69 protein-coding genes and 1 other annotated feature are annotated in these 86,597 nt (G+C 59.4%); of the genes, 24 read left to right on the forward strand and 45 right to left on the reverse strand.

Features of this window, described 5'->3' with window-relative positions; all coding sequences use genetic code 11:
• Window positions 1–201: 201 nt before the first annotated feature.
• Both kdsA and ACIQJ2_RS34290 read right to left on the reverse strand, forming a co-directional pair.
• On the reverse strand, window positions 202–1,047 hold the full coding sequence (gene kdsA / locus ACIQJ2_RS34285; protein WP_400676662.1) for a 3-deoxy-8-phosphooctulonate synthase: 846 nt from the start codon (window positions 1,045–1,047) through the stop codon (window positions 202–204).
• Window positions 1,048–1,236: 189 nt separating this feature from the next.
• The gene (locus tag ACIQJ2_RS34290) at window positions 1,237–2,166 is read right to left on the reverse strand and encodes a GlxA family transcriptional regulator (protein ID WP_400676664.1); all 930 of its coding nucleotides are present in this window, start codon (window positions 2,164–2,166) and stop codon (window positions 1,237–1,239) included.
• A gap of 127 nt (window positions 2,167–2,293) precedes the next feature.
• Here ACIQJ2_RS34290 and ACIQJ2_RS34295 point away from each other — a divergent pair, with 127 nt between their 5' ends.
• Window positions 2,294–3,091, forward strand: coding sequence for an SDR family NAD(P)-dependent oxidoreductase (locus ACIQJ2_RS34295; RefSeq protein WP_400676660.1), 798 nt, complete (start codon window positions 2,294–2,296; stop codon window positions 3,089–3,091).
• Window positions 3,092–3,656: 565 nt separating this feature from the next.
• Window positions 3,657–4,265, forward strand: coding sequence for a DUF2026 family protein (locus ACIQJ2_RS34300; protein ID WP_400676658.1), 609 nt, complete (start codon window positions 3,657–3,659; stop codon window positions 4,263–4,265).
• Window positions 4,266–4,425: 160 nt separating this feature from the next.
• Here the strand turns inward: ACIQJ2_RS34300 and ACIQJ2_RS34305 are convergent, their stop codons facing one another.
• Both ACIQJ2_RS34305 and ACIQJ2_RS34310 read right to left on the reverse strand, forming a co-directional pair.
• Window positions 4,426–4,848: an SMI1/KNR4 family protein gene (locus ACIQJ2_RS34305; protein ID WP_400676656.1), complete on the reverse strand. Its 423-nt coding sequence runs from the start codon at window positions 4,846–4,848 to the stop codon at window positions 4,426–4,428.
• Between the two features lie 243 nt (window positions 4,849–5,091).
• Window positions 5,092–5,562, reverse strand: coding sequence for an Lrp/AsnC family transcriptional regulator (locus ACIQJ2_RS34310; protein ID WP_400676655.1), 471 nt, complete (start codon window positions 5,560–5,562; stop codon window positions 5,092–5,094).
• A gap of 127 nt (window positions 5,563–5,689) precedes the next feature.
• Between ACIQJ2_RS34310 and ACIQJ2_RS34315 the strand changes: the two genes are divergently transcribed.
• The gene (locus ACIQJ2_RS34315) at window positions 5,690–6,919 is read left to right on the forward strand and encodes an argininosuccinate synthase (RefSeq protein ID WP_400676653.1); all 1,230 of its coding nucleotides are present in this window, start codon (window positions 5,690–5,692) and stop codon (window positions 6,917–6,919) included.
• A gap of 69 nt (window positions 6,920–6,988) precedes the next feature.
• On the opposite strand, the gene ACIQJ2_RS34320 is transcribed toward ACIQJ2_RS34315, so the two are convergent.
• From ACIQJ2_RS34320 to ACIQJ2_RS34350, 7 genes are all read right to left on the reverse strand, one after another.
• Entirely contained in the window at window positions 6,989–8,155 is a 1,167-nt protein-coding gene (locus ACIQJ2_RS34320) for a C39 family peptidase (protein WP_400676651.1), read from the reverse strand.
• A gap of 144 nt (window positions 8,156–8,299) precedes the next feature.
• Entirely contained in the window at window positions 8,300–9,817 is a 1,518-nt protein-coding gene (locus ACIQJ2_RS34325) for a leucyl aminopeptidase (RefSeq protein WP_400676649.1), read from the reverse strand.
• Between the two features lie 47 nt (window positions 9,818–9,864).
• Entirely contained in the window at window positions 9,865–10,878 is a 1,014-nt protein-coding gene (locus tag ACIQJ2_RS34330; RefSeq protein WP_199149538.1) for an ABC transporter ATP-binding protein, read from the reverse strand.
• Window positions 10,875–11,891 carry an ABC transporter ATP-binding protein gene (locus tag ACIQJ2_RS34335; protein WP_400676647.1) on the reverse strand — a complete coding sequence of 339 codons (1,017 nt, stop codon included), beginning with the start codon at window positions 11,889–11,891 and terminating at the stop codon, window positions 10,875–10,877. Before ACIQJ2_RS34335 ends, ACIQJ2_RS34330 begins: the two co-directional genes overlap by 4 nt.
• 1 nt (window position 11,892) lies before the next feature.
• Window positions 11,893–12,864 carry an ABC transporter permease gene (locus tag ACIQJ2_RS34340; RefSeq protein WP_400676645.1) on the reverse strand — a complete coding sequence of 324 codons (972 nt, stop codon included), beginning with the start codon at window positions 12,862–12,864 and terminating at the stop codon, window positions 11,893–11,895.
• Window positions 12,865–12,871: 7 nt separating this feature from the next.
• Entirely contained in the window at window positions 12,872–13,969 is a 1,098-nt protein-coding gene (locus ACIQJ2_RS34345; protein ID WP_400676643.1) for an ABC transporter permease, read from the reverse strand.
• A gap of 19 nt (window positions 13,970–13,988) precedes the next feature.
• Window positions 13,989–15,677 (reverse strand): ABC transporter substrate-binding protein, encoded by a 1,689-nt coding sequence (locus ACIQJ2_RS34350; protein ID WP_400676641.1) that lies wholly within the window; start codon window positions 15,675–15,677, stop codon window positions 13,989–13,991.
• Window positions 15,678–15,849: 172 nt separating this feature from the next.
• Between ACIQJ2_RS34350 and ACIQJ2_RS34355 the strand changes: the two genes are divergently transcribed.
• Window positions 15,850–16,743 (forward strand): LysR family transcriptional regulator, encoded by an 894-nt coding sequence (locus ACIQJ2_RS34355; RefSeq protein ID WP_400676639.1) that lies wholly within the window; start codon window positions 15,850–15,852, stop codon window positions 16,741–16,743.
• Between the two features lie 34 nt (window positions 16,744–16,777).
• On the opposite strand, the gene ACIQJ2_RS34360 is transcribed toward ACIQJ2_RS34355, so the two are convergent.
• The 3 genes from ACIQJ2_RS34360 to ACIQJ2_RS34370 all read right to left on the reverse strand — a co-directional run bounded on the left by ACIQJ2_RS34360 (window position 16,778) and on the right by ACIQJ2_RS34370 (window position 20,073).
• On the reverse strand, window positions 16,778–17,095 hold the full coding sequence (locus ACIQJ2_RS34360) for a WGR domain-containing protein (RefSeq protein ID WP_400676637.1): 318 nt from the start codon (window positions 17,093–17,095) through the stop codon (window positions 16,778–16,780).
• Window positions 17,096–17,302: 207 nt separating this feature from the next.
• A complete protein-coding gene (locus ACIQJ2_RS34365) occupies window positions 17,303–18,790 on the reverse strand; it encodes a SulP family inorganic anion transporter (protein WP_400676635.1) in 1,488 nt (495 codons plus the stop codon).
• 65 nt (window positions 18,791–18,855) lie between these two features.
• Window positions 18,856–18,911 (reverse strand) — a sequence feature (sul1 is cis-regulatory element that is thought to sense ions involved in sulfur or methionine metabolism; They are found in Alphaproteobacteria).
• 136 nt (window positions 18,912–19,047) lie between these two features.
• Entirely contained in the window at window positions 19,048–20,073 is a 1,026-nt protein-coding gene (locus ACIQJ2_RS34370; protein WP_400676634.1) for a LacI family DNA-binding transcriptional regulator, read from the reverse strand.
• Between the two features lie 149 nt (window positions 20,074–20,222).
• Here ACIQJ2_RS34370 and ACIQJ2_RS34375 point away from each other — a divergent pair, with 149 nt between their 5' ends.
• The 5 genes from ACIQJ2_RS34375 to ACIQJ2_RS34395 all read left to right on the forward strand — a co-directional run bounded on the left by ACIQJ2_RS34375 (window position 20,223) and on the right by ACIQJ2_RS34395 (window position 27,275).
• Complete coding sequence (locus tag ACIQJ2_RS34375) at window positions 20,223–22,964, forward strand: glycoside hydrolase family 2 protein (RefSeq protein WP_400676632.1); 2,742 nt, start codon at window positions 20,223–20,225, stop codon at window positions 22,962–22,964.
• 46 nt (window positions 22,965–23,010) lie between these two features.
• Window positions 23,011–24,123: an ABC transporter ATP-binding protein gene (locus ACIQJ2_RS34380; RefSeq protein ID WP_400676630.1), complete on the forward strand. Its 1,113-nt coding sequence runs from the start codon at window positions 23,011–23,013 to the stop codon at window positions 24,121–24,123.
• Window positions 24,124–24,178: 55 nt separating this feature from the next.
• On the forward strand, window positions 24,179–25,438 hold the full coding sequence (locus tag ACIQJ2_RS34385; RefSeq protein ID WP_400676628.1) for a hypothetical protein: 1,260 nt from the start codon (window positions 24,179–24,181) through the stop codon (window positions 25,436–25,438).
• A 65-nt stretch (window positions 25,439–25,503) separates the two neighbouring features.
• The gene (locus tag ACIQJ2_RS34390; RefSeq protein WP_400676626.1) at window positions 25,504–26,397 is read left to right on the forward strand and encodes a carbohydrate ABC transporter permease; all 894 of its coding nucleotides are present in this window, start codon (window positions 25,504–25,506) and stop codon (window positions 26,395–26,397) included.
• Complete coding sequence (locus tag ACIQJ2_RS34395; RefSeq protein WP_400676625.1) at window positions 26,394–27,275, forward strand: carbohydrate ABC transporter permease; 882 nt, start codon at window positions 26,394–26,396, stop codon at window positions 27,273–27,275. Before ACIQJ2_RS34390 ends, ACIQJ2_RS34395 begins: the two co-directional genes overlap by 4 nt.
• 205 nt (window positions 27,276–27,480) lie before the next feature.
• Here the strand turns inward: ACIQJ2_RS34395 and ACIQJ2_RS34400 are convergent, their stop codons facing one another.
• From ACIQJ2_RS34400 to ACIQJ2_RS34425, 6 genes are all read right to left on the reverse strand, one after another.
• The gene (locus ACIQJ2_RS34400; RefSeq protein ID WP_400676623.1) at window positions 27,481–27,903 is read right to left on the reverse strand and encodes a DUF4168 domain-containing protein; all 423 of its coding nucleotides are present in this window, start codon (window positions 27,901–27,903) and stop codon (window positions 27,481–27,483) included.
• 358 nt (window positions 27,904–28,261) lie between these two features.
• A complete protein-coding gene (locus ACIQJ2_RS34405) occupies window positions 28,262–30,268 on the reverse strand; it encodes a CocE/NonD family hydrolase (protein WP_400676621.1) in 2,007 nt (668 codons plus the stop codon).
• Between the two features lie 62 nt (window positions 30,269–30,330).
• Complete coding sequence (locus ACIQJ2_RS34410; protein ID WP_400676619.1) at window positions 30,331–31,938, reverse strand: ABC transporter ATP-binding protein; 1,608 nt, start codon at window positions 31,936–31,938, stop codon at window positions 30,331–30,333.
• Window positions 31,935–32,753: an ABC transporter permease gene (locus ACIQJ2_RS34415; RefSeq protein ID WP_184707302.1), complete on the reverse strand. Its 819-nt coding sequence runs from the start codon at window positions 32,751–32,753 to the stop codon at window positions 31,935–31,937. Before ACIQJ2_RS34415 ends, ACIQJ2_RS34410 begins: the two co-directional genes overlap by 4 nt.
• 4 nt (window positions 32,754–32,757) lie before the next feature.
• Window positions 32,758–33,705, reverse strand: coding sequence for an ABC transporter permease (locus ACIQJ2_RS34420; protein ID WP_400676617.1), 948 nt, complete (start codon window positions 33,703–33,705; stop codon window positions 32,758–32,760).
• Window positions 33,706–35,283, reverse strand: a complete 1,578-nt coding sequence (locus ACIQJ2_RS34425) for an ABC transporter substrate-binding protein (RefSeq protein WP_400676615.1) — start codon at window positions 35,281–35,283, stop codon at window positions 33,706–33,708.
• A gap of 248 nt (window positions 35,284–35,531) precedes the next feature.
• Between ACIQJ2_RS34425 and ACIQJ2_RS34430 the strand changes: the two genes are divergently transcribed.
• Window positions 35,532–35,792, forward strand: coding sequence for a cyclic nucleotide-binding protein (locus ACIQJ2_RS34430; protein WP_400676613.1), 261 nt, complete (start codon window positions 35,532–35,534; stop codon window positions 35,790–35,792).
• A gap of 61 nt (window positions 35,793–35,853) precedes the next feature.
• On the opposite strand, the gene ACIQJ2_RS34435 is transcribed toward ACIQJ2_RS34430, so the two are convergent.
• The 6 genes from ACIQJ2_RS34435 to ACIQJ2_RS34460 all read right to left on the reverse strand — a co-directional run bounded on the left by ACIQJ2_RS34435 (window position 35,854) and on the right by ACIQJ2_RS34460 (window position 42,059).
• Entirely contained in the window at window positions 35,854–36,741 is an 888-nt protein-coding gene (locus ACIQJ2_RS34435; protein WP_199150371.1) for a LysR substrate-binding domain-containing protein, read from the reverse strand.
• A 276-nt stretch (window positions 36,742–37,017) separates the two neighbouring features.
• The gene (locus ACIQJ2_RS34440) at window positions 37,018–37,722 is read right to left on the reverse strand and encodes an ABC transporter ATP-binding protein (protein ID WP_400676610.1); all 705 of its coding nucleotides are present in this window, start codon (window positions 37,720–37,722) and stop codon (window positions 37,018–37,020) included.
• Window positions 37,719–38,543 carry an ATP-binding cassette domain-containing protein gene (locus tag ACIQJ2_RS34445; RefSeq protein ID WP_400676608.1) on the reverse strand — a complete coding sequence of 275 codons (825 nt, stop codon included), beginning with the start codon at window positions 38,541–38,543 and terminating at the stop codon, window positions 37,719–37,721. The genes ACIQJ2_RS34440 and ACIQJ2_RS34445 overlap by 4 nt, the downstream gene beginning before the upstream one ends.
• On the reverse strand, window positions 38,536–39,393 hold the full coding sequence (locus ACIQJ2_RS34450) for an ABC transporter permease (RefSeq protein WP_400676606.1): 858 nt from the start codon (window positions 39,391–39,393) through the stop codon (window positions 38,536–38,538). The genes ACIQJ2_RS34445 and ACIQJ2_RS34450 overlap by 8 nt, the downstream gene beginning before the upstream one ends.
• Entirely contained in the window at window positions 39,390–40,439 is a 1,050-nt protein-coding gene (locus ACIQJ2_RS34455) for an ABC transporter permease (RefSeq protein ID WP_210379099.1), read from the reverse strand. The genes ACIQJ2_RS34450 and ACIQJ2_RS34455 overlap by 4 nt, the downstream gene beginning before the upstream one ends.
• Before the next feature lie 33 nt (window positions 40,440–40,472).
• Window positions 40,473–42,059, reverse strand: coding sequence for an ABC transporter substrate-binding protein (locus ACIQJ2_RS34460; RefSeq protein WP_400676604.1), 1,587 nt, complete (start codon window positions 42,057–42,059; stop codon window positions 40,473–40,475).
• 667 nt (window positions 42,060–42,726) lie between these two features.
• On the opposite strand from ACIQJ2_RS34460, the gene repA (ACIQJ2_RS34465) reads away from it, so the two are divergent.
• The 5 genes from repA (ACIQJ2_RS34465) to ACIQJ2_RS34485 all read left to right on the forward strand — a co-directional run bounded on the left by repA (ACIQJ2_RS34465) (window position 42,727) and on the right by ACIQJ2_RS34485 (window position 48,608).
• Window positions 42,727–43,938: a plasmid partitioning protein RepA gene (repA, locus tag ACIQJ2_RS34465; protein WP_400676602.1), complete on the forward strand. Its 1,212-nt coding sequence runs from the start codon at window positions 42,727–42,729 to the stop codon at window positions 43,936–43,938.
• Window positions 43,938–44,981, forward strand: a complete 1,044-nt coding sequence (repB, locus tag ACIQJ2_RS34470) for a plasmid partitioning protein RepB (protein WP_400676600.1) — start codon at window positions 43,938–43,940, stop codon at window positions 44,979–44,981. The genes repA (ACIQJ2_RS34465) and repB (ACIQJ2_RS34470) overlap by 1 nt, the downstream gene beginning before the upstream one ends.
• A gap of 232 nt (window positions 44,982–45,213) precedes the next feature.
• The gene (gene repC / locus ACIQJ2_RS34475; RefSeq protein WP_400676598.1) at window positions 45,214–46,473 is read left to right on the forward strand and encodes a plasmid replication protein RepC; all 1,260 of its coding nucleotides are present in this window, start codon (window positions 45,214–45,216) and stop codon (window positions 46,471–46,473) included.
• A gap of 263 nt (window positions 46,474–46,736) precedes the next feature.
• Window positions 46,737–47,450, forward strand: a complete 714-nt coding sequence (locus ACIQJ2_RS34480; RefSeq protein ID WP_400676596.1) for an HAD family hydrolase — start codon at window positions 46,737–46,739, stop codon at window positions 47,448–47,450.
• A 609-nt stretch (window positions 47,451–48,059) separates the two neighbouring features.
• Window positions 48,060–48,608, forward strand: coding sequence for a GNAT family N-acetyltransferase (locus tag ACIQJ2_RS34485; protein WP_199150381.1), 549 nt, complete (start codon window positions 48,060–48,062; stop codon window positions 48,606–48,608).
• 830 nt (window positions 48,609–49,438) lie between these two features.
• Here the strand turns inward: ACIQJ2_RS34485 and ACIQJ2_RS34490 are convergent.
• Window positions 49,439–49,753, reverse strand: a complete 315-nt coding sequence (locus tag ACIQJ2_RS34490; RefSeq protein ID WP_400676594.1) for an EthD family reductase — start codon at window positions 49,751–49,753, stop codon at window positions 49,439–49,441.
• Window positions 49,754–53,975: 4,222 nt separating this feature from the next.
• Complete coding sequence (locus ACIQJ2_RS34495; RefSeq protein WP_400676592.1) at window positions 53,976–55,379, reverse strand: sensor histidine kinase; 1,404 nt, start codon at window positions 55,377–55,379, stop codon at window positions 53,976–53,978.
• Between the two features lie 471 nt (window positions 55,380–55,850).
• Between ACIQJ2_RS34495 and ACIQJ2_RS34500 the strand changes: the two genes are divergently transcribed.
• On the forward strand, window positions 55,851–56,351 hold the full coding sequence (locus tag ACIQJ2_RS34500; protein WP_199151181.1) for an HIT family protein: 501 nt from the start codon (window positions 55,851–55,853) through the stop codon (window positions 56,349–56,351).
• Between the two features lie 296 nt (window positions 56,352–56,647).
• Here the strand turns inward: ACIQJ2_RS34500 and repC (ACIQJ2_RS34505) are convergent, their stop codons facing one another.
• The 3 genes from repC (ACIQJ2_RS34505) to repA (ACIQJ2_RS34515) form a co-directional block, all read right to left on the reverse strand.
• The gene (gene repC, locus ACIQJ2_RS34505) at window positions 56,648–57,883 is read right to left on the reverse strand and encodes a plasmid replication protein RepC (RefSeq protein WP_400676590.1); all 1,236 of its coding nucleotides are present in this window, start codon (window positions 57,881–57,883) and stop codon (window positions 56,648–56,650) included.
• A 167-nt stretch (window positions 57,884–58,050) separates the two neighbouring features.
• On the reverse strand, window positions 58,051–59,058 hold the full coding sequence (gene repB, locus ACIQJ2_RS34510; RefSeq protein ID WP_400676588.1) for a plasmid partitioning protein RepB: 1,008 nt from the start codon (window positions 59,056–59,058) through the stop codon (window positions 58,051–58,053).
• Between the two features lie 103 nt (window positions 59,059–59,161).
• Complete coding sequence (gene repA / locus ACIQJ2_RS34515) at window positions 59,162–60,370, reverse strand: plasmid partitioning protein RepA (RefSeq protein WP_400676586.1); 1,209 nt, start codon at window positions 60,368–60,370, stop codon at window positions 59,162–59,164.
• A gap of 285 nt (window positions 60,371–60,655) precedes the next feature.
• Here repA (ACIQJ2_RS34515) and ACIQJ2_RS34520 point away from each other — a divergent pair, with 285 nt between their 5' ends.
• Complete coding sequence (locus tag ACIQJ2_RS34520) at window positions 60,656–60,952, forward strand: alkylphosphonate utilization protein (RefSeq protein ID WP_199151186.1); 297 nt, start codon at window positions 60,656–60,658, stop codon at window positions 60,950–60,952.
• A gap of 337 nt (window positions 60,953–61,289) precedes the next feature.
• Here ACIQJ2_RS34520 and ACIQJ2_RS34525 read toward each other — a convergent pair whose 3' ends face one another.
• From ACIQJ2_RS34525 to lepB, 12 genes are all read right to left on the reverse strand, one after another.
• The gene (locus ACIQJ2_RS34525; protein ID WP_199151187.1) at window positions 61,290–62,024 is read right to left on the reverse strand and encodes an ATP-binding cassette domain-containing protein; all 735 of its coding nucleotides are present in this window, start codon (window positions 62,022–62,024) and stop codon (window positions 61,290–61,292) included.
• A gap of 11 nt (window positions 62,025–62,035) precedes the next feature.
• Window positions 62,036–63,235: an alanine racemase gene (locus tag ACIQJ2_RS34530; protein ID WP_400676583.1), complete on the reverse strand. Its 1,200-nt coding sequence runs from the start codon at window positions 63,233–63,235 to the stop codon at window positions 62,036–62,038.
• A gap of 14 nt (window positions 63,236–63,249) precedes the next feature.
• The gene (locus tag ACIQJ2_RS34535) at window positions 63,250–64,191 is read right to left on the reverse strand and encodes an ABC transporter permease (protein WP_400676581.1); all 942 of its coding nucleotides are present in this window, start codon (window positions 64,189–64,191) and stop codon (window positions 63,250–63,252) included.
• A gap of 84 nt (window positions 64,192–64,275) precedes the next feature.
• A complete protein-coding gene (locus ACIQJ2_RS34540) occupies window positions 64,276–65,340 on the reverse strand; it encodes a substrate-binding domain-containing protein (protein WP_400676579.1) in 1,065 nt (354 codons plus the stop codon).
• Between the two features lie 62 nt (window positions 65,341–65,402).
• Window positions 65,403–66,467, reverse strand: coding sequence for a substrate-binding domain-containing protein (locus ACIQJ2_RS34545; protein ID WP_400676577.1), 1,065 nt, complete (start codon window positions 66,465–66,467; stop codon window positions 65,403–65,405).
• Between the two features lie 38 nt (window positions 66,468–66,505).
• On the reverse strand, window positions 66,506–67,762 hold the full coding sequence (locus tag ACIQJ2_RS34550) for a M20 family metallopeptidase (RefSeq protein ID WP_400676575.1): 1,257 nt from the start codon (window positions 67,760–67,762) through the stop codon (window positions 66,506–66,508).
• Window positions 67,759–68,973 (reverse strand): ROK family transcriptional regulator, encoded by a 1,215-nt coding sequence (locus ACIQJ2_RS34555; RefSeq protein ID WP_400676573.1) that lies wholly within the window; start codon window positions 68,971–68,973, stop codon window positions 67,759–67,761. The genes ACIQJ2_RS34550 and ACIQJ2_RS34555 overlap by 4 nt, the downstream gene beginning before the upstream one ends.
• Before the next feature lie 596 nt (window positions 68,974–69,569).
• Window positions 69,570–70,589 carry a sulfate/molybdate ABC transporter ATP-binding protein gene (locus ACIQJ2_RS34560; RefSeq protein WP_400676571.1) on the reverse strand — a complete coding sequence of 340 codons (1,020 nt, stop codon included), beginning with the start codon at window positions 70,587–70,589 and terminating at the stop codon, window positions 69,570–69,572.
• Window positions 70,586–71,464 (reverse strand): sulfate ABC transporter permease subunit CysW, encoded by an 879-nt coding sequence (gene cysW / locus ACIQJ2_RS34565; protein WP_400676569.1) that lies wholly within the window; start codon window positions 71,462–71,464, stop codon window positions 70,586–70,588. Before cysW ends, ACIQJ2_RS34560 begins: the two co-directional genes overlap by 4 nt.
• A 2-nt stretch (window positions 71,465–71,466) precedes the next feature.
• Complete coding sequence (cysT, locus tag ACIQJ2_RS34570; protein WP_400676567.1) at window positions 71,467–72,288, reverse strand: sulfate ABC transporter permease subunit CysT; 822 nt, start codon at window positions 72,286–72,288, stop codon at window positions 71,467–71,469.
• A gap of 79 nt (window positions 72,289–72,367) precedes the next feature.
• Window positions 72,368–73,354, reverse strand: coding sequence for a thiosulfate ABC transporter substrate-binding protein CysP (gene cysP, locus ACIQJ2_RS34575; protein ID WP_400676565.1), 987 nt, complete (start codon window positions 73,352–73,354; stop codon window positions 72,368–72,370).
• 259 nt (window positions 73,355–73,613) lie between these two features.
• Window positions 73,614–74,414 (reverse strand): signal peptidase I, encoded by an 801-nt coding sequence (gene lepB / locus ACIQJ2_RS34580; RefSeq protein WP_400676563.1) that lies wholly within the window; start codon window positions 74,412–74,414, stop codon window positions 73,614–73,616.
• 149 nt (window positions 74,415–74,563) lie between these two features.
• On the opposite strand from lepB, the gene ACIQJ2_RS34585 reads away from it, so the two are divergent.
• From ACIQJ2_RS34585 to ACIQJ2_RS34600, 4 genes are all read left to right on the forward strand, one after another.
• Window positions 74,564–75,016 carry a hypothetical protein gene (locus ACIQJ2_RS34585; RefSeq protein WP_400676561.1) on the forward strand — a complete coding sequence of 151 codons (453 nt, stop codon included), beginning with the start codon at window positions 74,564–74,566 and terminating at the stop codon, window positions 75,014–75,016.
• Window positions 75,017–75,028: 12 nt separating this feature from the next.
• The gene (locus tag ACIQJ2_RS34590) at window positions 75,029–75,235 is read left to right on the forward strand and encodes a hypothetical protein (RefSeq protein ID WP_400676559.1); all 207 of its coding nucleotides are present in this window, start codon (window positions 75,029–75,031) and stop codon (window positions 75,233–75,235) included.
• Between the two features lie 689 nt (window positions 75,236–75,924).
• A complete protein-coding gene (locus ACIQJ2_RS34595; RefSeq protein WP_400676557.1) occupies window positions 75,925–76,350 on the forward strand; it encodes a hypothetical protein in 426 nt (141 codons plus the stop codon).
• A 349-nt stretch (window positions 76,351–76,699) separates the two neighbouring features.
• On the forward strand, window positions 76,700–77,074 hold the full coding sequence (locus ACIQJ2_RS34600; RefSeq protein WP_400676555.1) for a hypothetical protein: 375 nt from the start codon (window positions 76,700–76,702) through the stop codon (window positions 77,072–77,074).
• A 336-nt stretch (window positions 77,075–77,410) separates the two neighbouring features.
• Here ACIQJ2_RS34600 and ACIQJ2_RS34605 read toward each other — a convergent pair whose 3' ends face one another.
• Window positions 77,411–77,893 carry a pyridoxamine 5'-phosphate oxidase family protein gene (locus tag ACIQJ2_RS34605; protein ID WP_400676553.1) on the reverse strand — a complete coding sequence of 161 codons (483 nt, stop codon included), beginning with the start codon at window positions 77,891–77,893 and terminating at the stop codon, window positions 77,411–77,413.
• 226 nt (window positions 77,894–78,119) lie between these two features.
• On the opposite strand from ACIQJ2_RS34605, the gene ACIQJ2_RS34610 reads away from it, so the two are divergent.
• Window positions 78,120–79,160 (forward strand): helix-turn-helix domain-containing protein, encoded by a 1,041-nt coding sequence (locus ACIQJ2_RS34610; RefSeq protein WP_400676551.1) that lies wholly within the window; start codon window positions 78,120–78,122, stop codon window positions 79,158–79,160.
• On the opposite strand, the gene ACIQJ2_RS34615 is transcribed toward ACIQJ2_RS34610, so the two are convergent.
• On the reverse strand, window positions 79,157–80,173 hold the full coding sequence (locus ACIQJ2_RS34615) for an alpha/beta hydrolase family protein (protein ID WP_400676549.1): 1,017 nt from the start codon (window positions 80,171–80,173) through the stop codon (window positions 79,157–79,159). The two genes, ACIQJ2_RS34610 and ACIQJ2_RS34615, sit on opposite strands and share 4 nt — an antisense overlap.
• Window positions 80,174–80,775: 602 nt before the next feature.
• Here ACIQJ2_RS34615 and ACIQJ2_RS34620 point away from each other — a divergent pair.
• Both ACIQJ2_RS34620 and ACIQJ2_RS34625 read left to right on the forward strand, forming a co-directional pair.
• Window positions 80,776–81,786: an AraC family transcriptional regulator gene (locus ACIQJ2_RS34620; protein ID WP_400676547.1), complete on the forward strand. Its 1,011-nt coding sequence runs from the start codon at window positions 80,776–80,778 to the stop codon at window positions 81,784–81,786.
• 786 nt (window positions 81,787–82,572) lie between these two features.
• The coding region (locus ACIQJ2_RS34625; protein ID WP_400676545.1) for an IPT/TIG domain-containing protein at window positions 82,573–86,597 on the forward strand (4,025 nt) is incomplete at its 3' end.

Here is an 86,597-nt window from a genome sequence, read left to right on the forward strand (position 1 = left end):
GGCACGCGGGGACGATTCGCTCGGCCGATGGCGAAGACATATCCCCTCGGAAGAGCCCATTCCGCCGCTAACGCGGCGGCGCCAAGTTCGCTGGCGTCTCTTCGCTCTTGATGGGAATCAAACCGGCGACCCCAAGGGTTGCCACAGCATGGTGAGGGCAGCTTCCACTTCTAAGCTCAACACGACATCTTCCCCTGTCGGCTAGCTAAGGTCGACGGTCGGAAAAGATTTTACCAATTCGTCGATGGCTTTCATCTGGCTCAAAAAGGCGGAAACCTTATCCAGTGCCAACGCACTCGGCCCATCACATAAGGCGCGATCAGGGTCAGGATGCGCTTCCAGGAATATGCCTGCCAATCCCAGGGCCAGGCCGGAACGAGCCAGTTCAAAGACCTGCTTTCGGCGACCGCCCGAACTCTTTGCGCTGGGATCGCGCATTTGCAGCGAATGGGTCACATCAAAGATGATCGGCGCGTTGCGGCTCACCTCCTTCATGACGCTAAATCCGAGCATATCGACCACGAGGTTGTCGTAACCGAAGCAACTGCCGCGCTCGCAGATGATTGCCCTGTCGTTTCCGAAATCCGCGAGTTTATCGATGACGTTTCCGATCTGTCGCGGGCTCATGAACTGCGGCTTCTTCACGTTGACGACTTTCCCAGTCTTGGCGAGGGCCTCGATCAGGTCGGTTTGCCGGGCGAGAAATGCAGGGAGCTGTAAGATATCGCATACTTGCGCGGCCACGGCTGCCTGATCGGGAAGATGAATATCCGTCAGGATCGGAACATCGAAGGTGTCTCGGACCTCCTGAAGGATTTTCATGCCCTCGTCTATGCCTGGGCCACGAAACGATTGGTTCGATGAGCGATTGGCCTTATCGAAAGAGGCTTTGAAGACGTACGGGATCCGATGGCGATCCGTTTCTCTTTTCATTTCTTCCGCGACTTGCATGGCCAGATCGCGGCTTTCCAGGACGTTGACACCACCGATGAAGACCATTGGTGTCGAGTTCGAGATTTCCATGCTTCCGAGTGAGATTGTGCTCACAGTGTTTCCCCTCTTACGACCGATATGCCATCATGTCTGGCCCAAACCTATCAATTGGGTGTGACAGGACGATCAGCAGCCTAAATCGCTATCTTTGACCTGGAGCTGCGCATAGTTTATTCACGGTTGCAATCCGAGCCGGTCACCACTGGGTCATATCGATTTGGGGCGACATTGCGACTGCGCCCCTCATTGCGCCAATCGGCGAATTGCCTGCGGCGGTTGGCCGAAGGCGCGCACGAAAGCGCGGCGCATGCGTTCACGATCCGAAAAGCCGGTTTCCCGGGCGACGACATCGATCGGATGACGGCCCTGTTCCATCATCAGACGAGCAGCTTCCAGGCGCAGGTTTTCGACAGCTTTGGCCGGCGACTGGCCCGTCTCTGCTCGGAATGCTCGGCTGAACTGGCGTGGACTAAGATGCGCCACATCCGCAAGTTCTTCCACCGACAAGGTCGATTTGAGATTGCTGCGCGCATGGGCAAGCGCGCTTTGAATGCGGTCGGATTTCGGCTCCAGTTCCAGCAGCGTGGAAAACTGCGACTGCCCGCCGGCGCGTCGGTGATAGACGACGAGCTTGCGTGCCACGGCTCGGGCGATCTCCAAGCCATGATCCTTCTCGACCATTGCCAGTGCAAGGTCGACGCCGGCCGTCATGCCTGCTGACGTCCAGACGGAACCATCGATGATGTAGATCTGGTCCTCCTCGGTTTTGATCGAGGGGTAGCGGCCTCGCAGCTCTCGGGCGAGATACCAGTGTGTCGTCGCGCGGCGACCGTCGAGGACACCCGCTTCCGCAAGAAAGAAGGCGCCTGTGCAGATCGAGGCGAGACGGCGGGTTGCCGGAAGAGCGGCGCGGATGAAGTCCGCCTCGCCTTTGGTCGGCAGCTTGATGTCAGGAGCCCCGGCAACGATCAACGTGTCGAAATCGGGCGTCCCAAACATTTCCGTATCGATGACCATCCCCAGCGAATTGGCAACCGGGCCACCGGTCTCCGAGACGAAATGAATGTCGTAGACCTTCTCGTCGAGTTCGAGATTGGCAAACTCGAAGGCTGAGGCGGCCGCGAGGCTCATGATCTGGAAACCGGGAAAGAGCAGGAAGGCAACCTGTTGCATCATGGCGGATCCTTGAAAGGACGATGTCCTAAAAAGTGGTATATTCGACATTCAGGTCGTCGGCAAGCGGGTGTAAAACCCTCTCCAGGCACAAGGCATCGGGCTGATGTGCAAACGGAGAAGCAAAATGGCACAGGAACACAGGGGTACAGCGCTGATAACAGGGGCATCGTCGGGCATAGGGGCGATCTACGCGCAGCGGCTGGCAAGACAGGGCTATGACCTTGTTCTCGTCGCTCGCAACGGCGAACGGTTGAGGGCGCTGGCAAGCCAGCTCACCCATGAAACGGGCCGTAGCGTCGAAACCCTGTCCGCCGATCTCGGCAGCAAGATTGATCTTGCCAGGGTCGAGAAGGTGCTGAAGGAAGACCAGAGCATCACCATGCTGGTGAACAATGCAGGCTTTGGCGGGACTGCGCCGCTGCTGGCATCGGACGTCGACAAGATGCAGGAGATGATCGATCTCAACGTGACGGCCGTAATGCGGCTTGCATATGCCGCCGTACCTGGATTCGTTGCCCGCGGCCTTGGGACCATCGTCAACATCGCCTCGATCGTGGCGATTGCGCCGGAATTGTTGAACGGTGTCTACGGAGGCACGAAGGCTTTCGTTCTCGCCTTCAGCCAGTCGCTGAAGCACGAACTTGCCGACACGAACATCCGCGTTCAGGTGGTGCTGCCGGGGGCAACGGCGACGGAATTCTGGGGGATTGCGGGCACGCCCGTCGAGCATCTGCCGGGAGAAATCGTCATGTCGGCGGAAAGCATGGTCGACGCTTCGCTTGCCGGTCTTGCCGAAGGAGAATTCACCACCATCCCGGCGCTTGAGGATGGCGGATTACTTGAGGCCTATGAAGAAGCCCGCCAGGCGCTGATGCCGAATCTATCGCGTTCAGTGCCGGCTCGGCGCTACAAAGTCGCTTGAGGCCGACCGACGAAGCGAAATAGTGCCGTGAAAGCTGGATAGCTCGGGCTTGGTCACACGACCGGCTCGAGCGCATTCGCGTCTACTGGAGCAGCTTTACCACCTGTGCCTTTGCAGGCGCGGGGCTGTCATGGCGGGCAGAAGTAATACCGGTGATAACCGCAATGGCTGCAACGACCACGTAAATCATGGTCCCTTTCGGCTTCCGGTCCGCTATGCAATGCCTTGTCGACTCTAGCGAGCGCGAATGTTCAGACATTTTGATCCTTTGGCGTTCAAAGCGGTGTGTGTAGCCGATCAGCCGCCCCTAAAGAATGTCCAGAATCGCGCATCTCCCTTGCAAAAGGCGAATACCGGAGATTTTGAGGCCAACCTTCCCTCGCCTGTCACCTCCCGCCAATCGCTGGCAGCAAGAGGTTGGGCAAGCGCATGCGCCGGCGCGAGCCGGATTACACTGCAACTCGGATCGGCGGAGCGGATGTCAGGATGATAAGATCGAGTGTTTACACGGGCATTGTCGTCCCGTACGGAACGCTGCAAGTATCTGGTTTGGGATTAAACAATCATGTTGATCAAGCAAAGCGACTATCATCGGATCTACAAGGTCATCAATAGCCTGCTGATCAACGAGAACGCCGGGCCGGCTGTCGCTTCCATGTGTTTCAGCACTTTCGGCGCTTTCATCCTTGAGCATCACTATAAGCTGAAAGCCAAGCCCAAAGGTGGCCTTGCCGCCTACAATCTTGATGGAAAGCGCATTCTCTTCGCCGATCATCGGGAAGACGGCTATGTTTCCGGTGCGGGAGAGAATTTCCATTGCTGGATCGAAGCGGATGGCTGGGCGCTCGATTTCATGGCACCGGCATTCTGCGACAATGCCAGTGATCTGCAACTGCCTTCCAGGATGTTCCAGCGCCCATTGTCGTCGATGGCTCCGTCGATCAACGATCTGGCGAAATCCGGCGATTTCTTCTATCAATCCGAACCTGACGCCATGAGCCGCCGGTTCGCCGATTGGCGAAAGAATCCGATGATCGGGGACCTTGCGACCGTTGCCACCAACTGGTTCCGCAAATCTCCCAAGCAAATGCAGTCGTCGATCGCCGCCCGCGATCAGTACGGAAACAGCAAAACGATACCCCTCACCGGCAAGTCCCTCGTCGGGGCATGGTGAGGCCTTAGACTTCGCCGTCGTCGCGCGGCGATCCCGCCTGCCCAGGGAATCGCCGCCGCCCCTCCCCGCATTGAGGGGCTTGAGCAACTGAACAGAAAACTTACGGAAGATTCAAGGCTGTTCGCCGAACAGCCCTGCAAGCGATTTTTCGCTTCCCACGTCAGATTTCTTCTCGCAAAGCTGCGAGAAATTCGGAGAAGCCTACAGCGATACGACGCAGATATTGATAGGAATTTGTCTCTGGATCTGGCTCTTCCGACCACGCCCAATAGTAGACATAACCACGGTCCTCACCATCCAAGGAAATGACGATGCGGTCGTTATTGGCCACCAACGCGATCGACAACAGGTTGCGAGGCAGCATCTGGCCCAGCGACAGTTGCGCATATTCGGACGCATAGCTTTCGCCATCATCGGATTCCACGGGCCAGAACTGGGTTATCCATCCAGCGACTTTACGGTCTTCCGTCTCAAACCATCCACGTTTCCCGTCCGGGATCTGATTGTTGAGCAATGCCTCTCGCAACTGGGCGGGTAATTCCAGTGCGTGCTGGCGTTCGAATTGCCGGATTGCTTCTTCCATGTCCGTCTCGATTTCTCACGACTCAATCGTCACAACAAATCCCGGTTTGATGTGACGCTGCAAAGCCGATGCCGATCGCAAAAATCCTAGAATAGCCGTCGAATCTCACAAATACTGGTGCAGAAATCTACGGCCTGCAAACCCCCGCCCCCTGTTTCTGTGAGGTCAACGTGGCATATGTCGGTTTTCTGTTCCGTTGCTCAAATACCAATGACGGTGCCGGGAGCGTGGAAATAATTGTATTTATGACGCTACGGGCAACTCGAAGCTGCGCTTCAGGGTTTCCATCGGCACATCGGTCTTGACGTTCAGCACGCTGGGGATACGGGTCAGGTGATCCGCCTGGAAGCGCCAGTAACTGTGAAGATCTGTTGTGACGATGCGCAGGATGGCGTCGCACTCCCCGGTCGTCAGGTAGCATTCCATGACTTCGGGGAAGCGTCTGACGGCTTCGGCAAATTGCAGCGTCACCTGGGCATCCTGCGTCTTGAACCAGACGCGGGCAAAGACCGTGAGGCCGGCCCCCACCTTGGCGGGATCAAGGACTGCGACATAACGATCAATGATGCCCGCCTCCTCCAGCAATCGCACGCGCCGCAGACAAGGCGATGGCGAGAGCCCGACTTCTCTTGCCAAATCGACATTGGAAATGCGCCCGTCGCGCTGAAGCACCTTGAGAATGCGCCGGTCAATCTCGTCCAAGGTCATTGACATAATATATCCTCATCCCCTCAAGGGTTGGCATAAACTGCCAATTTATGCCGCTGAAGTGAATTCTTTGCAAGCTCATTGCGCTCGGATTGGCCTATCGTTTCGTCGGTTCAATCTGGAGACGAAGGTGATGACGAAAAAGATTGGGAAAGTCGTGCTGTCCTACTCGGGCGGCCTGGACACGTCCATCATTCTCAAATGGCTGCAGGAGACATATCGATGCGAGGTCGTAACCTTCACGGCCGACCTTGGCCAGGACGAGGAGCTGGAACCGGCGCGCGAAAAGGCCGAAACGCTCGGCGTCAAGGACATCCGCATTGTCGATGTCCGCGAGGAATTCGTGCGGGATTTCGTCTTTCCGATGTTCCGGGCCAATGCGCTCTATGAGGGACACTATCTGCTCGGCTCATCCATTGCCCGCCCGCTGATCGCCAAGCATCTCGTGAGCATAGCAAGAGAGGTTGGCGCGGATGCCATTGCCCATGGCGCCACCGGCAAGGGAAACGACCAGGTCCGTTTCGAACTCGCGGCAAATGCGCTCGATCCATCGATCGAGATCATCGCACCCTGGCGGCAATGGAATATTCAATCGCGCACCCAATTGATCGACTACGCCGAAAAACATCAGATCGCGATCCCAACGGACAAACGCGGAGAGGCTCCCTTCTCGACCGATGCCAATCTTCTGCATACCTCGACGGAAGGAAAGGTGCTGGAGGACCCGTCTGAAGTTGCGCCTCCCCATGTCTACCAGCGGACAGTCGACCCCCTGCATGCGCCGGATGAGCCGGAAACCATCACCATCGGTTTCGAGAGAGGTGACGCCGTCTCCTTGAACGGCATTGCTCTGACACCTGCAGCGCTTCTGGGCGAACTCAACAGATCGGGCGGCAGACACGGGATTGGAAGGGTTGATCTGGTGGAGAACAGATTTGTCGGGATGAAATCGCGCGGGATCTACGAGACGCCGGGCGGTACGATCCTCCTTGCCGCCCATCGCGGCATTGAATCGATCACGCTCGATCGCGCCGCAGCGCATTTGAAGGACGAGATCATGCCGCGCTACGCAGCACTGATCTATAACGGCTTTTGGTTTTCTCCGGAGCGGGAGATGCTGCAGGCGCTGATCGACCAGAGCCAAACCTATGTCGGCGGCGAGGTGACGCTCCGGCTCTACAAGGGCTCCGTAAGCGTCGTCGCCCGAACGTCGCCGTACTCGCTCTACTCGATGGACCTCGTGACCTTCGAGGAAGGTTCCGGCGCCTATGACCATCATGATGCCGAGGGCTTCATCCGGCTGAACGGCCTGCGTCTCAAGAGCTGGGCAAGCCGCAACGCTCAGGCGGTCTCCCCTCGTTAAGGGCGCGCGAGGGCGAATTCCGTATAATCGGGCGAAGCAAACGGCACATGGACTGCGATACCGCCCGGACTAAGGGGCGGTATCCGGGACGGCGCGATAGACCGCAATTTCGTCGGATCGGATCTTTTCCTTCACGATGTAGGTTGATCCCGCCTGGATATTGATCGCCCACATCTTATCCGCTTTGGCGGCGTTGGCGTTGAAACCCGAATTGGGGACCGATTGGAAGCTATTATAGCGATAGAGCTTGTACGAGAGCCCCGGCTTCAGCCCCGAAACGGTGACCGTTAACGTCAGATCCTCGGCTGGCGGCCGCGTATTCGATCCCTCGCGCATCGCCGGCTTCTCGAACTTTCGATCGGTGGAGAGACGAACCGGCAGCGTCTTGCCGTCGTGGTCGATGATCCCGGTGATCGCCACGCCGTAATTGCTGCCTTCACGCGGCAGGGAATAGATCGGGTGGGATTTCGAATTCGCCTCCTTGCGGCTCGCCTGGAAGGCACCGGAAGCATAGCGATAGACATAGGTCGGTTGGCCTGTCGGAGACCAAAGGCCGTTGTCGCTGAGGGTGATGACATCATCGGCATCATAGACCGAAGGCTTGGTGAAGGGATGCTTCGATGAGACGCCGGTAACCTGCACGATATGGTCGTATTCGGCATCTCCCGCATTTTCGTCGTTGGATCCATCGAAGGAGTGACGGTTTTCAAAGACGCTGATGATGACCGGATAGCCCAGCGCGACATTTTCCTTGACCCAGGCCAGGAAATTATTCGGGTTCGCCGTCGAGGCGCTTTTCCATTGGGTGGCATTCAAATGCATTTGCGATGCGGCATAGGCGTCGTTTACGCCAAGCAGCAGCTGGCTGCCTTCCTTGGACTGGTCGGTATTCTTGCTTGCGATGGCGCGCGCATCATATTGGGAGACATATTGGCCATAGTAGAGGCCGGCGCTTATCAGGGAGACCTCGCCGCAATAGCCGAAATTCGCCGTCCATTGCAGCCGTGGCGGAATATCATTGGCCTTGTGATGCGTCTCGGCTGCGCTCTCCGGGGCCTTGTCGTCACCGCTTGCGGCGCGGAGGCTTGAAAGCGGTGTGCAAATCACCACGGCGCAGCTGAGGAGCAAAGCACCAAGGCGAGCCGTGACATCGGTAAGGCGCCGATGCGACGACGTGGATAGTGCGCCCCGCGCATGCTTGGATGGGCTGCGCCTGTGTCTGTTGGAATCAAACATATTATGTCCTCTCCAAATAGTGTCCTGCTCAGGATCGTTCGCGATTGCGGCGATCATTCGCTGCGTGACGGAGTATTGTGCGCTTCCCTGGCGAGAGGGGTGTCGTCCCTCCCCTTTCCCATGGGAAATTCCAGAACTCCCAGGTCAACGCTTCGTCGTGGATTCCTGATGTTGAAGTTCGAGGTCGCGCGTCAGCCGATCAAGGAGACGCACCCCCCAGCCCGTACCCCAACTCGGGCTTATGGCGCTCTTTGGCAGATCGTAGGCCGGCCCGGCAATGTCGAGATGAACCCAGGGCACGCCATTGACGAAGCGCTGGATGAAGTTTGCCGCCGTGCAGGCACCGCCGGAGGGAGAGTCGATATTGCGGACATCGGCAATCTTGGAATCCATTTCCTCGTCGAAGTTCGGTCCCATCGGCATACGCCAGACGAGTTCCCCGGTTGTCGAAGAGGCCTGCTCCAGGCGCGCGGCAAGCTCGTCATTGTTGGAAAACAAGCCGGCGCGCTCGCGGCCAATGCCCGTTACGATGTCGTGGGTGAGCGTCGCCAGATCGATCATGAAACGAGGCCGGAACGTCGCCTGCACATGCCATAACAGATCGGCAAGAACCAGGCGGCCCTCATAGTCGGTGTCGATGATTTCGATGGTCTGGCCAGACAGGGAGCGGACGATATCTCCGGGGCGCTGGGCCTTGCCTCCCGGCATGTTTTCCACGAGGCCGATGGCGCCGACGGCATTGACGGGCGCCTTGCGGCGGGCAAGCCCCAGCATCAGGCCCGTGACGCAGGCGGCACCGGCCATGTCGCCCTTCATCTCGGCCATATCGGTCGCGGACTTGATCGAAATGCCGCCGCTGTCGAAGCAGACACCCTTGCCGATAAAGCCAAGCGGCGGCGCGTCGGGGTCGGCGGCGCCCTGCCAACGAAGGATGGCGACATGGCTTTCTTCGCTGGAGCCCTGCCCGACGCCGAGAAGGGCGCGGAAACCCATGCGTGCGAGTTCGGCCTCTCCGAGGATTTGCACCTCGACCCCAGCTTTTTCGAGTATTTGCAGGCGCCGCGTAAATTCGCAAGGCGTCAGAATGTTGGCCGGTTCGTTGATGAGCGAACGGGCGAGTTCCACACCTTCGGCGATCGCGGTTTCGCGCGCATGGGCGACGTGAGCCTCCTCCGGTGAGGAGGTCATTATCAAGACATGCCGCTCGGTGGGGAGCTGCGGCTCGGGCCTGCGGGTCCGGTAGGTGTTGAAGCGATAGCTTGCAAGGCGAAAGCCGAGCGCCAGTTCTGCGGTGGCTTGCGGGGAAAGCTCGGCATCTCCCGGCACATCTCCGGCGATGACGACCTTTGCGGCATAGCCTGCAGCCGCCGCCGCCCGGCCACCGAGATCGATGGGAGCGGCGCAACCGGTTCCCATGCCCACGAAGACAATGCGGCGATGGCCCGCAAACAGGGTCATGCTGTCGTCGGGCTTGCCGCGAAAGCCGGCGTCGGACGCGGCCCGTGCGAACAGCTGCCAATCCAGGCCGGCAAGCAGGTCCTGAGTGCGGGCACCAACCTTCAGATCTTCGCCGGCGAAGGCGACAACGGTCGCGTCGTCGGGCTGTTTTGCGAGATCGGACAACGAGAGGGGCGAGAAGGAGAAACTGAGCGATTCGGACATGATGCCTAACAATGGTTGGATTTATAACTGGCGAGCCGAGGCCTCACCTATGAGCGAAACGGAAAGTGGCAGGCGACCTGCCGACCATCGACCAGCGTTGTCAGTGTCGGGCGTTCGGTCCTGCAACGCGCCTGCACCGCTGGACAACGCGGGTGAAATCGACAGCCGGATGGTGGGTTGGCGGGGCTTGGTATCTCGCCTTTGAGCAGGATGCGCTCGCGTTTCCTCGCGCCTCCGATGCGGGGGACGGGGATGGCTGACAACAAGGCCTGGGTGTAGGGATGGGCCGGCCTGTGAAACAGAAGATCGGTCGGGCCGATCTCCACGATCGAACCGAGATACATCACCGCCGTGCGATCCGAGACCTGGCGCACGACGCTCAGATCATGAGCGATGAAGAGGATGGTCAGCTGCAGCCGCTTTCGAAGATCGGCAAAAAGATTGACGATCTGTGCCTGCACCGAGACGTCGAGGGCGGAGACGGGTTCGTCGGCGATGATCAGCTTCGGCTCCAGCGCCAGCGCTCTTGCTATGCCGATGCGCTGGCGCTGGCCGCCTGAAAACTCGTGCGGATAGCGATCTAGAAACGAGGCCGGCAGGCTGACAATGTCCATCAGTTCGCGCAGGCGCTCGGCGATCCCGGCTCGATCGGCAATCTTGTGCACCCGCAATGGCTCGGCCAGCAGATCGCCGACCCGCCGGCGCGGATTGAGCGAGGCGGCGGGATCCTGGAAGATCATCTGCATATGTTGCCGATAAGGGCGCAACTGCCGCATCGATAGTGGCGCGATATCGGTTCCCTCAAGCAGGACCCGGCCGGAACTCACCTCGTAAAGACGAACAAGGCAGCGCCCGAGGGTCGACTTGCCGCAACCGGATTCTCCGACCAGGCCCAGGGTTTCTCCGGGAAAGACGTCAAAGGACACGGCGTCGACCGCATGGATAGGCTGTCCGCTGCCGGGAATGAAGGTCCTGCCGACGACAAAGGTCTTGGAAAGACGGTCGACGCTGAGAAGCGGGGCGGCTCCTTGGAACGATGAAGGGGCATAGGTGGCCGTCATGCTGGCAGGTCCATATTGCTGGAAATCCGGGATCTCGCGGCCGGCCGACCGGCTGCGTCGACGAAGCACAGTGCTTCGCGGCCGCTTCCGATCTGCCGGGGTGGCAACTCGGCGCAGGCCGGCAACCGTGCGCGGCAACGCGGGCCGAAGACGCAGCCGGGCGGCCGCCTGTCGGGTTGCGGTGGCGAGCCGGGTATGGAGATGAGCCGCTCCGGACGTGGACCGTCCAGTGGCGGAATGGAATCGAGCAGACCCCAGGTGTAGGGATGCCAGGCATCGTCGAAGATCGCGTCGCATGGACCCTGCTCGACGATGCGTCCCGAATACATCACGAGGACGCGATCGGCCATTTCGGCGACAACGCCCATGTCATGCGTGATGAGGACGATCGACGATCCGAAATCGCGCCGCAGGCGCCGAAGCAGATCGAGAACCTGCGCCTGGACGGTTACGTCAAGGGCCGTGGTCGGCTCATCAGCAATCAGCAGCGACGGATTGCAAGATAGCGCCATGGCGATGACGGCGCGCTGTCGCATCCCGCCGGACAGCTGGTGCGGGTAGCGCTCGGCCGCCATGCGCGGATTGGCGATGCCGACCTCGCCCAGCAGCTCGACGGCTCGGCTCCAGGCTGCTCGGCTGGATATGTCGGTATGGGCGCGTATCTGCTCGGCGATCTGCCAGCCAATGGTATGGACCGGCGTCATTGCCGTCATCGGATCCTGGGAGATGAGCGCAATCTGCCGCCCGCGAATGCCCTGCAGCGCTTTTTGTGAGGCGCGCAGAATATCCTGCCCCTTGAACAGGGCGGCCCCCCCAACCCTGGAGGAAAGCGGATCGAGCAGTCCGAGCATGCTGAGAAGAGCGACCGATTTGCCCGAACCGGACTCGCCGACGATGCACAAGGTCTCGTCCTCGTTCACCTGGAAGGACAGATCGTCGATCACACCGATCGCGCCATTGCGGCTTGCAAAGGAGACCGACAACCCGCGCACGTCGAGAAGAGGTGCTGTCATATCATTGGCTCCTCATGCGGGGATCGAGCACGACATAGGCCATGTCGACGATTGCGTTCGCCACCACCACGAAGAACGAGGCGTACATGACGCTCGCCATGATGACCGGGAGGTCGAGGCTCTGCAGGGAATCATAGGTCAGCTTGCCGACGCCGTTCAGTCCGAAGAGAACTTCGGTCATCAGCGCACCACCACCGACAAGCGCACCGAAATCAAGCCCGAACATGGTGATGAAAGGGACGAGAGACATGCGCAAGGCATGCCGCAGCAGGACGCGCGTTTCCGACAGACCCTTTGCCCGAGCCGTGCGGATAAAGTCTTCCTGATAGATTTCGACGATATTGGCACGCAATACGCGACCATAGATCCCGATGAACCCCAGCGCCAAGGTCAGCCAAGGCAATAGCAACGCCTTGAACCAGCCGATCGGGTCCTCGTGCAAGGGAACATAGCCAAGAGGCGGCACCCAGGAGAACAGGATCGTATCGTGCAATCTGTTCTGCGAGAGAAGATTGGTCATCTCGCCCAGCCAGAAGACGGGAATGGCCACACCCGTCAGCGACAGGATCATCAAAAGCCTGTCGACGACGCCATGCCGACAAGCCGCCGCGACAATGCCGACGGCAAGGCCACCGACGACCCAGAAGAATGCCGCGCCAAAGACGAGCGAGAGGGTCACGGGCGTGGCTTCGACAATGGCCGGCACCACTTTCAAGCCGCGATTGACGAAGGATACAAGGTCCTGCGTGACGAAGAGCTTCTTCATCATCACCACATATTGCACCGGCAATGGCTGATCGAGGCCGAAATCATGACGCACGGCAACCAGTGTTTCCGGGGCAGCATTCTTGCCGGCGATACGGGCAGCCGGATCCGAGCCCGGCGTTGCAAAGAAGATGAGGAAGACAAGTACGCTGATGCCGAACATCACGAACAACATCTGCACGAGGCGCTGGAAGAGAACGATCAACATTGCCGCCTCACGGTCTTAGCTTTGCGCGGGGATCAAAGGCATCGCGCACGCCGTCGCCGAGAATGTTGAGCGCGACGATGGTGACGATGATGACGAGACCAGGGGCGGTCGATACCCATGGCCTGCTGTAAAGCAGGCTTTGCCCGTCGCGAATGATCGTGCCCCAGCTGGCGCCGGGCGGTTGGACGCCGAGGGAGAGGAACGACAATGCCGTTTCGGTGGCGATGTTCAGTGCCATCATCAGCGGCACGAAGACGATGAGCGTGGTCAAGACATTCGGCAGGACGTCACGGATCAGGATCCGCAAGGGCGGTACTCCGAGGCCAATGGCGGCCATGACGAACTCGCTCCGGCGCAAGGCGAGAACCTGCCCTCTGATCGGCCGGGCGACGTAGGGCACATAGATGATGCCGATGATGACGATCGGGATCACGAGGCTTCCGGAATCGATCGTGACGGGCCCGATCTCGATATGGGCGGTGAGCAGAACGATCGAGAGGCAGATCGCGAGAAGATAGATCGGAAAAGCCCAGAGAATATCGAGGACGCGCGACAGGAGCTGATCGATCCAGCCGCCGAAGAAACCGGCGCAGATGCCGACGACTGCCGCCAAGACCAGGGTGATCGCGGTAGACACGCTGCCGATGAACAAGGTGGCGCGCCCGCCATAGAGCAGCCTGGCCATCACATCCCGCCCCTGTTCGTCGGCGCCGAGGAAATAGGCATTGAAGCGCCATGTCGGGCCGATCGGCACGACGCCGATCCCAAGCCCCTCGGTCGATGGCGCGAGCACCGGCACGCTCTCGCCATCCAGCGTAATCTCGGCTTCAAGATTGGAATTGAAGGGATCTACGCCGGCAATATGCTCGGCATAAATGGGAGCAAGCAGCGATGCCAGGATGATGACGAGCAGAACGAGCGTCGCCATCATCGCCGAGCGATCGCGCCAAAGCTTGGCTAAGGCCTGCATCCATGGGCCAGCCGCCGGCGAAGCCATCTGTTCGTTATGCTCGGCCGTGTTCGCCAGCGCCGATGGAGAAGTGGCATTCTCCATCGGCGCCATCGACACGGGACGATCCGACGGTTGATGATCGGAACTTAGCATGCCCGGTTCCGTCATCACCCTAGTGCACCCAGGCCAGCGTGTAGGCCCAGGCATTGGAGGCCGTGGAATATTTGAAATTGCCTATGCGCTTGGAAACCAGCGTCACCTGCTTTGGATTGAACAGCGGGATCATCGGCGCTTGCTTCATCGCGTCCTGATCGATCGTCGCCCAAAGCTTGGCGGCGGCGGCCGGGTCCGTGATGCCGAGCGTCATGGCTTTTTCCATCTGGCTCTGGAGTGTCTGGTCGCAGAAGCCCGATATGTTTGGCGAGGAGTCCGACCCCTTTCGAAACGAACCGCATCCAAGCAACACGTTCAGGAAGTCGCTGGCAGCGGGGTAATCCCCGTACCATTGCGTCACCGACAGCTGGACCTTGTTGTTGGAATTCTGGATATAGCCGAAGTGAATATTGGCCGATATCGATTTGACGCTGGCGTTGTAGCCGATCTTGTTCAGAACGCTCTGCAGGTATGAGCCGATGTTGCGGGAGATTTCGCCGTCATCGATGACGATCGTAACGGGCTGCCCCGCCGTGCCGGACTCGCCGACGAGCTGCTTTGCCTTCTCGATGTCCGGCGCCGACCATGTGGCTCCGGGCGACTTGGTGTAGAGGCAGAATGAATTATAGCCTTGCAGGCCCGGCGGCAAAACCTGGCAGGTGGGAGTCGCGAGATTGCGGCCCCCGAAGAAATTGACCATGGCCTTCAGGTCGACGGCATAGGACAGAGCCTGGCGCGCCTTGAGATTGTCGAACGGCGGCAGATTGACGTTGAGCGGCAGGTACCAGAAGGCGAGCTGCGGATCGAGGTGAACCTGGTTTGGGTATTTCGTGCCAAGCTCGGCCAGACGCGTGGTTGGCGGCTGATCGAACATGCTGTCTGCCTGGCCATTGAGGACCGCATTGACCTGGGCGTCCTCGGTCAGGCCGAAATCGAGCTCGAACTGGTCGACATAGCCATCCGGCTGAGCGTCGGCGCTCCATTCCTTGAAATGGGGATTGCGTGCCCAGACGAGGGCCTTGTTCGGATCATAGCTCTGGATGGCATAGGGGCCGGTGCCCGGTATGGGCTGGATACCGACATCCTGAAGGGGCGTTTCCTTCGGCAGGATCGAGGCGTGCGGCATCGACAGCTTGTCGAGGAATTCGGCGTCCGGCGCGGTGAGGTTGATGGTGATTGTCGCGTTCGACTTATCTGCGACAACACCGCCATCGAGCTTGCAATCGCCCGGTTTTTCAAGACAGGCGTCGGCGCCGATGATCCCGTTGAACCAGGTTCCGGATGTCGGGCCGGACACCTTGAAGATACGCTGGAACGAAGCCACGACATCGTCGGTGGTCAGGTCCTTGCCGTTCGAGAACTTGATGCCCTTGCGCAGCTTGAAGACATAAGTCTTGCCATCATTCTCGACGGCAGGCATGGCTTCAGCAAGATCGGGAACCACGACAAGACTGTCGGTGCCTCCGGCCTTTCGAAACGCGACGAGGCCATCATAAATGCCGGGAAAATAGTTCCAGTACTGGGGAGCATAGTTGATATGTGGATCGATTGTTCCGCCGGCCGACTTGGAGACGAGGCGCACGGTTCCTCCGCGATGCGCCTTCATCAGTTCGGCACGGCTGTCCGCAGCCAGCGATACACCGGGCAAAAGCGCCACCGTCATGAATGCAATGGTTAGTGAAGGCAGAACCTTCCTTCTTCGCGACATAAAACTCCCCTCCGCTTCCGCCTAGGTGACGGTTATTTGTGCCGTCCAGGCAAACCCCGGGGCACGGACAAGAACGCATCAAACGTTCCATTCCGCGGAGACTAGGATGGCTGCGCTTCAATGGGAAATTTATTTTGTTGCGTTTTGCGATAGATAAATTTTATCATCAGGCATGCTCAAATATGCCGAAAGCTTCTGTGTTCTGGTTGAAGAACTGCATTTCAGCAAGGCTGCGGCGCGACTTCATCTGACCCAGCCCGCCCTGTCGCATCAGATCAAGAAGTTGGAACAGGAGATCGGATGCACCCTGCTGCGACGATCGCCGCATAAGGTCATTCTCACCGAAGCCGGAATGATACTGGCGCGTGAGCTCGGAACGGCGTTGAGCCATGTCAACAGGGCGGTCCAAGAGGCACAAGATGCCGCGCGTGGCGACGCCGGCGCTCTTGCCATCGGCTATTGCGAGTTGCCGCAGGCCGGTCAGATGACGACCATTATCCGTCGTTACAAGGCACTCTATCCCGGCGTGGATGTCACCTTGCGAAATCTGCCGACCAACGATCAGGCGGTTGCACTGGCGGCCGGGTCGATCGACGTCGCCTTCCTGCATCCACCCTTGCACAGTGCCCAATTGGTCATGCGCGCCGCCGGCGAGGAACCGATCGTTGCCGCCCTCCCCGCCGACCATGCACTGGCCGAGAGGCCCGTTCTTCAATTAGCCGACCTCGTATCCGAGCGGCTGATCGTCTGCGCCGAGGCGACAGGGGCTTTCATGTATCATTCGATCCTTGCCGCCTGCGGCAAGGCCGGCTTCCAGCCGCAGTTGCGCGAGGAAAAGAACAGCTGGCATGCCATGCTTGACCAGGCGGCTTCCGGGCTCGGCGTCGCCTTCGTACCGGAATCCCTCACCAGAAACACGCATTCCCAGCTGGTTTTTCGACACATCGAGAATTTCGACGTAAAGCTGCAGACGGCAATAGCGACAGCCGGAGAGCCAACCAGGCCGGCCGTGACGCGCTTTCTCGCAACGGCTGCCTCATGCCTGAAAGATGAAGCCCGCCGCTGACCCTGTCGGGCAGAGGAAGCGGAAGGCCGCGAGACTATTTGCGGATATTCTCCCGAGTTTGTGCCCCTTCCCTTGCCAATTCGGCAGTCTCCCACGGAGCACAGAGACTGTACTTTGGTCGATAGCCGCGCGCTTTCTTTTTCCGTGTGATGTCTAGGAAGAGTTTTACAGCCTCATCCTCGCGCTCGAAGTGGTGGATCAAACATTGGCCAAAGGCGCCTATGCGTCCCCAGCGCCTTATCAGGCAAGCGTCGCCGAACAATGTTTCAGAAATCTCCAGGGCATAGAACCGGGCCATGTTCTTCGCTGGTTCCGTTCGTTCGGTATAGAGATGATAGGGCTGGCGGATCATGGCGATCAGAGTCGCCGAAGCATTCCCTGTCGTCCAACGAGAGTTTTGAATCGGTTCGGGTCGATCGATTCATTCTCGTGATGAAAGCTGCTGGCGGCCGAGACGTGATGTCAAACCTGCTTGGCAAGGCGCCAATCGCTGCATCATGAAGACCGCAGGCGGTCTTCATGCAGAGCCGAGCTGATGTTTCGCAGGGATCGCCGCCGATCAATGCAGAGAGGCGCTGGCCGCGGCGCGTTCATCCTTGTCGTGCAGGGCAAAGCGATCGACCATGTCGGTACTCGCCTGATTAAAGCCAAGTAGCTGAACGTCGATACCCATACGGCGGAACTTCATGACGACCTTGTCGAGTGCGCCGACGGCCGTGATATCCCAAAGATGCGCCTTGCTGACGTCGATGATGATCTTCCTGGCCGTCTCGGAGAAGGCGAAGGCGCCGATGAAGCTTTCGGCCGACGCAAAGAATATCTGCCCTTCCACCCGGTATGTCACGGTTCCGGCCTGCCCGTCCTCCCGCCTGTCGACGGCGAACAATCGCGCCACTTTGCTCGCAAAGAAGATGCCGGACAGAAGTACGCCGACGATAACGCCCTTTGAAAGATCCTGCGTGACAAGGACTGTCGCCACAGTCGCCAGCATGACGATCGAGGAGGTCCCGGGGTGGCGTTTCAAGTCGATGATCGATTTCCATGAAAACGTACCGATCGACACCATGATCATCACGGCGACAAGAGCTGCAACCGGGACGATGCGCAGGACATCGTCAAGCACCAGCAGCAGCACCAGCAGGAAAGCGCCGGCGACGAAGGTGGACAGTCGACCGCGCCCGCCTGAGGTAACATTGATGACGGACTGACCGATCATGGCACAGCCACCCATGCCGCCGAACAGTGCCGAGACGATATTGCCGGCCCCCTGCCCCATGCATTCGACGCTCTTGTTGCTCGGCGTATCCGTGAGATCGTCGACGATCTGTGCCGTCAGGAGCGATTCGAGCAGGCCGACAGCAGCAAGCGCCACGGCGTAGGGGAAGATAATCCTGAGCGTCTCGAATGTCAGCGGCACCTGCGGGAAGGCAAGTGGCGGCAGCGCCTTCGGCATTTCACCGAGATCGGCGACCGTTTCGACGTGAATACCAAAGCCGAGCACCACACAGGTGACGACAACGATCGCGACAAGCGGCGAAGGAATGGTTTTGGTGACGTAGGGAAAAAGATAGATGACGGCCAGACCGATCGCGATCAGGAGATAGGTGACCTCGGGCACGCCGATAAGCTGGGGAAGCTGTGCAACGAAGATCAGAATGGCCAGCGAATTGACGAAGCCGGTCATGACGGAGCGCGACACGAACCGCATCAGCCGGCCGAGCTTCAGCGCTCCTGCGATGATCTGCAGCACGCCCATCAGGATCGTCGCCGCAAAGAGATACTGGATGCCATGATCGCGCACCAGCGGCCCCATGAGGACGGCGGTCGACGCCGTCGCCGCCGAGATCATCGCCGGGCGGCCACCGGTCAGGGCCGTGACGCAGGCGATCGCCACCGACGCGAATAGCCCGACCTTGGGATCGACACCGGCAATGACCGAAAATCCGACGGCCTCCGGAATAAGCGCAAGCGCCACGACTATGCCCGATAATATATCGGCGCGAATGTTGGAGAACCACTCCTGGCGGTAGTTTGAGACAGATTGCATTGGAAAATGTTCACAGTTGAAGGCAACGACCGGAAGGGCCGGTCAGGGAAAAGGTTGCGTTGCTGTGTTGTCTGGCGGATAGGCGGCCAGAAGAGCCACCCGGAGTTTCACCGGGTCCTTGCGGATGCGCTTTGGTAGCGAACAAATAGATGCGGCGCAACAGGCGATGTCGATAAATGCGGCGCCGTTACCCCCATTGCCCCGATGGCGGCTTGCCGCTTCCGAGTACATCTAACCTCAGACGATTGCCGGAGGTCTCAGCGCGGCGGCGCGATGGAATCGCGGCGGATCAATCGGCACTCCATCTTCAGCCGCACCGGCGGCTTCTTGGGTTGTGCGATCTTTTCCAGCAGTTCGGCCACGGCCCATTGCCCCATATCCTCGTGCGGCAGTTTCAGCGTGGTGAGCGGCGGCAGAATTTTTCGAGCAAGACTGTCGTCGTCGAAGCCGACAACGGAGATATCGTCGGGGATCTTCAGCCCCCGCAGTCTGATCGCATCATAGGCGCCCATGGCCACGCGATCCGAAAAACAAAACACCGCCGTCGGCGGCGATGGCAGATCGAGCAGATGCAGCATCTTCTCCCGGCCGAGATCGAGCGACCAGGCGCCCGAGGCGATCAGTTCCGCATCAACGGCGATGTCATAGGTGGTCAGCGCCTGGCGATAGCCGCTCAAACGATCGCGGGCTGCTTCCAGTCTATCCTTGCCCGCATCGATCATGGCGATGCGGCGATGCCCCGCCTTGATCAGCGCTTCCGTCGCGGCAAAACCACCGGCAAGATCGCCCGGGATGATAGACGAGAACTCAGCCCTCTGTTGATGGCAGTTCAAAAGTACCGTCGGATAGTTCGCAAGCTTCGAGGGCAATACAGGTGCCATCTGGGTGATCAGCGTGGCGTAGATCACGCCGACGATCTGGCGCCGGCCCAGATAATCGAGAACGGATTCCGCGAATTCGACCTGTCCGCCGGTTACGACGGTCAGCGCCGCGAGCCCCTGCCCTTCCGCGGCCTCACGCACGCCCTCGATCAGCGGTGCGGCGTGATGCGAGGCCATCAGATCATCGATCAAAAGCACGATGATTCCGCCGAACGGGCCATTGGCGGGCGTGGCCTTCCGGTAACCCAACTCCTCGGCAACCGCCAGCACACGCGTGCGCATCTCCTCCGATACGCGCTTGCCGGGCGCCTCGTTCAACACCAGTGAAACGGTTGCATGCGAGACGCCGACCTTTGCGGCGATATCGGACATTGTCGGGCGTTTCGTCGTTTTGTCGTTCACTCGGTTTCTTTCTTGGACAGTTGGCACGCACGTTAGAAAATCTGGCGGACAATGTGAAGCGGCGGCACTTGCGGGCGTTATATTTTTAAGTTACGAAACTAGTATGTAACTTAATTTGTGACCAAATCCAACTGGAAAGCTTGCGGCCCATGACCATCGCCTCTCGCCGTTTCACCGATACCCAATCCGGGCCGCGTTCGCGCCTGTCGCTGGATGGGACCTGGGACTTTCAGCTGGAGGCGCGAGAGCCCGGGACGATTGCCGTTCCGGGGCCGTGGCAGGCTCAACTCACCGATCTGCGCGCCGCGGCTGGCGTCGCCACCTATTCCCGGCCGGTCGCCGTGCCGCAGGACTGGCTCGGCCGCCAGGTCATCATGCATTTCGGCGCCGTGAACTATTTCGCCGAAGTGTCGGTCAATGGTCGCCGGCTCGGGTCACACGAGGGCGGCTATTTGCCGTTTGAATTCACCATTCCCGCCGACCTGCTGGGCGACGAATTGCGCCTGGATGTGCGCGTGACCTTGCCGAGCGCCGACGCGCAGGCATTCCCCGATTTTCCCTTCGACGAAATTCCGCATGGCAAGCAGAGCTGGTACGGCATGTTGGGCGGCATCTGGCAGTCTGTCTGGCTTGAATGCCGCTGCGAGTCGCATATCGCGCATCAGGGCATTCGCGCCGATCTCGTGACCGGCGATGTCACCGTTGACGTCGAGCTGGCAGCCGCCTTCACCGGTAGTTTGAGGGTCACGCTTTTCGACCGGAAAGGCACGGTCGCGGCATCCGCCGAGCTTGCCGTTGATGCAGGGACGCACGCGTCCATCGAGCTGAATATTGCCAAGGTCGAGGCATGGTCGCTCGACGATCCCGCGCTTTATCGTGCCGTCGTCGAACTGCATCAGGGCGACGCGGTCATTGACGCCGCCACAGAGAATTTCGGCTTCAGAACCTTCGAAGCGAAAGACGGAAAATTCTTCCTGAATGGTCAGCCATTCTACATGCGCGGTGCGCTCGACCAGGACTACTATCCCGACGGCATCTATACGCCGCCGTCGCTGGAATTTCTGGAGGACCAGGCACGCAAGTCGAAAGAGCTTGGCCTCAATCTCCTGCGCTGCCACATCAAGGTTCCTGACCCGCGCTACTATGACGTTGCCGATCGCTTCGGTCTGCTTGTCTGGACAGAGATCCCCAATATCCAGAGTTTCACCGAGAAATCGGCGCAGCGTCTGCTCGATACGATGGAAGGCATCCTGCGTCGAGACGGCAACCACCCCTCCATCGTAATCTGGACCATCATCAACGAAGATTGGGGGACGCGTCTCGTCGAGAGCGCCGATCAACGGTCCTGGCTGCGCAACGCCTATCATTGGCTGAAGAGAAAAGATCCGACGCGGCTGGTCGTCGACAATTCCGCCTGCGTTCCGAACTTCCATGTCGTCTCCGACATTGATGATTACCATTACTATGCTTCGGTGCCGGAAATGGCGCGCGAATGGGCCGACTGGGTTTCGGCCTTCGCCAAGCGGCCCGACTGGTCCTATTCGCCGAACGGCGATGCAACGCGGCGGGGCAGCGAGCCCCTCGTCGTCTCCGAATTCGGTGTCTGGGGGCTGCCCCATCCCGAAAAGCTGAAGCGGAATGGCGAGGAGCCGTTCTGGTTCATCAATGGCCTCGAATGGGACAGCGAGGGCGCGACCTATCCGCATGGCGTCGAGCAGCGCTTCCGCACCTATCAGTTCGACAAGGTCTTTCCGTCCTTCAGCGCCTTCATCGAGGATACGCAGTGGCATCAGTTCAATGCGCTGAAGTTTGAAATCGAGGAAATGCGCCGTCACGCCTCGATCCAGGGCTACGTCATCACCGAGCTCACCGACCTGCACTGGGAGGCGAACGGCCTGATGGACATGGAGCGCAATCCGCGCGCCTATCACAATCGCTTCCATGAGGTTAATAGCGACGTGGTCATTGTGCCGCGCATGCAGCGCTACGCGGTCTGGGCCGGCAATGTTGCCAGTGTCGACCTCGAAATCTCGACGGGCGGCAAGGTGCTGCCGGCGGCGGAATTAAGCTGGAGCATCGACGGTGTGGCGACCGGCAAGATGGCGGTTCCCGCGCAGGATCCGACCACGGTGCATGGTCTGCCGACACTGGCCTTGTCCTTTGCGGCAGACATGGCCGGAAAGCGGATCAGCGTCCAGCTCTCGCTCGCGGTCGCAGGCCAAGAAATCGCGCGCAATAGCGTCGATATCAGCGTCTACTCTCCTCGGGCCAAGCCGACGCTTTCCGTCTTCTCGGCGGAGCCGGAGATCGATCGCTATCTGAGGGATCTCGGCTACGAGCCGGTTGATGCTGACAGAGCCGATGTGAGGGTCGTATCGACGCTCAGCCAGGCCGATATCGACGCCATGGAGCACGGTGCCCGCTACGTGACGCTTGCCGACGCAGCGCCCCTGCCCTTTGGCAATCTGCGCAACGATCAGCCGAATTGGAACTACCCGACCGGCGGCGATCGCGGGCAGGCCATGCCTCAGATGCGCGTCACCGAACGCAACGGTACCATCTGGAAAGGCAATTGGGTGACCGGCTTTAGCTGGGTAAAACGCGCCGGCGTGTTTGATCGCCTGCCCGGCGGCCCGCTCAACGATCTCTCCTTCGTCGGTGTCAATCCCAACCGCGTCATCACCGGATTCAGGCCGATTCATTTCGACGGACTGGTTCATGCAGGTACGATGGCGGGCTGGATCCACAAGCCCTCTGCGACAATCGCCGAGCGCAGGGTCGGTGCCGGTCGCATCGTCGCGACGACCTTCGGCCTGTTGCGCGAGGCTCCAGGCACCGATCCAGTCGCCGCGACCCTGCTTGATTGCATCATCGAGACTGCGGCGGGATAGGTCGCCTTAAAAATCCATAGCCGCGCGTGACCGGGAGGAGGTTTAGGTGGCCAACACAGATGCAGGCGTAAGCATCCGCAGCGTGTCCAAGAGTTTTGGCGCTGTGGATGTGCTCGACAACATATCGCTCGGTATTGATAGCGGCGAATTCGTCGTTTTCCTGGGCGCGTCCGGCTGCGGCAAGTCTACCCTCCTGCGCATGATCGCCGGATTGGAGACGGTTTCGGGCGGCGAAGTCTGGATAGGCGGCCGCCGCGTCGACCAGTTAACCCCCGGTCAGCGCGGCGTGTCGATGGTGTTTCAGTCCTACGCGCTTTATCCGCATATGACCGTGCGCGACAATCTTGGCTTCGGGCTGATCAATGTCGGCACGCCGAAAGCGGAGGTCGCGACCCGCATCAGTGCTGCGGCTAAAATGCTGGAGATGGAGCATCTCCTCGACCGCAAGCCGGCACAGCTATCCGGCGGCCAGCGGCAGCGTGTTGCGATTGGCCGGGCCATTGTGCGCGCGCCGAAAGTCTTTCTTTTCGACGAACCGCTGTCGAACCTGGATGCCGGTCTTAGGACGCGCACGCGGCTCGAACTGGCCCAATTGCATCGACGTCTTGGAACGACGATGATTTTCGTCACCCATGATCAGGTCGAAGCGATGACGCTGGCGACCCGGATCGTTCTGCTGAACAAGGGAAGGGTCGAGCAGGTCGGCACGCCCATGGATATTTATGCGCGCCCACGCACCCGCTATGTCGCGCAATTTGTCGGCTCGCCGTCGATGAACTTCCTGCCGGTCGCAAACATTGAAGCCAGTCCGATGGGAGCAATTGTCACAACCGCCTCCGGCGCAAGGCTGCAAACTGCGGTTCCAAGCGGCAATCTGCCTGATACCGGCCTGACGCTCGGTCTGCGGCCGGAAAACCTGACGGTCTCGCCGCACGGCACGATGAGCGGCAAGGTCATTACTATAGAACAGATGGGCGACCGCCTGCTCGTTCACGCCAGGCTCGGCGATGGAACGCAGGTGGTTGGTGTCGATACGTCCATCAGCGCCGTACGCGCAGGTGCCGAGATCGCGTTCGACGCCGACGGATCAAAAGCCATGCTGTTTGATGGCGAGGGTCAAGGATATCACGCGGCCGCAGAGCCGCAATACACTGCATAAGGGCCACCCCTCGAAGGAGGCCTAATAGGGAACCGATCAGTCTGGAGGAGTGAAAATGCGAAATCTGTTAAAAGCATCGATCGCAGCGATAGCCGTCATGACGGCCTTTCCGGCCTTCGCAGTCGAAAATGTCGTTTGGTGGGACTTTCTGTCCGGAGGTGACGGCGTGCGGATGAAAGCGCTCATCCAGCGCTTTAACGACGAGCACAAGGACAAGATCCAGATCAAGGGAACCACTCTCGAATGGGGTGTTCCCTATTATACCAAGCTGCAGACATCGGCGGCCGTCGGCCAAGGACCTGACATCGCGACCTACCACCTGTCGCGTCTGGCGGGTGCGGTGTCCGCCAAGACCGTCTCTCCCATAGATCCGAAGGAACTCGAAGCTGTCGGGCTGAAGGATAGCGACTATCCGCCGAACGCAATCGCCGCCTCGACGGTCGACAAGGTCCGCTATGCCGTTCCCTTCGACGTGCATGGAGAGGTGCTTTACTACAACAAGAACGTGCTGAAGGAACTCGGCGCCTTGGGGCCTGACGGCAAACCCGCCGGCATCGACACGCTGGATGGCTGGCGCGCGCTGCTTGCCAAGGCCAAAACAGCCGGCAAGAACGGCGTCGTCATCGCATCGTCCAATGGCGACCTGCGCGATATCTACACGCTGTTTGGCCAACTCGGCGGCGAATTGACCGGAAATGGCAAGTTCCTGCAAGGGGACAATCTCGACAAGATGGAGAAGGCCTATAACGAGGTCGCCGATTGGGTGAAGCAAGGCTGGGCCCAACCCTATATCGATTCCGAAACCATCACGCCGACCTTCCTCGCCGGCCAATCCGCCTTCTTCCTCAACGGCAACTGGGAACTGCCGACCATGGAAACCGAGAAGGCCAAGGGCAACGGTTTCGATTATGGTATGGTCAATATACCCGCCTGGATGGGCAAGCCCGCCAACTGGTCGGACTCGCATTCCTTCGTGATCCCCAACAATGTCGGGGTGACGATGACGCCGGAGAAGCGCGCCGCGGTCCTCGAAGTCATCCATTGGATGAATGTAAACTCACTGGAATGGGCCGCTGCCGGCCATATTCCGGCCTATCTGCCCGTCAACACGTCCGACGCATACAAGGCGCTCAAGCCGCAGGCGGACTATGCCGCCATGGCGCTCAACGCCTTCTATATGCCGAAGACGCCGCTCACCGGTGCTGCGTCCAAGTTCGACGACGACTGGCAGAACATGGCATCCGGCCCGCTGAATGGCGAAGGAGATGTGAAGGAAACGCTTGAGAAGTTCCGCGATCACATGAACTCTCAGTGACGGTTTTCTTCGACGGTCCCGGGGCTCCTCCCTGCCCCGGGACCGCATAGCGAAATAGGTGATGGATGGCCGCAGTCAGCAACAGGAAGCGGGACAATGTGATTGCAGCGCTGCTGGTCGCACCGGCGGTTATCGCATTCCTAGTGATCTTTGCCTATCCGACTTGGCGGATGGTGGCGATGAGCCTGACCAACGCGCCGCTGATCGGCCCCGGCGACTGGGTGGGTCTCGACAATTACATGCGCCAATTGTCGTCGCCGCAACTGCAAAAAGCGCTGCTGAACACACTGTATTTCATCGTTCTGACCGTCGTCCCGGGCACGCTGCTCGCGCTTGCCATCGCGATCGGCGTCAACCGCTTGAGCGGGCGGATACAGATGCTGGTGCTGGCCTGCTTCTTTCTTCCGTCGATCCTGCCGGTTTCCGTCGTGACGCAGATCTGGACCTGGATTGCAAACATGCAATATGGCGTCCTCCAGAACCTTATCGGCCTGTTTACCGGCGGTCGGCCGCTACCGGTGCTGCGCGCTCCCTCCTATTTCATGCCGTCGGTCGCTGTCGTCACCATCTGGTGGACGATCGGCTTCAACATCCTGCTTTTTCTCGCCGCGCTGCGTAGTATCTCGCCCGATGTCTATGAGGCCGCTGCACTTGACAATGCCAGCCGCTGGCGGGTGTTTTCGAAAATTACCTGGCCGCTGATCTGGCCGGTGACGGCATTGGTGCTGACGCTGCAGCTGATTGCACAGTTCAAGATCTTTGCGCAGCCCTACCTGCTCGGCTACTTCGCCCATACGCCGGCTGATGCGCAATCCGTGGTCATGACCGTCATCTACGACCTCGCCTTCAAACAGAACAAGGGCGGCGAAGGTGCCGCGGTCGCCACCATCCTGTTCGTCATCATCCTGGTTGCCTCCGTCCTTCAATATCAGTTCCTGCGCGCGCGAGGCGAAAAATGAGCATTTCGACGATTGATCAGCAGGCAGGTCTGACACTGGCGACCAGAAGTGTTGCCTCGGGCAAATGGGTGAGCCGCGGGCTTACGGCGCTGACCCTCTTCGGGGCGCTGATCTGGTTCTTTCCCCTTTACTGGGCGATCGTAACCTCGCTCAAATCCGATACCGAAGTGGTGAGCCGAACCACGTCGCTCCTCCCCTCGGCGCCGACAATTGAGCCCTATCGCTACGTGATTGCGCATTCGAGCATCGTGCAATGGTATATCAACTCGGTTGGCACATCGGCGATCATCGCGATCGTGGTGCTGGCGATGAGCGTCTGCTGCGCCTATGCGCTCAGTCAGATTCAGTTTCCCGGAAGACGCCTGATCTATGGCGCGCTGATCGCCTCGGTGATGGTGCCGGCTGAAGCGCTCATCATCAATCATTTCGTGCTGATGAATACATTCGGTCTGATCAACAGCTGGGGCGGCATCGTGCTGCCGCAATTGGTCGTCCCATCCGTGATCATCATTCTCAAGCAGTTCTTCGATCAGATCCCCAAGGAGTTTCGCGAGGCGGCGATGCTCGACAATGCCGGGCATTTGACGACGCTTTGGAAGATCTATGTGCCGATGAATTGGGGTGTCATGACCGCTCTCGGTATCACGACCTTCATCGCGGCATGGAACAATTTCCTCTGGCCGTTCCTGGTTGCGACGTCGGATGCCACAATCACCATCCCCGTCGGCATCACCCAGGTGAAGGACGTCTTCGGCGTACGCTTCGCCAAGGACATGGCGGCTGCGGTTCTGGCCGGTCTTCCCGTCGCCATTCTTTACCTTCTCTTCCAAAGGCAGATCATCCGCGCCATCATGCTGTCAGCCGGGATCAAGGGTTAGCCGCGCAGCTCGGCAAACAATATTCGCGGGTCTTGATTTTGCAGGTCGTAATGCTGAAGGCAGGCCGAGCCACACCTCGACAAGCTGGCTTGCGGCGGGCGGTGCCGACCCATCGCCACTGTGATGAAAGCTGCCGATGGCGCTGCGCCAAGATTGGGGACTTGGCGCCGCCATCAGTGATCTATTTGTACGGTGGTTGTGCCGCCTATTGCTGTGCAGGTGCAGTTTTCTGGATCTTGTCCTGGACTTTCTTAACGAGCGCCGGATCCTTCTTTGCGGCCGTTAGAATGGCGTTGTATTCGTCCAGCGACATGTCCGGAGAGGTCTGAACAGACTGCGCCATCTGCTTGCTTGCCTCTGCCTGAAGCTGTTGCTTGGCGGCGGGATCGGCAGTTGCGCCTATCTTGGCCGAATAGTCCTGCTTGATCTTGTCCACCTTGAGATAGGCGACAGTGAAGGCATCGATTTTTTGATCGCTGACGGGTGCGGCAGTCTTGCCGCTGCTCGTTTGCACTTGATTTGGTTGCTTGTCTTGCGCTGCCTGCTGTGCAGAAGCCGAATTGCCAATAAACATCAGGCTCAAGGCAGCGACTGCCAACGATGCGGTGGGGATATAGCGATTGATCATCTCAATTCCTCTTCGATGGTGCTGGTAAAACACCTCTTTGACGGCGTAGAGCGAATGGCGGCATATCGTAGTGATGTCGCCGTCCATTAGGGTTGAGGAACGATCTGTCGACAATGCGACCGTCAAATGTTTTCTATGGGGCAATAGCACGGCGGTCCGCTGGCCGGTGGGCGGCGGCTTTGTGGCTGCCGGCAAGCCGTCCCTAAAGCGCTCTTTTCATCGCCGCATCCGGTCAACTTCTATGCGCGGTTTGTGATGCAGAAACTCGGGAAGCACTCAGCTGATGCAGCAAGCCAAGTCATGATATTGAAAGCCACCCCAGGCTTTCAGCACTGGAGCGGCTCTCAACGGCCTGTCATTAGAGATGATCGCGCGGGATGGTTTGGTTCCATTCGCGGGTCTTGACGACCGCGCCATTCTCCTTCGCGGTCAGCCTGCCGGAAATATGAAAATTCTCCGCGTCGGAGTGCATGCTGGTCGTACTGTCGATATCGACCATCCAGCCTTCGCGTCCCATGCGATATTGCTGGGTCAGAATATAGGAGGCGGAAAGCGGGTCATCGTCGCGCACGCGGAGCTCGCGCTTCAGACTGTGGCTCAGTTCGGTGCCGATATCGTCGAAGCGCAAGACGCCTTCGCCGAAAAGACCACCGATGCCTTCCGTCACGTAGAGCGTTTCGCCGGTCACATGGTCCTGCTCGCTCCAGCGGCGCACGCTGCCGGCATCGAGCTGGGTAATCGGCGTCGTGGGGCCATGGGCCGGTTTTTCGAACGCGACTTCATCCTTGTTGCCCGAGTGCGGGCGTACGGGCAGATCGAGAGCTGAGGCGCCCGTGTCGAGCGTAAGCGTGACGCGCTTCGGCGACGGCCAGACCATCGGCCAGTAGCCGGTGGCAACAGAAAGCCGAATGCGGTGCCCCTTCTTGAAGCTGTAGCCGCAATCATTGAGCTTGATCGCAATCTCATAGGTCTTGCCAGGCACCAGCATGTCGGGCCTGTCGTGGCCATGAATGTGGTTGAGGTTGAAAACCTGATAGCTGACGCGCGTCACGCGACCATCCGGAAGGATATCGCTCAGACGCAACGACACCTGAGCGACCGGCTGGTCGACGCTGAATGTCAGCCGCGCGACCGGCGCACCGAGAATATCGAGATCTTCGGCAAGGACCGCCGTGTCGAAGTTGAGCGAACCGCCATCGTCGAGACGCTGGTCGGTCGGATGTTCGCCGACGCAGCCCGTCCCCATCCATTCGCCACCGGCCTTGCCATGGCTGTTGGGGGATGAAATCGAAAGCGGCATAGAGATTGCGCCGGCGTTGCCGAGGGAATAGTCAGCGCCGAGTGCGAAGGTTTTCGACGCAATCGATGTCGACGGCCATTCCGCCTCGCCGACCCAGCGACCGTTGGTGAAGGTGCGGGTGCCGGTCGGCTCGATCGTGTCGCAGAGATAGGCGCGCAGCTTCGGCTCGTCCATGACGCCGGTGTCCTTGCCCTTCAGCCACTGATCCCACCAGCGGACTGCCTCCTGGAGGAAACCGATTGCCGGACCCGGTACGCCGTCCTGCGGATAGATGTGGCCCCATGGTCCGATGATGCCGCGGGAGGGAACCTGCAAGCCTTCGAGAAGCCGCGATACGGCATTCGTATAGCTGTCGCTCCAGGCGCCGATGGCGAGAACCGGGCACTGGATCGCCGACCAGTCTTCGCAGATCGAGCCGTGCTTCCAATATTCGTCATAGTGCTGGTGTTCCAGCCAGAGCGCCGGGAAGAACGGCAGGCGCTCCAGGCGCTCGATCCATGCATCGCGCCATCCGGCGCCGACGATCTCAGGGTCGAGGGGCCGCGACTGGTAGGCGAGCATGATCGTACCCCACCACAGATTGTCGTTGAGCAGCAGTCCGCCCATATAGTGGATATCGTCGGTGAAACGATTGTCGGTCGAATAGGCGGTGATGATTGCCTTCAAGGCGGGCGGGCGGCATGCGGCAACCTGAAGGCCGTTGAAACCGCCCCAGCTCTTGCCCATCATGCCGACATTGCCGTCGCACCAGGCCTGTTCGGCGATCCAGGCGATGACTTCGAGCGCATCGTCCTGCTCCTGCTGGATATACTCGTCCGCCATGTGTCCGTCGGATTCGCCGGTGCCACGCATGTCGACGCGAATGGCCGCATAGCCGTTCTCGGCGAAATAGCCATGCATCGGCTCGTCGCGACCGCGCGTGCCGTCGCGCTTGCGATAGGGGATATATTCAAGCACGGCCGGCACCGGGGTCTTATCGACGCCTTCGGGCAGCCAAAGACGTGCGCCGAGGCGCGTGCCGTCCTTCATGGTGATCCACAAATGCTCTGTGACGTTTACGGTCATGGTCGGTTCCAATGAATTTGAATACAAGATCTATGCTGCGGCATTTGGGCCGCGTCCGCCGGCTAGCCAGCGACGCGCGCTTTCAGAATATCGTCGAGCCAATCGCGGCGCAGCTCCGGAACTGATGTAATGAGCTGTTTCGTATAGGCTTCGTAAGGCGGTTCGAAAATGGCCTTCGTCGTGCCGGTCTCAACCACCTTGCCCTTCTGCATGACCATGGTGCGATCGGCGAGACGCCGCACGACACCAAGATCATGGGTAATGAAGAGATAGGAGACGCTGAGCTCGTCCTGCAGCTCGCGCAGAAGTTTCAGAATTTCCTCCGCGACCAGCGGATCGAGCGCCGAGGTGACTTCGTCGCAGATGATGAGGTCCGGCTTGGCGGCCAGCGCACGGGCAATGCAGACGCGCTGCTTCTGTCCGCCGGATAGGGCTCCGGGCAGGCGACCGGCAAAATCCGTCGGCAGCCCGATGAGGTCGAGGAGACGGGCGATCTCAGCCTTGCGTTGATCTTCCGTCATCCCGAAATAGAATTTCATCGGACGCCCGATGATTTCTCCGACCGTTTGTCGCGGGTTGAGTGCGACATCGGGGAGCTGATAGACGAGCTGAATGCGACGAAGTTCCTCGCGCGAGCGTTGCTTGTAGCTGCCGGGCAGGCGTTGACCGCCAAGGTTTATGACGCCGCTCGAATGCGGCGGCAGGCCGGCAATGATGCGGGCAAGCGTCGATTTTCCGGAACCGGATTCGCCGACGATCGCAAGTGTCTCGCCGCGGCGAACATGGCAGTTCACATCGCTCAGCACCAGCTTCTTGCCATAATAGGCCGTCGCATTCTTCACTTCGAGCAGAATGTCCCCGGTTTTCAGCTCGGCTTGCTCTCCGGCGATGCTTGCCTCGCGTTCGGCAACCAGGCGACGGGTATAGTCCTGCTTGGGCGCTTCCAATACGTCTTCGGCGGAGCCGAGTTCGACCATCTTGCCGTGACGCAGAACCATGATGCGGTCAGCGATCTGGGCGACGACAGCAAGATCGTGGGTGATGTAGAGCGCCGCCGTCCGGTAGCGCTGGATCAGGCTGCGCAGCAGAGCCAGCACCTCGATCTGCGTCGTCACATCAAGCGCGGTCGTCGGCTCGTCGAGCACCAGAATGTCGGGACGGCAGGACATGGCCATAGCGACCATCGCCCGTTGCAGCTGACCGCCGGAAACCTGATGCGGATAGCGGTTGGCGAAGGTTTCGGGCTCGGGGAGCTGCAGGGCATGCAGCAGTTCCAGCATCCAGGCCCTGGCCTCGGCTTTCGACATGAGGCCGTGATAGAGCGGCCCCTCCATGATTTGCTGGCCGATCCGGTGTGCCGGGTTGAAGGAGGCGGCAGCACTTTGCGCGACATAGGCAATGCGGGCGCCGCGAATGGCCTCGCGGGTCTCCCGCGTTCCCTCCATCAACGATATGCCATCGACGACGATCAGCCCCTCGGCAATCTTGCAGCCGCCGCGACCATAGCCCATGGCCGCAAGCCCAATGGTGGATTTGCCGGCACCGGACTCGCCAATCAGCCCCAGCACCTGGCCGCGCTGCAGCTCGACATCGACATGATCAACCAGCGTCGCACCCGTCGGCGCCTTGACGACCAGGCCAGTCATCTTGAGTACAAGATCATCGCTCATCGATCGGCCCCCTGCGTCGTTGCACGTCCGCCGAGAAGCCAATCGACGACGAGGTTGATGCCGACCGTCAGGATCGCAATGGCGGCAGCCGGATAGAGGGGTGCGTAAAGCCCATAGAGGATCGCCTGCTGGTTATCCTTGACCATACCGCCCCAGTCGGCAAATGGCGGCTGGATACCAAGACCCAGAAACGACAGGCCGGCGACGAACAGGAAGGTGAAGCAGAAGCGCAAACCGAATTCGGCGATCAGCGGCGGCAGAGTATTGGGCAGGATCTCGCGCCAGATCAGCCAGCCCAGTCCCTCGCCGCGAAGACGGGCGGTTTCGGCATATTCCAGCACATTGACCCCTTGCGCGACGATCCGAGCCAGGCGGAAGACGCGCGTGGAATCAAGCACAGCGATGGTGATGATCAAGACCGGCAGCGAAGAGCCAAGCGCCTGCAGCACGACAAGCGCCGATATCAGCACTGGAATGCACATGACGGTATCAACGATGCGCGACAGGATGGTGTCGACCCAGCCACCGAAAATGGCGGCAAGGAAGCCGAGCGGCACGCCGATGCCGAACGACAGCAGCGATGCGGCAAGCGACACCCCAATAGACATCTGCGCGCCATAGAGCAGCCGCGAAAGCATGTCGCGGCCATTCTGGTCGAGGCCGAACAGGAAGTCTGCGGACGGAGGATCGAACGGCGCGCCGACGATTTCCTCCTGGCCGTGAGGCGCAATCATTGGTCCGAACAGGAAAAGAAGGATTGCAATGGTAACGATGGCAAGGCCAAGCCAAGCCGTGAAGGGGAGAGATTTCTTCATGGCTCTATCGGGAATGCCTCAGACGCGGATTAAGCGCGATGGCAGCAACATCCGCGATGATGTTGAGAATGACGTAAGCCGCACCAAAAACCAGGGCTGCGGCCTGGACCAATGGCAAGTCGCGCTTGGAAACGGCATCGACCATGAAACGGCCAAGGCCGTTGTAGTTGAAGACCGCCTCGACGAGCACGACGCCCGTGATCAGGTAGGCGATGTTGAATGCCACGACATTGACGATCGGCGCGGCCGCATTTGGAAGCGCATGTTTGACCACGACACGCTTGGTTCGCAGGCCCTTCAGATAGGCGGTTTCGACGTAGGCCTGATCCATCACCGACAGCACGGCCGTGCGGGTCATGCGCATCATCTGCGCGACGGTGACGAGAACAAGCGTCAGCGCGGGAAGTGCCGTTGCCTGTATCCACTCAAGGAAGGTCATCCCGTCATAGGTGTCCGCAAGGCTCGGAAGCAGATTGAAACGGATCGACAGGAAGAGGATCAGCAGCAGGCCGAGGAAATATTCCGGCAGCGACACGAAGGCGAGCGCGATGATATTGACGACACGATCGAATATGCCGCCGCGCTTCACTGCCGTCAGGAGGCCGAGCAAGATCGCCAGCGGCACGCTGATGACGCCGGCAAAGGCTGCCAGCGCCATGGTGTTCCAGAAGCGCGGCCACAACAGGTCGGCCACCGGTTGCTGGTTGGCAAGCGATGTGCCGAGATCCCCGGTCAGGAAACCTGTCAGCCATGAAATGTAACGCGTGAGGAGCGGTTGATTGAGACCGAGGCTTTCGCGCAGGGTCGCGAGCGCTTCGGGCGTCGCATTCTGGCCGAGAATGGCCGAGGCGACATCGCCGGGCAGGATCTGGGTGCCGGCGAAAATCAACGCCGACACCAGGAACAGCGTGAGGAGCCCGAGCCCCACACGCTTCAGGATAAGAACAGTCATTTAAGCTTCCAGCCAGACTTTTTCAGCGAGGCGTGCACCCATCAGATTGAACATCGGATGGGTGGTCACACCCTTCAGCTTCTTGGAGGTGGCGTCGAGATAGTCACCGAACATCGGAATGAGCGCGCCGCCATCATTGCTGAGCATGGCCTGCAGCTCGGCATAGATTTCCCTGCGCTTCGCCTGATCGAGCGAGGCGCGGGCTTCCAGCAGCTTCGCGTCGAAATCGGCGCTCTTCCAATGGGTGTCGTTCTGCGAGGCATTGGAAACATAAGCGACGCTCAGAGCCTGGTCTGCGGTCGGACGACCGCCGCGATAGGACATGCAGAACGGCGCCTTCATCCAGACATTGTCCCAGTAGCCGTCGGCCGGTTCGCGCTTGATGCCGATCTCGATGCCCGATTTGGCGGCGGCGGTGCGGACGATGGCCGCCGCGTCGACCGCGCCGGTAAAGGCCGCGTCGGAGGCAGAAAGCTGGATCTTGAGCGACGTCATGCCAGCCTGCTTCAAGTAGTACTTCGCCTTTTCGGGATCATAAGCACGCTGCGGCAGAGCGGCGTCGAAGAATGGATCGGTGCTTGGGATCGGATTGTCGTTGCCGAGGCGACCATAGCCGCGTAGCGCCGTCTTCAGAAGCTGCTCGCGATCGATCGCGTATTTCAAGGCAAGCCGGATGTTGTTGTCGGTAAACGGCGCCTGCGTGCAATCCATCAGGAAGGAGAAGTGCTGACCGCCGGCGGACTGGACGATATTGAGGTTCGGATTGCGCTTCAACAGATCGACCGTCTTGAAGTCCAGCTGGTTGATCGCATGGACCTGGCCGGACATCATCGCATTGGTGCGGGCCGACACATCGTTGATGACGATGACCTCGACCGCATCAACCCAGGCCGTGTTCGGCTTCCAATAGCTTTCATTGCGCTTGAAGCGCGCACGAACTCCCGGCTGGAAGCTTTCATAGACGAAGGGGCCGGTGCCGACAGGCTTGTTGAAATCGGTCCAATCCTTCGGAACGACGAGGAAATGATAGTCGGACAGGACATAGGGCAGATCGGCATTGCCGCTCTTCAGCGTGATCTTGATCGTGCCGGCATCGACCTTGGCAACATCGGTAAATTCCGAGGCGAGCGACCGCGCGCCGGATGAGGTTTCACCGCGGTGCAGATTGATGGAGTAGAGGACGTCATCGGCATCGAGCGTCTTGCCATTGTGGAAGGTCACGCCCTGGCGGACCTTGAACGTCCATTCCTTGGCGTCCGCCGACGGTTCCCAGCTTTCGAAAAGTTCAGGCACGGCCTTGTTGTTGGCGTCGATTTCGACAAGGCCGTTCATCAGCATGTAAGCCTGGTTGACGGGTACCCAGTCCTTCAGAAGACGCGGGTCGAAATTGTCCGTGGTGCTGCCGCCACCAATACCGAGCTTCAGCAAACCACCCTTCTTCGGCGTCCCCTCGCTTGCGGCATGAGCGGACGACGTGATCAGCCCGCTCATGCCGCCGACGGCGGCAAGACCAAAGCCGGCCGCACCCGACATGAAAGAACGGCGCGTCAATTGAAACTGGTTTTTGTGCTCGAGCATTCGTTACCCCTGTGTTTAATTCATAGCTCATAGGATTTTTCTGGTGGGTATCTTACCGCAGGCCCCATGTTCAAGGGCAGACTCCCGATTTTTAGGTATGACTTTTGTGCATGGCCCCATGCAAAATGCATGGCTTGGCATTTGCCAGAACAGGAATAAAGGAGCGTCGCAAACGTGACGGCAGGGGGCGCATTTCGGAAGAGAAGCACAACCTGCCTTTTTGAATTTGGATGATCCTGGAGTTCGAAATGGGTATGCCCGACATTGTCGGCCTTTTGGGAGCCGCCTTCTATTTGACGGCTTATGCGTTGCTTCAACTGCGCATTTTGACGGTTGACGATTTCTTGGTCACCGTGCTCAACGTCGCGGGCGGCGTTGCGCTCATTTATTCGCTGATGTGGAATTTCAACCTGGGCTCGCTGATCTCGCAGGTCGCCTGGCTGATAATTACCGTGGTTGGATATGCGCGTTTCCGCATGATTTCACGCCGGCGCGCAACGCAGCAGTGAGACGACGACAAGCATTGGGCCCATTCGCTGGGCCCGATCATTTTCCTGTGATCCTCTAAGGTCACAGGGGTGCATTGCTGGCAATCAGCCAATCGGACACTTCGCGGACGATCTTGCGTTGATGCCGGTCCGCCGGGCGCATCAGATAGAAATAGGCTCCGGATCGCATGACATGATCGTGAACCGGAACCAGCGTGCCCGCGGCGAGTTGCTCTCCGATGAGCCATGTCCAGCCGAGCGTGATGCCGATCCCCTGCGTGGCGGCGGCGACGCAGAGGCCGTAGTCGCCGAGCCGCCATTCCAGCGCACCAGCCGGCGGTGCAAGTTTTGCATCCCGCCACCATTCCGGCCAGCCCTGCCACTCGCGCATCGTATCTTCGATGGCCAACAGAACCGGAGCCGTCTGCTCCATGAGAGCGAGCGAACCGGGCGCCGAGATAGGCACGATCTCCTCCTGGCCGAGAACGGTGAGATTGACGCCGATGGGGCGCTCCTTGCGATAGAAGATCGCAAGGTCGAACTCGTCCAACCGCAGATGGGCGACATCGTCCGTGACGCGCAGGCGAATTTCGATGCCGGGAATTTCCGCTTTCAAGATGGCGACGCGCGACAGGAACCACTGATCGGCAATGCCGCGCGAACAGGCAATGGTGATCTGGCGGGGGCCGGTCCACGCCCGCAGCCCGTCGGTAACTGCACTGAGATCGCCAAGAAGGCGGCTGACCTCCGACGCATAGGTCTCGCCGATGGCGGTCAGCTGCACGCCAAGCGGAAGCCGGTTGAACAGCTTCGAGCCAATAAAGGCCTCGAGCTTGCCGATCTGACGACTGATGGCGCTTTGGGTTAGGCCTAGTTCCAGCCCTGCACGAGAGAAGCTACCAAGCCGGGCCGCGCTGTCGAAAACGACAAGCGCATTGAGCGGCGGCATGGATTGGCGTCCACCTTCCATGAATAAATGCTTTCAAGAATTCCAATGTCGCGATTGCACTAATACCGCAATGCACAAACGGCAAGGTCCGCGTCCTGTGGTTTGTGGCCTTTCTCGGCAATATGATGGGCCAATCGCCGTTCTCTGCGCGTGCTGCGTTTATCCCGCTGCCGCCACTTCGCGAGTGGGTATAGGCTCTCCATGCCGCTCCGGCTCATGCGCCAGCCATTAGAGCCGCAGACAATCATCGCCCAGAGCGTCGGCGGATCGATATCAAGCACCCCGCCGTGCCCTGCCCTAGCGCATACTGGAAAGGCCGTCGCGATCGAGGACCTGCTTGATGGACCCCTTTTCCATGATCGCGGCGCGGTCGCACATATGAGCCACGACGCCTGGGTCGTGGCTGACGAGCACGAAAGTCATGGCGTGCAGCACCTTGAGATCATTGAGAAGGTTCAGGATGCCGGCCTGGACGGAAACGTCCAGCGCGGACGTCGGCTCATCGAGAAGCAACAGTTTTGGCCGCAACAGCAAAGCGCGTGCGATGGCTACGCGCTGCCGCTGGCCGCCGGAAAGCTGATGCGGGTAGCGCCCACTCGCCGCCGCCGGGAGGCCGACCTGATCAAGCGCCGTTCGTACCTGACCGTCGATATCCCTTCGGCCCCTCAGCGACAATGGCTCACCGAGAATGCGGGCAACGGTGTGCCTTGGATGAAGCGAGGAATACGGATCCTGAAACACCATCTGGATATTGTCGCGCAGGCTGCCGACAATCTTCTTTCCGGGCTGAAGTGCTGCGCCAAACACGGAAATGGCGCCTTGCCAGCTGGTGTTCAATCCCGCAATGGCGCGCAGCACGGTTGTCTTACCGCAGCCGGACTGGCCGATGAGGCCGAAGGTCTCGCCGCTTGCGATATTGAAGCTGACACTCTGCACTGCCGTGAAAGCCTGGCGGCTGCCGGAAAAGGTGATGGAAAGATCGGAAACGGAAAGCGCGTTCACGTGCCTGCTCCATAAACCGGCAGGCGGGTGCCGTAGGTTTCAGCCGAAGGTCGCGCGGCCCAGAGTGCGCGTGTATAGTCCGACTGCGCGTTGGCCAGATCCGTCGCGGCCAGTTTTTCGTCGATGCGGCCGCCCTTTAGCACGATCACTTGATCGGCGTATCTCGCGACCTGCTGCAGATCGTGGCTGATGAGCAGCAACCCCATGCCGAATTGCTCGGTGAGCGAGCGCAGCAGCGCCAATATCTGGTTTTGAAGCTCGCGGTCGAGTGCTGACGTCGGCTCGTCGGCAATCAGCAGTTTCGGGCGGTTGATCAGCATCGCCGCGATCATCACGCGCTGCCCCATCCCGCCCGAGAGCGCCGCGGGATAGCTCGAATAGACGCGCTTCGGATCGGGAAGCCCGACCATATCGAGCATATCGAGGGCTCGCTCGCGCCGTTCAGCCGCCGAAAGCCGTGTATGCAGCAGCAATGTCTCCTCGACCTGACGTCCGACCCGGTGCGCGGGATTGAGCGAATATTTCGGATCCTGAAGGACGAGGCCGATATCGCTGCCTCGCAGAGCATTCCAGCCGGAGGATGGCAGGGACAGGAGATCCTGTTCCTCGAAGGCGAGGCGTTTCGCCTGGACCTTGGCGATACGCGGCAGCAGCCCCATGATTGCGCGCCCGGTCATGGATTTGCCGGAGCCGGATTCCCCGACGAGCGCGACGATCTCGCGCCCGACGGTAAAATCGATGCCATTGACGACCCGCACCATGCCCGCCTCGGAGGGAAAGGAGACCGACAGGTCCTGAACGGTGAGCAGCGCTTCAGCCATGACGCGGATCCAGTATGTCACGCAAGCCGTCAGCCAGAAGATTGAAGGCCAAGGAGGTGATGAGAATGGCAAGACCGGGCACGGCCGCGACCCACCATTGGTCGAAGATGACCTGCGTGCCCTCCGAGACCATGGCGCCCCATTCGGCTGTCGGCGGTCGAACGCCAAGGCCAAGGAAGCCGAGCCCAGCTGCGGCCAGGATGATGCCGGATAGATCAAGGGCCAGCCTGATAATTGCCGAAGGCAGCACCAAAGGCAGGACATGGCCGTAAAGCAGCCGCAACCCTCTGATGCCGACCATTTCAGCGGCGGCTAGATAGTCGCTGCGACGGAGGGCTGCCGTTTCCACGCGGGCCTGGCGCGCATAGGCCGGCCAGCTCGTCAGCGATAGTGCCAGCGCGCCGTTGACCAGTCCCGGCCCCATGATCGCGACGAAGGCAAAGGCGAGCAACAGCCTTGGGAAGGACATGACCACATCGGTAATGCGCATGAGAATGCGTTCGGTAATGCCGCCGAAGAACCCCGCAAGCACGCCGACGATGATGCCGAGCGGCGCCATCAGAAGAACCACGAACAGCAGGAGCAGCAAGGTTGGCCGTGCGCCATAGATCATGCGCGACAGGAGATCGCGCCCGAACCCGTCCGTACCGAACCAATGCGCCGCACTTGGCGGCATCAGGCGGTTGGCGGTCTCCTGCAGATTGGGATCATAGGGTGCGATCCAGGGTGCAAACAATGCAGCGGCAAGAATGATGAGGACGACGATGCCGCCGGCGGCAGCGGACGGAGAACGCAGGAGACGCCGCAGGAAGGACGGCCCGTCGAGCGAATGCTGGATGATGGCGCTCAACGCTTCTTCCCCGCCTCAAGTCGCGCGACGCCAAGATCCGTCAGTGCGTTCAGAAGCACGAAGGACGTGCCGACGACGAGCGTTGCGCCGAGGATTGCCGGCATGTCACCGGCAAACATCGCCGTCGTCAGATAACGGCCGATGCCGGGCCAGGCAAATACGGTCTCGGTCAGCACCGCGCCTTCAAGCAAGCTGGCATAGGAAAGGGCGATCACGATCAGAAGCGTCCCCGATATGTTCGGCAGTATATGGGTGAAGACGATGCGGAACAGGCTTGCTCCCTTGGCGCGCGCAGTCGTGACATATTCCTGTCCAAGCTCGGTGAGGATCGCAGCCCGCGTCAGCCGCGAAATGGCGGCAAGCGCATGAAAGGCGAGTACCGTCGCCGGCAGCACCAGATGCGCTAGCGCATCGCGAAAAGCACCCTGTTTGCCGGAGAGCCACGCATCGACGAGCGCAAAGCCGGTCACGGGTTTGACCGTATATTGAAAGAGGACATCGACGCGTCCCGGTCCGGGTGCCCAATGCAGCCGCGCGTAAAAGAACAGCAGCATCAACAGGCCAAGCCAGAAGATCGGCACCGAATAGCCGAAGAGCGAAACGATCCGCGCGACGCCGTCGAGCCATGTTCCCTGCCGCATCGCGGCGGTGATCCCAAGCGCCAGTCCAATGATCGAGCCGAGGATGATCGCCGTGGTCGCAAGCTCTATCGTCGCCGGAAAGGTCCGTGCGATGTCCTTGGCAACCGGCTGCCCGGTTGATGTAGATTGGCCGAAGTTGCCCGAGGCTGCGGTCTCTATATAGCGGAAGAACTGTACTGGCAGCGGCCGATCAAGCCCGAGTTCGGCGCGCGCCTGCTCGTAGGTCGATTGGCTGGCGTGGTCACCGACCATCTGCAATGCGGGATCGATCGGCGACAGACGCGTCAGCGCGAAGGTCACCAGAGCGAGCCCGAAAAGGGTGAGCGCAAAGGACCAGGCCCAGGAAAGAAACGACCGCACGAAAGACAACTCCCGCCAGGCTTTCATCTGGCGGGAGTTGGTCATGTCGGCATCGGGTTGGCTTGCCGCTTGCGGCACTTACTTCTCCACCTTGTCGTAATAGACCTGGTCAGCGTTCAGGCCCTGGGCGTAGTTCTTCACCTTGTCGCTTAGCACGACCTGATCGTTGCCTTGAAGCATAAAGATGAAGGGAGAGCTTGCCTGGATCTTTTTCTGAATATCCTGGTAGAGGGCTACCCGCTTGGCCGCATCCCGTTCCTTGACGGCGGAAAGCGTCTCGTCGGTCAGTTCAGGAATAACCCAGCCGGCATATTTCGCAGCAGTGTTGGCGGAGTTGTCCTTGTTGATGGCAAAGGCGCTGGCATTAGAATGCGGGTCGAAATAATCCGGGATCCAGTAGCGCAGCGTCATCTCGAACTTGCCGGAACGGCCGCGCGCATAGATGTCGCTTGCGACACCCGGCTGGATATCGAGCGTGATGCCGGCCTGCGCGAAGGTCGATTGCAGCGACTGTGCAATTGACAGGAACGGCTGGTCGTTGAAGACGATGAATTCGACCTTGAAAGGTGTCTTGATGCCGGCATCGGCGAGGACCTTCTTGGCCTTTTCGACGTCGAGCTTGAAGGGCTTATCTGTCAGCGCACCCGGAAAGCCAACCGGCAGGAAGGCCTGATGGACCGAGCTTTGGCCGCGAAGCAGGTTCTTGGCGATACCGTCATAATCGACGAGGTAGCGGGCAGCTTCCCAGAAGGCGGGATTGCCGAGCGTCGGATTGGCCTTGGTGTTGAGGAGGATATAGTCGGTACGCGCCGATGGGACGGACAGAACCTTGACGCCGCTCTTGGTCTTCAGCGCTTCGATCTGGTCGGCAGAGAGACCGCGGGCGATATCGGCGTCGCCCTGCTCCACCAGAAGCCGGCGGGCGCCGACATCGGGAACATTGCGGATGATGACGCTCTCAAGCTTCGGCTTGTCGGCAGAATTGGCGTTTGCCTGCAGCACCAGTGCTTCATGCGGCGTGTAGGTCGCAATCGTATAAGCTCCGCTACCGGCCGAGTTCGTCTTCAGCCAGGCATTGCCCAGATCACCATCTTTTGCCTGCGGCTCGACGGCCTTCCCGTCAACGATGGAGGCGATCGGCGCCGTCAGCAGCGACAGGGCGAAACCGGAGCCGACATCGGCGGACCAAGTCAGCTTTACGTGCTTGTCGTCCACCTTGGTGATGGCAGCATCGACATTATCCGCCTTCCAGCCGAGCTCGTTGAGAATGAAGGCTGGCGATTTGTTGAGCTTGACGGCGCGGGTCAGCGAGAAGATCACGTCCTCGGGGCGAACCGGATTGCCGGAGGAAAATTTGGAGTCGGCGAGTTCGAAGGTCAGGCTGCGGCCGTCGCTCCCGGCAACCCAGGACGCGGCCAGAGCCGGCTCGATCTTGGTGCCGTCTTGACGGTTGGACTGAACAAGGCGCTGATAAAGATTGTTGAAGGACTGGACCGTCGTCAGCTCGAAGCCTTCGGCGGGATCGAAGCTGACGGCATCGTCGATCGACTGGGCGACCACAAGCACATTCGGCGGCGTTTCGGCGTTGGCTGCGGACGTGCCGAGCAGAAGGCCCAAAGCGAGTGTTGTTCCCAATAGTCGCGAACGAACTGAAATGATCGACATTATGAACTCCTGAAATGTCATTTTGCGCGGCAGCCACAACAGGCTTGAACTTGCCCGATACGGCTCGGCTATAGTTGAAGCATGTAGCAATCTCTTCGATAGGACGCAGGCTAAACGAATCCTGATTTTCGCGTTTCATTCGAATAATTTTCCATGGGCACTCCGCCGCCACCCTCATGGCTTGCTCACGGCCCAGTTCCACGCCGATTAAGGTCGATGCCGTGACATGCCAATGAATTATTGCGGCGTTAATGATGGGCAACGGCATGGAAAATGGGCCTTCAACGCCGGGTGACGGCCAGGGGCTGACGAGGCAATACCCGGGACGTATCAACAGCAATCCAGGCTGCGAAATCAAGGCTGCGTGATGCGGGTGAGTCGGGCTCTCACGAGTGAGTCGCAACTCAAAGCGCCTCCAACAGCCTCAGGTCGCAGCCAATGCCCGTTTGATTCACAAGAGAGGGCGCAATAGTCGATTCCGGCTAATGAAATCTATAACACATTGAAATATAACGGATATATACCTTGAAACGTGATCTTGCATCGCGCAATCGCCTCCCCCTTAAGCCTTTGTTTATCACCTATGATTTGACCGAAGCCCGGAATCAGTTAACTGTGAGGCGACGGAAATTTGGCGACGATCGAAAAAAAACCGTCGTGAGGAAAAATGAACGCGAAGCTACAATCGACCGACATGGTGGAATCCTCCGCCGACAAGATCAGCAGGCAGTCGCAATTGCTGTCTGCGCAGCTGCAGTCGATTCGCGAGCGTCTCTACGAGCCCGAATCCGCCAAAACGTTGAAAACCTACACCTCTCGCGAGGTCGCGACGCTGCTCGGCATCGCCGAGTCCACGTTGAGGCAGATGTCGCTCGATGGCGAAAGTGCCATTCCTGATCGGCAGGATAATGGCCGGCGCATCTATACACTGTCACAGATCAACCAGTTGCGGGAGCATCTCGCGCACAAGCGACCGGCAGAGGCTTTGGAGTTCCTGCCTCGTCGACGTCCTGGCGACAAGCTGCAGGTTATTGCCGTTGCCAATTTCAAAGGTGGCTCGGCCAAGACGACCACGACGGTCCATCTGGCACACTATCTCGCCATCCAGGGATTGCGGGTACTTGCCATCGATCTCGATCCGCAAGCCTCGCTCTCGGCCATGTTTGGCTATCAGCCGGAATTCGACGTCGACGAGAACGAGACAATCTACGCCGCCATCCGTTATGATGAGGCGCGCCGCCCGATAAGGGAGGTCATTCGTAAGACCTATTTTGACGGGATCGATCTCGTTCCAGCGAATCTCGAACTGATGGAGTATGAGCACGAGACGCCGCAGGCGATTGCCGAAGGATATGGTCGCGGCAACGAAATTTTCTTCAGACGGCTTGCGACTGTGATCGGCGAGGTCGAGGCAGATTATGATGTCGTCTTGATCGACGCGCCGCCGCAGCTTGGCTATCTGACGCTCGGCGCGCTTTGCGCCGCCACGGCACTGATGATTACGATCCATCCGGCGATGATTGACGTGGCGAGCATGAACCAGTTTCTCGCCATGATGAGCGACTTGATGCGGGTCATCGAGGAGCGTGGCGGAGTTCTCAGCCATGATTTCATTCGCTACGTGATTACGCGTCATAATCCCAATGACGGCCCCCAGGTCAACATCGTCACCCTACTGCGATCGCTGTTTAAGGATGATGTCCTCGCACCCGCCGTCGTTGAAACCACCGCTATCGCAAGCGCCGGTCTCGAAAAGAAAAGTCTCTACGAGATGTCACGCGGCAGCGTCGGGCGTGACACGCTCAATCGCGCCCTTGATTCCGTTGATGCGGTCAATCACGAGATCTTAAATCACATCAAGCAGGTGTGGGGGAGATAATGGCGAATCCGCGCGAACGAAACCAGCGTATCAAGAGCCTCTTCGGGAACGTGGATCCGGAAGCTCTGGGCAAGCAGTCCCCTCCTCCCCAGCCTGAGTCCGACAAGCGGCGGGTGGGAGCAGGGGCCGTCAAGTCAATGGACCGTGCATTCGTCTCGATCGAAGAAGAGAATAAGCGGCTTCACGATCAGCTCCTTTCGTCTGAAACCATTATTGAGCTCGATCCGAGCCGTGTCGTCCCGTCCTTTGTCAATGATCGGCTCGATATCGAGGGCGACCGCAATTTCCAGGCCTTTGTCGAAGGAATTCGCGAGGCCGGCCAGAAACTTCCTATTCTGGTGAGGCCGCTGCCGGGCAAACCTGGTCACTATCAGGCGGCCTATGGCCATAGAAGACTGCGAGCGTGCCAGATCCTCAAACGTCCGGTAAAAGCCATCGTGCGCGAGCTTTCGGACGAGGAACTGGTCGTCTCCCAAGGCATCGAAAACTCGGAGCGCCTCAATCTCTCATTCATCGAGCAAGCGATCTTTGCGCTCGCATTGAAGGAGAAAGGCTTCTCCAGAGAGACGATTTCGGAAGCGCTCGGACGCAACGAGGGCAAGAGGCTCGCCTATATCTCGATCCTTACCAACATCGCCTCTCTGATACCGGAGGATCTGGTTCGTCTTATCGGTGCGGCCCCTTCCACAGGAAGGCCGAAATGGGAAAAACTCGGTTCTCTGATCGAGAACAGAGTGCTGTCCAGCGCTCAGGCCAAAGCGATTGAACCTGTCGTTCAAGCTCAAAGCTGGGCAGAGAGTGATAGCGATCAACGCTTTGCCCTTGTCTTCGGGGCATTGGGTGAGCGCGAGAGGCAGACAGCTATAGTCACTGAACTGCGTATCGCCGGCATGGTGATTACCGCGACCCAGACGGACACGAAGACGAACATATCGATTCCGAACAACCGCATTCCCGGCCTCTCGACATGGCTGCTGAAGCGATTGCCGGATTTGGTGGCAGAATTTCAGGCTAAGCGGGAAGAGGGTTCCAAGATGGAATAGCCGGAGAAATGAAGAAGGGCCCGCCGACTGCAATCGGCAGACCCTTGATCCATTAGCCAACGGAACGAAATCGAACCGTAAGCATCAGTTTTCAGCAATCTGATTCTAAGACGGTCACGGCACATAATCAAGCCTCTGTCAGCACAGGGATGCTTTTTTGTGTCCTGCCTTCGTTGGCTTCCTCACAACGATATGTGGGACTGTAGCCGTTTTCGGCTGCAGCAGGAAAGCTATGACCGAAACGGCACCTGTCGCGTCCTTTAGACGCGTGACGCCTGGGATCGTCGCCAGCGCGCGCCTTGCCATGGCGAATGATGTACCTGATATAGCGAAGGCTGAGATCGCGCTTCTTTTGAAGAAGGCGGCTCCCGTCCTTGGTATCGATGGTACGACTTACCACGTCCTGGATATTCTGCTTGGCCTTTCACGAGCCGATGACTGGAAAGGCGCAAGCCGCCCGATCGTCGCCATCTCCAATGCAAAGCTCGCGGAATTTACCATGCGATCCGAGCGTACGGTCATCCGCTGTGTTCGCAGATTGGTGGAAGCCGGGATTGCCGCCTATCGCGACAGTTCGACGGGGCGACGCTTCATCTATCGCAACGATAGTGGCGAGATCAGTGCCGGTTTCGGAATTGATTTCACGCCGGCGCGGGTGAGGGCTTCAGAGCTCAAGCTTGCCGTTGAGGAGTATCATGCCAAGCTGAATAGAGAACTTGCCGCGAAAAGAGACATCAAGAGGCTGGCACGGGCGCTCGAAGATATTTCCAGAGCCTTTCCCGAACAGGAGGCCAGTTTGCGTCTGCATGTGAGCGAGTTGAACTCTGCAAATATCTCGCTTGAGGAACACGCACAGCGGCTTAGGGACCTACACAAAAGCACCGTCGAACAGATTGGCGCACAAGCTGAAGACCTCAAAATGGCATGCGAGGGTGACATTACCGTCACCCCTTATATTAATACTACCCCAGAATCTAAATCTGATAGTAGACAAACAGAGACTCGCTCTGACAAGCGAGACATAAATGATAACGGCAGCAAAGCTGCCGAAATGGCTTTCGAAAAAAAGCCGGGCGAAATCAGTGCCAAAGAGCAAGCGCCGGTTTCTGCTGTTCAGCTGGATGCTAGCGAATCTGTGCAGGCTCACGTCCTAGCCGCTGTCTCAATCGGCTTAATTCAAACGGCATGCCGTGAGGCACAGTCCCTGATCGGCGCGGAGTTCAGCTCTTGGTCGTCGCTTGCAAGATCTGGAGAGGCGCTGAGGCGTGTCGTTGGACTTTCGGAAGCTGGCTGGGCGGATGGTCGGGCGAAGGTCGGCATTTATACAGCGAGCGCAATCCTAACCACGGTACTCGAGAAGTCCATCCGTAACCCTGATCTGATCTCGAGGCCTGGCGGCTATTTCCGGGCCATGGTCGATCGCGCCATGGATGGAAGGCTCAATCTCGAGCGCACGCTTTTCGGACTCGCTGATGGAGTCTATGGGAAATGAGTGGCACAAGGAGTAACAGTTGTTACGATAGCAACAACTTAACTTGACCCTCGCCCATGCCAACAGCATTGGGGGGTTGCTCGACGCATGATCGGCAGAGGCTTGCCCCTTCCGGATGAGCATTGAACCATACGATTGGCTGATGGAAAGAGAAGGATTTGCGTGTGGGAGCTTGGTGATCAGCTCAAACGGAAATTGTTCGATCAGGCTTGTCGCTCTATAGGCGCGAGGTCGAAAATCCCAAGCTTAAAAGGAACCTGGCTGTGACCGACTGTACCGTCCTCAACGGCGCGACCGTTGCCTTCGACCTCGACGGAACTCTTGTGGAATCGGCAGTCGATGTGATCGGGGCTGTGAATGCTGTCTTGATCGACGAGGGGGTTAGGCCGCTGGATTACGCCAGGAGCCGGCCTTTCGTGAGCCGCGGCGCTCGTTGGTTGTTACAATCGGGTCTTGCCGCTGCCGGCGCTGGAGATCCTGGTGATCGAACCTCCGTCCTATTTGAGCGCTTTATCAACTATTATGCCGCCCACATTGCCGACGAAAGCAAACCATTCCCGGGCGCAATCACAGCTTTGAAGACACTGAGGGCAGCCGGCGTCACGTTGGTGGTCTGCACCAACAAGCCGACCGCTCTCGCTCGCCGCTTGTTGTGCGAACTCGACATGATTGAGTTGTTCGCAGACGTTGTGGGCATTGATGCCGTTTCGGCGAGCAAGCCTGCCGCAGCGCACCTAATCGAGGCCATATCGGCCGTGGGCGGCGAAATCAGTCGTAGCATCATGGTCGGCGATGCTGAAGCTGACGCCCGGTGCGCGAGAGCTGCCGGAGTGCCGTTGATCCTTGTCAGTTTCGGCTACACTGAAATCCCGGCGGTGGAGCTTGCGCCGGATGTTTTGTTGCATCGGTTTGAGGATCTGGTGGGAGCCTGTTCCGAATTGCTCCATCAGGCAAGCCCCGGTGAAGCACGAGGCTAGGGCCGGGGCTCGTGCAGTCCAGCGCACAAGCTTAAAATGTAGTCGACGCTTCGGCCATTGTGAAGATAGCCGAACACGCGAAAGCCTTCAGGCGTTTCCTCGCCCGGCACATGAACTTTCCTGAGTGCTGTTCGGATAAGTTCACGCTGACTGGGCGTTTCGACCTGAATATCAACGTGGACGATATCTTCGTAACCACCTTCAATAAAGTGGTAAAACCATTCCCGATCGGGTCCGTAATTGCAGCCGTTCGTAGAAAGCGTGCTCCATGCCGGGGTCGGTGTTAGCGCCCCTTTGAGAGCACCTTATCCTCAAGCGAGACGCGGGGGGATCCATGGATTACTCCTCTTTGACAACGAGCTTACGCTGGGAATAACTCCCCGGTCGACGCATGAGATCGCGTGGGATGACGGGTCGATCAGGAAACCTCGAAGCTATCTGTTCTCGCGGTATCGTCGAAGCGGGCAGAGAGAACGGGGAGGACACGGCTTGCAGTGACGATGTATCTTGGCATTGCCGGCGACACGCCGATGAAGGCGCGGATCGCGCGAAGAGGATTGATTTTCTGCTGACGACGGCACCCGTTCCTCAGCAGCCAAGGAGTGAGGAATGAACGCAACATATCGGCCACCGGAAGAATTCATGACGGAGCGCTTTCTCGTAAGACGGATTCAGCCTTCCGACGCTGAAGCGGTTTTTGCCGGCTGGGCCGCGGATCCCGACGTGACCAAATACCTTACCTGGCAACCGCATACAGATCTTGCGCAAACGCGCGAAACCACCGAGCAGTTTCATCGGGACTGGGAAGGTACTTCCAGCTTTCCAGCGGTGATTTGCCGACGGGAAGCGCCAGGCGAGCTGATCGGAAGTATCCACGCGCGTTCATCCGGATCGAGGGTCTCCTATGGCTGGCTGGTTCGCAAGGACCATTGGGGACAGGGTGTTGCAAGCGAGGTGGCAAGCTGGTCCGTTGCGCACGCGCTTTCTCATCCGAAAATATACCGCACAGAGGCGGCATGCGATATCGAGAACATCGCCTCGGCCGCGGTGATGCGGAATGCGGGAATGACGCAGGATGCCCTGCTCCGCCGATATCTTTCACATCCAAATGTCTCGAGCGAGCCGAGGGACGGTTACCTGTATTCCCGGGTTCGTTAATGCGGGCGGGACGGCCTCCCCTCTTCGAGGACAGGGTCATAAAATTGGCGACACGTCTTGCAAGGAGGTGTGAGCCAAATGCCAATAGATCTGGCTTACCCGGCGATATGGAGGCGATCGGCTACGAACGACCATTGTTGCGCAATATATGATTGCGTTTCAATATGGCCGTATCTTTAGATTGTATTTTCGCCCATAGATGACCAAGGACGCGGTTTTGTTCTCCTGTGGTGCCTTTGGTCATCCATGTTGCCAGACGCGAGCGTACGGGCTCGCCTATGGGTGGATTTTTTTGGTTGTGTTGAATTTTATTGCAATCCTAGATAATTTGACTGAATCTTAGCGCCTGTTGCTCTCGTGCTTGAACCGTGCGGTGGCGACGTTCTTCCGAGGGCACGATGGTGGAGCGCTATGTTGGACGATCTCAACGCTGTTCCGCGCGATGGCAATGGGGATATCGTCCCGTGCGTTTTGCAGTCCCCGGTAGTCGCTTGATCGACACGCGTGGCGTCCGTTTCAATGGTTCTGTAGGCCTCACTCAAAACCGCCGTCACTCTTGATCCACCCGCACAGGAGCACGCAGCCCGACTGGCGCAAGCCTACAGAAGCCAGGGCGTCTTCTCTACGGCCAAGTTGGCGACGGATCGGCAAGCAGAATCCGAAATTGACTGCGGCGTTCGTCAATACCAATTATTGACGAAGCGAAGCAAGCAACTGGCGATTTGGCTAACAGGAGAGGATGCGCAGTTAAGCTCTCCTTCCCCGAGATGCGAGACGCACATGTCAGCCGCGGAAAGGTCAACGGTTATACACCTGAGGCGCCGAGGTCCCTACCCTTCAGCCACTTCACTGATCTGCACGATGGGCGCGATGTCCGTATAGTTGGGGACGTCAGCGACAATCTCCGCGCGGTGAGGAACGAAGGCCTCCTGGAAAGTCGTCAGGCTCGGCGAGTAGACGTGGCATGCCGCGACGAACTCCGGCGAGCTTCCTGGTTCGCGACCCGCAAGGCCCCTATCGATCTCGTAGCGCAGACAGGCAGCGCCGAGCCGCTCTTGGATCAGTGGCATGTGGTGGGTGCGGTAGTAGTCGTGATCAAATTTTGAGCCGCCATCGGCTGGATAGTAGACGCTCATCTTGATCATTGGTGTTGCTCCTGCCTGAGCGCCTCTGGGAGCGCTGAGAGCATTTCTAGGTCACCGGCTCATGGAGCGCAACGGATTTTGGCCGAGTTGGCTATGAAGGGAGCGGAGTGATTTTGGCTGCGCTTTCCGGAAAGAGCGCCAATTGTGCCGGAGTGCGTAAGTTCGCCGAAAAAGATCTCGCGCCATGCGGACTTGAACGAGGAAGGAGTCCCGCGGGAATTCCGGTAACAGCGGCGATGCTTTGAACTGCAGCTACGTTTCTCGCAACTCGGTGCTCCCGCAGGCGGCTGAGCGGCTTAGCGTCGCCGGACGCGTCGAGGCACCTGACATGGATGCTGGCCTCACTGTGATGGGCGCCTCCCATTCGACTGGTGTCTGACCTGGTTGGGTGAGCCAGGATAGTCTGCTCTTTCTGTCGGGCCCGTTTCTAAGAAATGAGGTCGGTACAAGTGACTGGTCACGGCTCAATGGGAGACAGCGTCGACCGACTTCACCGGAAAACGGAGGATGGAGTAGTAACAGTTGTTACTTTCGCGTGCGGTCTATCGGGCCGTCGCTCAGGTGCCAGGCGGATATGTATTGCGGGGCGATCATGTCTCAGCGGCGGACGAAGCCGGAAGTGATGGTGTGTCCATTACCGGCCGTGGGGACCAGTAAGTCGAGTCCTGCCGCATCCCCCGAGATGGTCCGAGCGGTTCGACGTCCGGTTTCCTACAAGCGGTACTCATCCGCTCATTGGTAGGGCTGTGGAGCGGCAGCGATAGCGGGTATACCCCCATCGAAAAAGTCTCACTCTCGCTCCAGCGGACGCTTATGCGTGTCGAATACCGACTATTTCCGGATCTCCATATATTAAGCGGTTCCCTTCAAATCCCGGGGAGATCGGCAGTGATCTTGCCAGCCATCGTCGCTGCGAGCCTGCAGGAGCGCGGTGGTCCGTTCGGCGGTTGAGAACAATCAAGCGTGCGAGACAGGGATCAGCCAAGCCTGCCATATCTGGACGACCCGTCCAAATCCGCTCATGCCGGAGCATTCGGGTTCGTTCGGTATGCCGTAATCCACGGGAGTGCACCCATCGTCGTGCTGCGAAAACTTTGTTGGTCAGGCCGCCGGCGTTCAATGCGCACGTTGCTGGCAGACCGAGAAGGGCGAGCTTCTAGCCAATCAGGCCCAGGCGAACGAAGTCTGGTCGGACATTGAATTGGCTCCTGCCGACGTCGTCCAAGTTGAGGAAAGGTTTCGACTAAGTGTGGCTGCCCTCATCGATGCGGGGCTGCGACCGATCGAACCGATTTTGCCTGGCAAGACGCGCGGTGGCCCTACTAAGGAGTGGGCGCGTCGCGAAACGATGTTCTGGCGTTGATGTCCGGTAGTCGTGGCCCGACCCGCCAGAGCCGCGTGGCCCCTGCGACAATAGCTTCCGTACGCTGACGTGTAGACGCGCCCGGGATTGCAGTCCGGCGGCGATCTCCCATTTGGGAGATGCTGCGTTTGATGCGCTCTGCAACGGGGTTGCGCGAGTTCCTCAGCATGCGACTTGCATTCAAAGTGGCATCAAACGGCATATGGGAGCCTCCGTCGCGGGCGCCCACCAAGGTTCATGCGGGCGCCTATACAATGGCTGCCGGTCGGAGTCATCCTCTCCGGAGCTCATGAAGATGGCGGTCTAGTTGCCCCAACCCGGCCGGAGCCGCCCGCCGGGCGGCGGCGTGGCATTCGCCAGCAAAGCCTGCGTCACGACCGCCCTATGGGCTCAGAGGAAGGCTTGAGGAATACTCCGTTTGGGCTGCGTCGGGGTGTTCCTCCAGCCCGTAGATTTCTGACAAGGAAGTCGGTTCTGGCGGCCTTCCAGCGGGATCGGGCATGTGGGTGCCAATGACCTCACTTTAATGAAGCGCGCGATTGCCTGCTCCGCTTGAGTGCCCATGCGTCCGCGCCCGGACGCAGCTGGCCAACTGGGAAAGGTAACAACTGTTACCATCGCGTTCTCAAGACGTCTCGGCTTCCCTGACAGCCGGATCGAGATTGCGACTGCAAAGTGAGGCGAGGGTTCGGACGAAAGGAGATATCGGTCGGGAGTCTGTCCGTAGAATAGAGGCGCTGTCGCAGAATGGCGGAGTGGATCCCCGGGGGCAACGAGAGACCGTACGAGGATGCCTGTGGTAGCCTATACCCAGTTGCGGTACCTGAAACCTCATCCATCGACGAAATGGGGAGCGGGCCAGCATGCCGAGCAGCATTGGCGATATGAGGCCAACTGTGCGTGTATCGAATGATAACAGCAGGAGTGCGAGATCGCTCGTGGCAGAGACTCCAATGTTGAACACGTGGGCCTGTCGGCCTAAGGCGAAAGGCAGTACTCGCGGCTCGGACGAGCGAGCTGAGGGGCTCTGGCAACGCCCTGCAGTGTCAGGTTTGCGAAGGTTCGGCGTCTGGCATGTGGTGTAAGCCGCCGCTGTTGTCGCCTCCAATCTGCCGATTTGGCGAAGTCGCCGACGCTCAGCTGATTGGCAAGCCTAAGACCGAAGACCCTTGTCGGCCAAAGACGAGGTGTATGAGCCCGCAGTATTTGAGGTTCCGCGATCGCCTCTGGGCTAAATGCAAGGCAGTGGGAAGGGGGAGCCGATAGGCTATGATCGTTCGCAAGGGCTCCTGATGGGAGAAGAACACTCAGATCCACACTCGATCCGTCCTGTAGATCGCGGAGGTATATGGAGCTGCTATGGCAATCACAAAACCCACCATTCCCGACTTTGATGGTCGTCATGGCGCCGGCTGGCTGAAACCGGGTTCGTGAATCCGGGTGCCTTGGATCATATCGCCACCGCCGTTCCTACGATCGAACCATCGTCTGATTATGAAAGCTTTCCAGAGTTTGAGGAGGAAGTTGAGGGAGCCGAAGATCGATAGCGCGCGCAGATGCCGGGTGGCGAACTGCCAAGAGCCCATTACTCGTCCGGTTGCTGTCCTCCAGGCGGGCAGCAGCGCAATTTCGAATTAATGTCTCCTCCGCTCGGTTCCCGTCGTGGAACTGGTGTTCCGAAGGCGGCGAAGCGGCGACCGGTTTGCGAACGAACAAGGGGTCCAGATTCGACGGAGACCGATGACGAGTAGCCCTGTCGGCAGGAGCAAGCGTCTGGCGCCAAGTACGGATCAAGGGCGGGCAAACGTGGATCAGCAGCCGCCAGTTGGTCGCAGGAGACCGCATCCTGATAGAGGCGACGCCCACGGGCCCCTACGCACGGCTGTGTGTGCAGCGGGTGCCGGATTTGAAACCCGTCTACCATGAGGCAAGGAAGACTGGGCGCAGCGGGGATATCAGCGCGCAGGGGCGGCGATGATTGCGTGTGGGATGCCGCCTTGGTCGAATCCGCGATCCCACTCCGCGGGCGCGGTCGGCGATTAGCCCTGCCGCTGCGTGAGGTATTGTTCAGCAGCAACCGCAGACCCGGCAAAACCGAGAATGGGGACACCCTTAGGCACCGTCGCCTTCCTTGCTCGTCATCCGCTTTTTTGCCCGATAGTCTGTATCATTGGCCAATTTGATCAACGCAAAGCATGAAAGCGACCGTCAGGGACGTTGAAATGCGCTTGCCAGGAAATAGTGTCAGTCGCGGCGGCCATTGGCTCTCCCCCTGGCCTTGCCGGGCGCGCTTTATCGTCCAAAAACCGATGTATGGCAAACGGAAGTCAATCGTCGATTGATTTCTTTAACAGATAATTTTATTGCTTTTTCAAAACGATAGCCTGGGTTTGATATTCCCATGCAGGCATGCCCAGAGAGCAAGATAGGCCGATGGTGTCTTTAGCAATAGTGACGTCCGAATCTGCCTGTATCACCTTCTATCATAATCAGGAGGGCGACGCGAGGCGTCGCTCGGATCGCGTCGTGAAACGGTAGAGGTCAAGATTGCCGACACGAGCAGGGCCGGTGCGTTTGCCGCAATAGGCCTGACCCACATTTGGAAGTTGGAGCCGATTGCGTGGCAGAAGGAGAAGCTGAACTTTCAGCAAAGCTTGATCAGCCCCAACATGGCCTTATGGGAAAGTCCGACCATCCCGGCTCACCATGTCACCCAAGACTGGGCAGCATTTTCCAATTTCCAGGTCCGTAGCCGGGTAGCGATCGCGGCGAGGACATGGACTGATTCTTCGTCAAATCCATGAAGCTGGGATCCATTCGCTTTTCCAGTCTGGTTAGACCGCGCAGATCGTCGGGCGTCTAGCCAGCGTGAACAGCGCAGGCGGCCGGATCTCGGACGGCTGCCGGGAACAGCAGGCGTACGGTCAGCCCTCCCCTCTCCGTCTCCTCGAGCAGGACAGCTCCGCCATGTGCGTCCATGATCTGGCCGACGATGGCGAGCCCTAAACCCGTGCCCTCCCCTGCGCTACGCTTGCCGCGCACAAATGGCTGCAACACGGCCCCGCGCTCATCTGTCGGAATACCGGCCCCATAGTCGATCACACGGGCTTCGGCGGACGGTAGTACCTCCACGACGATCAGCTTCGTGCCGTCAGCGTGCCGAACGGCATTCAGGATCAGGTTCTCCAGCGCGACCCTGATCGCAGCCTCCGAACCGAGGATCAGGACCGGCCTTCCCGGCGCTCGCAATTCAATTTCGATATCGTGCTTTAGTGCCGTCGGCACGTGATCGGAGGCAACGACCTTGGCAAGTGCGGCAAGATCGATCTCGACCAAGGCGAGCGATTGACCAGAGAGGCGCGCCAGCTGCAGCAGAGTGGTCACGATGGAGCCGAGGCGCGCGGTATCGTGAATCAATCCGTCTCGCAGCTCGCCGCCCGGCACTTGCTCCACCTTCAGCCGCATCTTGGTCAGTGGGGTGCGCAACTCATGCGCAGCATTGGCGAGGAAGCTGCGTTGTGCCGTGAAAGCGGCGTCAATGCGGGTCAACGCCGTGTTGAAGGCAGCAACCATCGGCTTCAGCTCACTTGGCGTATCGGCGTCCGATATGCGACGGCCATTGGGCAGCCCGTCAATCTGCGCGGCGGATCGCACGACACGCTGCACTGGACTTGCGATCGTTCCCCGGACGATGACGATCGCGATCAATGTGGTGGCAACCAGAATGAGGCATAGCAGCGAGACCAAGCCCACTGGAGGGCCCGGTACAAAGGCGACCAGGACAGTTTCCCAATTTGAGAGGTCGATCCCGCCGACGGCAACAATCTTCAAACCGCGATCCTTGCTGATCGACCTGATGCCCAACATGTCGCGATTGCCTTGCCGGTAGCGGAACTCTGAATATTGAATTTCGCGGGGGGTCTGCTCGAACACGCGTCTGGCATCCGCGGGTTGGCTGCCTCGCGTAATCATTTGGAGGCCGTCTTCGATCACATACCAATATGTCGGCTGGGCCTCAGCCAACCTGACGACGTTTCTGGTAAGCTTCTGCCTGTCGAGCGTCAGATGGCCGTCGGCATCATAGATGATGGCCGCAGCCAACGTGCGTGAAAGCTCGTTTGTATTGATCTGCAGGCGGTCTTCCCCGCCTATGCTCAAAATAACAATGAGCGTGAGCAGCGTGCCCAGCAGCATCACGATGGCCATGCCGACGATCAGCAAAGCAGCCACAGGAAAGGCGATCGACCGATGCGCATTTTTCATTTCAGGGCCCGTTCGTCGTCAATGTCGCGGGCGCTCTTGATGACGAGCCGCCAAATCGTTTCGCTGGTGCCAGTCTGTGGTTGCCACATTACCGCAATGTTACGAGGCGGGTGTCGAATAAACTTTACGCAGATACCCGATTGCGGCGGTATTGCCTCGGTATTGGCATCGGATATCCGCCCGCCACGATTGCTGAGGGATCAATCGCTCCCTATCGAGGTGCTTGACAGGCATGCCGATATCGAGCTCAGCTTCGCTGGCAAGAAGGGGCATATCAACGGGCTACCCCTCCCCTGTGAAATGGGATCGACCGCGTGATATCTCGACGCGGAACGCTCATTTTTCGGCTTGTTGGCCCACCGAACCTATGGAACAGCGCCCTTTTCAACAAGCTTGACGGCATTCTTGCCATCTTGAAGCGCCTGTCCAGCGTGGCCATTGCTTCTGGCCCCTGGGTTGATAGCTTTGGGCATGGCCCAGGTTCATCGCATCCCGCAGCAGTTCCAGATCACCGAGACCGAAGGATGGTTGGTGAACCACCGCATCAACTCAGCCCTGCCAGGCTATCTCATGGTTAGCTCGAAAATTTTCACCAACGATCTGAGCGCGCTTTCGTCTAACGCCCTTTGTGAACTTGGCCCACTTCTCGCGAGGCTTCAAAGTGTCTTGAAATCCGTCCTCGGTAGCGAGAGGGTTTATATGGGACGCTATGGCCATACGCCGGGCTATCCGATCCATTTTCATGTCATTCCGATATACGGGTGGGTCGAGGACCTGTTCTGGAGCGACGCCCGGTATCGGCTTCTTGATACTTTTGCGGCCGGGCCGGGAGAGACTGCGACGGACGGGGCGGAGATGACCCTGTTTGTGTGGCGTGAATTTTGCGAGCGGGCAGATCCGCCGCCAATCGTCGGTCCTTCCGTCTCCGAGGTCATAGCGCTTCTACGCGAGAAGCTTCCGGCGGCCGGATGATGGTAAAGTAACAGCGATCGCGCTTGAGACGCGTGCATGGAAGGTTCTTTGAAATTTCGCGTGCGACCACTCTTCGATCTTCACTCCTTCAGACCATGCGCCTCTCTCCTCGCTTGCCGTCGGCCATCAACAGGTTGCCTCGCACACGGACGTCGACGCAACACCCGCATGTAGATATAGTCTTTCCAACGGCTTAGCACGTTGTCAGCTGACAACAATGAGGCGTCCCTTCGCCGGCGATCTGCCGTGTTGCCTCGCGCTGGCGGATCAAATCGGAATTCGCATGATGTCAAAGCCTATGACGTTTGCGGCTCGGCGATTGGCTTCGACTGCATTTCCCTTTTGCGCGTTCGCAGCAGGGCGGTGATCATTGGTACCAGCGAAAACTCACCCCTGCCGGCTCTGGTAGTCAGGTCGTGCAAATAGGCGCCCGGCGAGTTTATCTGCTCGCTTCGCTCCAGTATGCACGCAATCATCGTCGCAGCATTTTCCGCACCCACAATATCGCACGCGGATTGATAGGCGGATGTGGTGATGCCGAGCATGGATCGGACAATGATGCTGGCGTCCACGAGTTCTCGCCAACTCTTCACCCCTTGCCTTGGGCCATACCCGATGATCTGAGGGCAGGCCCGTAGAACGAGTTCCAATGGGAGTGCTTTCAGAGGCGGCGTGGCCCGGAAGCATGTATGGTCGGGCCGTCGGTTCATCGCGACCTGCCCAACTTGTTCAGATTCATTTGGATATTCTGGTTTTGAATCCTGTAAGTGGCGCTCATTGTGAGCATCACTGGTGCCCGCATTTCCGGTATTGTCCAATTGTTGCAAGCGGTTGAGGAGTTCCTCCTGGAGAAGAGCGAGGTCGTGCAGAGTTGTCAGGACCTCATCCATGCGGGGAGATCGTGTCATCCGGCTTAGGATGGAGGTATAGGCCTCCTCGAAAGCAAGCCAATCTCCGGGTATTCCCTCGCAGATTGCTGCGGAGATCAATTTCCGCAGGTTCCGCCTGCAGATGGTAAGATCTTCCTTGGCACGGCGAAACGCCGTGCGATCGCTTGCGACCTGCTGTGCGAGCAGGGCCAGTTCGTCTGATCGCGCAAGCAGCGGCGAAAGATCGAAGCCGAATGCGGTTCCGATCTCTCCGACCCTGTCTCTGCGTGCATAGCGCTTGCCGTTTGCGCTGTCCTTGCGGATGATTAACCCGGTCTTGACCAGCAGTGCGAGGTGGCGGCGCAAGGTCGCTCCCGCCATGCCGTGTGCTCGCCGCGCCAGTAGCGCATTGGAAGGAAAGACGATCAGCCGGCTGCCTTGGCGAAGTTCATTTTCCGGGTGGAAGCTCAGCAAGGCATGAAGCACGGCGAGCGTGCGGTCCTGCAGGCCCAGGCGCTCGTGAGCTTCTGACGCGTCGCGAAACACCTTCCATTTATCGACGGACCTTCCCGGCTCGATGCGCCCGGCTGCGGCTTGACGCGTCAGCGAGGCAAGCGTCATCGCCCGCCGCCCGAATGGCGTCGTTACATGTTCACTTTCCATTGTCTTTCACCTTTTGATCGGCAAAAGAAATCCGTTCACCAAAGCGGCGCCAAAGACTCTTGACTGCGATTCATGGAAATGCGATTCTCGGGCTGCTTAGACCAATGAGAGAGGCTTCCAGGACGGCGACGTTTAGGGGGCCTTTTTCTTTTGCACGGTTTCCTTTTCTATTCTTCCAACGACGATTTATCTTTGTTGAAGTTCTCATAGAGAGCGGGCAGTTGGCTCATCAGGAATGCGGCGAAGGTTTCGTCACGCTCCCTGCTGATCTGGATATTGCAATGCTTTGCGGACAGCGACAATTTCGCGATCTCAAAACCTGTTGAGGCTCGGGCGATGAGCGGTGCCACTGCCGCCACTTTCGACGCTTTGTCCGAGGCCTTCAGTGTCCGGATAACAGCCGCAAATCGATCATCGGAACCTTTATGTGCAAAGGTCTTATCGGTCGTGGCTTTGCGAACCTTCGCCTCTGATTGCCCCTCCTTAAGCAAATCGGCCAATTCCTGCCATCGTCCGCGGCCGACCTTCGGAGCTCGCCCGATTGCCACGACGATCCATTCCGGTACGCCCTCTGCAACAGCAATGAGCTTGGACACCTCGGCCCTGTCCACGGAGAGGGCGGATTGGATCAGGGGGCGCTGGAAACCGGCCGTTTCGAGCTTGCGGGCGAAGGCTGCGCGCTCGATAAAGCTGAGATCTTCACGTGCAGAGTTTTCTATGCCCTGAGCAACCACGAGCCGATCGTTATCCAGCTCACGAACGTGGGCCTTGACAGCGATGCCGAGCTCGGACGCTGCACGGAGTCGCCGATGACCATAGGCGATTTGGTATCGTCCAGGTTCAGTCGGATGCGGCCGCACCAGGATCGGCATCTCCTGTCCGTGCTCAGCCATGGAAGCCTTGAGTGCGTCGATGGCCGTCGTATCGCGGTCTGCGAAACGATCGGCAAAGGGAGACGGATCGATCAAGAGCGGGTTCAGTTCTACGGGGAGGGCGCCTTCGGCAATCGTTTGCTTCAACGCTTCATATTCGCGCTCGACCTCGGAAAACGTGTCCTGTAACGAGCGGACGGCTCCGGAGGTTACGCGCTGCACAGCGGCGCGGCTTTCGCTCTGTTGGCTTTCCTCGGCCCCAGCCGCAAAGAGAGAGCGGATCGACTGTGTGCGCTTGCTCATGGCTGGGTCCCTTTCATCTGCGTGCCAATAAAGCCAGCCGCCTTGGGCATGTTGTCTGCAGACAACGTGTTAAGCCGTTGTTTTTCATGGATATGTATCATTGCTACCTACCCCACACGCCATTGATCAGACCGATGGCTTCGCGATTGACCGCGCTGATCGATTCCATGGCTCGATCGTAGGTCGACCGACCGACAGCACCTCGCGACAGCTCGTAGAGCGACTGCTTGGTCAGGCCGGCATTGGCGATCGCCGTCGATTTCCAGGCCGCCGCGGCCATGACATCGGTCGAGAACACGTCACGCAACAATGCGACGATCTCCTGTTCGGGGACATCGCGCGGATCATGCCGGGTGACGAGGAACCGCAGAAAATCATAATCGAGCCGGCCACCTGCCTCTTCGATGACGGACACCAGGTCGGATGTCATCAACAGAAACTGGCTCATGGAGGCAACATCAACCATCTGCGGGTGAACGGTGACGATCATGCCGGTTGCGGCATTCAGCGCGCCCATCGTCAGGAAGCCAAGCTGCGGCGGACAATCCAACACGACGACGTCAAAGTCGTCGGCAACCTGTTCGATGGCGCCTGCGACGCGCCGGAAGAAGAGATCGCCCGGCCGCCCCCGGTTTTGCAGCATGTAACGCGGTGTCTGATGCTCGAATTCCATCAGCTCCAGGTTCCCCGGGACGATGCTGATGCCCGTAAAATAGGTTGGTTGCACGATGTCCTTCATCGCCACACGATCGTCGTCGTAGCGCAGTGCGCCGTAGAGCGTCGCGTTTTCAGCCACATCGAATTCGGGTTGATAGCCAAACATGGCGGAAAGCGAAGCCTGAGGATCGAGATCGATCGCCAGAACGCGATACCCCTGCAGGGCCAGGCCTTGGGCCAGATATACCGAGGTCGTCGTCTTTGCCGAGCCGCCCTTGAAATTGGCGACGGTTATGATTTGCAGTTTTTCGCCATCGCGGCGCCGGGGCCAGAAGCGCACGGCGTCCTTTGGTCTGGTGTTTGCGAGATATTGGCGCAGCTCATTGATCTGCTTAAGCGTATAAGATCGCCGGCCACCGGTTCCAAGAGCGGGCGAGGGGCCAAGTCCGTCGAGGGAGAGTTGGCGAAGATAGCCGTCCGATACGCCGACAATCTCTGCGACTTCGCCCGACGTGAATGATCGGAGCGATTTTTGCGCCACCGGAGGGAAGGCCCGCTCTCCGACCGCGCGCAATCGCGTGGATAGCGCTTCCGCGCGCTGGGTAATATGCGCGGAGGTCGATGCCCGATTGAGGTTTGCATCAATCACGTTCAAGGTAGCCTCTGCTTTCAGACGGTTTATTGGCGTCAGACGCGCTCTTTCCGTCTCAAGCTAAGCCATGATTCTAGAGTCGCCGCAAGGAAAATAGGGTTAATGCGCCCTAAACGCGGCGGTTCGGGTGAGAATATGGCCAATCGCGGCAGGGCGCCGTCTCAAATCTCGATTGCCGAGGTTTACGCAGGCGCCTCCGCCCGGTAGAGGCTTGGCGACATGATCCGTCGCTGGTGACGCCAGGCGGCCGCGCGGATTGCGGACCATAAGAACGCGAGAAATGATGATATGAGCGACGACGATTACATCTATGACGAAGCAACCGGCGAATGGCGTCCCGCATCGGAGATGGCTCTGGAACGGGCAAAGGCCGCTGAGGTTCGGGATGCTTCAGGCAATGTTCTCGCCGACGGCGATTCCGTCGTGCTGGTCAAGGACCTCAAGGTCAAGGGCGCGGGCCAGACGCTGAAGCAGGGGACGGTCATCCGTTCGATCCGGCTCACCGAAAATCCGGAGGAGATCGACTGCCGTCACGATGCGATCAAGGGGCTGGTCTTGCGCACCGAATTCGTGCGCAAGCGCTGATCCGCACCTCGGCTCACGAGGAATTCTGGCGTTGTGTCAGTGCGAGCCCGCAGGATATTGTTCGCCGGCAAATGAACGGTTTCGATGGAATGAGCAAGCGGAACCGATCAGCCTTGCTCCGCTCGCTAAACCCGAGTGAGCCTTCCAACCATACGGCATTGCGAGCAGCTGAAGATCGGGGTGCTTAAAGGATGAAGCGCCACCCGGTCACCGAGGCAGATCGCCGGTCGAATGAGGCCGGCGCCTCATCCGATGTCGGTGGAGATGATCTATATGTTCATATTCGGCCTGCGGCCATGTTCTGAAGCTCTGGCGCCATCCGAGCACAACGATGCCGTTAAACGCCCGTGATCATCGAAACAATTTCGTTCTTGTCCGTTTCGGACGTTTTGCGAATGCCGATCTGCTTTCCCCGACGAAGCACGCAGATGCGATCCGACAGCTTGAAGACCTGATCGAGACTGTGGCTGATGATCAGGACGCCGATATTGCGAGATTTTAGCGATTGCACGATCGCTTCGACCTTGGCGGTTTCGGCAACGCCAAGCGCCGCTGTCGGCTCATCAAGCAAGATGAGCTTCTTTGCCCAGCGCGTCGCACGGGCAATCGCGACGCCTTGGCGCTGGCCACCGGAAAGATCCTTGATCGTCGCATGTGCCGAGGGGATGCGGACATCGAGTTCCTGCACCAGTTTCTCGGTTTCGGCGATCATGGTTTTGCGATCGAGCAATCCGAGGCCATTGGTCAGCTCACGTCCGAGAAACATGTTCATATAGACGGTCTGCTGATCGGCCAGAGCCAGATCCTGGTAGACGACCTCGATACCGTGCGACCGCGCCATGGTCGCACTCGACATGGTGACGGTATCGCCCTCGATGGTGATCGTCCCCGAAGAGGGCGCATAGACGCCGGAAATGATCTTGATCAGCGTCGACTTGCCGGCGCCATTGTCGCCGACAAGCGCGACGATCTCTCCGGGATGGATATCGAGCGAAAAATTCTCGATTGCCACCACGGCGTCGAAATTCTTCTTGATGTCCTTGAGCTCGAGGACGGGTGCCGAAGCGTTCATCTTGGATACTCCTATACCGGCCACGATTCGGCTTCGCCGAAGCTATTCTCGATGGTTTCGACTTTGGGTTGGCCCTTGGAAATCCCGGAGACACCGACAACATAGGCGCGGGTGACGAAGGCCTGGCCGCGAAAGCCGAACACGGCGGTGTCGCCGGGCTTTGGCGCCTTGGGGCCGGTGGCATCGATCATCGCGTAATAGTCGATCATCGACGGAGGCGGGATCTCTACGCTCCGCAGCGCTGTCGCCGCAACCGTCGGCTCGTCTGCGACAATGGCCTTGACGTCATAATCCGAAAAGATCGGATCGATGTAGAAGCCGCCGCCGAGGCAATAGGCCTTGCCGCCGGACAGATGCGATACTTCGGTGAGATAGCAGACAGCGGGCAATTCCGGCAGGTCCTCGACGACGTGCAGCGCCGTCGTCCCATGCAGGCCGTTGCCCGGCTCGCATTGGGTCGCGCCGGCATCGGCAAGCGCCTGCAGCAGGACCGAGGACGTCGTCCCCGGCGCATTGACCTCGATATCTCGCCGACCAGCCCTTGCCAGTTCCTCGGCCGCCTTGGTCAGCGTCGCGAGATTGTGGGTCGGAATGACCTTGCGTGTCTCGTGATCGAAAAGCAGCGCCGGGAAGGTGGTGATGCCGGCAAAGCGACCGCCGTCCAGGCGATCGAAGCTGTCAGCGACCTTGGCGATATCGGCAGCGTCAAAACCGCCTTCATGACCGCGGTAGAAGGTATCGCCTTCGGCTCTGATACGGGCAAGCAGATCTTGCGTATAAGCTGCCTCCTTGGCGCCGGCGGCAGCTTCGGCCGCCTTTTCGTCGTTGAAGACGGTCCAGTAATCGGGACGGAAGCGCGCGGCTGCCGCTTTCGCCTCGTGGCGAGCCACCTGCTGCAGATGACCGAGATGACCGACCTTGAGACCGGCACGATGCGTCGCCCGGGCGCAAGCCATGTCGACCGCGACGGAGCGATCAATCCCGCCGCGCATGACGGCATGGGCAAAGGAGCTCGCACGGCCGACCTGCTTGGTCATCGCGAAGATCTTCAGCCCCAATCGGTCGGCTTCCGTCTTCAGGACACGCGCATTGGCCTCAACCGTATCGAGATCGAGCACGTAGGAATTGGCGGGGATCCGGCCCTCGCGATGCAGCGCGATTGCTGCCTCGATGAATTTCGGATTGCGGCGGCGAAGCACATCAAGAAACATTGGAAAACCCCTCTTCAGCGCTGCTTTTCGCGCAGCGACACGGCGACCGCCGCAAGAATAATGAAACCGCGGACGATCATCTGGTCGGACACCGAAAGTCCCATGAGGATCAGGCCGTTATTGAGCATTCCCATCATCAGCGAGCCGACAAGTGCGCCGACGATCGAGCCCTTGCCGCCGTTCAGCAGCGTGCCGCCAACGATGACGGCGGCAATGACCGTCATCAGATCGGTTTCGCCGAGCGTGTATTTGGCGGCCTGCAGGCGGCCGGCGTAGAGCAGCCCGGCAAGACCGGCGAGACCGCCGCTCAACATCATGACCGTCAGGCGAATGCGTGCCACCTTGATACCGGAAACGCTGGCCGCGCGGGCATTGTCACCCACCGCAAGCACATGCGCCCCGAAGCGGGTTTCACGATAGATGACATGGCCGACGATGATCGCGAGGACAGTCCACCAGATCAGCGACGGAATGCCGAATAGCGCTCCTGAGCCGAAGAAGCCGGTGAACATCTCATCGGTCACGGGTACCGAGCGGAGATTGGTCAGCGACCGGGCGACACCTGCAAAGAGTCCCATGGTCGCGAGCGTGACGAGAAAGGACGGCAGTCGCACATAGGCAACCAGGATGCCATTGGCAAAGCCGATCGCCAGGCCGGCGCCCAATCCGGCGAGAATTCCGGGCACCATGCCATAGTTTCCGATGACGACGGCAGCCGTCAATGCCGATACAGCAACGATCGAGCCAATGGAGAGGTCGATCTCGCCCGCCGACAACACGAACACCAGTCCGATCGCCATGATCGTCACAGGTGCGGTCTGCAGGACGATATTGGAAAGGTTCCGGGCCGTCAGAAAGCCGCTGTCCTTCAGCACGACGGCGAAGAACAGGAAGATTGCGACGAAGCCGAAATAGACGACATACTGTTGAAGATTGATGCGGCTTTTCATGGGCATGGCCGTTGCGCCTGTTTTACTAGCGATAGACAAATCGGTTCTTCCGAGCGGGATGAAACGGCAGGACAAGCCTGCCGCCATGCATTAGTTCAAAGCGGCGGCAATGCTTGCCGGCACATCCTTGTGAAGCGATTTCTGCCAGCCTTCCTTGACGCCATCCTTGGTAACGGCGAGTGAATCGACCACCAGGAATGGAGCTGCCTGCTTGCCGACCAGCGATCCGGCGGTCGCCCGCGCTGCGGTTACGCCGATATTGTAGGCCTCGTCTGCAACCAGCGCCGCAACATTGCCGCCCTTGACCATATCGAGAGCTGCCGGTTCGTTGAGGTCGAGCGCAACGATCTTCGTATGGGTGTTGCCCGCGGCGCGCAGCGTCGAAAGCACGCTAAGCGCAGGCTCTGCCCAGGTGACATAGATGCCGTCGAGGTCCGGATGCTGCGTCACGAGCGCCTGGGCGATCTCCTCGGCACGCGCCGGATCGGCCATGCCCTGCTCCGCGACGATCTTCATGTCAGGATAGTCCTGCTCGATGGTCTTCTTGAAGGCCTGGTCGCGCTGGTTGGTCACATAGAAATCGGCATCGTGGAAGATATAGCCGACCTTGCCCTTCTTCCCCAGGGCTGTCGCCATCGCGACGCCGGCCTTCTGCCCCATCTGGAAAAGATCATCGGAGACGATGGTCACGTAATCCTTGCCCTGCACATAGCCGGCAGGCGAATTGTCGACGAAACCGAGCTTGACGCCGGCCTTGAGTGCCGGATCATAGACATTGGCCGCAGTTGCGGGATCGACAGGCAGCGACAGGATGATCGATGGCTTCTTGGCAAGCACGGTCTCGATGTCGGATTTCTGCCGCGCAGCGTCGAAGCCGGCATTGGTCTCGGCGATCACCTCGATGCCCAGACGCTTGAATTCGTCTCGAGCACCGGCATTGACGGCCGTCGTATATTCGCTCATCTCGTGCCAGACGAGGGCTGCGGAGAAATGACCGTCTTTGATCTTCTGTTCTTCAGCAGGCGTTAGGCTGTAGCTGGCAGCCGGTGCAGGCTTTTCACCGTGCGGACCGGATGTCTGGCCGTCGGCCGCAAAGGCAGGGCTAGAGACGAAGGCTGCTGCAAGGCTGAGTGCAGCAATGGAAAACATGCGCATCGGGTTACTCCGAAAAAAATGTGCCGAGGAGCCGGCGGCGACGGTGCCGCCGGCCGATGCAATCACTTTGCAGCGTCGAGAACCGACTGCGGCGCATCGCGATTGAGTGAGTCCTTCCAACCCTCGGCGACATTGGCCTTGGTTACGGTCAGGGCAGGCGCCACGATGAATGGGGGCGTCTTTTCGCCGATCAGCGACTTCATTCCGGCTGCAGCCATAACGCGGCCAAGCTCATAGGCCTTGTCGGCGACGATCGCGGTGACATTGCCCCCCTTGACCATGTCGAGGCCGACTGGCTCCGAAAGGTCGAGCGTGACGATCTTGGTGTGCTTATTACCGGCGCCGCGCAGGGCGGCCAGAACGCCGTCGGCCGGCTCCGCCCAGGTCACGTAGATGCCATCGAGATCGGGATGCTGCAGGAGCATGGCGTTCGCAAGTTCTTCCGCGCGAGCCGGATCGGAAATCCCCTGCTCGGCGACGATCTTGATATCGGGATAATCCTTCTCGATCGTCGATTTGAAAGCCTGGTCACGCTGGTTGGTCACATAATAGGTCGCGTCGTGGAAGATGTAACCGACCTTGCCCTTCTTGCCGATGGCCGCCGCAAGAGCGTCCGCTGCCTGCTTGCCCATCTGGAAGAGGTCGTCGGTCGCAATCGCGGCATAATCGACGTCGTACTTGTAGCCTGCCGGCACATTGGAGAGGAAGACGAGCTTGGTGCCATCCTTCACCGCCTGCCGGAACGCTTCCGCTGAGGTGGTGGGATCGAGTGGCAATGCCAAAATGACGTTCGGCTTGGCGGCGAGTGCGGTTTCGATGTCGCTACGCTGCTTGGCCGCGTCAAAGCCGGCATCCGTGGTGACGGCTATGTCTACGCCAGCCTTGGCAAATTCGTCCTTGGCACCGGCTGAAACGGCGCTGGTGAAATCCGACGACGTGTGCCAGAGCAAGGCCGCCTTGTAGCCTTTGCCCTTGAGCTTGGCGAGATCCGCATCGGAGAGCTTGACTTCGGCGCTCTTCGTGGCGGTTTCGCCTGACGGCCCGACAGTCTCGGCCTGTGCAAGCATGGGTGCGGCAATCAAGGCGCTGGCTAGAAGCGCTGCACTTAACATTTTCCTCATTAGCATCGTCACGTTCCCTTTTTACTTTGTTGATTCTACTCTCTTTATTCCGCCACGCCGCAATAGCGCGCCATGAAGCTGGCGACGGCGACTATTCCAGCGAGGTATTCGTCAATCTCGACATGTTCTTCGAATGTGTGGCAGTTGCGGATGTCGCCCGGCGCGCAATAGACGGCCGGAATGGCAAGCCGGTTGACGAAGAACGGTGTTTCCGACCAGAACGGTGCGCCTTGAAGCTCGCCGCGACCAGCCATTGCCTGGGCGACAGAGGCGCAGAGCATCGACACCGCAGGCATATCCGGATCGATCTCGGCTGCCGAACCGCCAATCCTGTGGTCGCGGCCGGCCGGATAGCTAATCGCCACCTTGATGTCGGGATCAGTGATTGCACCCCGAATGACCGCCTCCATCTCCGTCGCTGCATCGTCGAGGGATTCACCGGGAAGCAGTTTGCGGATCAGCGACAGCGTGCACTCCTCGGGCACGGCAATGAAGCCGCCACCGGTAAGCCCAGTAATCAACAGGAAGCCGCGTCCGATCAGCGGATGCTCTGCTCGCGCCGAGATTTCGTCGGAATGATTCCATAGCGCCGACATGACGGCATGGCTTGCCTTCAGCGCATCCTTGCCAAGCTCCGGCACGCCGAAATAGGCCGATTTGCCTGTTATGGTGATGTCGGCGATGAAAAAGCCGATCTGGGCGGGATAGACCGTAAGACGGGTTGGCTCGGTGTAGACGACAAAATCCGGCCTGGCGACTTCGCCGACCTCGATGCGAGCGACATAATCCTTCACGCCGGCGGAAACGCCCGTGCCGGGCTGACCACTTTCCTCGTCGCCGACATAAGCGAAAGCAAGGTCACCCTTGAGCTTGATGCCGGCTCTGTCGAGGAGCGATAGAGCCGCCAGCGACGTGCAGATACCGGCTTTGAGATCGCCGGAGCCGCGTCCCCATATCTGTCCGTCGATGACAGGCGCACCGAACGGATCCTCGCGCTCGGTGCCAGCCCAATGCTCCCGCCATCCATCGACATGCACCGTGTCGGTATGGCCGATAAACTGCAGCCGCTTGCCACCACCAGCCCCCTTGCGCTCGCCCCAGACATTGGGCCGGCCGGGGAGAAACTCGGCTGTGCGCACATTCTCGATCGCGCGCGACTGCATCTCCGCGTGGAGCAGCGAGACAAAATTGGCTTCATTGCCGGTAATGCTCTCGCGACCGATTGCGGCGCGCAGCAGCGCGATCGCATCGTCACGGTCGAGCGCCGCGGCAAGCCGCTCGGTGAGGTCATCAGCAATCATCGCGCGGCCTCCTTAAAGGACACTGTTTCGGCCGGCGGCAAAGACATCCGGCTGTCGGGCGCATCAGCGCCAAAAAGTGCATTGTGCAGATGGCTCAGCCCGATCGCCGTTGCCCCGACGATTGCCGCACGCGCGCCAAGCACGCTCGTCTCGACCTCGACCGGATAGGGAAAGCATTGCGGCAGGAACTTCCGCACCCGCACGACCAACTCTTCGCGCAGACCGATCGAGCCACCGAGGATGACCTTCTGCGGATTGGCGATTGCAGCGATCGCGGCAATGCCCTGTGCCAGAAGTCTGGCCGTCTCGTCGAGGACTGTTGCCGCCTTCTCATCGCCGGTCGCAGCCTTTTCGAAGATCTCCGGAACGGTGGCTGCCTCGCCGACCAGCCTGCGATAACGCTCGATGATACCGAACGAGGCAACAACGCGCTCGTAGGCACCCGTGCGCAAGGATTCCGGATCGAAGGGATCTGCGCCGAACGGCAAGAAGCCCAGTTCGCCCGCGGCATTGCCAACGCCGCGCACAAGTTGGCCGTTGACCATCAGGCCGCCGCCGATACCGGTGCCGACGGCGATGTAGGCGAGATTGTCGATCCCCTGGCCCTGACCAAGCCAGTTTTCGCCGATGACGCAAAGATTGACGTCATTTTCAAGGGTGACATCGAAACCGAGTGCCTTCTCGAGCGCCGACGCGACATCCATATCCTGAATACCGGGAATGTTCGGCGCCATGAGGATGCGGCCGGTCGACTGTTCAGGCGCACCGGGCGCCCCCACCACGGCCATGCGGATTTTGCCGCGGGGAATGTTCTGTCGTGCAGCAGCCTGCCAGCAGAGCGCCGCAATCTGGTCGACGACGAACTGGCCACCCCGGCGATCGGTGGGAGCCACTTCCTCGGCAAAGACGTGGCAGGCGAGATCGGCGATTGCGACACGCACCTTGGTGCCGCCGAGATCGACGGCCGCGATATAGGCCGCGTCTGGAATGAGCTCATAGGTGACGGCGGTGCGGCCGATGTGGCCCGACGTTCGGCCGGTCTCTCTAATCCAGCCTTCCAGCTCAAGCTGACGGACAATCTCGGAGATTGTCTGCTTGGATAGGTCCGTCTGCTTGGAAATCGAAGCGCGCGAAATCGGCCCGCCCTGGACGATCGCTTCCATGACGGCACGCTGGGAGAACTTTCTGGAGATGCGCTGGGTATCGCTCACGATGTCCTCAATTAATTCGTTCTATCACCGAACTAAATCATGAGAAGAACCGCCAGTCAAGCACCGCGTTCGAGCTGATTGTCGGATCGCCGGCCCTTTTCGAGGGTAGGACGTATGATGAGCCCGCCTTCGGTAAAGAGGGGCCTCCATCACGAATTCAATCTCGACCGTCGGTGTGGGCAGGAATGGCAGTTGCGTCTCAGGCCGGCCCAGGAGGCGAGGCGCGATATCAGATCCGTGCCATTCGGCAGTCGAGGCGGAAGTTCCGGTCCATGCCGGCATGGTCTAAATCGCTCAGCGAGCCTGTTCCTGCGCGGAGAGTTCGATGGGCAGACAAATAGTCAAACCTCCTGCCTCTCGTTTTCGACGATGTCGTCGGCTCGTTTCCATCAGCCCTTCAGTCCGATCGAGGTGTCGAAACCTGCTCCGTTCACTCCGCCCGTCCGAAGGGTGTGACCGCGGGCAAGTGATCAGGTCTGCTTGGCTGCGCTCGTCATCGATTGAAACATCCATCCGTGTCGCCGGCAAAATGCGCCTGGTTCCGGATGGCCGGGCATCGACGGATGCTTGCGACCAAACCACGGCAGCATTCGTCCTTATGCAGGAAAAACCTTGGCCCTGCGGAACTGGACAAAACCATTCTCGCCGGCTTCGATTGCTCTCTCCGGCTCGACGTCGAATTCCAGCTGTTCCTCATTTCTGGTCGTCACCAAGACGCGGCGCCCATCGACCCGGTCAAGGACCCGGCCAACATGGGCAGGGATCCCGGGCCCTTCGTTGGACCAGATCAGATCGGCTGGGCGAGCATGGATCTCCGCTTTGCCGTTGGGCAGGCCAGATGCCTCAATCGCCACGTCGCCAACATGCGCCGTACCGTTCCGGACATCGGCCGCAATGACATTGGTGTCGCCGAGAAAGCGCATGACGAACGCTGATTTCGGATCTCGGCACACCTCGCCAGGTGTGCCCTGCTGAACGATCTGACCATCTTTGAGAACAACCACGCGGTCGGCGAGATCAAGCGCTTCCTCCTGATCGTGCGTCACGAACAGCGTCGTGATCCCGAGTTCGGAATGAATTTCCCGTAGCCAGCGACGAAGATCACGGCGAACATTGGCATCAAGCGCTCCGAACGGCTCGTCGAGCAGCAGAACCTTGGGATCGACCGCCAGGGCACGGGCAAGGGCTACGCGTTGCCGCTGGCCGCCGGAGATTTGCGCCGGGAAGCGGTCGCCAAGTCCGTCGAGCCGAACGAGGCGCAATAGCTCGGCGACCCGCGCGTCGACCGCTGCCTTTTCGCGCTTCACCTTGGAGACCTTCAGCCCGAAGGCGATGTTCTGTGCGATCGTCATGTGCGGGAAGAGCGCGTAGTGCTGGAACACGAAGCCGACGCCGCGGTCGCGAACCGGAATGTCGGTCGCATCCTGCTCACCGAAATAGATGTGGCCGCCATCGGCATATTCGAGGCCGGCGACCATGCGCAGGATCGTGGTCTTGCCGGAACCGGATGGTCCGAGCAATGCGACGAGCTCGCCGCTGTCGATCGTCAGCGACACGTTTCGCACCGCCCGAAAGGTCTCGAAGGTTTTGACAACATGTTCGAGGCGAATTTTCATGATGTTTTCTCTGCGGAATTGACAACTGCACGAGCACGGCCGGCGCCCTGACGCTCCAGCGCTACCTTGGCAATGATGGTGAAGACGGCGATGATCGCGAGGATGGAGGCGGCGGCGAATGCGCCTGCTGCCTGGTAATCATGGTAGAGCAGTTCGATATGCAGCGGCAAGGTGTTGGTCTCGCCGCGAATATTGCCCGACACGACCGAGACTGCCCCGAACTCTCCCATGACGCGCGCATTGCAAAGCACGACGCCATAGAGCAGCGCCCATTTTATGTTCGGCAGAGTGACAGCAAAAAAGGTGCGCCAGCCGGATGCTCCAAGCGAGGTCGCAGCCTCCTCGAGATCGCGACCCTGCGCCTGCATGAGCGGGATCAGCTCGCGCGCGACGAAGGGTGCGGTGACGAACATCGAGGCGAGAACAATGCCGGGAACGGCGAAGAGGATCTTGATCCCATGATCTTCCAGCGTTGGACCCAATATGCCCTGCAGGCCATAGACGAAGAGATAGGCGACACCCGCAACGATCGGCGACACCGAGAAGGGTATTTCGATCACGACAAGCAGAAGCCGCTTGCCCCTGAAGTCGAACTTGGTGATCGCCCAGGCCGCAGCGATGCCGAAAACCGTGTTGACGGGAACAGCAATCAGCGCCGTTAGCACCGTCAGAATGACAGCGCTGATGGTATCGGGATGAGTGATGGCTGCAAGATAGACCTGCCACCCCTTGGAAAAGGCTTCGACAGCGATGACGATGAGCGGAGCCAGAATGAGGAGGCCCGCAAAAATCAGCACGATGGCGATCAGGCAGCGTCGAAAGACCGGTTGATCGCCGACGCGTGGCGGCTTTCGGCGTGTTTGGGCAATGCTCATGGCTAGTTCCTCACCGTGTAGCGCAGCGCGCGCGCCTGTAGCCAATTGGTGACTGCGAGCATGACGAAAGCGGCGAGAAGCAGGACGGAAGCGATAGCGGCGGCGGACACGTAATCATATTCCTCCAGCCGGATGAAAATCAGCAGTGAGGTGATCTCTGTCGACATGGGCTGATTGCCGGCGATGAAGATGATCGCGCCGAATTCGCCGAGGCAGCGGGCGAAAGAAAGCGATATGCCGGCAAGGAGGGCTGGCGCCAGCAACGGCAGGATCACCTTGCGGAAAATCTCCCAGTCGGAGCCACCCAGTGATTGTGCCGCCTCCTCCAATGCCGGGTCGAGATCCTCCAAGACAGGCTGCACCGTGCGTACGATGAAGGGCAGCGAGGTGAAGCACATGGCGATGGCGATGCCCAGCGGAGTATACGCGACCTTGATGCCGATCTGGCTCAGCAGGGAGCCGAACCAGCCGTTGGGGGCAAACAAGGCCGTCAACGAGATGCCCGCAACGGCCGTCGGCAGAGCGAAAGGCAGGTCGACCATCGCATCCAAGACGCGCCTGCCGGGAAATCGGTACCGGGTCAGGACCCAAGCAAGCGCCAAGCCGAAGAAGAGATTGACGACGGTTGCCCCGAAAGCCGAAGAAACCGTAACGCGATAGCTCGCAAGCGCGCGCGGAGACGAGACGACACGCCAGTAGTCCTCGAAGCCCAGGCTTCCCGTTTTAAAGACAAGCGCTGCCAGCGGCAGAACGACGATAAGCCCCACGTAAAAAAGGGTGACACCGAGCGACAGCGGCAATCCCGGAAGGATGTTCCGTTTCAACCTGCTACTTCCTTTTATGGCAAAGCCCGGCAGGACCGAGGTCCGCCGGGCGATATCAAAAGCGAATTCCAATCAGGAGCTAGCGGCTGCCATAAAGCTTGTCGAGCGTACCGCCCGAGGCAAAATGTTCCTTCTGGACCTTTTCCCAGCCACCGAAGACATCGTCGACCTTGACCAGGCGAATATCGGGGAATTGGCCCTTCACCTCGGCCGCGACCTTTTCATTGTTAACCCGATTGCCGAATGCGGCGGCAATCCGCTGGCCCTCTTCGCTATAGAGGAAGTCCAGATAGGACTTGGCGAGCGCCTCGGTGCCGTGCTTTTGAGCGACCTTGTCAACGACAGCGACCGGAAACTCCGCGAGCAGGCTCACCGAGGGAATGACGCTTTCGACCTTGTCCTTGCCATATTGCTTGGCGATGCCGCGGGTCTCCGCCTCAAACGTGATCAGCACGTCGCCGGTCTCACGCTCGACGAATGTGGTCGTGGCAGCACGGCCGCCGGTATCGAAGACCGGAACATTGTTGAAGATCTTGGTGATGTAGGCCTCGATCTTTCCCTGATCGCCTTTGTAGGCTTCTTTCGCCCAGGCATAGGCGGCAAGATAGGTATAGCGGGAATTGCCCGATGTTTTCGGGTTGGGGAAAACGGCGTGGACATCGTCACGTGCAAGATCGCCCCAATCCTTGATATTCTTCGGATTGCCGGCGCGCACCAGGAATGACGGGAAGGAATAGAAGGGAGAGGCATTGTTCGGGAAGGCCTTTGTCCAGTCCTTCGACACAAATCCGTTCTTGGCGAGGAAATCGATGTCCGTCGACTGATTGAAGGTCACGACATCAGCCCCCAGTCCTTCGACGATGGAGCGGGCCTGCTTGGATGTCCCGGCATGCGATTGATCGATGCTGAAACCGGGATGCTGCTTGATGAAAGCCTCGTTCTCGGCGGCAAAGAGCTCGCGGGAAACATCGTAGGAGGCGTTCAGCAGCTTCGTCGGCTGCTGCGCCAATGTCGGGCCGGCAAGAAGGGCGGCAAAGGCGGTGCCGAGGATAAGTAGGCGGATCATGCATGTCTCCGGTCATTTATGTCACGCGGGAAACTACCGATACGTGCATCGGATCGCGAGGAACCCTGCACCCTACTTGCGCCCAATCTTAGAAATTTTGTCCACTATCTGCCATATTTCGCGCGGCACGTGCCGTGGCCGGACATTCCTTGCCTGACATCTCGCTCGTCGCCCGCGCTATGGCGCTTGTGTGTATGACCCCGCCCGTCTGGTCGAAGCGTTGGAGGTGGTTCCCATTTGGGTTAGGCCCGATCGCTCATCAGCGGATAAGCTTCAAGAAGCGCTCAAGGCGTATTGCCGAAGACCATTCCCAGACCTTCAGCGCTGAAGCGCTCGTATCGTTTGGATCTGAACCTATCGAGAAATAGATAATCTGAGCCTTGCCGAGGAAATTCTCAAACGGCACAGACCCGATGATGCGGGAATCGTTGGAGTTGTCACGGTTGTCGCCCATCATGAAATATTGGCCCGAGGGAACGACGAATTCCGGCGTATTGTCGTATTCACCTGCGTCGCCATCAACCTCGATCACGTCGTGTTTGACGCCATTTGGCAGCGTCTCGATATATCGAGGCGCGGAAAAGACCTGACCCGATGCGTCTTTGGTCGGGAACGTACCATCAGCTTCGCGCGGTGCCATGATGCCATTGATGAACAGGCGCCCACCTTTCATCTGAATGCGATCTCCAGGCAGGCCGATCACTCGTTTGATCAAATCGGTAGACGCGTCCGATGGCAGTTTGAACACAGCGACATCACCTCGGCTGGGCGCGAACGACCACAGGCGCCCGGTCGGCAGGTAGTCGGAGATAAATGGCACGGAAAAGCGCGACCAACCGTAGCTGAACTTCGACACCACCACGTAGTCACCAACAAACAATGTGGGCATCAGCGAGCCCGACGGGATGTTGAAGGGCTGGAACAACACGGTACGGATAACAAGAGCGATGAGCAGGGACTGCAGGATAGTCTTGATCGTCTCGCCAAGCCTCCAGTTGCTGGATGACCTCTTGCTGGAACCGGTGTCTGAGGTGTTGAAGCGTCGGCTTGGTGCGTTCATCTCTATTCATCCCTTCTCCGCCTCTTTCAAGGGGGCTGCAGGGATAGAATGGGTGTCCAAGAAAAGTGCCGCAAATCCAAAAAAAGTGTAGCTAGCGATCTGCATGTTCTGTCGCTAGATTCTCGGCATTGCCAGTCTAGGAGCCGACCGTGACACCGATGCAGGGCTTGGGCAAGTTTTCCAGCGCGTGGTCCAAGATCGCCACGGAGTTGCTCAGTGAAAGGCCATGGGACTTTACGAAAAAGGCAGGTCCTTCAGGACCAAGCCGCGTTATCGGCGATATTGAAGTAGGAGCCACATTTGCCGCGTTGGCCGTCACAGCCATGGAGCAATCAAATGGGCGTATTGACCGCACCGAAATTTGGAAGGACTGGGCAGAGGCTGAGCTAGAGGCGCACGGCTTGTCTCTGCAAGGCTTAAAACGTCTCGACAAAGAGAAGGGCCTTACCGTTCATAGCAGCACTGCCAAGCGCATCAAGAAGGCGCTCGATGTTGCCCTGACTGCGCTCGTACACTTCGGGCTCTTCGAAAAGGGCCCGCACAATACCTATGTTCTCACGGCTTCCGGCCGCGCCCGTCTCGCAGAACTCAATAAGGACTGAAGGAGCACTCCAATGGGAAAATTAACTCTGGCCTTCCTTGCCGTTGTGCTCGCCATTTTTGCGGCGCAGGCCGTATTTCCGACGACAACTGCAAATGCCGTTCCCGCCATTTGGGTCGCCAGGGTCGTGAGCGAGCGCGAGATTGCTCCCGAACCACCCCGCGGGGGTATCTCCAGGCAGGTTATCGGTCCTCGCGATACTCCTTCCGTGAAGCCATAAGAGCCCCGCGAGCGCGTTGAACGCTGAGCGTAGTGCTGCATTCGATACTGGTTGGGATCGGGGGCACATCGTTCCGGTGGTCAGCTCGTACCATGGCGCCTGCGCCAACGCCTCACGCAGCGGCTGCTGCCCGGCTTCCTGCAAAAGGACGTCCCGATAGGCTGCCTCCTGCAGATAGGCTGAGTGCAATCCCTGCGCCGAAAACGCCTCCGGGTCTAAACCACCTGCCTGCAACGCGCCCTGAGGATCAGGTTGACCGACTGCGATGCCGGCGCTTGGTGATCCACTTTGCCCCATTGGGCAAAACGACGAAAAATGGGGCCGTCTTCGATCACGGTCATCTCGATCCATTGCCTGATGCTTTGATGAGCCGGCCGATCGGATTGGCAAGCGACCTGATTTCCGATGCCTTATGTCAACCTTTGACCAATTGGCTTTCCCTCGACTTAAAACATTGCGCTCTTCTTGGGAGTTCCATCCATGCGCTGGGCGTCCAGGCGTTGATCTTGGCAGGTCATGTATTCGTTAAACCTGATCGGCCCGATGCGAAAATCCCTTAATGCAGGCAGGCTGGCTTTGGCGCCGGCAAAAAAAGCATCGAATCATCGTCAATAAGTTCGAAACAACTTGCGCGCATATTGACAACGACTTTGTAAAGTCGACAAATTTACGCACCCGAGGATTTAACCATGGCTGATGACACAAATATGCCACCTGTAGCGGAGATTGCGTCCGCCGATGCATCTTCGAAGCCAAAAGCAAAAAGAACGCGCGCGCCTCGCAAGCCCAAAGCCGTCGCGGAGGCGGTTGCCGATGCTGCGGTGAGTGCTCCGGTAAAGAGGACGCGCGGTCCAGGCAAGAAAGCTGCCGCCGTCGCCGCACCTTCGACCACGTCGCCGGCCGCTAAGGTATCTGTCGCCGCCAAGAAAGCTGCTCCGGCCAAACCTCAGCGCGCGAAAAGAGTTCCGCGGCAGGCTGAGAAAGTTTCTCACGATGCGGATGGCTTCGCGGATCTTCTCAAGCTCGAAGAAGAAAACCAGAAGCTGCGCAAGGCACTGTCCGAAAAGCTTCGCACAGAGAACGCTGATCTGCGCAAAAAGCTCGGTATGGCCTGATAGCAATCAGGTCCCCTGGAGCAGTGATTTAGCGCCACTTCACCACTAATGACCGGGCTCGCATTGCAAGCCTGGTCTCCCGCTCGATACTATAGGGCAAGGAAAACGAGTCGGGAGTAGGGTGATGAGATCGCCGTGGCAGCTAATCAAGAGCCTTGCGTCGCGTCGAAAGGCGGAAGACGTCATTGAATCCGAGGATCAGGTTGTGCCGCCCCCTGACCCTAGCGGGCAGCGGGTCTCGCATGACCCTGCCCCACAGGCTGGACCAGATGCGGCACCAGGGTCAACTCCCGCAATTCCCGTTGATGATAACGAAGCGAGCGAGCTGCCGAAGCCTCCTGAAGCGGAGATGAGTGAGCCCGATCCGCTAGTCCGGGCCGATCCCTTGCCTCCCGTGCATGCGTCAGACGACGCCTCGGCCCCGCAGGAAGAGCCTTCGTCGGTCGCACCTGTCCTTCCCGTCGCCGAACCGGCGCCGATCGCTCATGCATCGGCGGAGGTTTCGAATGAGGACCATCCACACGAGGTGCGGGAGCAAAATGGCGCCACCGCGACGGCCAGAAAGAGATCAGCAAAACGGCCGGCAGCGGCGAGAAAGACCCCTCTCGACAAAGCCATTGACCAGGACCGCGAGATCAACGACCTGAGATCGCAATTGTCTGCCAAGCTGCTCGAGCAGAACAAGCAGTTGCGTCGTATGCTGGAGCGCTATAGCGACAAATGAGGGAATGCTCGACGGAACCTCGGTTTCGGGGGATTCCATCGAGTAGTTGGCCCTGCGTCACCGGCCTCTTAAGGGAACGGCGTATGTCTTGCTGCAAGGAGACGCCGTGATTGGCTGCTTGCGTCAGGTATGCTGAGCGCTGCGCTCCGTTCACCGCTCGTGTTACTCGAGCAGCCTCTTGCGAGGCAGAGCTGGCCTGAAGTTTGCCCTGAAAGAAGGGGGCTCGCCAGTTGCGCAGGCTTGGCGCGCGTCGGTCCGAGGCTGATCTCATGGCTCTGAGCCGGGCCGCCTGGTTTGTAGGAACGCGGCGGTTGGCACCTCGCTGCAATTCAGCGGCTACATCTCGATCTTCACATTGTCGCCCAGATCCGGACGGGAGCCACTGACGGCCGCCGCGGCCATCTTGATATAGCTTATCACTGTGCCGGGGCTGCTCCAATATTCCGCGAAGGCAGGTGTCACCTTCAGAACACGGATGGATGGGTCGTCTGCACTGTCCCACCATGCCTTCGCAGGCGTTCCCCATAGTTCCTTAATCCTCGCCCGGTCGTTCTGAACCTCGGCGATGCCGGTTACAGAGACGTATTTCTGGCCCTTGGATTCCGCGAAGGCGAGGCAGACGTTAGGGTGGAGGGCGACCTCCTCATCCTTGTGACTGGCCACATCGGTCAGGAAATATATCGCGTTCTCAATGCGCTCTCCATAAGCTGACATGGGTCGTGCCCGCAAATCACTGCCTGTGTGCGTAACGAGCATGCAGAAGCCGATCTTCTCAATCAGATCCCAAACCTTGCCGATGTCATCCTCTTTGTCTGCCATGGTCGTCTCCTCTGTTAGAACAACGAAACCAACGGACATCGGCAATGTTCCATATATGGCGGAAAGGCAGCCGTTCTGCCATAGGGTCGAGCACCGCTTCCGCCGGTATGGAGCACGCGTCCAAAGGTGGTTAAGGTGGACTGGGAAGGTGGCGGCTTGAGGTGTCAGAATGCGGCACCGGACCTCTGCCTCATACCCACAAGCGGGCGCTCCTTCGGAAAGAATCATGCCGTCAATTCCATTGCCATTTGTGACCGCTTTACTGCTGGTCGTGCTGCTGACACGCATGGTTGGCCGTGACGGCATTTCAATTCGACCGCTGTCATTGTTCGTGGCGCTTTGCGCTGTTCAGGCGATCGTTCTTGGCCTGCGCTGGAATTTCGATTGGTCGCAGGCGCATTTTTTCCAGCCGATTCTGGCAGCCACACTGCCTCCACTCGCCTGGCTGGGCTTCGAGGACTTGCGCCGGCCTGATGCCAAGATCCGGCGTTCGAACTCGCTGCATGCCACTCCGGTGATTGCTGTTGCGATGATGGTCTTCGTCTGGTCCGATCCGATTGACATGGCGCTGATCGTGCTGTTTTTCGGCTATGGCTGCGCCCTGCTATGGGTCGCTCGACAGGGGCCGGATACACTGAGCGCCGCCCGTTTCGGTGATGCCTCGGCCGCCAGCAGAGCGCTTGTGACCGTCGGCGTGCTGTTTATCGTCGCCGCCGCAGTCGAGATCGCCATTGCGCTCGACATTGGCGGCGATTCCGGCTCCGCAATGATCGTCGGTTTCGCCAATTTCGTCTTGCTCATCTTCGTCGGCTATGCGGCTGCCATAGCCGGCCGCAGCCGTGCGCCCGAAGAACCGGACAATCGGGTTGCTGGTGCGCAAGATCAGGTCTTGCGACCCGCAAATGGCGCGCCGGAAGGCGATGCCCAGATACTGGCCGTCGTCGACAGGCTGATGCGCGAGCGCAAACTCTACCGCGACCCCAACCTGACGCTTGACCGGCTGGCACGCCGGGCCAGCATCCCGGCGCGCCACATCTCGGCCGCGGTAAACCGTGTCCATGGCCGCAACGTTTCGCAAATCGTCAACGAATATCGTGTGAAGGAGGCGCAGCGGCTGCTTGCCGAAACCGCCGCCCCGGTGACCTCGATCATGTTCGAGGCCGGATTCGTCACCAAATCCAACTTCAACCGCGAGTTCCTGCGGGTAACGGGCCTGAACCCGAGCGGCTATCGCCGCTCGGTTCGCCATGCAGAGCGCGACACTTAGTTCTTCGCCGGAAGCACCTTTGCCAAAAAGCGTTCAATGTCCGCGATCGTGCGTTTGTGGATGCTCTCGCGATCGCCCCTGTCGTTGCAGATCGTCGCGTTGGGACCGCTTAAATGCCTGGCGGCGCCGGGCACGCAGACCGGCAGGAAGCTGTAGTGCACCGCGTCGCCGATCTCGACATAACGGGTGGTCGCCGCCGGCAGCAGACTGGCCATGCGGCGAGATTCCAGCGCCGCGGGCAAATCCCGCACGGGCGATCCGGCTGCAATCACCAGCATCGGGATTTTGACGGCGGCCAGGCTTTCGGGGTCGAAGCCCCGTGTGACAGCAGCATCGAGTGTCACGCCGGCCCTGATGCGTCCATCCTTCAGCGACTGCCGCAACGCCTGACGCGACGTTTCATCCTTGCCCACGCCAAGTTCGGCATAGCCTGCGCAGGAAATGAGTTCTTTATGGTCGCGGCAGTCCTTTTCGAAGGCATCGGGATCGAAGCGGCCGCCCGCCAATTCCGCAACGGTCCAGCCGCCAAGCGAATGGCCGATGGCCGCGATACGGCTTGCGTCGATGGCGGGAGACCAGACAGAATCGGAGGTCAGCCTGTCGAGAAGCGCTGAGACATCGCGCGGACGCTCCCACAGGCGCGCACCGACGGAAGGGGTCATGTTGGCCGATGTCGTCCCGGGATGGTTGGCCGCGGCCACGATATAACCGTGACGCACGAGGTCTACCGCCAGCCAATCCTGGTTCGTCCAGTTGCCGCCATAGCCATGCGAGAGAATGATAAGCGGACGCACTCCGTGCGCGATGGCGGCGTCGGTGATGGCTGGCTGCAAAACGAAGCTGTCATCCTCGCCTTGCCGGATCGGTGTACCGGCGGCATCCGTCGGATACCAGATGGCAACGTCGAGCGTCCGGTCGTGGCCTTGTAACAATGTGAAATGACGAAATCCGACTGCCTCAGCGGCATGGGCCGGGAATGCTGTCAGCAAGATAAAGAATGCGATCTTGAACATGGGAGGGTCTCCGTTGGCAGAACAGGTTGCGTTCTGTGCCAACGGAGAGCCCTGTTACGACCTTGATCACGATCAAGGTCATAAAAATACGCTACCCGACCATATCCATTGCATTCCTGACCGCCGATCTGCGCATTTTTCTTGTTTCTCACCTGCGCGCTCGCCTGGTTTCAGGCGGGGGCCGGCGTGATCATCGTGAAGCATTCGATCTTATGGCCTGTTTGATGCAGAGGGGGGATCCGACGCAGCGCCCTCGGTGGCGCCACCTCCTAGAGGAAATCGGTCCAACTTTTTATCCGCCCCCCCAGATTACTGGCGTCTCGGGCCTAAAAAAGTGCCCAACCCGCAGACGTTCCCGGCCTTCGCTGTCGCACTCCCGCGTTCAAGTGCAAAGCGACAGGCATGTGGGCGCCTGCTTCCGTGCGCCCGTCCCTTTCCCTTTATGAACCAAGCTAAGACGCAAGATCATGCCAAGGCAGGCATCCATGATCAACAATATTGCTTGCGATGTATTTTTCTATAAACACTAGCGTCTTTCATGCGCTCTGCTTTTCACTGAAATGAGCAGTGTCGATAGGTTTTAGTCGAGATTTCTATTTCCAATGGTCATTCCCTACTCAAGTTTCGACACCAGAATCCTGCCCCCAAAGGTCGCGCGCGAGCTATGGCGTGACTTGATTGGCGTTTTGTTCGATGCCCAGCCGACCGGCGCTTCGAATGAAGACTTTTTCGTCGGGCTGGATGCGTGGCTCGTCGACGGTGTCGGTTTTGCGGCGATGAAAGCCTCTCCGCATCGCTTCAATCGGTCGCGCAATAAGATCGCCCGTGACGGGATGGACGGTTATCTGCTGCAGTTCTACATGGACGGAGAAAGCCAGGACTGGAACGGACGCTACACGGCTCGCAAGGGCGATCTCTATGTCCTCGACATGGCGCGGCCGATGTCGACTGCCACCAATCCGCATTCTCATATCGATATCGTCGTTCCGCGGCGGCTGTTGGCGCCGCTCCTCAAACAGCCGGACGACAGCCATGAACTGGTGATGGATGCCAATCTCCCGCTGGTCAGCCTGTTGAGGAGCACAGCTTCCTGCTACCTGCAGAACCTCTCTCGGTTTTCCGTTGGGGAGGCGCAGGCCTCGCTTGCGCCCCTGCTGGGTCTTGCGGCGGCGGCGATCAACGGAAGTATTGCCGAAGACACTAGCAGCGCGGTCGACACCGCGCTTCTCGCCCGCATCCGACAATATATCGATCTCAGAATATTCGATCCCTCCCTTTCGCTGGAGGGAGCTCTCGGCGCGTTCGGTGTTTCCAGACGCACACTCTATCGTCTGTTCGAGCCATTTGGCGGCTTTCAATCCTATGTCCGCAAACGCCGCCTGGATCTTGCGCGTCGGGCCCTGCAGACGGGGCCTATGCAATCGCTGTCAATCTCGGAAATTGCGCAGATGCACGGTTTCTCAAGTCCCGAGCTTTTCGCACGCAGCTTTCGAAAGCAGTTTGGTCTCACTCCGAGAGAAATGCGATTCCATGCCGGCGAGGGGCTTCCTGATGTGGAGAATAGGGGCCAGCATGAACTGTGGTCCCGTTGGGTCATCGACATAGGTCGGTGATGCCGACCCCTCCGTGCCGCCGCTTTTGCGAAAATAGTGGCACGCATAGACCGGTTCTCGGCACAGGCGGTCAGATACTCATTCCCTTATCTATTCGGCTTTGCGGAGAATGTCGGAGAATTGCTAGCAACAGCCGGTAGATCTGGTCGGTGGCACCTTGTGGCTCGGCGCGGCGGCGCTTTGCGGCCCACAGGCAAGATTGGTGAGTGGTGCGGGTGTGCCACACGAGAATTGGGGCGGAGCCGACCGGTCTGAGGCGGCTCTGAATGCAGGGGTACGTCTAAATTGCTGTCGGCATTGAAATTTCTTCGCGAAGGAGCGGCTTGTTGCGCCAGGTTCGTTCTTCTTGTTGTCCTCTTGCTGCTGACCATGGTCGCGACCGCAAGTGCCGGCTGCGATGTCACGACCGGATCCAATTCGAGTGCGACGGTGACTTTCCCTGACTGGGGATCAACAAATCGCGCGATCGGCCTTTGCGTAACTCAAGACGCTGTTCGTTGGGGCCTCTATAACGGTCAGAATGTGGACACATTAGCCTCCGCGCCAATGACCGGCCAGAACGTTGCAACCCCATTCGTTGTTTCGACAGCAAATGCTACCTATACGATTACTCCGTTGGTTAGCGAAGATGGGATAAACTACCCGGAATATGATATAAGACTGGGCTCGGTAAAATCGCCAGGTCAGGACACGATTACGCTGTGGTATGCGAGCGCCTGCTCCGTCGCTATGGGTGGGTGTGGAGGGTCTTCGCGAACCGACCGGACCTTCACGCTTCAGATAAATTTGCTTGGTCCGACGATTACAGGAATCTCGCCTTCGGCGGGCCCGACCGCGGGTGGTACGTCGGTCACACTGACTGGGACGAACCTCGCCGGCGCGACGGCGGTGAAGTTCGGCGCGACGGCGGCGACAGGCTTCACGAGCAATTCAGACACGCAGATCACGGCAACCGCGCCTCCTGGGACCGGAACTGTAGATGTGCAGGTGACGGCTGGGGGCGGTACCAGTGCGACGTCGAGTGCGGATCGCTTCACATATGTCGCGCCTCCAACGGTGACCTCGATCAGTGCGGCGTCCGGTCCGGCGGCAGGCGGAACGACAGTCATACTGACCGGGACGAACCTCGCCGGCGCGACGGCAGTAAAATTCGGTGCAACGGCAGCGACAGGCTTTACGGTGAATTCGGCAACACAGATCACCGCAACCGCGCCAGCAGGGACCGGAACGGTTGACATCAGCGTAACGACGGCAGGTGGTACCAGCGCGACGTCTGTCGCCGATCAGTTCACCTATATTTCCTCGCCGATAGTGACGTCGATCAGTCCTGCGGCTGGCCCAACTGCAGGCGGCACGATGGTCGTGTTGACCGGGACGAGCTTCAGCGGAGCAACGGCTGTAATGTTTGGGGCGACGCCGGCAACCGCCTTCACGGTGAATTCGGCAACACAGATCACCGCGACCGCGCCCGCCGGATCGGGAATAGTCGATATACGGGTTACCACGGCGGGCGGCACGAGTATCACATCCGCAGCAGACCAGTTCGCCTATATTACCGCCCCGGCGGTGACGTCGATCAGTCCCACGGCAGGTCCATTGGCAGGGGGTACGTCGATCGTAGTGACCGGGACGAACTTCAGTGGAGCATCGGCTGTGACGTTCGGAGCGACGCCGGCAACCGCCTTCACGGTGAACTCGGCGACGCAGATCACCGCAACCGCGCCTGCCGGATCCGGAACGGTCGACATCCAGGTTACGACAGCGGGCGGTAAGAGTGCTACGTCTGCAGCAGACCAATTTACCTATCTGGCCGCACCGGCTGTCACGTCGATCAGCCCAGCGGCCGGCCCAACGGCCGGTGGTACAGCGATTGTGCTGACCGGCTCGAATCTCACCGGCGCGACCGCTATAATGTTTGGAGCGACTGCGGCAACCAGTTTCACGGTGAACTCGGCAACGCAAATCACCGCGACTGCGCCAGCAGGCTCCGGGACGGTGGATGTTCGCGTGACGACGGCAGGTGGGACGAGTACGACGTCTGCCGCCGACCAATTCACCTATGTTGCCGTTCCGACGGTGACGGCGATTTCGCCAACCTCAGGTCCAACAGCTGGCGGTACGAGCGTCACGCTGACCGGATCGAATTTCGCCGGCGCGACAGCTGTCAGCTTCGGCGCAACTGCTGCAGCCAGTTTCACGGTCAATTCGGCGACGCAGATCACGGCAACCGCTCCCGCCGGTACGGGAGCGGTGGATATCCGCGTGACGACGGTCGGCGGCACCAGCGCAACAATTGCGGCTGACCAGTTCACCTATGTACCAGCCCCGACGGTGGCATCAATCAGTCCGACTGCAGGTCCTACGGCAGGCGGTACGACGGTCACGATCACCGGTACAAGCTTCAGCGGCGTGGCCGGCGTCACCTTCGGCGGCACGGCAGCGACAAGCTTCACCGTGAATTCGGCGACGCAGATCACGGCAACCGCTCCTGCCGGTACGGGAGCGGTGGATATCCGGGTGAGCGCGATCGGTGGCACCAGCGCGACGACCGCCGCCGATCAGTTCACTTATGTTGCGGCTCCGACGGTGACATCGATCAGTCCGACGTCTGGACCGGCGGCGGGCGGTACAACGGTCACGATCATCGGCACAAGCTTCAGCGGTGCGACAGCCGTCACGTTCGGCGGGATCGGCGCCTCCAGCTTCACCATTAACAGCGCCACGCAGATCACGGCGACCGCGCCGGCTGGTACTGGCACGGCGGATATTCGTGTAACCACGGTCGGCGGGACGAGCGCAACGACAACTGCGGATCAGTTCACCTACATTCCCGCACCCACTGTATCGGGCGTCAGCCCGAATACCGGCGCGATGGCGGGCGCTACATCCGTCGTCATTTCCGGCATGAACATGCTCAACGCGACGAACGTGACCTTCGGCGGGACCGGGGCCTTGAGCTTCACCGTCAACAGCGCCACGCAGATCACAGCCAACACTCCCGCCCATGCGGCCGGTGCCGTCGATGTTGTCGTCACCACCGTCGGAGGCGCGGGAACCTTAAGTGGCGGCTATACTTTCCTCAATTTGCCGATTGCCGGAGATGTATCGGCAACGGTCGCGCAAAGCTCGACAGGCCAGCCGGTTACTCTGAGCCTGTCAGGCGGCGCTGCGGCTTCGGTCGCTGTTGCGACCCAGGCGAGCCACGGCTCGGCAGTGGCGTCCGGCCTATCGATTACCTATACGCCGACGCCGGGCTATAGCGGTGCGGACAGCTTTACCTATACCGCGACAAACGCCTCCGGCACGTCCACGCCGGCAACCGTGAACGTGACTGTATCCGCCCCGACGATCACGATGTCGCCGGCGTCCGGCGCCCTTGTGGGAGGAGCCGCAGGAATGGCCTATGGCCAAACCTTTGTGGCCTCTGGCGGCAACGCGCCCTACACCTATGCAATTACGGGCGGCTCACTGCCGGCCGGCCTGACGCTGTCGTCGGGCGGCGCTATCTCCGGCACACCGACGGCCTCGGGCACGTTCAACGTGACCATCACGGCGACGGACAGTTCGACCGGTACGGGCGCCCCCTTCTCCGTCTCAAACGCCTATAGCTTGACGATTATCGCGCCGACGATTGCAGTTGCGCCGACGACGCTGTCCGCAGGCGCGGTGGCCACGGCCTATAGTCGGACTGTTACCGCCTCGGGCGGCACCAGTTCCTATAGTTATGCGGTGACTGCGGGCTCGCTTCCAGCCGGCCTGACACTCAACACATCGACCGGTGCTCTTTCCGGCACGCCGACGGCGGGCGGCACCTTCAACTTCACCATCACGGCGACGGACAGTACTGTCGGTACGGAGGCTCCCTTCACCGGCTCGCGAGCCTATAGCCTGACGATCAGCGCCCCGACGATTACCATTGGCCCAACGACGCTTGCGGCTGGCGCGCGCAATACGACCTATAGGGAGACCCTTATAGCCTCCGGCGGCACCACATCCTATACCTATGCGGTGACGAGTGGCGGACTTCCAGCGGGGCTGACGCTGTCTCCAGCCGGAGTGCTTTCGGGCACGCCGACGGCCTCTGGTACAGCAAACTTCACCGTCACTGCAACGGACAGTTCGACGGGAAGCGGACCCTATACCGGCTCGATAGCCTATAGCCTGACGGTAACCACCAATCCGCCGGTTGCGAATGCGGTCACGGCGACAGTTGCGCAGAATTCGTCAACCAATCCGATCAACCTCAGCATTACGGGTGGAACGGCGATCTCGGTCGCGGTCGCGACGCAGGCGAGCCATGGGGCCGCCAACGCCTCAGGCACGTCGATCACCTACAAGCCGGCGGCAGGCTATAGCGGATCGGACAGTTTCACCTATACGGCCAGCAATGCCGACGGCACATCCACGCCGGCAACTGTTAGCGTGACGGTGTCCGCGCCGACGATCACGATGACGCCAGCTTCCGGCGTCCTTGCGAGCGGTGTCGCAGGGACCGCCTATAGCCAGACCCTTACGGCCTCTGGAGGGATGGCGCCCTATGCCTATGCGATGACCGGCTCGCTGCCGGCAGGCCTGACGCTCAACGCATCGACCGGCGCTATCTCCGGCACGCCGACTGCATCGGGCACGTTCAACGTGACCATCACGGCGACGGACAGTTCGACCGGCACGGGCGCACCTTTCAGAGTGTCGAACGTTTACAGCGTCACCGTCGGCGCTCCGACGATCACGCTCGGCCCGTCGTCTCTGTCTTCCGGCGGGGTGGCGAGTGCGTATAGCCAGACGTTGGCAGCATCAGGCGGGGTTGGCCC

Source organism: Rhizobium sp. NPDC092011, assembly GCF_044756305.1.
Classification (GTDB): Bacteria; Pseudomonadota; Alphaproteobacteria; order Rhizobiales; family Rhizobiaceae; genus Rhizobium.

What these genes read in the sequence shown, in the direction of transcription:
- ACIQJ2_RS34610 (WP_400676551.1), top strand. Translation starts at nt 78,120, where the DNA reads ATGCCGTCAATTCCATTGCCATTTGTGACCGCTTTACTGCTGGTCGTG.
- ACIQJ2_RS34620 (WP_400676547.1), top strand. Translation starts at nt 80,776, where the DNA reads ATGGTCATTCCCTACTCAAGTTTCGACACCAGAATCCTGCCCCCAAAG.
- ACIQJ2_RS34290 (WP_400676664.1), bottom strand. Translation starts at nt 2,166, where the DNA reads ATGCAACAGGTTGCCTTCCTGCTCTTTCCCGGTTTCCAGATCATGAGC.
- repB (WP_400676600.1), top strand. Translation starts at nt 43,938, where the DNA reads ATGGCGAATCCGCGCGAACGAAACCAGCGTATCAAGAGCCTCTTCGGG.
- ACIQJ2_RS34560 (WP_400676571.1), bottom strand. Translation starts at nt 70,589, where the DNA reads ATGAAAATTCGCCTCGAACATGTTGTCAAAACCTTCGAGACCTTTCGG.
- ACIQJ2_RS34495 (WP_400676592.1), bottom strand. Translation starts at nt 55,379, where the DNA reads ATGAAAAATGCGCATCGGTCGATCGCCTTTCCTGTGGCTGCTTTGCTG.
- cysW (WP_400676569.1), bottom strand. Translation starts at nt 71,464, where the DNA reads ATGAGCATTGCCCAAACACGCCGAAAGCCGCCACGCGTCGGCGATCAA.
- ACIQJ2_RS34485 (WP_199150381.1), top strand. Translation starts at nt 48,060, where the DNA reads ATGAACGCAACATATCGGCCACCGGAAGAATTCATGACGGAGCGCTTT.
- ACIQJ2_RS34535 (WP_400676581.1), bottom strand. Translation starts at nt 64,191, where the DNA reads ATGCCCATGAAAAGCCGCATCAATCTTCAACAGTATGTCGTCTATTTC.
- ACIQJ2_RS34425 (WP_400676615.1), bottom strand. Translation starts at nt 35,283, where the DNA reads ATGCTCGAGCACAAAAACCAGTTTCAATTGACGCGCCGTTCTTTCATG.
- repC (WP_400676598.1), top strand. Translation starts at nt 45,214, where the DNA reads ATGACCGAAACGGCACCTGTCGCGTCCTTTAGACGCGTGACGCCTGGG.
- ACIQJ2_RS34435 (WP_199150371.1), bottom strand. Translation starts at nt 36,741, where the DNA reads ATGGAAGGTGGACGCCAATCCATGCCGCCGCTCAATGCGCTTGTCGTT.
- ACIQJ2_RS34615 (WP_400676549.1), bottom strand. Translation starts at nt 80,173, where the DNA reads ATGTTCAAGATCGCATTCTTTATCTTGCTGACAGCATTCCCGGCCCAT.
- ACIQJ2_RS34590 (WP_400676559.1), top strand. Translation starts at nt 75,029, where the DNA reads ATGGGAAAATTAACTCTGGCCTTCCTTGCCGTTGTGCTCGCCATTTTT.
- cysP (WP_400676565.1), bottom strand. Translation starts at nt 73,354, where the DNA reads ATGATCCGCCTACTTATCCTCGGCACCGCCTTTGCCGCCCTTCTTGCC.
- ACIQJ2_RS34550 (WP_400676575.1), bottom strand. Translation starts at nt 67,762, where the DNA reads ATGATTGCTGATGACCTCACCGAGCGGCTTGCCGCGGCGCTCGACCGT.
- ACIQJ2_RS34430 (WP_400676613.1), top strand. Translation starts at nt 35,532, where the DNA reads ATGGGTATGCCCGACATTGTCGGCCTTTTGGGAGCCGCCTTCTATTTG.
- ACIQJ2_RS34545 (WP_400676577.1), bottom strand. Translation starts at nt 66,467, where the DNA reads ATGCTAATGAGGAAAATGTTAAGTGCAGCGCTTCTAGCCAGCGCCTTG.
- repC (WP_400676590.1), bottom strand. Translation starts at nt 57,883, where the DNA reads ATGGAAAGTGAACATGTAACGACGCCATTCGGGCGGCGGGCGATGACG.
- ACIQJ2_RS34420 (WP_400676617.1), bottom strand. Translation starts at nt 33,705, where the DNA reads ATGACTGTTCTTATCCTGAAGCGTGTGGGGCTCGGGCTCCTCACGCTG.
- ACIQJ2_RS34605 (WP_400676553.1), bottom strand. Translation starts at nt 77,893, where the DNA reads ATGGCAGACAAAGAGGATGACATCGGCAAGGTTTGGGATCTGATTGAG.
- ACIQJ2_RS34375 (WP_400676632.1), top strand. Translation starts at nt 20,223, where the DNA reads ATGACCATCGCCTCTCGCCGTTTCACCGATACCCAATCCGGGCCGCGT.
- ACIQJ2_RS34525 (WP_199151187.1), bottom strand. Translation starts at nt 62,024, where the DNA reads ATGAACGCTTCGGCACCCGTCCTCGAGCTCAAGGACATCAAGAAGAAT.
- ACIQJ2_RS34305 (WP_400676656.1), bottom strand. Translation starts at nt 4,848, where the DNA reads ATGGAAGAAGCAATCCGGCAATTCGAACGCCAGCACGCACTGGAATTA.
- ACIQJ2_RS34445 (WP_400676608.1), bottom strand. Translation starts at nt 38,543, where the DNA reads ATGGCTGAAGCGCTGCTCACCGTTCAGGACCTGTCGGTCTCCTTTCCC.
- ACIQJ2_RS34340 (WP_400676645.1), bottom strand. Translation starts at nt 12,864, where the DNA reads ATGTTGATCGTTCTCTTCCAGCGCCTCGTGCAGATGTTGTTCGTGATG.
- ACIQJ2_RS34325 (WP_400676649.1), bottom strand. Translation starts at nt 9,817, where the DNA reads ATGTCCGAATCGCTCAGTTTCTCCTTCTCGCCCCTCTCGTTGTCCGAT.
- ACIQJ2_RS34355 (WP_400676639.1), top strand. Translation starts at nt 15,850, where the DNA reads ATGCTCAAATATGCCGAAAGCTTCTGTGTTCTGGTTGAAGAACTGCAT.
- ACIQJ2_RS34320 (WP_400676651.1), bottom strand. Translation starts at nt 8,155, where the DNA reads ATGTTTGATTCCAACAGACACAGGCGCAGCCCATCCAAGCATGCGCGG.
- ACIQJ2_RS34400 (WP_400676623.1), bottom strand. Translation starts at nt 27,903, where the DNA reads ATGATCAATCGCTATATCCCCACCGCATCGTTGGCAGTCGCTGCCTTG.
- ACIQJ2_RS34405 (WP_400676621.1), bottom strand. Translation starts at nt 30,268, where the DNA reads ATGACCGTAAACGTCACAGAGCATTTGTGGATCACCATGAAGGACGGC.
- ACIQJ2_RS34455 (WP_210379099.1), bottom strand. Translation starts at nt 40,439, where the DNA reads ATGACCAACTCCCGCCAGATGAAAGCCTGGCGGGAGTTGTCTTTCGTG.
- ACIQJ2_RS34595 (WP_400676557.1), top strand. Translation starts at nt 75,925, where the DNA reads ATGGCTGATGACACAAATATGCCACCTGTAGCGGAGATTGCGTCCGCC.
- ACIQJ2_RS34300 (WP_400676658.1), top strand. Translation starts at nt 3,657, where the DNA reads ATGTTGATCAAGCAAAGCGACTATCATCGGATCTACAAGGTCATCAAT.
- ACIQJ2_RS34365 (WP_400676635.1), bottom strand. Translation starts at nt 18,790, where the DNA reads ATGCAATCTGTCTCAAACTACCGCCAGGAGTGGTTCTCCAACATTCGC.
- ACIQJ2_RS34530 (WP_400676583.1), bottom strand. Translation starts at nt 63,235, where the DNA reads ATGTTTCTTGATGTGCTTCGCCGCCGCAATCCGAAATTCATCGAGGCA.
- ACIQJ2_RS34335 (WP_400676647.1), bottom strand. Translation starts at nt 11,891, where the DNA reads ATGACAGCACCTCTTCTCGACGTGCGCGGGTTGTCGGTCTCCTTTGCA.
- ACIQJ2_RS34330 (WP_199149538.1), bottom strand. Translation starts at nt 10,878, where the DNA reads ATGACGGCCACCTATGCCCCTTCATCGTTCCAAGGAGCCGCCCCGCTT.
- ACIQJ2_RS34600 (WP_400676555.1), top strand. Translation starts at nt 76,700, where the DNA reads ATGAGTGAGCCCGATCCGCTAGTCCGGGCCGATCCCTTGCCTCCCGTG.
- ACIQJ2_RS34315 (WP_400676653.1), top strand. Translation starts at nt 5,690, where the DNA reads ATGACGAAAAAGATTGGGAAAGTCGTGCTGTCCTACTCGGGCGGCCTG.
- ACIQJ2_RS34415 (WP_184707302.1), bottom strand. Translation starts at nt 32,753, where the DNA reads ATGAAGAAATCTCTCCCCTTCACGGCTTGGCTTGGCCTTGCCATCGTT.
- ACIQJ2_RS34345 (WP_400676643.1), bottom strand. Translation starts at nt 13,969, where the DNA reads ATGCTAAGTTCCGATCATCAACCGTCGGATCGTCCCGTGTCGATGGCG.
- ACIQJ2_RS34395 (WP_400676625.1), top strand. Translation starts at nt 26,394, where the DNA reads ATGAGCATTTCGACGATTGATCAGCAGGCAGGTCTGACACTGGCGACC.
- ACIQJ2_RS34500 (WP_199151181.1), top strand. Translation starts at nt 55,851, where the DNA reads ATGGCCCAGGTTCATCGCATCCCGCAGCAGTTCCAGATCACCGAGACC.
- ACIQJ2_RS34360 (WP_400676637.1), bottom strand. Translation starts at nt 17,095, where the DNA reads ATGATCCGCCAGCCCTATCATCTCTATACCGAACGAACGGAACCAGCG.
- ACIQJ2_RS34520 (WP_199151186.1), top strand. Translation starts at nt 60,656, where the DNA reads ATGAGCGACGACGATTACATCTATGACGAAGCAACCGGCGAATGGCGT.
- ACIQJ2_RS34540 (WP_400676579.1), bottom strand. Translation starts at nt 65,340, where the DNA reads ATGCGCATGTTTTCCATTGCTGCACTCAGCCTTGCAGCAGCCTTCGTC.
- lepB (WP_400676563.1), bottom strand. Translation starts at nt 74,414, where the DNA reads ATGAACGCACCAAGCCGACGCTTCAACACCTCAGACACCGGTTCCAGC.
- ACIQJ2_RS34490 (WP_400676594.1), bottom strand. Translation starts at nt 49,753, where the DNA reads ATGATCAAGATGAGCGTCTACTATCCAGCCGATGGCGGCTCAAAATTT.
- ACIQJ2_RS34295 (WP_400676660.1), top strand. Translation starts at nt 2,294, where the DNA reads ATGGCACAGGAACACAGGGGTACAGCGCTGATAACAGGGGCATCGTCG.
- ACIQJ2_RS34460 (WP_400676604.1), bottom strand. Translation starts at nt 42,059, where the DNA reads ATGTCGATCATTTCAGTTCGTTCGCGACTATTGGGAACAACACTCGCT.
- repA (WP_400676602.1), top strand. Translation starts at nt 42,727, where the DNA reads ATGAACGCGAAGCTACAATCGACCGACATGGTGGAATCCTCCGCCGAC.
- ACIQJ2_RS34390 (WP_400676626.1), top strand. Translation starts at nt 25,504, where the DNA reads ATGGCCGCAGTCAGCAACAGGAAGCGGGACAATGTGATTGCAGCGCTG.
- ACIQJ2_RS34385 (WP_400676628.1), top strand. Translation starts at nt 24,179, where the DNA reads ATGCGAAATCTGTTAAAAGCATCGATCGCAGCGATAGCCGTCATGACG.
- ACIQJ2_RS34310 (WP_400676655.1), bottom strand. Translation starts at nt 5,562, where the DNA reads ATGTCAATGACCTTGGACGAGATTGACCGGCGCATTCTCAAGGTGCTT.
- repB (WP_400676588.1), bottom strand. Translation starts at nt 59,058, where the DNA reads ATGAGCAAGCGCACACAGTCGATCCGCTCTCTCTTTGCGGCTGGGGCC.
- ACIQJ2_RS34410 (WP_400676619.1), bottom strand. Translation starts at nt 31,938, where the DNA reads ATGAGCGATGATCTTGTACTCAAGATGACTGGCCTGGTCGTCAAGGCG.
- ACIQJ2_RS34350 (WP_400676641.1), bottom strand. Translation starts at nt 15,677, where the DNA reads ATGTCGCGAAGAAGGAAGGTTCTGCCTTCACTAACCATTGCATTCATG.